Annotated in this window: 101 protein-coding genes and 18 pseudogenes (1 of these 119 only partly in view); 67 read left to right on the top strand and 52 right to left on the bottom strand. The window is 69.8% G+C overall.

The features are described 5' to 3' along the window. Window positions 1–93 carry the final stretch of a COG4705 family protein gene (locus AQJ64_RS37045; protein ID WP_055638129.1) on the top strand. Its footprint begins 699 nt before the window's first position, so only the last 93 of its 792 coding nucleotides appear in the window; its start codon lies off the left edge, out of view; it ends in the stop codon at window positions 91–93. Window positions 94–122: 29 nt separating this feature from the next. On the opposite strand, the gene AQJ64_RS37040 is transcribed toward AQJ64_RS37045, so the two are convergent. The 5 genes from AQJ64_RS37040 to AQJ64_RS37020 are packed head-to-tail and all read right to left on the bottom strand — an operon-like array spanning window position 123 to window position 4,194. Next, window positions 123–1,502, bottom strand: coding sequence for a sensor histidine kinase (locus AQJ64_RS37040; protein WP_055638124.1), 1,380 nt, complete (start codon window positions 1,500–1,502; stop codon window positions 123–125). Beyond that, a complete protein-coding gene (locus AQJ64_RS37035; RefSeq protein ID WP_055638125.1) occupies window positions 1,499–2,161 on the bottom strand; it encodes a response regulator transcription factor in 663 nt (220 codons plus the stop codon). The genes AQJ64_RS37040 and AQJ64_RS37035 overlap by 4 nt, the downstream gene beginning before the upstream one ends. Then, entirely contained in the window at window positions 2,115–2,924 is an 810-nt protein-coding gene (locus AQJ64_RS37030) for a phosphatase PAP2 family protein (protein WP_055638126.1), read from the bottom strand. The genes AQJ64_RS37035 and AQJ64_RS37030 overlap by 47 nt, the downstream gene beginning before the upstream one ends. Beyond that, entirely contained in the window at window positions 2,921–3,529 is a 609-nt protein-coding gene (locus tag AQJ64_RS37025) for a phosphatase PAP2 family protein (RefSeq protein WP_055638127.1), read from the bottom strand. The genes AQJ64_RS37030 and AQJ64_RS37025 overlap by 4 nt, the downstream gene beginning before the upstream one ends. After that, the gene (locus AQJ64_RS37020) at window positions 3,526–4,194 is read right to left on the bottom strand and encodes a DedA family protein (protein WP_055638130.1); all 669 of its coding nucleotides are present in this window, start codon (window positions 4,192–4,194) and stop codon (window positions 3,526–3,528) included. The genes AQJ64_RS37025 and AQJ64_RS37020 overlap by 4 nt, the downstream gene beginning before the upstream one ends. A 135-nt stretch (window positions 4,195–4,329) precedes the next feature. Here AQJ64_RS37020 and AQJ64_RS37015 point away from each other — a divergent pair, with 135 nt between their 5' ends. Both AQJ64_RS37015 and AQJ64_RS37010 read left to right on the top strand, forming a co-directional pair. Next, window positions 4,330–4,698 (top strand): BlaI/MecI/CopY family transcriptional regulator, encoded by a 369-nt coding sequence (locus AQJ64_RS37015; RefSeq protein ID WP_055638128.1) that lies wholly within the window; start codon window positions 4,330–4,332, stop codon window positions 4,696–4,698. Further along, a complete protein-coding gene (locus AQJ64_RS37010; RefSeq protein ID WP_059203354.1) occupies window positions 4,698–5,627 on the top strand; it encodes a M48 family metalloprotease in 930 nt (309 codons plus the stop codon). The genes AQJ64_RS37015 and AQJ64_RS37010 overlap by 1 nt, the downstream gene beginning before the upstream one ends. Window positions 5,628–5,899: 272 nt before the next feature. Here the strand turns inward: AQJ64_RS37010 and AQJ64_RS37005 are convergent, their stop codons facing one another. Continuing rightward, window positions 5,900–6,466: a class I SAM-dependent methyltransferase gene (locus AQJ64_RS37005; RefSeq protein ID WP_055631963.1), complete on the bottom strand. Its 567-nt coding sequence runs from the start codon at window positions 6,464–6,466 to the stop codon at window positions 5,900–5,902. Window positions 6,467–6,598: 132 nt separating this feature from the next. On the opposite strand from AQJ64_RS37005, the gene AQJ64_RS51880 reads away from it, so the two are divergent. From AQJ64_RS51880 to AQJ64_RS50285, 7 genes are all read left to right on the top strand, one after another. Continuing rightward, entirely contained in the window at window positions 6,599–7,897 is a 1,299-nt protein-coding gene (locus AQJ64_RS51880; protein ID WP_063788653.1) for a sensor histidine kinase, read from the top strand. Further along, on the top strand, window positions 7,894–8,592 hold the full coding sequence (locus AQJ64_RS36995) for a response regulator (protein ID WP_055631930.1): 699 nt from the start codon (window positions 7,894–7,896) through the stop codon (window positions 8,590–8,592). Before AQJ64_RS51880 ends, AQJ64_RS36995 begins: the two co-directional genes overlap by 4 nt. 719 nt (window positions 8,593–9,311) lie before the next feature. After that, window positions 9,312–10,250: an ABC transporter ATP-binding protein gene (locus AQJ64_RS36985; RefSeq protein WP_055631932.1), complete on the top strand. Its 939-nt coding sequence runs from the start codon at window positions 9,312–9,314 to the stop codon at window positions 10,248–10,250. Then, entirely contained in the window at window positions 10,247–11,086 is an 840-nt protein-coding gene (locus AQJ64_RS36980; RefSeq protein WP_055631933.1) for an ABC transporter permease, read from the top strand. The genes AQJ64_RS36985 and AQJ64_RS36980 overlap by 4 nt, the downstream gene beginning before the upstream one ends. A 27-nt stretch (window positions 11,087–11,113) precedes the next feature. Continuing rightward, window positions 11,114–12,400, top strand: coding sequence for a sensor histidine kinase (locus tag AQJ64_RS36975; protein ID WP_055631964.1), 1,287 nt, complete (start codon window positions 11,114–11,116; stop codon window positions 12,398–12,400). Continuing rightward, window positions 12,397–13,065 (top strand): response regulator, encoded by a 669-nt coding sequence (locus AQJ64_RS36970; protein WP_055631934.1) that lies wholly within the window; start codon window positions 12,397–12,399, stop codon window positions 13,063–13,065. The genes AQJ64_RS36975 and AQJ64_RS36970 overlap by 4 nt, the downstream gene beginning before the upstream one ends. 315 nt (window positions 13,066–13,380) lie before the next feature. After that, window positions 13,381–13,554: an ATP-binding protein gene (locus AQJ64_RS50285; protein ID WP_206189614.1), complete on the top strand. Its 174-nt coding sequence runs from the start codon at window positions 13,381–13,383 to the stop codon at window positions 13,552–13,554. Window positions 13,555–13,561: 7 nt separating this feature from the next. Here AQJ64_RS50285 and AQJ64_RS36965 read toward each other — a convergent pair whose 3' ends face one another. Beyond that, window positions 13,562–14,605 carry a bile acid:sodium symporter family protein gene (locus AQJ64_RS36965; RefSeq protein WP_055631935.1) on the bottom strand — a complete coding sequence of 348 codons (1,044 nt, stop codon included), beginning with the start codon at window positions 14,603–14,605 and terminating at the stop codon, window positions 13,562–13,564. Window positions 14,606–14,697: 92 nt separating this feature from the next. Between AQJ64_RS36965 and AQJ64_RS36960 the strand changes: the two genes are divergently transcribed. The 3 genes from AQJ64_RS36960 to AQJ64_RS36950 all read left to right on the top strand — a co-directional run bounded on the left by AQJ64_RS36960 (window position 14,698) and on the right by AQJ64_RS36950 (window position 18,070). Further along, entirely contained in the window at window positions 14,698–15,537 is an 840-nt protein-coding gene (locus AQJ64_RS36960; RefSeq protein WP_055631936.1) for a COG4705 family protein, read from the top strand. A gap of 156 nt (window positions 15,538–15,693) precedes the next feature. Then, window positions 15,694–16,623, top strand: coding sequence for a COG4705 family protein (locus tag AQJ64_RS36955; RefSeq protein WP_055631937.1), 930 nt, complete (start codon window positions 15,694–15,696; stop codon window positions 16,621–16,623). 196 nt (window positions 16,624–16,819) lie between these two features. After that, window positions 16,820–18,070: an MFS transporter gene (locus AQJ64_RS36950; protein ID WP_055631938.1), complete on the top strand. Its 1,251-nt coding sequence runs from the start codon at window positions 16,820–16,822 to the stop codon at window positions 18,068–18,070. A 162-nt stretch (window positions 18,071–18,232) separates the two neighbouring features. Here the strand turns inward: AQJ64_RS36950 and AQJ64_RS36945 are convergent. Continuing rightward, window positions 18,233–18,679: pseudogene (locus AQJ64_RS36945) on the bottom strand (IS110 family transposase); the annotation flags it as partial. Window positions 18,680–19,343: 664 nt separating this feature from the next. On the opposite strand from AQJ64_RS36945, the gene AQJ64_RS36940 reads away from it, so the two are divergent. Next, window positions 19,344–19,832, top strand: coding sequence for a GNAT family N-acetyltransferase (locus AQJ64_RS36940; RefSeq protein ID WP_055631939.1), 489 nt, complete (start codon window positions 19,344–19,346; stop codon window positions 19,830–19,832). Beyond that, window positions 19,829–20,017, top strand: coding sequence for a hypothetical protein (locus tag AQJ64_RS36935; protein WP_055631940.1), 189 nt, complete (start codon window positions 19,829–19,831; stop codon window positions 20,015–20,017). Before AQJ64_RS36940 ends, AQJ64_RS36935 begins: the two co-directional genes overlap by 4 nt. 139 nt (window positions 20,018–20,156) lie before the next feature. Here AQJ64_RS36935 and AQJ64_RS36930 read toward each other — a convergent pair. Beyond that, a pseudogene (locus AQJ64_RS36930) lies at window positions 20,157–20,306 on the bottom strand (IS701 family transposase); the annotation flags it as partial. Window positions 20,307–20,356: 50 nt separating this feature from the next. Beyond that, window positions 20,357–21,360 (bottom strand): annotated as a pseudogene (locus tag AQJ64_RS52500) (IS630 family transposase). Window positions 21,361–21,800: 440 nt separating this feature from the next. On the opposite strand from AQJ64_RS52500, the gene speB reads away from it, so the two are divergent. Then, the gene (gene speB / locus AQJ64_RS36915) at window positions 21,801–22,754 is read left to right on the top strand and encodes an agmatinase (RefSeq protein WP_055631942.1); all 954 of its coding nucleotides are present in this window, start codon (window positions 21,801–21,803) and stop codon (window positions 22,752–22,754) included. Between the two features lie 101 nt (window positions 22,755–22,855). Beyond that, window positions 22,856–23,782: a LysR family transcriptional regulator gene (locus tag AQJ64_RS36910; protein WP_055631943.1), complete on the top strand. Its 927-nt coding sequence runs from the start codon at window positions 22,856–22,858 to the stop codon at window positions 23,780–23,782. A gap of 195 nt (window positions 23,783–23,977) precedes the next feature. On the opposite strand, the pseudogene AQJ64_RS36905 reads toward AQJ64_RS36910, so the two are convergent. Continuing rightward, a pseudogene (locus tag AQJ64_RS36905) lies at window positions 23,978–24,511 on the bottom strand (transposase family protein); the annotation flags it as partial. Window positions 24,512–24,640: 129 nt separating this feature from the next. Here AQJ64_RS36905 and AQJ64_RS36900 point away from each other — a divergent pair. Beyond that, window positions 24,641–25,396: pseudogene (locus AQJ64_RS36900) on the top strand (IS5 family transposase); the annotation flags it as partial. 502 nt (window positions 25,397–25,898) lie between these two features. Here the strand turns inward: AQJ64_RS36900 and AQJ64_RS36895 are convergent. The 3 genes and pseudogenes from AQJ64_RS36895 to AQJ64_RS51335 all read right to left on the bottom strand — a co-directional run. Then, complete coding sequence (locus AQJ64_RS36895; RefSeq protein ID WP_276206615.1) at window positions 25,899–26,288, bottom strand: DoxX family protein; 390 nt, start codon at window positions 26,286–26,288, stop codon at window positions 25,899–25,901. A gap of 38 nt (window positions 26,289–26,326) precedes the next feature. Further along, entirely contained in the window at window positions 26,327–26,659 is a 333-nt protein-coding gene (locus AQJ64_RS51340; protein WP_162252479.1) for a type 2 periplasmic-binding domain-containing protein, read from the bottom strand. 54 nt (window positions 26,660–26,713) lie between these two features. Beyond that, window positions 26,714–27,506: pseudogene (locus AQJ64_RS51335) on the bottom strand (transposase); the annotation flags it as partial. 142 nt (window positions 27,507–27,648) lie between these two features. On the opposite strand from AQJ64_RS51335, the gene AQJ64_RS36885 reads away from it, so the two are divergent. Continuing rightward, complete coding sequence (locus AQJ64_RS36885; RefSeq protein ID WP_079062159.1) at window positions 27,649–27,912, top strand: integrase core domain-containing protein; 264 nt, start codon at window positions 27,649–27,651, stop codon at window positions 27,910–27,912. On the opposite strand, the gene AQJ64_RS46925 is transcribed toward AQJ64_RS36885, so the two are convergent. Continuing rightward, entirely contained in the window at window positions 27,902–28,660 is a 759-nt protein-coding gene (locus AQJ64_RS46925) for a transposase family protein (protein ID WP_240512470.1), read from the bottom strand. The genes AQJ64_RS36885 and AQJ64_RS46925 overlap by 11 nt on opposite strands. A 72-nt stretch (window positions 28,661–28,732) precedes the next feature. Then, complete coding sequence (locus AQJ64_RS36875) at window positions 28,733–29,188, bottom strand: hypothetical protein (protein WP_157880833.1); 456 nt, start codon at window positions 29,186–29,188, stop codon at window positions 28,733–28,735. Between the two features lie 239 nt (window positions 29,189–29,427). Between AQJ64_RS36875 and AQJ64_RS50270 the strand changes: the two genes are divergently transcribed. Together AQJ64_RS50270 and AQJ64_RS48585 are read left to right on the top strand one after the other, a co-directional pair. Then, window positions 29,428–30,333 carry a hypothetical protein gene (locus tag AQJ64_RS50270; RefSeq protein WP_206189617.1) on the top strand — a complete coding sequence of 302 codons (906 nt, stop codon included), beginning with the start codon at window positions 29,428–29,430 and terminating at the stop codon, window positions 30,331–30,333. Then, a complete protein-coding gene (locus AQJ64_RS48585) occupies window positions 30,330–30,773 on the top strand; it encodes a transposase family protein (protein WP_055631949.1) in 444 nt (147 codons plus the stop codon). The genes AQJ64_RS50270 and AQJ64_RS48585 overlap by 4 nt, the downstream gene beginning before the upstream one ends. Before the next feature lie 219 nt (window positions 30,774–30,992). Here the strand turns inward: AQJ64_RS48585 and AQJ64_RS36860 are convergent. Together AQJ64_RS36860 and AQJ64_RS36855 are read right to left on the bottom strand one after the other, a co-directional pair. Next, window positions 30,993–32,114: pseudogene (locus AQJ64_RS36860) on the bottom strand (IS630 family transposase). Between the two features lie 47 nt (window positions 32,115–32,161). Continuing rightward, window positions 32,162–32,512 (bottom strand): hypothetical protein, encoded by a 351-nt coding sequence (locus AQJ64_RS36855; RefSeq protein ID WP_055631950.1) that lies wholly within the window; start codon window positions 32,510–32,512, stop codon window positions 32,162–32,164. A 142-nt stretch (window positions 32,513–32,654) separates the two neighbouring features. Between AQJ64_RS36855 and AQJ64_RS36850 the strand changes: the two genes are divergently transcribed. Further along, the gene (locus AQJ64_RS36850) at window positions 32,655–33,638 is read left to right on the top strand and encodes a transposase (protein ID WP_055631951.1); all 984 of its coding nucleotides are present in this window, start codon (window positions 32,655–32,657) and stop codon (window positions 33,636–33,638) included. 426 nt (window positions 33,639–34,064) lie between these two features. Here AQJ64_RS36850 and AQJ64_RS36845 read toward each other — a convergent pair whose 3' ends face one another. Further along, entirely contained in the window at window positions 34,065–35,357 is a 1,293-nt protein-coding gene (locus AQJ64_RS36845) for a helix-turn-helix domain-containing protein (protein WP_055631966.1), read from the bottom strand. A 189-nt stretch (window positions 35,358–35,546) separates the two neighbouring features. Between AQJ64_RS36845 and AQJ64_RS36840 the strand changes: the two genes are divergently transcribed. Further along, window positions 35,547–36,017, top strand: a complete 471-nt coding sequence (locus tag AQJ64_RS36840; protein WP_055631952.1) for a glycine-rich domain-containing protein — start codon at window positions 35,547–35,549, stop codon at window positions 36,015–36,017. Window positions 36,018–36,127: 110 nt separating this feature from the next. After that, window positions 36,128–36,829, top strand: a complete 702-nt coding sequence (locus tag AQJ64_RS36835; protein WP_055631953.1) for a class I SAM-dependent methyltransferase — start codon at window positions 36,128–36,130, stop codon at window positions 36,827–36,829. Between the two features lie 236 nt (window positions 36,830–37,065). Here AQJ64_RS36835 and AQJ64_RS36830 read toward each other — a convergent pair whose 3' ends face one another. Together AQJ64_RS36830 and AQJ64_RS36825 are read right to left on the bottom strand one after the other, a co-directional pair. After that, a complete protein-coding gene (locus AQJ64_RS36830) occupies window positions 37,066–38,115 on the bottom strand; it encodes an AraC-like ligand-binding domain-containing protein (RefSeq protein ID WP_055631954.1) in 1,050 nt (349 codons plus the stop codon). Window positions 38,116–38,123: 8 nt separating this feature from the next. Next, window positions 38,124–38,315 carry a DUF397 domain-containing protein gene (locus tag AQJ64_RS36825; RefSeq protein ID WP_055631955.1) on the bottom strand — a complete coding sequence of 64 codons (192 nt, stop codon included), beginning with the start codon at window positions 38,313–38,315 and terminating at the stop codon, window positions 38,124–38,126. A 172-nt stretch (window positions 38,316–38,487) separates the two neighbouring features. Between AQJ64_RS36825 and AQJ64_RS36820 the strand changes: the two genes are divergently transcribed. Continuing rightward, a complete protein-coding gene (locus tag AQJ64_RS36820) occupies window positions 38,488–39,582 on the top strand; it encodes a barstar family protein (protein ID WP_055631956.1) in 1,095 nt (364 codons plus the stop codon). Window positions 39,583–40,117: 535 nt separating this feature from the next. Here AQJ64_RS36820 and AQJ64_RS36815 read toward each other — a convergent pair. Continuing rightward, window positions 40,118–40,366, bottom strand: coding sequence for a hypothetical protein (locus tag AQJ64_RS36815; RefSeq protein WP_157880834.1), 249 nt, complete (start codon window positions 40,364–40,366; stop codon window positions 40,118–40,120). Window positions 40,367–40,370: 4 nt separating this feature from the next. Then, complete coding sequence (locus tag AQJ64_RS36810; RefSeq protein WP_055631958.1) at window positions 40,371–40,778, bottom strand: RidA family protein; 408 nt, start codon at window positions 40,776–40,778, stop codon at window positions 40,371–40,373. A gap of 136 nt (window positions 40,779–40,914) precedes the next feature. Between AQJ64_RS36810 and AQJ64_RS36805 the strand changes: the two genes are divergently transcribed. The 3 genes from AQJ64_RS36805 (at window position 40,915) to AQJ64_RS36795 (ending at window position 43,486) form a co-directional block, all read left to right on the top strand. Beyond that, a complete protein-coding gene (locus AQJ64_RS36805) occupies window positions 40,915–41,295 on the top strand; it encodes a winged helix-turn-helix transcriptional regulator (RefSeq protein ID WP_055631959.1) in 381 nt (126 codons plus the stop codon). Between the two features lie 123 nt (window positions 41,296–41,418). Next, the gene (locus tag AQJ64_RS36800) at window positions 41,419–41,952 is read left to right on the top strand and encodes a TetR/AcrR family transcriptional regulator (protein ID WP_240512472.1); all 534 of its coding nucleotides are present in this window, start codon (window positions 41,419–41,421) and stop codon (window positions 41,950–41,952) included. Between the two features lie 94 nt (window positions 41,953–42,046). Continuing rightward, on the top strand, window positions 42,047–43,486 hold the full coding sequence (locus AQJ64_RS36795) for an MFS transporter (RefSeq protein WP_055631960.1): 1,440 nt from the start codon (window positions 42,047–42,049) through the stop codon (window positions 43,484–43,486). Between the two features lie 724 nt (window positions 43,487–44,210). On the opposite strand, the gene AQJ64_RS36790 is transcribed toward AQJ64_RS36795, so the two are convergent. Beyond that, a complete protein-coding gene (locus tag AQJ64_RS36790; protein ID WP_055631961.1) occupies window positions 44,211–44,780 on the bottom strand; it encodes a TetR/AcrR family transcriptional regulator in 570 nt (189 codons plus the stop codon). A 150-nt stretch (window positions 44,781–44,930) separates the two neighbouring features. Here AQJ64_RS36790 and AQJ64_RS48580 point away from each other — a divergent pair. Continuing rightward, a pseudogene (locus tag AQJ64_RS48580) lies at window positions 44,931–45,061 on the top strand (IS5/IS1182 family transposase); the annotation flags it as partial. On the opposite strand, the gene AQJ64_RS36785 reads toward AQJ64_RS48580, so the two are convergent. Further along, window positions 45,060–45,755: an SDR family oxidoreductase gene (locus AQJ64_RS36785; protein ID WP_055631962.1), complete on the bottom strand. Its 696-nt coding sequence runs from the start codon at window positions 45,753–45,755 to the stop codon at window positions 45,060–45,062. The pseudogene AQJ64_RS48580 and the gene AQJ64_RS36785 overlap by 2 nt on opposite strands. A 137-nt stretch (window positions 45,756–45,892) precedes the next feature. Here AQJ64_RS36785 and AQJ64_RS36780 point away from each other — a divergent pair, with 137 nt between their 5' ends. Next, on the top strand, window positions 45,893–46,750 hold the full coding sequence (locus AQJ64_RS36780) for a helix-turn-helix domain-containing protein (RefSeq protein ID WP_059203353.1): 858 nt from the start codon (window positions 45,893–45,895) through the stop codon (window positions 46,748–46,750). 99 nt (window positions 46,751–46,849) lie between these two features. Here the strand turns inward: AQJ64_RS36780 and AQJ64_RS36775 are convergent. Next, window positions 46,850–47,385: pseudogene (locus tag AQJ64_RS36775) on the bottom strand (transposase); the annotation flags it as partial. Between the two features lie 76 nt (window positions 47,386–47,461). Here AQJ64_RS36775 and AQJ64_RS46920 point away from each other — a divergent pair. The 3 genes and pseudogenes from AQJ64_RS46920 (at window position 47,462) to AQJ64_RS51865 (ending at window position 50,583) form a co-directional block, all read left to right on the top strand. Next, window positions 47,462–48,193: a DUF4158 domain-containing protein gene (locus AQJ64_RS46920; RefSeq protein ID WP_079062156.1), complete on the top strand. Its 732-nt coding sequence runs from the start codon at window positions 47,462–47,464 to the stop codon at window positions 48,191–48,193. Further along, window positions 48,076–49,808, top strand: a pseudogene (locus AQJ64_RS51875) (Tn3 family transposase); the annotation flags it as partial. The gene AQJ64_RS46920 and the pseudogene AQJ64_RS51875, both read left to right, overlap by 118 nt. 91 nt (window positions 49,809–49,899) lie before the next feature. Next, entirely contained in the window at window positions 49,900–50,583 is a 684-nt protein-coding gene (locus AQJ64_RS51865; RefSeq protein WP_055635638.1) for a Tn3 family transposase, read from the top strand. 33 nt (window positions 50,584–50,616) lie between these two features. On the opposite strand, the gene AQJ64_RS36755 is transcribed toward AQJ64_RS51865, so the two are convergent. Together AQJ64_RS36755 and AQJ64_RS36750 are read right to left on the bottom strand one after the other, a co-directional pair. Further along, window positions 50,617–51,564: an alpha/beta hydrolase family protein gene (locus AQJ64_RS36755; RefSeq protein WP_055635637.1), complete on the bottom strand. Its 948-nt coding sequence runs from the start codon at window positions 51,562–51,564 to the stop codon at window positions 50,617–50,619. Window positions 51,565–51,640: 76 nt separating this feature from the next. Next, a complete protein-coding gene (locus AQJ64_RS36750; RefSeq protein WP_055635636.1) occupies window positions 51,641–52,573 on the bottom strand; it encodes an alpha/beta hydrolase family protein in 933 nt (310 codons plus the stop codon). A 282-nt stretch (window positions 52,574–52,855) separates the two neighbouring features. Between AQJ64_RS36750 and AQJ64_RS36745 the strand changes: the two genes are divergently transcribed. Then, the gene (locus tag AQJ64_RS36745) at window positions 52,856–53,446 is read left to right on the top strand and encodes a TetR/AcrR family transcriptional regulator (RefSeq protein ID WP_055635635.1); all 591 of its coding nucleotides are present in this window, start codon (window positions 52,856–52,858) and stop codon (window positions 53,444–53,446) included. 176 nt (window positions 53,447–53,622) lie between these two features. After that, a complete protein-coding gene (locus AQJ64_RS36740) occupies window positions 53,623–54,600 on the top strand; it encodes a recombinase family protein (RefSeq protein ID WP_055635634.1) in 978 nt (325 codons plus the stop codon). A gap of 140 nt (window positions 54,601–54,740) precedes the next feature. On the opposite strand, the pseudogene AQJ64_RS36735 reads toward AQJ64_RS36740, so the two are convergent. Next, a pseudogene (locus tag AQJ64_RS36735) lies at window positions 54,741–55,064 on the bottom strand (transposase); the annotation flags it as partial. Window positions 55,065–55,213: 149 nt separating this feature from the next. On the opposite strand from AQJ64_RS36735, the gene AQJ64_RS36730 reads away from it, so the two are divergent. Then, on the top strand, window positions 55,214–56,686 hold the full coding sequence (locus tag AQJ64_RS36730) for a DHA2 family efflux MFS transporter permease subunit (protein WP_055635633.1): 1,473 nt from the start codon (window positions 55,214–55,216) through the stop codon (window positions 56,684–56,686). Window positions 56,687–56,866: 180 nt separating this feature from the next. Further along, the gene (locus AQJ64_RS36725) at window positions 56,867–57,157 is read left to right on the top strand and encodes a hypothetical protein (protein WP_055635632.1); all 291 of its coding nucleotides are present in this window, start codon (window positions 56,867–56,869) and stop codon (window positions 57,155–57,157) included. A 662-nt stretch (window positions 57,158–57,819) separates the two neighbouring features. Here the strand turns inward: AQJ64_RS36725 and AQJ64_RS48565 are convergent. The 8 genes and pseudogenes from AQJ64_RS48565 to AQJ64_RS36675 form a co-directional block, all read right to left on the bottom strand. Then, the gene (locus AQJ64_RS48565; protein ID WP_055635630.1) at window positions 57,820–58,710 is read right to left on the bottom strand and encodes a hypothetical protein; all 891 of its coding nucleotides are present in this window, start codon (window positions 58,708–58,710) and stop codon (window positions 57,820–57,822) included. A gap of 841 nt (window positions 58,711–59,551) precedes the next feature. Beyond that, window positions 59,552–60,367, bottom strand: a complete 816-nt coding sequence (gene tpg, locus AQJ64_RS36710) for a telomere-protecting terminal protein Tpg (protein ID WP_079062152.1) — start codon at window positions 60,365–60,367, stop codon at window positions 59,552–59,554. A 22-nt stretch (window positions 60,368–60,389) separates the two neighbouring features. Beyond that, on the bottom strand, window positions 60,390–63,746 hold the full coding sequence (locus AQJ64_RS36705) for a S8 family peptidase (protein ID WP_063788769.1): 3,357 nt from the start codon (window positions 63,744–63,746) through the stop codon (window positions 60,390–60,392). 1 nt (window position 63,747) lies between these two features. Then, complete coding sequence (locus AQJ64_RS36700; RefSeq protein ID WP_055635629.1) at window positions 63,748–64,803, bottom strand: CU044_5270 family protein; 1,056 nt, start codon at window positions 64,801–64,803, stop codon at window positions 63,748–63,750. Next, the gene (locus tag AQJ64_RS36695; RefSeq protein ID WP_055635628.1) at window positions 64,800–65,444 is read right to left on the bottom strand and encodes an RNA polymerase sigma factor; all 645 of its coding nucleotides are present in this window, start codon (window positions 65,442–65,444) and stop codon (window positions 64,800–64,802) included. Before AQJ64_RS36695 ends, AQJ64_RS36700 begins: the two co-directional genes overlap by 4 nt. A 71-nt stretch (window positions 65,445–65,515) precedes the next feature. Next, window positions 65,516–66,114, bottom strand: a pseudogene (locus AQJ64_RS46910) (AAA family ATPase); the annotation flags it as partial. A 290-nt stretch (window positions 66,115–66,404) separates the two neighbouring features. Next, window positions 66,405–67,001: an NADPH-dependent F420 reductase gene (locus AQJ64_RS36680; RefSeq protein WP_055633998.1), complete on the bottom strand. Its 597-nt coding sequence runs from the start codon at window positions 66,999–67,001 to the stop codon at window positions 66,405–66,407. A 41-nt stretch (window positions 67,002–67,042) separates the two neighbouring features. Beyond that, entirely contained in the window at window positions 67,043–67,861 is an 819-nt protein-coding gene (locus AQJ64_RS36675) for a 3'(2'),5'-bisphosphate nucleotidase CysQ (protein WP_055633999.1), read from the bottom strand. A 139-nt stretch (window positions 67,862–68,000) separates the two neighbouring features. Between AQJ64_RS36675 and AQJ64_RS36670 the strand changes: the two genes are divergently transcribed. The 3 genes and pseudogenes from AQJ64_RS36670 (at window position 68,001) to AQJ64_RS36665 (ending at window position 69,566) form a co-directional block, all read left to right on the top strand. Further along, window positions 68,001–68,906 carry a LysR family transcriptional regulator gene (locus AQJ64_RS36670; RefSeq protein WP_055634000.1) on the top strand — a complete coding sequence of 302 codons (906 nt, stop codon included), beginning with the start codon at window positions 68,001–68,003 and terminating at the stop codon, window positions 68,904–68,906. A 63-nt stretch (window positions 68,907–68,969) separates the two neighbouring features. Then, the gene (locus AQJ64_RS49305) at window positions 68,970–69,260 is read left to right on the top strand and encodes a hypothetical protein (RefSeq protein WP_159060327.1); all 291 of its coding nucleotides are present in this window, start codon (window positions 68,970–68,972) and stop codon (window positions 69,258–69,260) included. Between the two features lie 4 nt (window positions 69,261–69,264). Further along, a pseudogene (locus AQJ64_RS36665) lies at window positions 69,265–69,566 on the top strand (hypothetical protein). A 163-nt stretch (window positions 69,567–69,729) separates the two neighbouring features. Here AQJ64_RS36665 and AQJ64_RS36660 read toward each other — a convergent pair. After that, window positions 69,730–70,019: pseudogene (locus AQJ64_RS36660) on the bottom strand (transposase); the annotation flags it as partial. 137 nt (window positions 70,020–70,156) lie between these two features. On the opposite strand from AQJ64_RS36660, the pseudogene AQJ64_RS52105 reads away from it, so the two are divergent. Continuing rightward, window positions 70,157–70,462: pseudogene (locus tag AQJ64_RS52105) on the top strand (Tn3 family transposase); the annotation flags it as partial. A gap of 99 nt (window positions 70,463–70,561) precedes the next feature. Here AQJ64_RS52105 and AQJ64_RS36650 read toward each other — a convergent pair. Beyond that, a complete protein-coding gene (locus tag AQJ64_RS36650; protein WP_055634002.1) occupies window positions 70,562–71,146 on the bottom strand; it encodes a DinB family protein in 585 nt (194 codons plus the stop codon). A gap of 183 nt (window positions 71,147–71,329) precedes the next feature. Further along, window positions 71,330–72,646 carry an MFS transporter gene (locus tag AQJ64_RS36645; RefSeq protein WP_055634003.1) on the bottom strand — a complete coding sequence of 439 codons (1,317 nt, stop codon included), beginning with the start codon at window positions 72,644–72,646 and terminating at the stop codon, window positions 71,330–71,332. Window positions 72,647–72,734: 88 nt separating this feature from the next. Here AQJ64_RS36645 and AQJ64_RS36640 point away from each other — a divergent pair, with 88 nt between their 5' ends. Continuing rightward, on the top strand, window positions 72,735–73,712 hold the full coding sequence (locus AQJ64_RS36640; protein WP_055634004.1) for a winged helix-turn-helix domain-containing protein: 978 nt from the start codon (window positions 72,735–72,737) through the stop codon (window positions 73,710–73,712). Window positions 73,713–74,031: 319 nt separating this feature from the next. Here the strand turns inward: AQJ64_RS36640 and AQJ64_RS48555 are convergent, their stop codons facing one another. The 3 genes from AQJ64_RS48555 to AQJ64_RS36625 form a co-directional block, all read right to left on the bottom strand. Further along, on the bottom strand, window positions 74,032–74,520 hold the full coding sequence (locus tag AQJ64_RS48555; RefSeq protein WP_063788720.1) for a sigma-70 family RNA polymerase sigma factor: 489 nt from the start codon (window positions 74,518–74,520) through the stop codon (window positions 74,032–74,034). Between the two features lie 501 nt (window positions 74,521–75,021). Beyond that, window positions 75,022–75,885: a DUF3592 domain-containing protein gene (locus AQJ64_RS36630; protein ID WP_055634005.1), complete on the bottom strand. Its 864-nt coding sequence runs from the start codon at window positions 75,883–75,885 to the stop codon at window positions 75,022–75,024. 3 nt (window positions 75,886–75,888) lie between these two features. Beyond that, on the bottom strand, window positions 75,889–76,992 hold the full coding sequence (locus tag AQJ64_RS36625) for a hypothetical protein (RefSeq protein WP_055634006.1): 1,104 nt from the start codon (window positions 76,990–76,992) through the stop codon (window positions 75,889–75,891). 284 nt (window positions 76,993–77,276) lie between these two features. Between AQJ64_RS36625 and AQJ64_RS36620 the strand changes: the two genes are divergently transcribed. The 4 genes from AQJ64_RS36620 (at window position 77,277) to AQJ64_RS36610 (ending at window position 81,932) form a co-directional block, all read left to right on the top strand. Continuing rightward, the gene (locus tag AQJ64_RS36620) at window positions 77,277–77,720 is read left to right on the top strand and encodes a hypothetical protein (protein WP_157880930.1); all 444 of its coding nucleotides are present in this window, start codon (window positions 77,277–77,279) and stop codon (window positions 77,718–77,720) included. Further along, window positions 77,701–78,276, top strand: coding sequence for an integrase core domain-containing protein (locus AQJ64_RS52495; protein ID WP_099053956.1), 576 nt, complete (start codon window positions 77,701–77,703; stop codon window positions 78,274–78,276). Before AQJ64_RS36620 ends, AQJ64_RS52495 begins: the two co-directional genes overlap by 20 nt. A gap of 44 nt (window positions 78,277–78,320) precedes the next feature. Beyond that, window positions 78,321–79,829 (top strand): hypothetical protein, encoded by a 1,509-nt coding sequence (locus AQJ64_RS49300; protein ID WP_157880932.1) that lies wholly within the window; start codon window positions 78,321–78,323, stop codon window positions 79,827–79,829. Between the two features lie 111 nt (window positions 79,830–79,940). Next, window positions 79,941–81,932 carry a WD40 repeat domain-containing protein gene (locus AQJ64_RS36610; RefSeq protein ID WP_055634009.1) on the top strand — a complete coding sequence of 664 codons (1,992 nt, stop codon included), beginning with the start codon at window positions 79,941–79,943 and terminating at the stop codon, window positions 81,930–81,932. 161 nt (window positions 81,933–82,093) lie between these two features. Here AQJ64_RS36610 and AQJ64_RS36605 read toward each other — a convergent pair whose 3' ends face one another. After that, window positions 82,094–82,528: a Hint domain-containing protein gene (locus AQJ64_RS36605; RefSeq protein ID WP_055634010.1), complete on the bottom strand. Its 435-nt coding sequence runs from the start codon at window positions 82,526–82,528 to the stop codon at window positions 82,094–82,096. A gap of 143 nt (window positions 82,529–82,671) precedes the next feature. Here AQJ64_RS36605 and AQJ64_RS36600 point away from each other — a divergent pair. Then, window positions 82,672–82,938 (top strand): annotated as a pseudogene (locus tag AQJ64_RS36600) (alpha/beta fold hydrolase); the annotation flags it as partial. A gap of 103 nt (window positions 82,939–83,041) precedes the next feature. After that, window positions 83,042–84,724: a CocE/NonD family hydrolase gene (locus tag AQJ64_RS36595; protein ID WP_055634012.1), complete on the top strand. Its 1,683-nt coding sequence runs from the start codon at window positions 83,042–83,044 to the stop codon at window positions 84,722–84,724. 380 nt (window positions 84,725–85,104) lie between these two features. Here AQJ64_RS36595 and AQJ64_RS36590 read toward each other — a convergent pair whose 3' ends face one another. Continuing rightward, window positions 85,105–86,634: an aldehyde dehydrogenase family protein gene (locus AQJ64_RS36590; protein WP_425315622.1), complete on the bottom strand. Its 1,530-nt coding sequence runs from the start codon at window positions 86,632–86,634 to the stop codon at window positions 85,105–85,107. Window positions 86,635–86,817: 183 nt separating this feature from the next. After that, the gene (locus AQJ64_RS36585) at window positions 86,818–87,144 is read right to left on the bottom strand and encodes a hypothetical protein (RefSeq protein ID WP_157880819.1); all 327 of its coding nucleotides are present in this window, start codon (window positions 87,142–87,144) and stop codon (window positions 86,818–86,820) included. Between the two features lie 66 nt (window positions 87,145–87,210). Here AQJ64_RS36585 and AQJ64_RS49295 point away from each other — a divergent pair, with 66 nt between their 5' ends. From AQJ64_RS49295 to AQJ64_RS49290, 3 genes are all read left to right on the top strand, one after another. Then, entirely contained in the window at window positions 87,211–87,528 is a 318-nt protein-coding gene (locus AQJ64_RS49295) for a hypothetical protein (protein ID WP_157880820.1), read from the top strand. Then, the gene (locus AQJ64_RS36575) at window positions 87,518–88,861 is read left to right on the top strand and encodes a TniQ family protein (RefSeq protein WP_055631835.1); all 1,344 of its coding nucleotides are present in this window, start codon (window positions 87,518–87,520) and stop codon (window positions 88,859–88,861) included. Before AQJ64_RS49295 ends, AQJ64_RS36575 begins: the two co-directional genes overlap by 11 nt. A gap of 274 nt (window positions 88,862–89,135) precedes the next feature. Beyond that, entirely contained in the window at window positions 89,136–89,312 is a 177-nt protein-coding gene (locus tag AQJ64_RS49290; protein WP_157880821.1) for a hypothetical protein, read from the top strand. Window positions 89,313–89,380: 68 nt separating this feature from the next. Here AQJ64_RS49290 and AQJ64_RS36570 read toward each other — a convergent pair whose 3' ends face one another. After that, window positions 89,381–90,391, bottom strand: a complete 1,011-nt coding sequence (locus AQJ64_RS36570) for a sugar ABC transporter substrate-binding protein (RefSeq protein WP_055631836.1) — start codon at window positions 90,389–90,391, stop codon at window positions 89,381–89,383. A 279-nt stretch (window positions 90,392–90,670) separates the two neighbouring features. Here AQJ64_RS36570 and AQJ64_RS36565 point away from each other — a divergent pair, with 279 nt between their 5' ends. The 13 genes and pseudogenes from AQJ64_RS36565 to AQJ64_RS36505 all read left to right on the top strand — a co-directional run. Next, window positions 90,671–91,708 (top strand): LacI family DNA-binding transcriptional regulator, encoded by a 1,038-nt coding sequence (locus AQJ64_RS36565; RefSeq protein ID WP_055631837.1) that lies wholly within the window; start codon window positions 90,671–90,673, stop codon window positions 91,706–91,708. Between the two features lie 502 nt (window positions 91,709–92,210). Continuing rightward, a complete protein-coding gene (locus AQJ64_RS36560; protein WP_055631838.1) occupies window positions 92,211–93,302 on the top strand; it encodes a sugar ABC transporter substrate-binding protein in 1,092 nt (363 codons plus the stop codon). A gap of 106 nt (window positions 93,303–93,408) precedes the next feature. Beyond that, a complete protein-coding gene (locus AQJ64_RS36555; protein WP_079062148.1) occupies window positions 93,409–94,494 on the top strand; it encodes an ABC transporter permease in 1,086 nt (361 codons plus the stop codon). A 5-nt stretch (window positions 94,495–94,499) separates the two neighbouring features. After that, the gene (locus tag AQJ64_RS36550; protein WP_055631839.1) at window positions 94,500–95,294 is read left to right on the top strand and encodes an ATP-binding cassette domain-containing protein; all 795 of its coding nucleotides are present in this window, start codon (window positions 94,500–94,502) and stop codon (window positions 95,292–95,294) included. Window positions 95,295–95,355: 61 nt separating this feature from the next. Further along, window positions 95,356–96,330 carry a 5-dehydro-2-deoxygluconokinase gene (gene iolC / locus AQJ64_RS36545; protein WP_055631840.1) on the top strand — a complete coding sequence of 325 codons (975 nt, stop codon included), beginning with the start codon at window positions 95,356–95,358 and terminating at the stop codon, window positions 96,328–96,330. Window positions 96,331–96,337: 7 nt separating this feature from the next. Then, window positions 96,338–97,207, top strand: a complete 870-nt coding sequence (locus tag AQJ64_RS36540) for a Cgl0159 family (beta/alpha)8-fold protein (protein ID WP_425315623.1) — start codon at window positions 96,338–96,340, stop codon at window positions 97,205–97,207. Then, window positions 97,204–98,079 (top strand): 5-deoxy-glucuronate isomerase, encoded by an 876-nt coding sequence (iolB, locus tag AQJ64_RS36535; RefSeq protein ID WP_055631842.1) that lies wholly within the window; start codon window positions 97,204–97,206, stop codon window positions 98,077–98,079. The genes AQJ64_RS36540 and iolB overlap by 4 nt, the downstream gene beginning before the upstream one ends. Beyond that, complete coding sequence (iolD, locus tag AQJ64_RS36530) at window positions 98,080–99,957, top strand: 3D-(3,5/4)-trihydroxycyclohexane-1,2-dione acylhydrolase (decyclizing) (RefSeq protein WP_055631843.1); 1,878 nt, start codon at window positions 98,080–98,082, stop codon at window positions 99,955–99,957. It begins immediately after the preceding gene. Window positions 99,958–99,970: 13 nt separating this feature from the next. Continuing rightward, entirely contained in the window at window positions 99,971–101,461 is a 1,491-nt protein-coding gene (locus tag AQJ64_RS36525; RefSeq protein ID WP_055631844.1) for a CoA-acylating methylmalonate-semialdehyde dehydrogenase, read from the top strand. 35 nt (window positions 101,462–101,496) lie between these two features. Continuing rightward, complete coding sequence (locus AQJ64_RS36520) at window positions 101,497–102,690, top strand: Gfo/Idh/MocA family protein (protein WP_055631845.1); 1,194 nt, start codon at window positions 101,497–101,499, stop codon at window positions 102,688–102,690. Window positions 102,691–102,719: 29 nt separating this feature from the next. After that, a complete protein-coding gene (locus AQJ64_RS36515) occupies window positions 102,720–103,718 on the top strand; it encodes a sugar phosphate isomerase/epimerase family protein (RefSeq protein WP_055631846.1) in 999 nt (332 codons plus the stop codon). A 32-nt stretch (window positions 103,719–103,750) separates the two neighbouring features. After that, entirely contained in the window at window positions 103,751–104,641 is an 891-nt protein-coding gene (locus AQJ64_RS36510; protein WP_055631847.1) for a sugar phosphate isomerase/epimerase family protein, read from the top strand. A 151-nt stretch (window positions 104,642–104,792) separates the two neighbouring features. Further along, window positions 104,793–105,421: pseudogene (locus tag AQJ64_RS36505) on the top strand (ISL3 family transposase); the annotation flags it as partial. A gap of 32 nt (window positions 105,422–105,453) precedes the next feature. Here the strand turns inward: AQJ64_RS36505 and AQJ64_RS36500 are convergent. Further along, entirely contained in the window at window positions 105,454–106,872 is a 1,419-nt protein-coding gene (locus tag AQJ64_RS36500; protein WP_055631848.1) for an IS701 family transposase, read from the bottom strand. A gap of 794 nt (window positions 106,873–107,666) precedes the next feature. On the opposite strand from AQJ64_RS36500, the gene AQJ64_RS36495 reads away from it, so the two are divergent. Then, complete coding sequence (locus tag AQJ64_RS36495) at window positions 107,667–108,101, top strand: hypothetical protein (RefSeq protein ID WP_059203348.1); 435 nt, start codon at window positions 107,667–107,669, stop codon at window positions 108,099–108,101. Between the two features lie 254 nt (window positions 108,102–108,355). Here AQJ64_RS36495 and AQJ64_RS36490 read toward each other — a convergent pair whose 3' ends face one another. Both AQJ64_RS36490 and AQJ64_RS36485 read right to left on the bottom strand, forming a co-directional pair. After that, the gene (locus tag AQJ64_RS36490; RefSeq protein WP_059203347.1) at window positions 108,356–108,958 is read right to left on the bottom strand and encodes a TetR/AcrR family transcriptional regulator; all 603 of its coding nucleotides are present in this window, start codon (window positions 108,956–108,958) and stop codon (window positions 108,356–108,358) included. A 48-nt stretch (window positions 108,959–109,006) separates the two neighbouring features. Next, entirely contained in the window at window positions 109,007–110,002 is a 996-nt protein-coding gene (locus tag AQJ64_RS36485) for an NADP-dependent oxidoreductase (protein ID WP_059203346.1), read from the bottom strand. A gap of 148 nt (window positions 110,003–110,150) precedes the next feature. Between AQJ64_RS36485 and AQJ64_RS51320 the strand changes: the two are divergent. Continuing rightward, window positions 110,151–110,270: pseudogene (locus AQJ64_RS51320) on the top strand (TetR family transcriptional regulator); the annotation flags it as partial. 203 nt (window positions 110,271–110,473) lie between these two features. Here the strand turns inward: AQJ64_RS51320 and AQJ64_RS49285 are convergent. Together AQJ64_RS49285 and AQJ64_RS36480 are read right to left on the bottom strand one after the other, a co-directional pair. After that, window positions 110,474–110,620, bottom strand: a complete 147-nt coding sequence (locus AQJ64_RS49285; RefSeq protein ID WP_159060326.1) for a hypothetical protein — start codon at window positions 110,618–110,620, stop codon at window positions 110,474–110,476. Between the two features lie 325 nt (window positions 110,621–110,945). Beyond that, entirely contained in the window at window positions 110,946–111,872 is a 927-nt protein-coding gene (locus AQJ64_RS36480; RefSeq protein WP_055639183.1) for an NADP-dependent oxidoreductase, read from the bottom strand. A 143-nt stretch (window positions 111,873–112,015) separates the two neighbouring features. Here AQJ64_RS36480 and AQJ64_RS36475 point away from each other — a divergent pair. Continuing rightward, the coding region (locus AQJ64_RS36475; protein ID WP_055639184.1) for a GlxA family transcriptional regulator at window positions 112,016–113,049 on the top strand (1,034 nt) is incomplete at its 3' end.

Genomic DNA, 113,049 nt, shown 5'->3' with positions numbered 1-113,049 from the left:
CCGGTCACGCTGTCCTGGACGGTGGCCATCCTCGGCTTCGTCGGCTACCTGGCCGCCTCTCGTAAGGACATCCGGCACGACGTCGTGCAGTGAGGCGCGTGTGCCGCAGAGCGGGGCCGATGTCACCCGGCAGGGAGGCTGACGACGAATCGTGCCCCGGGGCTGTGTTCGGGGTCGTACGTCACCTCGCCGCCGGCGGAGCGGGCGAGGCGTCGGGCCAGCGGCAGCCCGAGGCCGGCACCGCGGTGTCCGTCGCCCGGATCCGCACGTTGACCGGGCTCGAAGAGCCGTGAGGCGAACGGGCGCGGTACGCCGGGCCCGTCGTCGATGACCTCGACGCGTACGCCGTCGGGTGTGCGGTGGGCGCGGACGGCGACCTTGGAGTGGGCGTAGCGGCAGGCGTTGGTGAGGAGTGGGCTGACGATGCGTTCGAGGAGGGCGGGCGGGATTCCGGCCACCACAGGTGGGCCGTCGGCGGTGACTGTCAAGTGAGCCGGCACATCCGGCAGTTCGGTGAGTCGTCGTAGCGCGGGCAACACCACGGCGGTGCCCGGCGCGGTGGGTGTCCCGCCACGTGCGTCGTCCAGGAGAGTGTCGCAGATGGTGCGCATGGACTGGGCGGCGTCCGCGATGACCCTGTGGGTGGCGTGGGTCTGGTCGGCGCTTCGGGGGCGAGTCTGCCACCAGTCGAGTTCGGCGATGATCCGGCTCAGGGGCGTACGCAGTTCGTGCGAGAGTTCCCCGGTGAGCTGCCTCTCGTGTCGCAGGAGTGTGCGGATGCGGTCCAGTATGGCGTCCAGCGACGTACCGAGGCGGGCCAGTTCCGCCGGGTGGCGCGTACTGCCGAAGCGTTCTTCGGAGGCGACGGCGCTCCACTGGGTGGCCTGGTCGGTCATCGTGCGGACCGGGCGCAGCGCGCGGCCCACCGCCAGCCGGGTCAGGGCATAGGTGCAGGCGAGCATCACGCCGTCCAGGGCGAGTGACCCCATGAGCAGGGTGTCGGCCGAACTCCGGTAGGGGGAGAGGTCGAGCGCGGTGACCACCAGAACCCGGCTCTTGTCGGCGGGTACCGGCTGGGAGCACAGCCTGAGGGGGCCGTCGACGTCGGCGGTGACGCACCGCCGTCCGCCGCGCTCGGCGAGGGCGTCGGCGACGTGGGTCAGGGAGCCGGCGTTCGGCGGCTCTTCCAGCAGGCGTCGGTCGGCGTAGATCCAGACGTTGGTGTCGAGGAGGGCGTCGTTGGAGGTCTCCAGGACGCGTACCGTCCTGCGGCTGGTGTCGATGGTCGTCGCGACGGCTGCGGCGCGGGTGCGCAGTTCGTCGTCCGCCTGGTGCTGGAGGCGGTGCTCGGCCACGGCGTTGAAGGCGACGGTGAGGACCAGCATCAGCAGCGCGGCCGTGGTGACGGCCACCAGGGACAGCCGGCCGCGCAGAGTGCGGGGTGCCAGACGGTGGAGGAAGGCGGTCACGGCGGGCCGCAGCCGGTGGCGGATCCCGCTCATGACAGGCGGTGGCCGATCCCGCGGGCCGTGCCGATCGTCCGGTCGCTGCCCGCCTCGCGCAGCTTGCGGCGCAGTCGGGTCAGGTACTGGTCGAGGGTGTTGTCGTGTACTCGGGCGCCTTCGGGCCAGCCCGCCCGGACCAGCTCGCGGCGGCGCACGATGTCGCCGGAAGCCGCCATGAGCGCGGCCAGGAGACGGAACTCCGTCGGCGTCAGATCGACTCGGGTGCCCCGCACGCTCACCACGTGCCGGACGGCGTCCAGTGCCAGGTCTCCTGCTGTGGCGGCAGGCGGCGGCGCGGCCCGTTTGAGGGCTGCCCGCAGGCGGGCGGCGAGTTCGGCGAGGTGGAAGGGCTTGGGCAGGTAGTCGTCGCCGCCGGCCGAGAACCCGGACAGCCGGTCGGTCAGCCGGTGATGGGCGGTCAGGAAGATGACGGGGGAGAGGAATCCGTTCGCGCGCATCGCCTGGCACACGTCCCGTCCGTCGGCGTCGGGCAGTCCGACGTCGAGTACGGCGGCGGAGATGTCGGGGGTGGCCAGCCGCAGCGCGGTGGCGCCGTCCGGCGCGGGGACGGGGTCGAAGTCCTCGTCGCGCAGTCCGCGCATCAGCACGTCACGCAGGGCGTGATCGTCCTCGACGACCAGGATCGTCTGGCGCATGGTCCTCCCTCTGCTCTCGTGCCACGTCCGTCTGCTCTCGTGCCGGGCCCGTTCGGCCTCCTGCCGCGCCCATCGGTTCTGTTGTCCCGCGCGCTGTGTCCGTGTCTGTCATGCCGAGAGTCAACCGCTCGGGCAGCCACCAGGCCGCGGCGCACAGGCATACCCCCAGCCAGCCGAGGGCGAACAGCCAGCCGCCGACCACGTCGGTGAACCAGTGCACCCCGAGGTAGACGCGGGTCAGCCCGACCAGCGCACCCCAGCCGCCTATGACCAGGGCGAGCACCGTCCTGCCACGCGAGCCACGTATGTGGACCGCGATGATCAGCAGGCCCGCGGTGAGGGCCGCTGTGGTGGTGTGACCGGACGGGAACGCCGATCCCGAGGCATGCGTCGCCCAGTCCGACAGGGGTGGCCGAGGCCGGGCGACGAGCGTCATCACCGCGTACCGCAGTGCCTGGCCCGCCCCGAGGCAGGCCAGGCAGAGCGCGGCGGCGAGCGCGCGCCGGCGGAGGGTGCGTCCCGCGATGATTCCGGCCAGCGCGGCCAGTGCGAACGGGACGACGCCCGTCCCGGTGGCGGTCAGTCCGCGGGCGAACGCCACCGCCACGTCCGGCCGGTGACCGACGGACCACGAGAGAAGGTCGGCGTCCGCGAACAGCGGTATGCCGTCGCGGCCCACCACGACCATGGTCAGTACGCCGAACGCCGTCCAGGCGCCGAGTCCGCAGCTGCCGGCCAGTTCGGCGACGTCAGCGCGCTTCATGAGGGCATGACCAGCAGCGGCCGCAGGCGGGTCGCCGTGAGCCGCAGGGCCAGGGCCTGCACATGCCTGCGCAGTGCCGACATGACGAGCAGAGCGGCCAGAGCGCCCACCACGACCCCTGCCAACACGTCGTGGGGGTAGTGCGCGCCGACCCAGATCCGCGCGGCCGCCATCGCCCCGGCGGCCGGCGCGGCTACCGCGCCGAGTCGGCGGGAGACGAACAGCAGGGCGACGGCCGCCGCGGCGGCGATGGCCGCGTGGTTGCTGGGGAAGGACCAGTCGCCGGGCGCCGGACACGCCTCCAGCGTGGCCACCCGCAGGCTCCGGCAAGGCCGGTTCTCGCGCACCAGCAGCTTCAGCGCTGCGTCCACCCCGTAGGCGACGACCACGACGAACGGCACGGCGAGCGCGGTCACCGACGCGGTGGCGCCCAGCCGCCGGGCGCGCCACCAGCCGACGGCCATGAGGACCGCGAACAGGGCGAGCCCGTACGTCGACCACGCCGACACGGTGTCGTCCAGCCATGCGGGAGCGTGCCGGGCGAGGTTCACCACGTTTGTGTAGGCCGAGCCGTCGACCGACGAGCCGTTGAAGGCGAGGATCATCCGCGTGCCGCCTTCGCCTTGGCATCCCGGCGCGAGCGGTACACCTCGGAGGCGACCGGGATCAGCGACAGGGCCACGATCACCGCGACGATCGGCAGCAGATACCGGTCCACGTCGGGTACGGAGGAGCCCAGCGCGTAGCCCGCCAGGGTGAGACCCAGGCTCCACACCAGCCCGCCGGTCACCTGCCACAGGGTGAACGTCCGCACGGGCACGCGCAGGGCGCCGGCCATCGGGTTCAGGACCGTGCGCACCACCGGCACGAAGCGGGCCAGGACGATCGCCTTCGCGTGTCCGTAGCGCTCCAGCAGTTCCTCGGCGCGTTTCGCGCCCTCGTGCAGGCGGGCCGAGCGGCTGCGGGCGAGGAGGGTACCGCCCGCTCTTCGGCCCAGGAGGTATCCGCACTGTGCGCCCGCCAGCGCGCCCACCGCCGCGGCGATCAGGAGCGGGGCGAGGGAGAGTTTCAGGCCGCGGTCGGCGGTGCCGGTGCACAGCAGACCGGCCGTGAACAGCAGTGAGTCGCCCGGTAGGAAGAAGCCGATCAGCAGGCCGGTCTCGGCGAACAGCACCACGCCCACGCCCAGCACGCCGAACGCGGACAGCAGCGACCGGGCGTCCAGCACATTGACGGCGAGCTGCGACGATAGGTGCATGGCTGTGGTCATCGTCGGGAGCCCCTTCATCGTTCTTCCGGACTGTCGGACGCGGCAGCACGGCGGCATGGCGGCATCCAGCGACTGACTACAATCTTGTAGACGGTCTACTGAACTGTAGACGATGGCGGAATGAGGAACGTTCCCATGACGGACGCGAGGGACGAGAGGCGGCCGGCCGGCGAGCTCGAAGCCGCCGTCATGGCCGCGCTATGGGCCGCCGGAGCCCCGCTCACACCCGGGCGTGTGCAGACCGAACTCGGCTCCGGCCTGGCCCGGACGACGGTGGCGACGATACTGACGCGTCTGCACGAGAAGGGTGTCGTCGACCGTGAGCGGCAGGGGCGTGGCTACGCCTACTTCCCCGTGCAGGACGCTCCCGGGCTGACCGCCCGGCGCATGCACACCGAACTCGACCGGGACACCGACCGGGAGACGGTCCTGGCCCGCTTCGTCGCCCAGCTCAACCCCGGCGACGAGCAACTCCTGCGCCGGCTCCTGGAGGGTGACGAGTGATGACCGCCCTGCTGCTCCTACCGCTGGTTCTGCCCTTCCTTGCGCCGACGCTGGCCCGCCGGACACTCGATCGCCTGGCCCCCGCCACCGCGCTGTGGGTCCTCACCGCCTCGGTCCTGGCACTGGCGGGGGCCTGCGTGGCCGCCCTCGGCGCCCTGGTCCTGACCGGGCTGCTCAAGCTCCCCGCCTTCGCCGCCCTCGGTGAACTCATCCACCCCCTGCGAACCCCCTCGGACTACCTCGTCCTCCCCGCCGCCGCGGCGGCCACCGGAGTGCTCACCGTCAGCGTCTGGACCCTCGTGCGCTCGGCCTTCCGGCAGACCCGCGCCTTCCGTACCGCCCGCACACAGGCCGACCGCCGCCCCGCCGCCGGTGACCTGTGCGTGATCGACTCGCCCGATCCGGACGCGTACGCGCTGCCCGGACGGCCCCACCGCATCGTCGTCACCACCGCCATGCTGCGCAGCCTGGGACCCGCCGAGCGCGAGGCCCTCTTCGCCCACGAGCGCGCCCACAACCAGGCCGGCCACCACTACTTCCTGGCAGCCGCCGAGATCGCCGCCCACTGCCACCCCGCTCTTCGCGCCGCCCGAGACACCGTCCGGCTCGCCGCCGAGCGGGCCGCCGACGAGGCCGCCGCGGAGGTCACCGGAGACCGACGCCTGATCGCCACGGCCATCGCCCGCGCAGCCCTGGCCGGCCACGCCTCCCCGTCCACGCGTCCCGACTTCGCACCCGCGGCGACGACCGGCCCGGTGCCGCAACGCGTCGCCGCCCTCCTCGCCCCCTCCGAGAAGCGCTCGCGCACCACCCGCCGCACCGCCTTCCTCCTCGTGGCCTGCACGGTCCTGTCCGTCGCCGCCGGAACAGCCGGCGTCGTCGACTTCCACCACGAGGTCGAGGTCGCCCAGGGCGAGGAAGGTCCATGACCGCCTCGGAGCGGTGGTCGACCACGAGGATCACTCTGTCCGCCGAGTGATCACCCACGAGCGAGGATCGGCTCCAGCAGCCGGAACAGGTCGCCGGTGGCATCGGCGGCACCCAGCGCGGTGAGGGCGCCGAGAGCCAGAATGGGCGCCGCCCGTAACCACAGCCCTGGCGGCGGGGCGATCTGGAGAGCTGCGATACGGCGGTTGACCGCGCGGTCGGTGAAACCGAGTCAGGGCCTGGGCCTTCCCGGCCGAGGCCCTCGCCCTCGCGGTCAATGCTTCTGGGTGGCTCGGTGCACGAAGGCGGGCGGGAGGTTCGCCCACACCGCCTTCGAGCGTTCCAGCCGGTCGAAGCGGCAGGCGAGTTCGGCGGTGAGGTCGCGGGCGGGCGGAGTCCAGGCCGCGTGCAGATAGGCGAAGGTGGTGAAACGGCCGCCGGGCGTGAGGACTGCGGTCACGGCGTCCAGGATGTGCCCGCGCAGTTCCCGTGGCATGACCGTCCACGGCAGCCCGGAGACCACCGCCTCGACGGGTCCGCCCACCGTCTCGGCCACCTCGGCGGCCGAACCCCGTATCACGGTCAGCCGTGTGTCGCGCCGGGTGACCGACAGCCGTGCCGCGAGCACCGGGTTGAGCTCGATCGCCACGAGTCGTGCGTCGGGCGCGAGCCGGGCGAGGATCGCGTCGGTGAACGCCCCGGTTCCCGGGCCGAGTTCGACAACGGTCCGGGCCCTCTCCAGATCGATGCCTTCGGTCATCGCGTGCGCCAGCTGTCGTGAACTGGCCGCTATGGCACCGGTCATGAGAGGCCGTCTGAGGAACTCGGTGGTGATCGACATGGCGGCCATGGTGGAAGCGCCACGGGTGGCCGCACGTCGTGTTCCCGGCCGGTGCGTGTACGACCGGGGGTGGACCCCGCGACGCCCGTCAGGACGATGTGGGGGAGCGGGTCCCGGCCGTAGCGTGAGGTGGTGCATCGGCTGATCGAGACTCTGCCCCGCTTGCGGCGGGGCCACCCGTGGCTGACGGACGTCCTGCTGCTCGTGCTGGTGGCGGTGCCGCCGGTGATCCGCCCGGAACCGGGCTGGCGGCCGGTCTGGGTCCAGGCGGGCGTGTACGCCGCCCTGGTGCTGCCCCTGCTGTGGCGCCGCCGTCGGCCGGTGCTCGTCGCGGGCCTGGTGACGGCGGCGTTCTGGGCGCAGTTTCTCGGGCAGGTGTGGGGACTGGAACCGGGACGCGGCGCCGTCGCCCTGGCCGCGGTCCTGGCCACCCTCACGGTGCGTGGCCTGCGCCGGGCTGCCGCGGCGACGGTGGTCGGTGCCGCGGGCTGCGTGCTGCTGTGGATTCCCGCGTGGCAGCGGGACTACGGGGGCCCGGGCGCCCGCGGGGCCTGGCTCACTCCGCTCGCGGTGGGGCTGCTGCTGGCCGGAGCCTGGGTGTTCGGCGAGTACGTCCGTGCCCGGCGCGCCTACATCGCCGAGTTCGAGCGGCGGGCCGCGCTCGCCGAGTCGGAACGTCTCGCCCTGGCGCGGGTCGCCGTCGCCGAGGAACGGGCGCGCATCGCCCGCGAGATCCACGATGTCCTCGCGCACAGCGTGAGCGTGATGGTGCTGAACGCCGAGGGCGGCAGACTGATGCGGCAGGTCGACCCCGCCGTCGTCGATCGCACCCTCGGCGTCATCAGCGCGACCGGCCGCGAGGCCCTGGGGGAACTGCGCCGGCTGCTGGAGGTGCTGCGCACCCCCGGCGCGGACGCCTCCGCCGACGGCTCCGGCTCCGGTCCCGATGGGGCGGCCGAGCACCTCTCGGCCGATCTGCGGCGGCTGGTCGGACGCCTCAACACGAGCGGCAGGCACGCCCTGCTGGACCTTCGCGGGGAGCGGGACGGCCTTCCGGCGGATCTCACCGTACAGACCTACCGCATCGTGCAGGAGGCGCTCACCAACGTCGTCAAGCACGCCCCGCCGGACGCCACGGTCCATGTACGGGTCGACACCGGCAGGCAGGGGCCCGGGCGGCTGATCCGCGTCAGGGTGGAGAACTCGGCCGGAGCGCGAGCCGGGACGGAAGCGGGAGCGGGGACGGAAGCCGGAGCGGCGGCCGAGCGTCCCGCCCCGCTGCTCCCGTCCGGTCGCGGGCTCACCGGCATGCGCGAGCGCACCGCCCTGTACGGCGGGAGTGTCGACGCCGGGCCCACCCCCGGCGGTGGCTACCGGGTCGCCGCCACCCTGCGCCCCGCCGGGCTCCAGCCCACCACGGCGACCCCATGACCGGCCCGGGCCCGACCCCGGCTCGCACCGTGTCCTCGTCCCGGGTGCTGATCTGCGACGACCAGGAGCTGATCCGGATGGGGCTGCGCATGGTCGTAGACAGCCAGCCCGACCTCACCGTGGTGGGCGAGGCCGCCGATGGCGACGCGGCGATCGCGGGCGTGGCCGCCCTGGAGCCGGACCTCGTCCTGATGGACGTACGGATGCCCGGTCTGGACGGGCTCGCCGCGACCGAACACCTGTGCGCGCAGCCCGATGGGCCGCGCATCCTCGTCGTCACCACCTTCGACCTCGACGAGTACGCCTACGCCGCCCTGCGGGCCGGTGCGAACGGCTTCCTCGTCAAGGACGCCCCCGCCGAGGAGATCCTGGTGACCGTCCGGGCGGTGCTGCGGGGCGACGTCATGGTGGCGCCCTCGCTCACCCGGCGCCTGGTCGAACGCTTCGTCCTGCACTCCGCCGCACCCGCACCCGCCCAGTGCAGCCGCCTGGCGGCTCTCACCGAACGGGAACGGGAAGTGCTCGCCCTGGTCGCCCGGGGACTGGCCAACGGTGAGATCGCGGACCGCCTCTTCGTCGGGGAGACGACCGTCAAGACCCACCTCGGCCGGATCCTGACCAAACTCGGCCTCCGGGACCGCATCCACGCGGTGATCTTCGCCTACGAGAGCGGGCTGGTACGGGTCGGGGACTGAGCGGCGACGGGCCTCCCACCCGGTGGCCCGCATCGGCGTGCGGGTGACAGGTCATGGCGGGCCCCACGTCCGGAGCGGGCGGGGAAGATCACGGGCGGGATCCCTGGACCGCACTCAGTGGGTCCGGCGCCCCTCTTTCACGCCGGGTCCAGCAGCCGGCGGATGTGCTCGTACTCGGCGGCCATCTCCGGTGTGGCGAGGAAGTCGTCGAGACCGGCGGGCACGTAGCTCTTCCAGCAGGATGCCGTCACAGATCGCCGCCGAGCCCGTCGTGCAGCTCGGCGGCGCTGATCGTCAGGACGTTCGCGCAGGCGGTGGTCAGCGCCGCGGGCCTCTTCGGGGAGTTCGTCCTCGGTCGCACCGCGCAGCAGTTCCGGCCGCACCGGAGGGGTGACCGTCTCCTCTCCGAAGACACGGACGGGTCCTCGGTGGCTCCGACGATCAGCCGGAGAATGTCCGCCTTGAGTTCGCTGTAGTCCACGCCCTCGGCCCAAGCAGGGGGTGACCGGGATCCGCGCCCAGGGGCAACGGGATGGTAGCGGACACAGGCGGGCCGGGAGCGGGCCGGCAGCAACCGCGCTGGGCGCGTAGTACCGCGGTACTACGCGCCCGGCCCGGTTCAGCCTCCCGGTACCACCGGATTCGGGTGATTCGGCACCTAGCGTGGCCGGTGAGGCGTCCGAAGCGACGGACTCCGGAGCCCGACAGGGAGAACGCGGATGATCGACGCACGGCAGTTGACCAAGAAGTACGGCGAGAAGACGGCCGTCGACGGGCTGGACTTCGTCGTGAAGCCGGGCACGGTGACCGGCTTCCTGGGGCCCAACGGCGCGGGCAAGTCCACGACCATGCGCATGATCGTCGGCCTCGACGCCCCGACGAGCGGCTCCGTCACCGTGAACGGCCACCACTACGCCCGCCACCAGGCACCGCTCCAGGAGGTCGGCGCCCTGCTGGAGGCGAAGTCGATCCACCCGGGCCGTTCGGCGTACCAGCACCTCAGGGCCCTCGCGCTGACCCATGGCATTCCGGGCGGCCGGGTCGACGAGGTCATCGACCTCGCGGGACTGGGCAGTGTGGCGAAGAAGCGGGCCGGCGCCTTCTCCCTCGGGATGGGCCAGCGGCTGGGTATCGCGGCGGCGCTGCTGGGAGATCCGCAGACGGTGATGCTGGACGAGCCGGTCAACGGGCTGGACCCGGAGGGCGTGCTCTGGATCCGCAACCTGCTGAAGGGGCTCGCCGACGAGGGCCGGACGGTGTTCGTGTCCTCGCACCTGATGAGTGAGATGGCCCTGGTGGCGGACCACCTGATCATCGTGGGGCGCGGGCGGCTGCTGGCGGACACGACCGTGGCGGACCTGATCCGCGAGGCGGGCGGCGACACGGTGAAGGTGGTGACACAGGACCCTGCGCGGCTGCGGGACGTCCTGTCCGGGCCGGGCGTCGACGTCACCGGCCGGATCAGCTCCGAGGAACTCCAGGTGACGGGACTGACAGCCCGCGAGATCGGACTCAAGGCCGCCGAGCACGGCATCGCGCTGTTCGAGCTGAGCGCGCGGACCGTGTCACTGGAGGAGGCATTCATGGACCTGACCAGGGATGCCGTGGAGTACCACGGCTCCACGACCGGAATCGACACCCTCGGGAGGCCCGCATGAGCACCCTCACCGCAACCGCCGAGGAATCCAGGACCGCTCCCGTCCGCCCCGCCTACCGGGTGACCGGACGACGCGTGCTCTCCTCCGAATGGGCCAAACTGTGGTCCCTGCGCTCGACCTGGATCACCCTCGGCCTCGGCCTGCTGTTCCTGGTGGCCTTCGGCCTCATCTCCGCCAGCCGCTACAAGTCGGGGATCGACTCCGGCCACATGGACCGGGACTTCGCAGACTCGACGGCCGTCAGCCTGTCCCTCTTCGGTACGAACTTCGCCCAGCTCGCCCTGGGCGTGCTCGGCGTGCTGGTCACCGCGGGCGAGTACTCGACCGGCATGATCCGCTCGACCCTCGCGGCGGTGCCGCGCCGTCTGCCTGTGCTGTGGTCCAAGGCGGCCGTGTTCGGACTGGTCGCGCTGGCCGTCGGGACACTGGGCGGATTCGTCGCCTTCCTGATCGGGAGCGGAATCGTCTCGGGCACGCCCGCGGCCATGAGCCTCTCGCACGCGGGTGTTCTGCGGAGCCTGCTGGGCGCGGGGCTCTACCTCGGCCTGGTCGGGGTGATCGGCACCGCTCTGGGCGCGCTGCTGCGGTCGGTGGCCGGCGGCATCTCGGTGCTGGTGGCCGCCCTGATGCTGATCCCGGGACTGATCTCCCTGCTGCCGAGTTCCTGGCAGGACGACATCAGCCCCTACCTGCCGTCCAACGCGGGAGAGGCGATGTTCGCGCTCACCCACGACTCCACGACCCTCTCCCCAGGCGCCGGACTGCTGGTCTTCCTCTGCTGGACGGCGCTGGCACTGGGCGGCGCCGCGTACCGGCTCGTGCGCAGTGACGTCTGACGACTGCACCATGGACAGGTGACGTCCGTGACCACCGATGACATCAGCGGGATGGGACCGCTGGTCGCCCGACTCTCCCGGGGCGGCCAGCGGTTGCGGCACGCCGACCGGACACATCCCTGGGTGCTGGACACCGCCGTCGTGGTCCTGGTCTTCCTGATGTTCTGCCTGCCCGACCTGTTCCACGGCAGGGTGGACGACGGGGACGGCGACGGCCCGCGCCGGTTCCGGCTCGCCTTCACCCAGCTGCCCGTCGCGGGAATGCTGGCGCTTCAGGCCGGACTGGTGCTGCCCCTGCTGTGGCGGCGACGCAAACCCCTCGTGGCGTTTACCGCCATCACGGCGGTGTTCGTCCTGCAGTGGTCCCTGGGCGCGGCGCTGCGCGCGGACGTCGCCCTGTTCATCGCGCTGTACAGCCTGGCCCTGCACGGGTGGCTCCGGCAGCTGCCCTGGGCCTGTGCGGCCACGGTCGGCGCGATGGCGCTGGTCGCGGTCCGTGTCTCCTCTGCCGTGTCCGTCTGGGACGCGCTGTTCTTCCTGCTGAGCACGGCGACCGCGGCACTCGCGCTCGGTCTGATGGTACGGATCCGCCGGGCCCAGCTCGCCGGACTGCGGGAACGGGCCGCCCGGCTGGAGATAGAGCGCGACCAGCGCAGCAGGCTGGCCACGGCCACCGAGCGCACCCGGGTCGCCCGCGAGATGCACGACATCGTCGGCCACAACCTGTCCGTCATCATCACGCTCGCCGACGCCGGCGCCTACGCCACCGACATCGCTCCCGAACGCGGCAAGGAGGCCCTCCAGCTCATCGGCGACACCGGCCGGCAGGCCCTCGGTGAACTGCGGCGGGTGCTCGGCGTGCTGCGTGAGGCCGCGGACGGTCCGAAGGGCGGGCCCGAACTCAGCCCGCAGCCCGGCATCGCGGACATCGAAGCGCTGTGCGCCAAGGTGCGCGCCGCCGGTCGCGAGGTCGTCTACCGCACCTCCGGCGACGTGGACGCCCTGGACAGCGGGATGCAGCTGACGGTGTACCGCATCGTCCAGGAAGCCCTCACCAACACCCTGAAGCACGCCGACACCGACACCCTGGTGCGGCTGGCGATCGTCGAGAAGGACGCCCGGCTGACCGTCCGGGTTCATGACACCGGCCCGGCCACCCCGTCCGGACCGCCGAACGAGGAAGGACACGGCCTGGTGGGTATGCGGGAGAGAGCGGCTCTGTACGGCGGGACCGTCAGCGCGGGGCCGACGGGCGGCGGAGGCTGGAGCGTCGAGGCCGTCCTCGACCTCACGCCTCAGGGCGGTGACCGATGACCACCGTGCTCATCGTGGACGACCAGCCGCTGCAACGCTACGGCTTCCACCTGCTCCTGGACTCCGTCCCCGAGACCGACGTCGTCGGTGAGGCCGCCCATGGCGCCGAGGCCGTCCGCAAGACGGCCGAACTGCGCCCGGACGTCGTCCTGATGGACGTCCGCATGCCCGGCATGGACGGCATCGAGGCCACCCGCCGCATCATCGCCTCCGGTGGCCGCTCCCGCGTCCTCGTGCTCACCACCTTCGACCTCGACGAGTACGTCCACGCCGCCATCCGGGCCGGCGCCAGCGGCTTCCTCCTCAAGGACGCACGCCCCGAGGAACTCCTCGCCGGCATCCGCGCCGTCGCCTACGGCGACGCCGTCATCGCGCCCGCCCTCACCCGCCGCCTCCTGGACGAGTACGCCCGCTACGTCCCCTCCCACCGCGTGGACTCGCCCGAGGACCCGGGACTCGGCTCCCTCACCGACCGCGAACGCGAGATCCTCGTCGCCGTCGGCAAGGGCTGGACCAACGGCGAGATCGCCACCCGCTTCGTCCTGTCCGAGTCCACCGTCAAGACCCACGTCGGCCGGGTCCTCGCCAAGATCGGAGCCCGCGACCGCATCCAGGCCGTGATCTTCGCCTACGACCACGGCCTTGCCCGGCCCAACGCGGACTGAACCGACAAGAGGCGGCCGGGAAGGCCGGACAGCCTCCCCTTCCGTCAGAGTTCCAGGCGGTAGCCATGCCCCCGCAGGGTGGCACGGTGGAGGAGGTGCTGCGCCTGTTCCGCTCCCGCGGCTGGAGTGGGGGATCCCTGAGGCGTCGGACGACCTCCGCGTCCCCGGCGCCCCCGTCACCGAGATCCTCGGTGTCCTGCTGGACAAGGCCCGTGTCCACGGGCGGGGGACCGTTCGCCTCAGGGCCCGCGACCTCGGCGAAGCCGTCGCCTTCGACGTCACCGACGAGGGCGCGGGGACGGCGAGGCGGCCCGGTTGTTCGACCGTCACACCGGCGCGGCACCGGGCTTCGGCATCGGCCTGTTCCTCGCCCGCGACCTGGCCGTCACTCTGGGCGGCAGACTCTCCCTGACCGGCCGCCGTCCTGCCACGTTCCCTCTGCTCGTCCCCGTACGCCAGGAGGAGGCCGGTCCGGCGGGCGGCGGCTGAGCCTGGTTCAGGGGCCTGCCGGGGGAGCGGGGTCGCGCCGCAGGCGGGTGACGATGCGGCTCGCGGCGGTCTTCTGGAGCAGCCCGTACGCGAGGACCGGCAGCAGCAGGTGGGGTTTGTCGGGCAGGGAGGCGGTGATGAGGACCGCGCTGGCGCTGCTGTTGTTCATGCCGCAGGCGAGTGTGAGCGACGAGGCGGTGCCCGCCTCCAGTCGCAGGACGCGGGCGGCGGCCCGGCCGAGGGCGAAGGAGAGCAGGCAGACCAGGGCGGCCACCGCCAGGGCGGCGGCGAACAGCAGAGGGCGGGGCCGGGTCAGGACGGAGCCCAGGGCGCCGCTGGCGTTGACGTAGGTCAGGAGCAGTGAGCCGGTCAGTGCCAAGGGCGTCACCGTCAGCTGGAGGCGGTGCACCGGGCGCTCGGGCAGGACGAGCGCGCCCAGGAGGCCCGCCGCACAGGGAAGGACCACGGAGGTGAGGGCGAATCCGCCCTCCGCCAGCCGGCCGGTGGCGGCGAGGGTGTGTGCGTAGCCGCCGCTGAGCAGCGGCGCCAGCGTCGCCAGCAGCAAGGGGGTGGTGAGCGGGCTGAGGAGGGTGGAGGCCAGGACGAGGCCCACCATCGTCGGCTGGTCGCCGTCGCCCTTGTCGGTCCACACGGTGGCCCCGGCGGCGACGGGCATCGCCACGACGAGGATCATCGCGGTGAGCAGTCCGCTGCCGCCGTCGGCGTCGGGGGTGCGCCGCAGCAGGAACGCGACGAACGGCAGGACCGCCAGCGGGATCGCGAAGTGCAGCACGAGCCCGGCGAGCAGTGTCTTCGGCCGTCGCACCAGGCGGCCCAGCGCGCGGACAGGTACCTGGAGTCCTGCCGAGAACAGGACCAGGGACAGCAGGAGCGGTGCGGTGTGCAGTGTCAGGTGCGTCGGCGGGAGCGGTACTGGATGGGGGCGGCGCAGCCACAGGCCGGGGCCGGGCAGGAACAGAGCGAGGGCGTAGGACATGACGACGACGCGGCCGAGCCGGTGCCGCAGCCAGGACACGGCGCGGGTGTGCATGGGCCCATCGTGATCAGGCCGGACCCGGAGGGCCGGGAAAGCCGCGCGGCAGTCAGGATGCGTTCAGGCGACCGCTGGCACCGTCTGGCCCCATGACCTACGAACTCTCCGAGACCCCTGAGGCCGAACCGGGCACGCGTGCCTCTGCTCGTCCGTCCCACCATCTGCGCTGGAACAAGGTCCCCGAGGTCACCGCCTATTTCTGGATCATCAAGGTGCTGTGCACGACCGTCGGCGAGACCGCGGCCGACCTGCTCAACGAGAAGGCCGGTCTGGGCCTGACCGGCGTGTCGGTCCTCATGAGCGCGTTGCTCGCGGTCGTCCTGGTCGTCCAGTTCCGCACCCCCGCCTATCGCGCGGGGGTGTACTGGCTCGCCGTCGCCCTGATCAGCGTTGTCGGCACGCTGATCAGCGACAACCTCACCGACAACATGGGCGTACCGCTGGAGACGACCACCGCGGTGTTCGCCGTCCTTCTCGCCGTCGTGTTCGTCGTCTGGTACCGGCGCGAGCGCACCCTCTCCATCCACAGCATCGACACCACCAGCCGCGAGGCGTACTACTGGCTGGCCGTACTGTTCACCTTTGCCCTCGGAACGGCGGGCGGTGATCTGGTCTCCGAGCGCATGGACCTGGGCTACTGGCTCGCGGCGGTCCTGTTCGCGCTGGCCATCGCCGCCGTGGCGGTCGCGCACTTCGCGCTGGGCCTCGACGCGGTGTGGAGCTTCTGGATCGCCTACATCCTCACCCGTCCGCTCGGCGCCTCGATCGGCGACTACGTGTCCCAGCCGACCGGCGACGGCGGCCTCGGGTTCGGCACCGTCGTCACGAGCGGGCTCTTCCTGGCGGTCATCCTCGGTCTGGTGGTGCACCTGATGGTGACCCGCAAGGACGTCGCGGACCCTGCGCGTGTGACGCGGCAGGCGGCCTGAACGGTTCGGAAGGCGTTCAGGAAGCGTTCAGGCGGTCACCGACAAGGTCGGACACCACGGCCGGCCTCCGCGGTCGGCCCGTGTGTCGCGGGGCGCCGGTCCTCCTTGCGGAGACGGGTGCCCTTTCACACCCCCCACGAACAGGAGTGTCCGACCATGGAGAATCCCGAAGTCCTCACCGACTTAGACGTTGCCGCCGGGCCGCAACGTGGCGCGACCACGGCCGGGTCGGTGATGAAGAAGCTGCCCGAGGTCACCCTCGCGTTCTGGATCATGAAGGTGGCCGCGACGACTCTGGGTGAGACGGCCGGTGACCTCTTCGCGCAGACCCTGAAGGTCGGCTACTTCCTCACCACGGCCGCCCTGTTCCTGCTCTTCGTGGTGACCCTGGTCGTTCAGTTGCGCTCCCGCAGCTACAACCCGTTCTTCTACTGGACGGTCATCCTGTCGACCAGCATGGCCGGCACCACGATGTCCGACTTCATGAACCGCGATGCCAGCGCCAAGTACCTCTCGAGCGGCGCCGCTTCGCTGGGCTGGGGACCGCAGGGCCTCGGCCTCGGATACCCGACGGGCGCGGCGATCCTGATCTCGGTCCTGGTCGTCGTCTTCGCCGTGTGGAAGCTGACGGGGATGACGTTCGTCATCCGGGACATCGTCAGCTTCCGCGGGGAGACGCTGTTCTGGTCGGCGATCCTCGTCTCCAACACCCTCGGCACTTCGATGGGCGACTTCCTGTCCGACAGTTCGGGCCTCGGCTACGCCGGCGGGGCGGCGCTGGTGACCGGTGTCCTGCTGGTACTGGTGGCCCTGATGAGGGCGCCCGTCGTGCCGAACGTGCTGCTGTTCTGGATCGCCTTCGTGCTGACCCGCCCGCTCGGGGCGACGGCCGGTGACTTCCTGACCAAGCCGGTCGCGAAGGGCGGTCTCGACCTCGGTACGGCGGGTTCGTCGGCCGTGCTGTTGGCCGTGCTGATCGGTCTGACGGGTTACGCCCAGGCTCGGGAGCGCCGCCGCCTCGCCCCGTCCGCGGTTCTGCCTCCGGAGACGGGCGAGTACGACCGGGCCATCGAGCGGGTCGATTGAGCGTGAACGGTGCCACGCTCGTCTGGCGGGGCGGGAGAGTGTCCTGCGCGCGCCTCCGCCTCTGACTGCTACAGCGTGGTGAGAGAGGATGCGCCTGTCGGATTCGTCCGGTGAAGAGGAGAGCGCCAAGGAGGTGGTCCGTGTTCACGTGGCCATGCCCGGCCCGCCAGGCACGCGACACCCTGGGGAGGAGTTCGTGAAGCCCGCCCGCACCACGTCTGTCACGCCCGAACCGTCGGGCGGACCCGCCCGGGGGCTCTCGGCGTGGCGGTTCGTGGTGGTGTTCGGGGGCGTCAGTCTGCTGATGGACTTCGTCTACGAGGGCGCTCGTTCCGTCACCGGCCCACTGCTCGCCCACCTGGGCGCCTCCGCGGCCGTGGTCGGCGTGGTCACGGGGGCGGGGGAGGCCGCCGCGCTCGGACTGCGTCTGGCGTCGGGACCGCTGGCCGACCGCAGCCGCCGCTTCTGGACGTGGACGATCGCCGGATACGTGCTGACCGCGGCCACCGTCCCGGTGCTCGGTCTGACCGGTGTGCTGTGGGTGGCCTGCACCCTGGTGATCGCGGAACGTGTCGGCAAGGCCGTGCGTTCCCCGGCCAAGGACACACTGCTCTCGCACGCCACCGCCGCCACCGGAAGAGGCCGCGGCTTCGCGGTCCACGAGGCGATGGACCAGGTCGGCGCTCTTGTCGGCCCGCTCACCGTGGCCGGGGTCCTCGCCCTCACCGGCGACGACTACGCCCCGGCGCTCGGGCTGCTCGCGCTGCCCGGCGTGGCCGCCGTCACGCTGCTGCTCTGGTTGCGTGCCAGGGTTCCCGATCCGGTCGGCTACGAGACCACCATCGGCACGGCGGCGCCCGAGGAGCCGCCTCCTGCCGGGTCCCGGGAGAGGAAGCTGCCGCGGGCCTTCTGGGCCTACGCGGTCTTCACCGCAGCGACCCTGACCGGTTTCGCCACCTTCGGGGTGCTCTCCTACCACCTGGTCGTCCGGCACTTGATGCCGACCGCGATGGTGCCGGTGCTGTACGCGGCGGCCATGGCCGCGGACGCGGTGGCGGCGCTGGCCACGGGCTGGCTGTACGACTGGTTCGGCGCCCAGGTCCTGGTCGTCCTGCCGCTGCTGTCCGCCGCCGTTCCGGTCCTGGCCTTCACCGACACGGTGGGAGTGGCCGTGGCGGGGGCGCTGGTGTGGGGCGCCGCGGTCGGCGTTCAGGAGTCCACGCTGCGTGCCACCGTCGCCGACCTCGTACCCGTGGGCCGCCGGGCCACCGCGTACGGCGTCTTCGCCGGGATCATGGGTGCGGCCGCGTTGGTCGGCGGCGCCTTGGCCGGAGTCCTGTACGACATCTCCGTCCCCCTTCTGATCGTCGTCGTCGCAGGCATCCAGACCGTCGCGCTCGTTCTGCTGTGGGTCACCCGGGCCGTGCGCTCCACGCTCGTCCACTGAGTGCCGAACCTGTGGGCATGCACGGGCGTGCTCGTCACCACGCTGCTTGGCGGCGCGGCATGGAGCGGCGGACACCTTCGCAAGGGCAAGACCCGACGCGAAATCTGAGTAATTGTCAATTCCGGTGGATCAGTGGTGCCCTTCAGCCTTCCTCGGGCTTCTGATCGGGGCGCGGTTGCACACCGTGTCCTGCTGGGCGCGGGCGGGGACGGCGATCGCCCGGACCAGTTCGGAGTCGGCGGGCAGCGGCCGGTGCACGTCGGTGTCGGTCCGCAGGACGTCGGCCAGCGTCATCGCGTCGGCGTGGTCGGACTTCGCGCGGGCACTGCGGTGCCGCTCGCGGTAGCGGGCCACCGCCATCGGATTGATCGAGTACACCTTGCGGCCGGTGGTGCGCAGGCCGGCGAACACCAGGCCGCGGGCGGTCTCCACCGCGACCGGTATCGGGCCTTCAGCGCAGTCGCCGGCTTCTGCGAGCAGGGCAGGCAGCCGGCGGAAACCGTCCGCGTCGTCCTTGATGCGCTGCTTGGCGACCAGCTTTCCCGTCTCGTCGACCAGAGCCACGTCGTGGTGGTCTTCCGCCCAGTCGATCCCGCACGTGATCGTCAACTTCAAGCTCCCTACTCTTCGCCCGCCTGGTGTGTGAGCCTGCGCAGAGCGCGCCGCGACCTGACAGGAGGGGATCGATGGCCCGACATCCGATGAGCAGTTCGCAGCCCCGGCTCCCCGCACGGTCCCCGGCCTCTGGAAGGAGCTCGGCGGCTCGCGTGGTGAGGGAGAGGTGGCCGTACGGACGGCTCAGGTCACGATCATGACGTCATCGTGGAGATGTGCGACGTGCTCCGGCAGATGCACGGTGACGGGGCCTCTGCCTGTGGAGCGGAGTCCGGCTCCAGGTCTTGAGCAGGGGGCACCCGTCACCGTGCAGTGCTATGAGGTCTTGAGCATTGCTCCGCGAAAATCGTCCGATGCCTCAAACGCTACGCTGCCCAGGAGGTCTTCCACCTGGTCAGGCCCACACAGGCGTAGCCCCCGTCATAGGGGCAGTGTGTGATCGCTTGTGACACGGCGAGGCCCATTACCTTCGTCCGTTCCGGCGGGGACCTCCGTGCGGAGCCGTGAGACGCCGAAGCCGCACCGAAGCGCTCCGGCGCGGCTTCGGCGTGAGATCGGTTGCGCTCGCACGAGTGGTTCCCGGGAGCGGTACAGGAACGCCTGCCCGAGCAGCCGACCCGCCGCAGGAAGGCACTTCCCGGTGCGAAATACTCTCCCGATGAGTTCACGCACTTCCCCGATCAGCCAGCCGATCACGATACGGAGGGCCGTCGCGCGGGATGCCAAACGGCTCACGCGGCTCGTGCGTGGCTCAGGCGCCTACGAGGGTATGTACGCGGCCGCAGTGGCGGGCTACCGGGTCGGCCCTGATTACATCGAGGCCCACCGCGCCTTTGTGGCCGTCGGCGCCGACGAGCATGGAGGCCGGGTCCTCGGGTTCTACTCGCTCGTCCTCGCGCCACCGGAGCTCGACCTGCTGTTCGTCGCCGACGAAGCGCAAGGACGCGGTATTGGACGGCTGCTCGTCGCGCACATGCAGGCCGAGGCCCGTGCCGCCAGGCTCGACTGTGTCAAGGTCGTGTCGCATCTTCCCGCCGAGGACTTCTACCACCGCGTTGGTGCGGTGCGGACCGGGACCGCGTTCGCGAACCCGCCCGCCGTGCCGTGGGACCGTCCCGAATTCGAGTTTCGCATTCCTTCGGAGTGACGCGGTGTGCCGGTTGGCAGGGCACCGGCTTCGCCTGGATGGTGGCCGGCAGGCAGGAGCCGCTGGACGCCGCGCGCTCCGTGTGTGCCATCGCCCTCGCGAGGGGCCTGAGGTTGGAGGAAGCCCTCGCCGTGCTGGGCGCCGGCGGTCTGCCGGCCGCCGAACTGCACCGGCGTCTGCTCTGAACCGATGCCCTGCTGGGGCCCGTCCATGACGGGCCCCAGCCCCGCTTCCCCCGAGCCTGGTGCTGGCGTCTGCGGCGCCATGCTGACCAGTGCAGGATGTGGCCGACCGGGGCGGGGTGGCGGTGGGTGGGTCGGGTGATCAGGCGTCGGATCTCGGCGAGGCTGAGGTGGATGAGCTGGGAGGATCCGTTTCTGCTTTGTCGGTGTCGAGTTCGCGGGCGTGCAGGACGGTGAGACAGGCGTGGGCGGCCATGGCCGGGGTCATGTGGCGGACCTGGTAGTCGTCCAGATCGTCCAGCGTGGTGTCGGCCGGGCAGTAGGCGAAGTCCGGCTGCGTGGTCACCAGGGTTCGATGATCAGGCCGGTCCCGGTGAGGCAGTCGTCGATCAGGCGGGGTCTAAACTGGATCTTCTTGAGCTTGCGTTTGACGATGCGGACGAGTCCACCGAGGTCGGTGGCGACGAAGTTGGCGATGGCGCGCTTGAGGAGCGACCACACGTCTTCGGCGGGGTTCAGTTTCGGTGCGTATGACGGCATCTGGAAGATCCGTAACCAGTCCTGGTGCTCCTCGGCGCATGCGGCGAGCTCCTTGGCCAGGTGGACGTTGAGATTGTCCCAGCACCACACGAGCGGGGCGTTCAGCTGCTGGTGGGCAGTGACGATCAGGTCCCGGTACTCGTGCCAGGCGAACGTCTTCGGCTCGCCCTTGCGGCCATGGTAGACGTGCAGCCGGTAGAAGAGGTGCGGGCGGCTGCCGGGCCGGAAGCAGACGGCGCCGGCGATGTTGACCCGGCCGTTTCCCCGGCCCTCACCCGCACCACCGGCCGCGCTCCTCGCGGTGCCCAAGTGCGGCCTTTCGGCGGTTTCAGCCCTTGGCCTGCCTCGTCCTCGAAGCAGATGTAGGCGCCCAGGTCCGCCGCGGTCATTTTAACCGCGGCCACACCTCGTCCTTCCACATCTTGATGGCCTCCTCGTCCCGCTCGATCGCCCGACGCACCGGGACCTGGCAGGACCAGCCGTGCCGTTTCAGCAGCTTGGCCACTCCCTGAACCGTGTAGACCTTGTGGAACAGCCTGCCGATCAGGGTCTTGATCCGGCCCAGCGTCCACCGCTGGTCATCACTGAAGCCATGAGCCAGCGGTCCCCGCTTCAGCTCCGCCTCCAGCCGCTCCCGCTCCCGCACCGACAGCCGCTCGCGGGACTCGGCCCCTTCGGCTTCAGCGCCGCCGCCCCGCCTTCGCACCAGGCCCTGCGCCACCGCCGGACCGTGCGCTCCGTGACCCGCAGATCTGCCGCGTGGCCTCATCACCGCGCTCGAACCGCTCGGCTGCCTCCAGCCTCAGCCGTTCCCGCTTCTCCTGCTCGCCGGGCGGCCCCTCTGCGCGTACCTCACGATCCCGTCGTACCGCAAGGATCACGAACCGTCACGACCCCGCAGGCTCTACGAGTTCAACCTGAGTACTTCGCGAAGTGGCGTGACGACGGCACCAACCAGACCTACGGCCAAGCCTCCCCCTCCCCGAGCATTAGAGCAGCTTAAGCTCGGCATCAGTCGGCCCTGCTTCTCCTGTCGCCGCAAATGAGCCACGCTGTTCACGCACGCGTACACAGCCCTCCCCTCTCTTGTCGCAGGACGGAATCCTGACCGGCCTCTGCCTGCCGACAGAACACCATTGGATATTCCTTACTGCTCCCATGGCCGGAGCCGGCCGCCTCCACGGGCACAGGACTGTACAGCGCTGAACCAGAAAATCCACCCAACTATGAAATGAGTACTGCGCGCATGGGAAATCCCACTCCGATCGGACAGCGCAACGAACCTGAGATGCCTCGCTACGGCGGGATTGCGACCTACGCACTGCTTCCGCGAATCGAAGAGGTCACGCACGCAGACGTCGCCGTCCTCGGAATTCCCTTCGACAGCGGGACGAGCTTCCGACCCGGCGCCCGATTCGGCCCTGCGTACATTCGTGAGAATTTACGACAGCTGCACCCGTACCACCAGTTCCTCAATGTCTTTCCGTTCGACTCACAACAGGTCGTCGATGCCGGCGACGTCGCGGTGGGTCCGTACGACATCGCGCGTGCAGTTGCGGCGATCGAGACCGCCGCGCGGCGTCTGGTGGAACAGGACACGCGCATTGTCGCCCTTGGCGGTGACCACACTGTCGCCTTGCCCCTCATGCGGGCGGCAGCCGCGGCACATGGGCCGCTGGCGGTCCTTCACTTCGACGCGCACCTGGACACCTGGGACACCTGCCACGGTGCAAGCGTGTGGCACGGGTCGCCCTTCAGGCGCGCGGCCGAGGAAGGGATCATCGACCTCAACCACTGCCAGCACGTCGGAACACGCGGCGGCATCTACGATCCGAGCGAACTGGCCGATGACCGGGAAGCCGGGTTCGAGATTATCGACAGCGAGGCATTCCAGGATGAGAAAGTCAGCGATATTGTCGCGCAGATCCGGCGGCGTCTGGGCACACGCCCTGTCTACATATCTGTCGACATCGATGTCCTCGACCCCGCGCATGCCCCGGCCACCGGAACTCCGGAGGTAGGGGGACTGGCAACCCGTGAATTCCTCCGAACGCTCCGCGGCCTGGCGGGTCTGAATATTGTCGGATGCGACGTCGTGGAGGTCGCCCCCGCCTACGATCACGGCGGCATAACCGGACTCGCCGCCGCACACGTCGCATGGGAACTCATTTCCCTCATTGCGCTCAGCAAAAACCGGTAAATCGGGAAGGCCGCGGATACGGCGCCGCGCCCCCGCAAGCGATGCCAGCCACCCGGCTTGTCCGCCAGACCGGACGGCCTTGACGGACATAGGTTTCTCTCATGCTCAACACTCGTCGGCTCAGCCTGCTTCGGGACCTCGTACACACAGGCACCATCGCCGGAGCGGCTCAGCTGGCAGGCTGCACGCCTTCAGCCGCCTCCCAGCAGCTCACCGCCTTGGAAGAGGAAATGGGGATCGCACTGCTGGAGCGCTCCGCCCGCAGCGTACGTCTCACTGAGGCAGGGCGGGTTCTGGTGGAACACGCCCATCGCGTATTCGTCGAACTCGACGCTGCGGAGGCCGCCGTGCGCGCTGTGTCCGGACTGCGCGGAGGCAGAGTCCGAGTCGCAGCATTCAACAGCGTCGCCACCGGTCTCATCGTGCCTTCGCTGATGGCCTTCCGCCAGCGATACAAGGACGTGAGCATGACCTTCACCGAGGCGGAACCGGAGACATCCATGCCAGCGGTCGCGAACGGAGACCTGGATCTGGCAGTCACTCACGAATACGGACGCCTGCCAAAACCCGATCTCCACGGCCTGCGCCAGGTGCTCCTTCACCGAGACCGGCTGCTACTGGCCGTGCCCCCCCACCTTCAGCGAGCAGGCCAGACCGCCGCCAACCTTCGGGACTACGCCGACGCCACCTGGCTCTCCGCGCTGCCGAGCTCCGGCTTCCAGGCGGCGACAGAGCTCATCTGCCGAGCCGAGGGCTTCGAACCCAAGATCGCCTTCCGTTCCGACCAGTATCATCTCCTGATGCTGCTGGTGGCTGCGGACTTTGGTGTAGCTCTCATCCCCGCTCTCGCGGCAGCACCTCGCCAAGGCGTGACCTACCTCGAAGTAGCCCAACCCACCGGCCTCACACACGACATCCACATCACGACCCGCGAGGCCGACACCTCACCCGCAGTCGAAGCCCTCTCTTCTATGCTTGTGCAACGCGGCATCGGAGGCAGAGCGGCCGGTAAGTGGCCGTTGGTGTAAGTGGGCGGTTCGTTAGTTTTTACGTGGATCTGGTGTCGCCTGATGGTGTGGTGGCGGGGTGGAATCTGCTGGTTCGCGGTTGTTGATCTGGTGATGTGTTCGGGTGAGTGAGCCTCTTTCATCCTGAATAGTCGCAGGTCATGAGTGTGTGGATGGCTTGGACGGTGCGGCTGATGCGGCGGGTGGAGGAGCGTGCTCTGCGCAGCCGTGGGCGCGGGCCGAGGTCAGGTCGTGCGTGCGGCCGGGTGTCGCGCGGGAGAACCACAGCGGTGTGCCGTCAGGGCGGGCGATGACCTGCACGTTCATGCCGTGCTTCTTGTGTTTCTGCGAGTGGTACGGCTGATCGGCGCGGACGCGGTCGGTGGGGATCAGCGTGCCGTCGACGATGACGTGGTCGCCCTCACCGAGGCCGGTGAGGGCTTCATGGAGGCCTGGGGCCCAGGAAGCCAGCACCTCCAGGGCCTCGTCCACGTAGCGCCAGGCAGTGGCCTGCGATATCGCGAACCCGGCGCCGAGCTGGGCGAACGTCTCGTTCTTGCGCAGGTGGACCAGCGTGAGCAGTGCCTGGTCGAAGCAGCGGAGCTTCCGCCAGCGGGTGTTACGTGCGCGGCGGTGCTCGTACAGCAGCCAGGCGACGTGCTCAACGAGCTCATGCGGGACGTCGAGCGTGGCAGGATACGGAACCAACAGGGCCCCTTCGGTCGCCGGTGTGTTGAGTGGAATCACCACGCCAACGACGAGGGGCCCTGCCTCGTCACCACACCCACTGACCAGCCCATTTCACCCGCCAGCACAGGATGAAAGAGGCTCAGTGAACGCAAGCCGTATCCGAGTGGCTTATCGGACGAGCAATGGTCGTTGATCGAGCCGGTGATCACCGCGTGCCGGCACCGCTCGGTCAGCGGTCATCAGGGCGCGTACGCGATGCGGGAGATCGTGAACGCGATCCTCTACCAGGGGCGGACCGGCTGTCAGTGGGCCTATCTCCCGCACGACCTGTCGCCGAAGAGCGCGACGTACTACTATTTCGCCGCCTGGCGGGACGACGGAACCGACCAGGTCATCCGCGAACTCCTGCGCTGCCAGGTCCGTGAACGCGCCCGCCGATTAGAGGACCCGACCCTGGTGGTCCTGGCCACCCAGAGTGTCCATGTGGCCGCCGGGGTCCCCGCCGCCACCAGTGGCCACGATCCGGCCAAGCGGGTGCCCGGCCGCAAACGCGGACTGACCGTGGACGTCCTCGGCCTGGTCATTGCAGTCGTCGTCCTCGCCGCGAACACCCACGACAACGCCGCGGGCATCATCCTGCTGGACCAGGTCGCCGAGCACGCCCGCGGAACCGTCCGCAAAGCCCTGGTCGACCAGGGCTTCAAGAACCAGGTCGTCGAACACGGCGTCGGCCTGGGAATCGACGTCGAGATCGTCGCGCGCAACCCGCAGCAGGTGGGGTTCGTGCCGCAGCCGAAGCGGTGGAGGGTCGAGCAGACCTACGGGATCCTGATACTGCACCGGCGCCTGGTCCGTGACTACGAGCACCGCCCCTCCTCCTCCGCCTCCCGCGTCTACTGGGCGATGACCCACGTCATGACCCGCCGCCTCACCCAGGCGCGAACGCCCCCACCGGGCGCGCGGCGTAGGCGGCGGCAACGTGAACATCCGGCCCCTGCTCGATGCCCTGGACCTCCAGGAAGACGCCGCCCGGGCCTGGCCGACGACCTCCACACACAGATCGACGACCTGCAGACCCGGTTACGGGAGGCCGAGACGTACCTGGAGCACCTCACGATCACCCGCAAGACCGTCACCGGTCTCGCCGACCGGCTCCCAGCCGTCGCGCCGGACCTGCCCGAGCACCCGGACTACCCCCGCATCCTCGCCGCCTTCAACCACACGACCGGGCCCCTACGGGCCAAGGACGTCTGCGAAGCCCTCGGCCACGAACTGCTGCCGAAGAACGTCGAAGGCACCCGCGCCAAGCTGAAACGCCTGGTCAAACTCGGGATCCTCACCGAGGCCGACACCGGCAACTTCGCCAGGAAGCAATAGCCGACACAACCTCCACCAGCGTCCTTACTCCCACCTCAGCCAGAAGGACAGCACCTTACGAACCGCCCACTCAGAACGCGTACGGGCCGAAGCGGCCCCAGGCGACCAGGGCCAGTAGGGCTATGTAGACGACGTTCACGGCGGCGAGTTGTGTTTCGGACCGGCGCAGGTGGACGACCGAACCGCCGCCTGCGAGCGCGATGCCGCCGAGCGCCGCCCAGGGCACGAGCGCCGGGGCGATGTTCGTGACGCCCGGGAGGACCAGGCCGAGGCCGACGAGCGCGTCCAGGGCGCCGATTGCCTTCACGGACGGGTCGGAGAACTGCTCGACCCAGCCGAAGGTGGCCGCGAGTTCGGTCCTGTTCCGGAAGATCTTCATGGCGCCCACGGCAAGGAAGGCTACTGCGAGCAGGGACTGGACAGCCCACAACAAGATGTTCACTGAGCGCTCCGGGGACATGCGAGGGAGGTTGATATCCAAATTTGGACATCCGGAGGCTAGCACGATGTTGCAGATTTAAACCATGGCACCGCTCTCGACTGCTTGGCCTGCCCGGGCGGCGATGCGGCGCAGCCACATGTGGGCCGGTTGGCGTCCATGGAGGTGTGCCACCACAGGGACTCCATCAAGTGGCCGATCTCGAAAGCGGGTTGGACGACGGTGATGGGTTGTGCGGACGGGGCGGGGGCGGAGACCCGTTCGGGCATCAGGCCGATCCGGCCGGTCCCCGCGACCAGATGGGGAATGGCGAGGAAGTTCTCCGTGACGATCTCCGCATGGGGTTCGATGTCTTCGGCGTGCAGTTGGTTCGGGGGAGGGAAGACCGGCACGGGTGGCGGTAGGGCAACACCCAAGGTCGTTCGGCCAGTGCCTCGCGGCCGAGGATGGCCGGGGCTCGGTCGGCGGACACCACGCACATCCAATGGTCCTTGTACAGCGCCCGGCTTGTTACGGGCCCTCGCCCATGGGACACGCAAGGCGCGGCCGGTGCGAAGGCAGGCCACGAGCTCGCGTTTGAGGCCGGCGAGGCTCGACGTGAAGGGCCTGGTAGATCGCTTCGTGGCTGATGCGCATGGACTCGTCCTCAGGGAAGTCGATCTTCAGCCGGCTGAGATCTGCTCTGGGCTCCAGGCATTCGCTCACCGGCGATCATGACGATGCGGCTTGTTGCGCCCCTTCCAATCGGGCACCTGCGGGCCGGGAAGCGCCCTGCCATCCGGGCTCGGATCACGCCCAGCAAGCGGTCCTGGACGTACTCCCGCAGCCGCTCGTTCGCGGCCAGCTTCGCCTCCTTGGGGCGCCGTGCCACGAGGTCGGCCTTCCACTGCGCGACCGAGGCCCGGTCTCGAGTCTGCCGCCGCGTGTGGCCGCGTTGCGCCGCAGCTCCCGGGAGATCGTTGATGGCGACCGACCCAGCCGTCCGGCGATCTGCCGTACCCCGGCGCCCTGCACGCGCAGCAGAGCGATCTCCTCCCGTTCGGCGAACGAGAGGTAGCGGCCCGAGACGGTCGGGTTGATCTGCGGCATCCCGCCAGCGTGTCGGAACCACCGCGTTCCCATCGTCGGCGCAGCTCCGACAGCGACCGCCGCATCCTCACTGGTCAGGCCCTTGGCGATCTCGCCCCGGAACGGCCGCTCGACCTCGCGCCGAGTCGAGGGCCGCCCCGGCGACTTCATCGGTGACCGACCGGTCAACTCCGTCGTCCAACCCGCTGGTCGTCCCACAACACACCCTTCTGATCAGGAGTGTTGCTACGACTGGTTGAACCCGGTCAGTACACGTCTTTCGCATTCACCGCTGCACCTGATCTAGGCCGGCATCGACGCCTCGATCGGCACTGTCGGCGACGCCCCGGACAACGCGCTCATGGAATCCCAGAGCGGCCTCTACAAGACGGAGTTGATCAAGCCGCGCAGGCCCTGCCACGGCCTTGCCGACGTCGAACTCGCCACCGCGGAATGGGTCGGCTGGTTCAACAACCAGCGCCTCCACACCGCGATCGGAGACATCCCGCCCCACGAGCACGAGACCAACCACTACGCTCAACAGCAGCCCCAACCGGCAGCTGGAGTCAACAGATAGAGCCTCCACCGATCCCGGAGCGGTTCAGAGAAGTTTTCATCCTGACTTCGCTGGTCACGGGGCTGGTGTGCGCCTGCGGTGATGTACTCGCGCCGGTCAGGGGTGTGATCTTCTTCGGGAGATCGTCTGTCACCGGTGGATTTCGGTGTTCGCGAGGACGAGCGGGTTCCGCAGGAGGGTGGTGGCGTGCCGGGCATTCATGCGGATCTTGGTCAGGAAGCGCCAGGACTTCAGGTTCGCGAAGCCGTGCTCGACGGCAGCGCGTTCGCGGTTGAACAGGCGGTTCGCTTCCTTTCTCGTCGGTCAGCGCGAGAAACAGCAGGCCATGGGCTTTGTGCTTGCCGGAGAAGTTCTTCCGGCTGTCCGTCCCGGTGCGACGGCGCGTACGGACGAGGGTGCCGTCCAGCAGGACCACGACTCCGCCGCTGCGTGCGATCTTCTTCAGCGCCCGGTCCAGTCGCGGGGCTCGCACAGCCAGGAGTTCGATCGTCTCCTTCACCCAGCGACGCACGGTGGAGGCGGAGACGTGGTTGCCGCCGGCCATGTCGGCCAGGCGCTGGTCGTGGCGGAGTACGGCGAGCACGACAACCACTTGGGCGCCCGGGGTGAGCTTGCGCCACCGGGTGCCCAGCTGGTTGCGTCGGCGGCGTATCAGGCCGGCGACGAGATCGATGGTCTGCTTCGACAGCGGGAGACGGACCTGGTAGACAACATCCTGAGGGCCTTCGGCGGGCTGGTTTTTCGTCACAAATTCACCAACTCCCGCCGGAGGCCGTGTTGTTACGGCCGAAATCGGCCGGTCCGCCACTGCCCTGACCGGTCAGCGCGTCAGAGAGCGTCCCGCGCCGGTCCGTGAGATCCAGCCCCGGTCGGCGAGTTTGCGCAGCTGCCCGCGGACCGGCTCCACCTTCGCCGGTGTCGTCTCCCTGCCCAGCGCGACCGCGACGTCCCTGGCCATCACCGGACCGTCCGAACTGGCCACGCTCTCCATGATCCACCGGTACTCCGGGGTGAGGACCTCCACCCCCATGCCCTCGACACGGTCCGGCACCAGCCGCATCCCACCCGCGCCCGGACCAGCCACCACCGGCTCCGGCTCGATGATGCCGGACGGCTGCCGCCCGCCGTCGGTCGCCTCGGCCCACTGCCCGAAGACGACCTCGGCGGCCTCCAGCCGGGCCACCTCCACCCCGATCCCCGCCAATTCCTTGCGCAGCAGTTCAGCCCGCTTGGCCAGGTACATCCGCCGCTCGACCATCCACGTCAGCACGTCCACGATGCAGATCCCTCCCGCGCAGAAGCTGCGCGGCAAGCCGAGGCCCGCACCCGGGAAGCGCAGAAGACGCCCCTGACGGACGATCACGTGCTACCGATCTCCGCTCCGACCAGCACGAGCACCTCATCGAGACGACATGCCAGCCCCACTGACCAACAGGAATCAAGATGACGGGGCTTCAATGTCAGTTGGTGCCAAAGAGATCACAACGTCGTACGCACATCTGCGATGCTGGGCAGATGAGCAAGATGTGGCAAGGACACGTCATCGATGGCACGCGCTTCGTGGTCCCGGCGTCCGGTGTGACGCCGAGGCACGTGCTGTGCGCGGTCGGCGTGGGCCTGGATCCCGATGTCATCAGCCGGGTGGTCGAGGAGGCGGGCGCGGGGGACTTCACGCTCGACGAGTTCCAGCGGGAGCCTGACCCCCGGATGCGTGAGGCGTTCGACGTCGCGGTGGCTTCCCGCCGGGCCACCGGCGTCGACGAGTTCGGCGACGACGACTGGGCCGCGGTGGACGCACACGACTCGGTCGCCTATGTCCTGTCACCGCCGGTCTCCCAGGCCACCGGCCTCGACGTGTCCCGCCGGGCGCTGGCCGTCACCGCGGCCCTGCTGGCCAACGGAGCCACCGCGGTGAAGAACGAGTCCAGCGGGGTGGCCTGCGGTCGGGAGCGGTGGCTGGCCCTGGCGAGCGAGGCGGCGGCCGCCGAGACCGCGGACGACCTGGTCGGCGCCCTCGTCCGGGCGTGGGTCGTGCCGGTGATCCACGACGGGGAGGTCTACTACAGCTGCGGCATGCACCTCCTGGGCGAGGCCGACGTGGAGCTGGCCCCCGGGAACACCGCGGTGCCCGAGCCGGAGCTGCTGCGGGAGTGGGTGACCACCATGGAGATCGCGTCGTACTACCTGCTGACCGAGCAGCCGGACCACGGCGTCCAGAACGGCGAAGGCTTCCGCATCGCGCAGGACGCCACGCGCTGGATCATGAACCGTGTGGAGTGCGAACGTTTCGAGGATGACGACTTCTTCCACAACCCGTACGGATACTGGCGCCTGACCCCGGCTGCCCGCGACCCACGGAGGGGGGCGAGGCTCAAGAGGCGCAACCCCCGCACGACCTTTGGAACGCGACGGAAGAGGTGAGGGCGGGGAAGGCGTGGAGATCTCCGGACCACGGGCCGAACGCCGCACCCTTCTCCGGCGTCTCAGTACCGGTCGCGGTCCCGCCCACCCGGGCGACCGCACCTGGTGCGAAGAACCGCAAGCACAAAGCCCATGGCCTGCTGTTTCTCGCGCTGACCGACGAGAAGGGCAACCTGATCTGGATCTCCGCGGCCAAGCCCGGCCGCTCCAGCGAGATCACCACGGCCCGCCACAACAAGATCACCAGCCATTTGCGTGAGGCCGGGCTCGGAGCCCTGGCCGACCTCGGCTTCGTCGGCCCGGACGACGATCCCGATGACTCGGTGGTCATCACCGGCCGCAAGGCCACCCGCAACCACCGCCTCACCGACGCGGAGAAGGAAGCGAACCGCCTGCTCAACCGCGAACGCGCTGCCGTCGAGCACGGCTTCGCGAACTGAAGTCCTGGCGCTTCCTGACCAAGATCCGCATGAATGCCCGGCACGCCACCACCCTCCTGCGGAACCCGCTCGTCCTCGCGAACACCGAAATCCACCGGTGACAGACGATCTCCCGAAGAAGATCACACCCCTGACCGGCGCGAGTACATCACCGCAGGCGCACACCAGCCCCGTGACCAGCGAAGTCAGTGCCGTGACCGCATTGGTTCGCCGGGTCGGTCAAGCCGCGATCTTGAAAGGGCGTCCGCCCCAGCGGATGCCCTTCTCGCTGCGGATGCGGGCGCGTTCGCGGCGCTGGGCGGCCAGGACGTCGGGGTGACTGGCATGCTGGTTGCGTCAGCGCAGGTAGGCGTGTAGGGCCCGGGTCTGGACCATGTGGTTGCGGTGGTTGGAGTTGGCGACGGTGAACTGCCGCAGCGGCCCGAAGTGGGCCTCGATCGGATTGGCCCAGGACGCGTAGGTCGGGGTGAAGCACAGCTCGACCCGGTTCTTCCGCGCCCAGCGCCGGATCGTCTCGCCCTTGTGGGCGGACAGGTTGTCCAAGATGACGTAGATCGGGGCGCCGTCCGGCCGGGCCACGCGGATCGACCTCAACGCAGCCAGGGTGTTCGCGGCTCCCTTCTTGCGACGGTTGACGCCCCAGAGCCTGTCGTCGCCGATCGGGTAGCAGCCGTGGAAGTAGCGGACGCCGTGGGTGCGGTGGTAGGTCGCTGGGTGCCGCTCGGGCCGACCCTGCTCGGCCCAGCACGACCCGCCGGTGGGCCGGATGCCGAGCGGCCCGAACTCGTCGAACGCGAAGACGCGGTCCGGGAAACGCCCAAGCACGTGCTCGATACGGTCGAGCTTGGCGTCCCGCTCCGGGTCGGGTGACTCCTTCCACGTCCTGGTGCGCTGGAAGGTGATGCCGCGGCGGGCGAGCAGGCACCGTAACGCCTCGCGGCCGATCCGGATCACGTGGCCGTGTACTTTGCGCAGGTAGGCGGCGAGTTTGCGGATGGACCAGCGTGTGAAGGGCTGTCCGAGCTTGGTCGGGCGGGTGGTGGCCGTCTGGACGACGACGTCCTCGTCGTCAGGACTGAGCAGGCGGGGACGGCCTCCCGCCCACCGAGGGTCCAGACAGGCCAGGCCGATCTCGTTGAACCGGTGGATCACATCCCGGACGGTGTCCTCGTCGGCCTGCACCAGCTGGGCGATCACCGGGACCCGATTCCCGCCGGCCGAGGCCAGCAGCATCATCGCGCGCCGGAACCGCACCGAACTGGTACTGCCCCCGCCGCACGATCTGCTGCAGCTTCTGCCCTCCTGGTCGGTCGACCTGCGCACACGGACAGGCTCTGCCACCACACCTCCCACGGTCGGACAGGACGTCACCACACATCCAACCGCCGTTACCGCGAGCCGGGCGAACCTTCCTCATTGGAGGACCACTTCTCGCGCAGAGTCTCGATTTCGGTGGCCAGTACAGCCAGGTCGCGCACGTGGGTGTAGTACCTCGTCGCGTACTCGTCGTCGATCGCCGGGAGAACCCTTTCGAGGACCGCCGTCAGCCGGATCAAGCCTGTGCCGCGGTGTTCGTCGAGCGGGCCATTGAGAACGCCCTGGGCGTAGCCGTAGGTGTCTGCATCAAGCATCACCATGTCCTGGTCCTCGATGTCCAGGCCACGGAAGCCTGCCGGGAACGGCATGGCCCTGTGCTCGGCCATCATCTGCGAGAGCGCGTCGAGCTTCTCTTCGACCATGCACGAGATCCTGCCGGATCACACCCGGCGAACCAATGCGGTCACGGCACTAGCGAGGCTGTCACGCGGCTCTGTCCTGTGAAGGTCAAGAGCGATTCGTTGTTCGGTTCCGAGGATCAGGGAGGCGTCGGACTCTTGGCTGGTGGGGCGAAACTTCCTGGCGGGCGACCGTGAACGTGATCTTGAGATGTCGGGGTATGTGCGGGAGTGGCTGCCGCCCGAGCGCCTGTGCTGGAAGGTGCTCGACGTTGTCGAGCTACTTGACCTGTCGGCGTTCGAAAACAGTTACCGTGACGACGGACGGGGCGGGGCGGCCTCCCCTCCCGCGAGGCTGATTGCGTTGCTCCTGTACTGCTACGGCAAGGGAGTGCGTTCCTCCCGCAGCATCGAGCAGGCTTGCTGGGACGACGTGGGTTGCCGAACCATCACCGCGAACCGCCGAGTGGACCACTCCACCGTCGCACGGTGCGTACGACGTCACCGTGCCGCCTTGAACTCGCTGTTCGTGCAGGTGTTGTCGCTGTGCGGACGACGTGGCCTGGTCGATCTTTCGGCGGTGGCCGTGGACGGCTCACCGATGGAGGCGAACGCCTCACGCGACGCCAACCAGCGGCTCCAACGCTTGGAGGAGACAGTCTCCCAGTGCGAGAAAGAGATCCACGCGCTGATGGAGGATGCAGTGAACCACGCGCTGGGTGTCGAGGCCGATGGCTCGGCAGCGCAGGGCGATGGCGAGGACACGTGTGACAACTGGTCTCGCCTGTCCCGGCTGTGCGACCGGCTCACCCGGGCCCACTCGGCCAGAGACAGACTGCATGAACGGGCTATGCCTTCACCCACCGAGATCCGGATCAAGGTCGAAGCCGCCGAGCGGATGGTGGTCCGCGCGGAGAAGCGCCTGGCCGCCGAGACCGAGGCTCATGAGGAGAAGCTGAAGAAGTACGAGCTCCGCGTCCGAGAGGACCGGGCGGCGGGACGTCGCGGAGCGAACGGACGGCCGCCGGTCCCGATGGAGCGCAAGACCGTCCTCGTTCGCCAGCGAACGCGACTGGTGAAGATGCGGGCCCGGCTGGAGCGGGCCCGCACACCCCGACCGGCCCCCTCCCCGGAGTCCGTGCCTGCCTGAGCGATCCCGACTCCCGGCCAATTCCCGGCAAACGCGGCGGCTACCTGCAGGGATACAACATCCAGATCGTGTGCGCCCGCCGTCAATCCCTGCTGGCGACTTCACGATGCACACCGCTCATGCACGACTCTAACGGCGAACCGGGGAGCCCCGCCCGAGGGCGCGGGGCGGCGGCCGAGGCCACCGGCGGCGGACATCGGCCATCACGCTGTGCCTCCTCAAGGCGAGCGCGCTGCCCGGTGAGCTCCGCGGGTCACCGAGGCCGGCGGTCGGCTGTGACTCGGGCCGTTCCGCCGGCTGTGAGCCCGCGGCCGCACCTGCCCACACCGGGGGACACCGCGCCCCCGGCACGGCCGCAGGCAGAAGGCGCTCAAGCGCAGCGCCCCGGACCCCGTGAGGCTGCGCGCCCGTGCCGCCGCGCGGGCGTCAGATGGTCCGTGTCACTGCGGCGTGCAGTTCGCGTACGCCGCTGGTGCGCGGGTGTTGCTCGGCGAGCTCGGTGACGATGCGGCGGATCGCGGGCCGGTCGCGGACCTCGCCGGGGCTGGCCCGGTAGGCGTCCAGCAGTGCGCGGGCGGTCTGCTCGGGCCGCTGCCAGGCCCACCAGGCGCGCGCCATGTCGGTGCCCAGGCGGGCCTTGCGCTCAGCGGTCGGGAACTGCTCGGGCCGCAGGTTCTTCCCTGCGTCGAGCGCGGCGCCTGCGTCGCCGAGTGCCCAGTGCACGCCGACCGCGTACAGGTCGACGGCGGCCGGGCTGATGGCGAACAGCCGACCGGGCGGAGCGGCTTGGGGCAGGCGGCGGGCGGCGCGACGGGCCTCCTCGGCCATCGCCAAGGCCTCGGTGCGCTGCCCGGCCCGGGCGGCGGTGTAGGCCAGGGTGCACAACATCTGTGCGTAGGCGGCGGCCGTGGCGTCGGTGCGCAGCCCGCTCGCCTCCAGGTCGTCGGCCGCCGAGGACATCAGGCGCTGAGCGGCGCCGTGCTGGTCCTGGTGGCGCAGCACGATGGCCAGTTCCCGTGCCGCGGCCCCGGCTGCGAGCGGGGAGCCGGAGATCTCGGCCCAGGTGCGGGCGCGGTCCGCGGTGAGCCGGGCGCGGTCGTAGGAGCCGAGCTTGATGAGCACGGCGGAGGCGAGGCTGTACACGGCGGACAGCCGGGCCTGGTCGAGGCTGCGGCGGGAGGTGGCGCCGTGATGCGCGTCGGCGATGAGGCCAGGCAGTGCGGCCAGGAGCCGTGTGTGCGCGCCCCGGTCGTACAGTGCGCGGGCGCCCGCCAGACGGCCGTCCAGCGGCCCGGCACCGGGCGGGGCGGGGGCGTCGGCCAAAGCATCGTCCAGGCCCATCAGCAGGGCGGCGGGGCCTGCGGCCGCCGTGGCGGCGAGCAGCGTACGGCGGCGCATGGGGTCCTCCTCGGCGTCACGCTGACTGGCCGTCACTCTAGTGGCCGCCGTTGCCGTAGCGGGCGGTGGCGCGAGGGATGTCATGAGGACGTGTCCGGGAACGCCGACTTCCCGAGCGGCACGGTGTACCAACCCCAGGTCGGCGATCCGGGTGCGGCGCTCCAGACGGGAGACGGTCGCGGGCGAGCAGCCGATCCGGCCCGCGAGCACAGCCAGCGTCCAGGAGTGGTGCTGGCGTCCGAGCCGAATGAGCGCGCCGGGGCGCCGCTGCGCGGCTAACTGCAGTGCTGTCGTGCTGTTCCAGAGCGGGTCAACGGGCACGTGTCCCTCCCACACCGCACAGACAGGGGGTCCTCCACGCTACGGGCGCTGACCCGGCGCGTCGAGGCCGCTTGCACGACATGCAAACGCCTTGCAGAGGGCGAGAGTTGATCACCGCGCAGCCGCTCGGCGCGGTGTGCTGGGCGTCACCGCCTCGCGCCGCGGGGCACCGTCCATCGGAGGCGCCCCATGGCGACCACCGCCGCTGTTGCATCTCCTCCAGCCGCCGACCCGACGACCGGCCCGGTCCGCTGCGCACGCGACGTCGTACCGGCCGACCTGTGGGACAAGCAGGTCGGGCTCCTCATGCGGGACTTTCCCTACGACTCGGTCATGGCCGCCCGGGTCCTCGGCCAGGGCTACGCCTACCTGCTGACCGCGATGAACCACCGGGGCGAGGGGCTGGGGCTGGCGCCCAGCAAACTCGTCGACATCGGCGTCCACACGGTCATCCTGGACACCGTCGCGTACGCCGAGCTGTGCGAGAAGTTCAACGACGGACAGTTCCTGCATCACGTGCCGAAGGTGGACATGAAGAACGACGGCTCCGTCGTGAAGACGGCTCACATCGTCGCCGCCGACGGCTGGGAGGTCGACCTGCCGCTGTGGACGGACGCCGCCGAGTGCGGGCCGTGCCACCCCGGCAACGACTCGCACTGACCGCCCCGCAGCTGCGAGCTCCTCGGGTCCCGGCCGCACGGCCGGGACCCGAGGGCACGCCTGGGTGAGATTTCGGCGAACCGGCCCGCGGTCCGGTCGCGGCCGCCAGGATGGGCCGGGTGACCACCAGCACCGCAGACCTCTGGCACCACTACGGCCGCGCCCGCGCCACCGGTGACCGCACCGTTCCCGGCACCTTCTACTGGAGTTGGGGCCAGGACACCGGGCCCGGCCCCGAGGTCCTCGGCGACCTAGCCGGCCGCTGTGTGGGCGACCTCGGCGCCGGAACGGCCCGGCACGCAGCACACCTGGCGGTCCATCACCCGCCCGCCCAGGTCATCGCCATCGACGCCTCGCCCGCCCAGCACGCCATGGCAACCGACCTCTACGCCCACCTCGCCCCTCGCCTGCGCATCGTGCAGTCCGACGTGGTGCCCCACCTGCAGGCGATGCCCGGTGCGTACGACGTGCTGTACAGCGTCTTCGGCGCCTTGGACTTCACCGCCCCGCGCGAGGTACTGCCAGCGGCGGCCGTTGCTCTCCAGCCAGGCGGGCGACTGGTGTTCGCAACCCTCGCCCACTACCTGAACGGGGCGCCCGCCCAGCCCGATGCCGTGGCCGCCGACATCCCGGCAAAGACGCCGGACGGCGAAGCCACCACGATGCGCCGCTGGGTCCTCCAAGAGCATGTGTGGGTCAAGCTGCTCGACGCGGCCGGATTCACCAACATCACCACCGACCTGCTGCCTGCCACCACCGGCGGGCCGCGCACCGCCGACACGCTGCTGGTGAGCGCGTACATCCCGTCCTAGGGCGTGTATCGAAAGTATTTCCGGATCGCACGGTGAAGATCCACTTTCGATACACGCCCTAGTACTGCAACGGTGTCCACCGTGACTGCTGGCCAGCCCGGTCGTTGGTGTGGTTATGGCTGGGGACCTTGCTGATGTGCGTGTGCGGGCGAGTGGGCTGGATGCGGTGCCCGGGCGGTTTATGTACACGATCAGCTGTTCGATCACCATGGGGGGAGAGACCCCAGGGGCTGTCGTTAGGAGCGAGTCCGCAGAGGGCTTGGTTCTGCGTCCACCGCACCCTGACGCGGCTGTTCCGGCTCGCCTGCCGACCGTACCTGCGCGCGGAACTCCGTCGGTGACACCCCGTACGCCCCGCGGAACGCGCGCGTGAAGTCGGAGGCGCGGACCAGGCCCCAGCGGGTGGCGATGGTGTGGACGGGGGTGGCGGCGAGGCCAGGGTCCGCCAGGTCGCGGCGGGCGCCGGCGAGACGCTGGCCCCGGATCGAGGCAGCGACCGTCTCACCGGGGGTGTCCTCCTGGAACAGCCGGTGCAGATAGCTCAGCGAGATGTGATGCGCCGCCGCTATCACCGGCGGCGTCAGCTCCGGGTCGTGCAGGTTCTGCCGGATGAACGCCCGTATCCGGGTCGTCAGCGCCCGCTCGCGGGTCTCCGGCGGCAGCGTCTCCTCCGCCTCCAGCACCTGCGCGAACCAGGCGGACAGCAGGTCGACCAGAACGGTGCCCAGGCGCGGCGCGTCGGACGGCTGGAGGGCGTCGGCCTGCTCCTCCAAACCGGTGAGGAACCCGGTCAGCAGCGCGCCCACCCCCTCCCTCGCCGCCAGCCGCCGCCCCAGCAAGTGCCGGATGCCAGCGGGCGGCAGAGGCAGCAGTGCCTTGGGGAAGTCCAGGCCCACCCCCCGGATCACCTGACGGCCCAGGCCGGCTGGCGCGTGCACTTCGTACGGCCGTGACGTGTCGCTCAACCACAGGTCGCTCGGGCCGTATGCCTCGGCCCTCCCTGCATGCTCGAACCCCAGCCCGCCGCCGAGGACCAGCGACAGGTGGTACATCTCCGGGTCGGACTGCCGCACCAGCTTCTCGGTACGCCGGAACCCGGTCACCAGATGCTCCGTCGGCCACACCAGCACCGGCCCCAGCTCCATTAGCCGCTGCCGTGCCCAGAAGTCGTCGGCGAACTCGCAGCTCATGTGACTGGGCGCGATCGCCCGGTGCATCAATTCGCCCCAGTAGTCGAACCGGTGCTCCCGGGGCACGTCGTCGCTTTGGAACACGGTTCCGATCATCTTGGGGGTCAGCTTTGAGTGGCGGCGTACGGGACGAAGTCGGCCCAGGCCGTTGGGGAGAGGGTGAGGAGGGCGCCGTCGGTGTTCTTGGAGTCGCGGACGTGGATGGCGTGGGGGAGCGCGACGGCCACTTCGACGCGGTCGCCGGAGCCGCTGCTGCTGTGGCACGACTTGAACCGGGTCAGGTCGTTGGTGCTCATGAATCCCCTCGCATTCGGTGCAACAGGCCCAAAGAGTCCCCGATGGTGACAGCCCGTGAGCGGTATCCTGGCATATCGCTGGCTTGTGTACGGGTGGTCAATGACCGGCTGCCTTGAGGCATCGCGACCGACTACGCGGGAAATGCCTTCGCCGTGGAGAGCTGGTCCCGGCATGATTCCCACCGTGCATGAAGGCGAGGGCCATGGCGGGCGCGCGCGGTACACGCTGGCTGAGGAGGAGCACAGGCATGCCTGGGGCTTCTGCGCCGAGGTGGAAGGGCTGTTCGGGGAGCCCCAGCGGGGGACCTACGAGCTGTTCGGCTGGATTCCACAGGCAGAAGTGCGCGGTTGGGTCGGCGACCGAGTGTGGCTGGTGCCGGACGACGAGACGCTCGATCCCTGGCTGCTGGAGGACACGGAGAGCGTAGGCCAGCCCCTGGGGACAGACAGTCTCGTACTCACCGGCCTGGACGACTACGAAGGCCCACCCGAGGGACACAGGGGCCGAGTTCGCGTGCACGACGGGCACCGCTGGCTGGGCTCCTGTCGAGAATTCGCCCGCGTCCTGCCGCCCAAACAGTCGGCGCCCCCGCTCGTCCTGCGGGGGCTCGCCCAGGGTGATCAGCTGCGGGCGGCACTGATGAAGGGCACCCGGCGGGCGCTGGACCTGGAGCAGGCCGCTCTGGAGATACAGGACGACCAGGGCGAGCCGCTCACCGAACGCCTGCTCTGGGCCAGAGTCAGCGCCTGGCACCCATCCTTCTACGGGACGGATCGGATCGACCTGGAGCTCGACGGAGAGCTCTTCACGCCCGTTCCCGAATACGCCCGGCCCATCTGGGATCGGTGGTTCGCAGGGCCGCCGGACACCCAGGGTGCCTGGGCCGGCCTTGACACCCGGCGCCGCGGAGCCTGGCTCGACCTCGTCCGAGAGCGGGCCTGCCGACGCACCCACCGTGACCGGCCGGCCGGTCACGCCTACGAACTCGACGGCCGACACGTCACCGACGAACCGGGCCTCTACCTGGCGCTCGGCGAGGCGGTGAACGGTCCGGGCGGCTACTTCGGCGGCTGTCTGGCCGCCCTCGACGACTGCCTGCGTGGCACCTTCGGCTACACTGCCCCCGCAACCCTGCTCTGGCGCGAAGCCGCGACAGCACGCGAGCACCTGTCCCAGGCCCTGACACCGGACGGCCAGCCCTACGACCTGTTCGGCGTGGTCCTCGATGTCCTGGCCCAGGGCGGCATGCGCGTCACCCTGGCGTGAGCTGCTGTCCGCCCGCCGGGCATCGACTCTGTCCGACGGTTCTGACTTTTGCGCGCCGTGTCATTGGCCGCGATGGCCTACGGTCCGCGAGTGTTGCGGCTTGAAACCGCCTGGCCCTGCTCGAACACCGCGCGGCCGACGGCGAGAAGGTCTGCTGGACCTGCGCGCCCACCCCCACCCGCCGCTGTAGGGGGTGCGGACGGCAGCGTCGCGTCAACGCCGTCATCCCGCAGGGACCGGTCTGCGGCAGCTGTTACACAAGCCCACCCCGGACGTGCGGCATCTGCGGCATCGTCGGACCGATCTCGGTGAAGGCCGCTGGCGGCCGGCCGGACATCTGCCAGCACTGCTACCAGCATCCGCGCAAGGAATGCAGTGTGTGCGGCCGCATCCGCGCCGGAAACCACATCGACCGTGGCCGGGGCGCCTTCCACTGCGACACCTGCATTCCCCGGCCTCTCCGCGACTGCGGAATCTGCGGGCGGCAACGGCCGGTCAAAATCTTCTGGCCACTGGGGCCCGTGTGCTCCGCCTGCTACCGCCGACGGCGGGCTTCCCCTTCGCCCTGCGCCGGGTGCTCCGCCACCCGGATCCTGGTCGGGATCACAGACGACGGCGAGTCGGGGCTGTGCGCGACCTGGTGTGTGGTGTCGCCCGGGGCGGGTTGCCCGTTCCGGACGGCCCGGCGTTGAGCAGCGTTCTCGGCGTCCTCGCCGGCGGCGGTGAGGTGGCCGAGCACCGCGCCGCAGTCCGGGCGGTGGTCACCACCGCGAGGGAATGCCATCTGTTCAGTCGAGGATCGCGGTGGCTTCGATCTCGACCAGGTGGTCGGGGACGTCCAAGGCCGCAACGCCTATCAGCGTGGTCGGCGGGGCCGGGGTGATCCCCAGCTTCGCGGCTGCTCTGGAGATACCTTCCAGGAGCGGCGGCATCTTGTCGGGGGTCCAGTCGACGACGTAGAGGGTCAGCTTCGCCACGTCGTCGAAGGAGCCACCGACCTCGGCCAGGGCCGTACCGACGTTGAGATAGCTCTGCTCGACCTGGGCGGCAAGGTCGCCTTCGCCGATCGTGACTCCCGCGGCGTCCCAGGCGACCTGCCCGGCGATGAAGACCAGCCTCGACCCGGATGCGATCGACACCTGCCGGTAGACGTCGATCTTGGGTAGTCCGCTGGGGTTTACAAAGGCGATGGCCATGGCGCTTGTCTCCTCGTCCTGAGCGTCCGTGGGTTCGGGTCCGCCCCGACCACTCGGTCTCTTGTGGTTACTCAGGCACCGTAGGAGAGTGGTGGCTGAAGTGGAAGAACGCACTTTTCAGTGACTGGAGAACCTGATGGTGACCAAGCAGCTCACAGGCTCGCCCGAGGACACGGACCTGGCGCGTGCGGGCTCATTGGCGCGGGAGATCTTCTCGGACGTCGCCAACAAGTGGGCGTTCCTGATCGTCGAGGGACTCGGTGACCGCACCCTGCGCTTCAGCGAACTGCGCAACGAGATCGAGGGGATCAGCCACAAGATGCTCACCCAGAACCTGCGCATGCTGGAACGCAACGGCCTGGTCGAACGCACCGTGCACCCCACCATCCCGCCGCGGGTCGAATACACCCTCACTGAGCCGGGCCAGGCTCTGCGAGCGACGGTCGACGGGATGTGCGGCTGGACCCGCCGGTACTTCGGTCACATCGAGGCTGCCCGTCGTCGCTTCGACGCCTGACTTCTGCGGCCAACCAGCGTGCTCAGTCAGAAGTCCGGTTGACCACTCCCGTGCTCGTGTGAGTCAGCGGCGAGGTTGACACCCCTCAGATGCGAGTGGTTAATTACTTATATGGAAACGAGGATGCGTCAGCGTTCCACTGCCGAGGAGCGCCGGGCCACGGTCCTGCGCACGGCGATCAAGACATTCGCCGAGCGCGGGTACTACGGGACCTCGACGATGGACGTAGCCAAGGCCGCCGGCATCTCGCAGGGCTACCTGTACCGGCTCTTCAAGGACAAGGAGACGCTGTTCGCCGCCCTGGTCGACTACTGCTCGGACCGCCTTCGGGAGGGCGCCGCGGCAGCGGCCGCATCGGTGCAGAGCACCGACCCGGACGCGGTTCTCCGGGCGCTGACGGCCTCGTACGGCGAGGTCATCGCGGACCGGGACGTGCTCATGATCCTCAAGCACGCGGAGTGCAGCGCGAGTGAGCCGGTCATCGGCGAAGCGGTCCGCACCTGCTACGCCAAGCAGGTCGAGTACGTCCGCGCCGTCTCCGGCGCCTCGGACGAGCAGATCCGCCGCTACTTCGCCGACGGCCTGCTCGGCAACGTCATGGTGGCGATCGATGCCGCCTCCGTCGACGCCCCCTGGGTGCGCACCCTGCGCGCCTAGCGGACGGCACCCCATGGGCCGCCCCGGGCGGCCCCTTTCTTTCACCCATTATGTAAGCGGTCAACCGCTTACTACGGAGAGGCTGTGTATCCCCATGTCGTCCCCCTCCCCGCGGCGCGGCACCGGGCTGCTGCTGGCCCTGCTGGCGTTCGCCCAGTTCATCAGCGCCATCGACTACAACATCGTCTACGTCGCACTTCCGGAGATCGGCCGCGAGGTCGGTTTCGACGCCCAGAACCTCCAGTGGGTCGTCAGCGGCTACGCCGTCGCCTTCGGAGGCTTTCTGCTGCTGGGCGGACGGGCCGCCGACATCCTCGGCCACCGCCGTATGTTCGTCACCGCCCTGGTCCTGTACGGCCTGGCCTCCCTGGCCGGCGGACTCGCCGACGACCCGGGACTGCTGGTGGCCGCCCGTGCCGTCCAGGGCCTGGGCGGTGCGCTCCTGCTGCCCGCCACGCTCTCGCTGATCGCCACCACCTTCACCGAGGGCGCCCAACGCAACCGGGCCCTCGCCATCTGGGGCGGCGCCGGTGCCGTCGGCCTGGCGCTCGGCTCCCTGCTGGGCGGCATCCTGACCAACTACCTCGGCTGGGAAGCCGTCTTCTACGTCAATGTCCCCCTCGCCCTGGGCGCCGCCGCGGCCGCCTTCGCCATCATCCCCGCCGACGCTCCCCGCGAACGCGGCCGCAGCTTCGACCTGGCCGGCGCGCTGACCGCCACCATCGGCTTCACCGCCCTTGTCTTCGGCGTCGTACAGGGCCCCGAAGCCGGCTGGGGCTCCGCCCAGACCCTCATCGCCCTGCTCGGCGGGGCGCTGTTCATCGGACTGTTCCTGCTCATCGAGGCCCGCGCCGCCCACCCGTTGATGCCGCTGCGCCTGTTCCGCAACCGCAGCCTGGTCGCCGCGATGGGCATCACCTTCGTCTTCATGGGCACCTTCGGCGCCCAGTACTACTTCTTCACCGTCTACCTGCAGAACGTCCGCGGCTACGGCGCCCTCGCCACCGGTCTGGCCTTCATTCCCGCCGCGCTGGTCGGCATGGTCGGCACCAAGCTGAGCGAGAAACTGCTCGGCAGGCTCGGCGCCCGCACCACGGTCATCACCGGCCTGCTCGTCGGCGGCACCGGCATGGCCGTCCTCGCCATGGCCATGTCCCCCACCGGCGGTTACCCGATCCTGCTGCCCGGAGTGATCCTGCTCAGCCTGGGCCAGGGCATCGCCTGGACCGCGATGTTCGTCGCGGCCACCAGCGGCGTCGACGCCCACCACCAGGGCATCGCCTCCGCCATGGCCTCCACCACCCAGCAGATCGGCTCCGCCGTGGGCCTGGCGATCCTGGTAGCCATCGCCAACGCCGGCGTCCACACCACCACGGGCCCGGACCTCGTCCCCGGCCTGCGCACCGCAGGATTCACCGCCGCCGTCCTCACCCTCCTCGGCGTCGCCATCGCCCTCACCCTGCGCCGCCCCGCCCCCACCCCAACACCCGCCACCAGCACGAAGCAGCGAACGCAATCCAACATCTCCGCCTGAGCCGAAGACGAGTCACCGGGTGATGACCGGTGGCCCGGATGGTGAAGTTGCGCCTGCAGTCAGGCAGTGATGGGGGAGTTATCGGGTGTGACCTGCGCCCTGTGGAAAGCCCACGGGAACTTTCCTGCTCGCCGGGGAGGGGCGCGGCGGAGCTGTCGTTCCCCGGGGTCAGGTGGATGGGCAGGACGATGTGCCGGCCGTGGTCCGTCTCGCGGTCGTTGATGACTTCCAGGGCCGGTTCGGCGGCGGCGCGGCCTGTTGAAGCGGGACTGGGCGACGGTGGACAGGCCGAGCCACTCGGCCATCAACTGGTCGTCGAAGCCGAGGACGGAGATCCGCTGAGGCGCCTCGATCTGGACGCTACGCAGGGCCGAGACGACGGACGCAGCGAGTTCGTCCTACTCGACGAAGATCGCGCTGGGCGGCCCGCGCAGGCTCAGCAGGCTCCCGGTGGCGCCAGCAGCGATGCCGGTGCCACCAGACTGTCAAGCATCGGTCGATCTCCTCCTCGGAGGCGGAATCAACACTGTCGATACTTGTCTGCGGCTCGGGCCCGCCAACTGGGAACCGCATCAAGCCGCCCCATTACCGGCACACCCGTTGCGGAGTTGGCGGTCCTTGACGCGACTTTAGGTGCGGGACTGGTCCAATTCTTCACTTCCAGCGGCTCCGTATCCAGGTCCGGGTACGTGGGCAACCGTCGCGGGACGACGTTCTGGCGCGGTCAACGCAGCAGAGGCAGGAAGATCGTGTCGACGATCTCTTCGAGGACCCGGTCGGGCGCGGGGGCGTAGGTCGTCAGGATCTCCTGGCGCAGCAGGTCGAACGGCAGGGCCTTGATGCGGTCGGTGAGGCGTTCGGACTCTGCCTCGCCGCGGGCGACGGCGCGGTCGAATATCGCGTCGACGGCCTGTTTGCGGTCGGTGTCGGCGGGGTCGAGCAGTTCGGCGGGGCTGGTGCCAGTCTCCAAGTGGTAGCTGGCCAGGTAGACGCTCATCACGGTGACGAGCTGGACCCGCGTGGCGTTGATCTCCCGCATGAGGGTCAGGACGTCTTCGCGCAGGCTGCCGGTGTCCGGGACCTTGAGAACGTTCTTCCGCAGGACGTGGACCAGGGTGGCCCGGACCAGGTCTTCGCGGTCCGACCAGCGGCGGTAGAGGACCGGGGGGCTGGTGCCGGCGCGTTTGACGACGGCGTCCATGGTGAACCTGGTGTAGCCGCCGGCGGTGAGTTCGTCCCAGGCCGCGTCGAGCAGCGCCTGCTCCAAGGCCGCTCCGCGGCGCCGCTCTGGCATCGTCACCCCCTCCACATTAGATAGACTTGCGTATCTAATGATAGCGGCTTGGAGGTCGCGCAGATAGGCGCGGGGCGCCCTTGTCAGCGAAGCCGGCACAGATCTTGGTGATCCCGGAGTTGCAACGCTCTGCGATCAACGGGGAGACCTGTGCCTGTCCCGCCATCGTGGCTGACCGAACCGCTCTGGGACCAATTTGCCGCGCTGTTGCCTGAGCGGCCGGCTTACGTCCCGACCCATCCGCTGGGCGCCATCGCCCACGCATCAGCGACCGGATCGTTACCAGATGACCGGGCCGGTCTTGTCGAAGAAGCCGCCGGTCGGGCCGTCGGCGCCGATCGAGGCCATGCGGACGATGATCTCCGCGCCCTCCTCGATGGTTTGGGTGCCCTGGTGGCCGTTGAGGTCGGTGGCGGTGTAGCCGGGGTCGACGGCGTTGAACCGGATGGCGGGGAACGCCTTGGCGTACTGCGAGGTGATCATGACCAGCGCGGTCTTGGAGGAGTTGTAGTCCAGCGCTGTCACCTGGAACTCCACCCGGCTGGGGTCGGCGCACGCCGCCAGCGAGCCCAGACCGCTGCTGACGTTGACGACGACCGGGGCGTCGCTTGCTTCCAACAGGGGCAGGAAGGCGTGCGTGACGCGCACGACGCCGAAGACGTTCGTGTCGTACGTGGTCGTCATGTCGGCCCCGGTGACCTCGCCGACTGGCTTGCGCGCGCCCACGATCCCGGCGTTGTTGACCAGGATGTCGAGGTGGCCGGCGTCCGCGCGGACGAATTCGGCGGCGGCTTTGACGGAGTCCTCGTCGGTGACGTCGAGCTGAACGAAGCGGGCGCCGAGCCTCTCAGCCGCCGTGCGGCCGTGGTGGGCATCGCGTGCCCCGACGTAGACGGTGTGCCCGGCCTCGATCAGGCGGCGAGCCGTCTCGAAACCGAGGCCCTTGTTCGCTCCGGTGATCAATGTGGTGGTCATGTGCTCACTCCGGTGGTGATCGGTGGGTCGGTGATGTCTCCACCGTCGTCGCACCGCAGACGAACAGGTAGTGCCCGCCTCAGCCAGTGGACCAGCAGTACCAGGCTGTCCGGGCGCGGCGGCGCGATACTGGGACGGTGAGCGAATCCAGGGAACTGGGCAGAGCCCTGCATGGCTGGCGGGACCGGATCGCCCCCGCCACGGTCGGACTGCCCGCGGGCGGGGTACGTCGGGCCGCCGGACTGCGCCGCGAGGAACTGGCCCAGCTCGCCGGCCTGTCGGTGGACTACATCACCCGCCTGGAACAGGGCCGGGCCACTTCCCCGTCGGCGCAGGTCCTGTCCGCGCTGGCCCGTGCCCTGCGTCTGTCGGCAGCCGAGCGCGAATACCTGTATCTCCTCGCGGGCCAGCCGGCGCCGGGTCCCGGGCAGCTGTCGGCGCACATTCCACCGGGGGTCCGAAGGCTGCTCGACCAGCTGGACGGCGCACCGCTGAGCGTGTATGACGCCGCCTGGAACCTGATTCTGTGGAACCCGTTGTGGGCTGCCCTGTTCGGAGACCCGTCCGCGCTGCGCGGACGCGAGCGCAACATCGTCTGGCGGCACTTCGCCGGTCTGCCCAGCCGGGTCAGCCACACCCCCGAGCAGGAGGCCCGGTTCGAGGCGGCCGTGGTCGCCGATCTCAGGGCGGCGACCGCCCGCTACCCCGCCGATGCCGGCCTGCGCTCCCTGATCAAGGACCTGCGGGGTGTCAGCACCGACTTCGCACGCCTGTGGGACACGGGCATCGTGGGCGTCCATGAGTCGGACACCAAGACCGTCCATCACCCCGATGCCGGCGCAGTCACCTTCGACTGTGACGTGCTGACGGCTCCCGGCAGCGATCTGCGCATAGTCGCCTATACCGCCGCTCCTGGCAGCGAAGCCGCCGACCGGCTCCGGCTCCTCAACGTCATCGGCACCCAGACCATGACCGAAGACAGCACCCCGGGATAGCAGTCGGCGGGCGCACTCCCCATGGCCCGCAGTCGGCGCACCGACCACCGACGACCGCTCGCTGCAACGCCGACGAGAGGTCCCCGGACAGGCGTGCTCTCATGGGCGGCGGATCGGGCGTTCGTCCCAGCGGTGGGTCGTCCATGCCCGTCGAATCAGGCTACGAACGCTGATGATGGTGTCGGCCAGGTCGAAGAAGGCGTCGATGGCAGTCACCCGGCGCTCGTAGCAGCGGGCGAGGCGGTAGAAGGCGTTCTGCCAGGCGTGGGTCCTTTCGACATGCCACCTCTGACTTGCCTGGATCGGTGCTTTCTCGCCCTTGTGCGCGATGCGGCCGTGCAGGCCGCGCTCGTCGAGCAGGGCGCGGGTCTTGTCAGAGTCGTAGCCGGCGTCCAGGTGCACGGTAACGTCGTCCGGCAGGGGTCCCAGGTCGTCCAGGCGGTCCAGGGTCGAGGCGAGGAGCGGGGAGTCGTGACGGTTCGCTCCGGCCAGCACGCGGCCCAGCGGAATTCCGTAGCCATCCGTCATGCCTGAGCGTTTGAGGCCCTGTTTGCCACGGTCGACTGGTGAACGCCGGCGACCTCACCGCCACCCGGTGCCTTGGTGATGGAGCCATCGACGGCGATCTGGGGTATCGCCGAGGTGAGCCCAAACGGGGCCATGGGATGATCTTGAATCCGTGAGGGCTCGGCCCGTCACCCGCTCGGCTCAGTGTCGTTGGTGGTGATGTTGGCTGTCGTCTGGGGCCTGGGGTGGGTTGTGACCTCGATCGAGCGGACCGCGTATCCGCGGTTCAAGCGGCTGATCACCACACATGAGCTGCATCTGTGCGGAGTTCGTGCGGCGGGCGGTGGAGCTGCCGGAGGGACGCTGCCGGTGTACCGGGCGGCGAAGACCATGAAGAACCACCGGGGGCTCGTACGGCAGCGGGTCGGCGTGGCTTATGACCAGGCCCGGGCCCGGCGGATCGCCGGGGAGTCGATCCGCAAGGAGGCCGCGTCGAAGAACCGGCCGGCGGACCTGATCAACATCGCGCTGGAGAAGGTGGTGGAGGCCGGGCTGGAGCTGCCAGCGTTCTCCACCTTCGACGCGATGGCCTCGACCCTCCGCAAGGAGGTGAACGCCGAGATCTGCGGGGGTATCCACAAGCGGATGAGTGCGTTCGAGCGGGCGGGGCTGCTGCGGCTGCTGGAGGAGCGCGAGAGAGACGGTACGACCCTGTACAACCGGCTCAAGAAGCCCGCCAAGGCCCGACCTGGTCTCACTTCAAGAACCTGGCCAAGCGGCTGGAATGGGTGGACGGGCTCGGCGACACGGGCGCGTGGATGGGTGACATCGCGGCGGGCAAGATTACCGATTTCGCCGGGGAGGCGGACGCGGCCGACGTGGCGGAGCTGCGGGACTGCAAGCCGGTCAAGCGCCTCGCGCTGGTGGCGTGTCTGACGCACAAGGCGCTGATGCGGGTCCGCGACGACCTGGCGACGATGTTCTGCAAGCGCGTGGCGATGAAGATCAAGAAGGCCAAGGTCGAGCTGGAGGAGATCCGGCTCGCCGAGCGGGAGATCGTCGAGGCCCTGATCGGGAACTACCGCACCGTGCTGAAGAACATCGACGAGGGAGGTCCCGCTCGGGCGGCGCTGGAGAAGGCCGCGGCCATGACCGCCGAGGTCCGGGCGGCCCTGGACGGCCTGGACGAACAGGCGCCCGCCGACGAGGTCGCGCGGCGGCTGGAAGGCAGAGTCTCCCCGGCGCTCCTTGCCCTGGCCAGGGCCCAGGCGGTGCAGGCTGGCGGGTTCGGCGCGGTCACGAAGGCGGTGGAGGGCTTCGGCGGTTTCGCCAAGCAGTACGAGCAGATCGAGAAGGTGTCCGCTCACCACGGCAACTTCTGGGAGGTGCTGCTGTACGGGCAGATAGGCCGGGACCGGGCGGTGATGTTCGACCTGGCCGAGAAGCTGGAGTTCACCGCGACGTCGGGGGACGGCCGGGTGCTGGACGCGCTCGCCCACGCCCAGCGGCACCAGGCGGCGCGCGGCGAGTACATCAGCGCCCTGGGCGAGGACGGCCGCGCGGTGGACATCTCCTTCGCCACGCAGAACTGGCAGAGGGCCGTGGCCGACAAGACGCGGCCAGGGCAGTTCGTCCGCAAGCACTTCGAGGCAATGGTCTTCACCGCGCTCGCGGAGGAACTGCGCACCGGGGACGTGGCCGTGGTGGGCTCGGAGGAGTACGCGGACTGGTCCACGCAGCTGCTGGCCTGGGAGGCCGTCAAGGAGAAGCTGGCGTCCTACCTGGTGGAGGTCGGCCTGTGTGAGGAAGGCGAGGCGGGCGAGTTCGACGCCGCCTTCTTCCGCCGGCAGCTGGAGGACAAGCTGCGCAGTGCCGCCGCGGCGGCGGACGCCGGGTACCCGGACAACGAGGGCCTGGTCATCGACCCGGAGACGGGCATCCCGTCACTCAAGGCACACCGGGCGGAGGGGCAGCGGCCGTCTGCGAAGCGGCTGGAGGAGGAGATCAAGGCCAGGATGCCGGAGCGCTCCCTGATGGGGATTCTGGCCCGCACCGCGTACTGGGTGGAGTGGTGGCGCCGCTTTGGCCCGGCCTCCGGCAACGAGCCCAAGCTCCAGGACCCCTTCGGCCGCTACGTGATCACCACGTTCGTCAAGGGCACCAACATGGGCCCGTACGAGGCCGCCCGCCACATCCCCGGCGTGAGCGGGCACGAGCTGGCGTACACGGCGAACCGGCACTTCTCCCTGGTACTGCTGCACGAGGCCATCGCCGACCTGGTCAACGCCCACGCCCGCCTCGACATCTCCCAGGCGTGGGGCGACGGTACCGCGGTGGCCGCCGACGGCACCCACATGGACACCTACCTGGACAACCTGCTGGCCGAGACGAGCGTCAGGTACGGCAAGCCGGGCGGGATCGCCTACCACCACGTCTCGGACACCTACATCGCGCTGTTCACGCACTTCATCCCGTGCGGCGTGTGGGAGGCCGTCTACATCATCGAGGCCTGCTGAAAAACACGTCCGAGGTGAAGCCGACCACCGTGCACGCCGATACCCAGGGCCAGTCCCAGCCGGTGTTCGCGCTCGCCCACCTCCTGGGCTTCGATCCTGATGCCCAGGATCAGGAACTGGAAGGGCATGACCTTCTACCGGCCCAGCAAGACCACGGAGTGCGTCCACATCGACGCCCTGTTCGGCGAGGTGGGCAAGAACGTCATCGACTTCGACCTGATCGAGTCCCGGTTCCGCCACCTGATGCGCGTGGCCGTCTCCGTACGCGAGGGCGCCATCTCCTCTTCCACGCTGCTCAAGCGCCTCCGCTCCGGGTCGCGGAAGAACGCCACCTACGCCGCCTTCCGCGAGGTCGGCCGCGTGATCCGCACCGTGCAGCTGCTGCGCTACCTCTCGGACGCACCGCTGCGCCGGCGGGTGACCGCGGCCACGAACAAGGTCGAGTCGTTCAACCGGTTCTCCCAGTGGATCGGCTTCGGCAACTGCGGCGTCATCGCCGACAACGGCCCGGTCGAGCAGGAAAAGGCAATGAAATTCAACGCGCTGCTCACGAGCGCGGTGATCTTCCACAACGCCCTGGACATCGCCGAGATCATCCGCCAGCTGCTTGAAGAGGGCTGGGAGATCGACCCGGAGGGCCTGGCCCACATCTCGCCATACCTGACCGAGCACATCAAACGGTTCGGCGAGTACTCCACCCACGAACTCGGCATCCAGCCCGAGGCGTACGACCCGCACCTCGACGTCGACTTCAGCCCACTCCGTGGCGACCACCCGGAGCGTGCGGACGGCTACGGCCAGGCGGCCTGACCGCCGAGCGGGGTCAGCCAGGCGACGGACGCACTACTTGGTTTCGACGCGTCCGACCGGTTCGGGTCCGGTTGCCAGCGCCTCGCACGCCGTCTGCCACGCGGTGTCGCCGGGGTGGAGCCGGCTGTGGAGGTACGCGGCGGTGAGCTGCGCAAGCGCCGCGACCAGGCCGGGGTTCTCGTCGGTGGTCTCGGCGGCGTCGTACCCAGCGACTCCACCGAGTCCATGTTCCGCGCCGAACAGGGTGAGCAGGGTCTTGGGGCCGGGGGCGAGGGTGTAGGGGTCGGTGTGCCAGGCCGGGCCCATGTCTGTGAAGTGCCGGGAGTCGTCCTTGTCGCCCGCGATGACCAGCGCGGGTGTGGTCATCGCGGAGAAGTCCGTGGTCCGGAAGAACGGCGTCTTCTCGGCCATGAACCCGGTCAGGACCTTGCCGCCTCTGCCGGGCGCGGCGAGCAGCACGCCCGCCTTGATGCGAGGCTCGATGAGGTTCGCCTCCTGCCCGGTGTCGGGGTCGGTGATCCGGGCGCCCAGCAGCTGGCTCGCGGTGAAGCCGCCGAGGGAGTGTCCGGCGACGGCGACCTTGTTGTGGTCGATCCGGCTGGCGAGCAGCGGCACGGCCTTCTCAATCACGTCGAGCCGGTCGAGGATGTACGTCATGTCCTCGGTCCGCGAGCGCCAGAAGAAAGGGGCGCCCGGGACATCGGCCAGCACGTGGCCCAGGGTCCTGGAGTTGAGGTGGGTGGGCTGGATGACGACGAAGCCGAGGGCCGCCCAGAGGTTGACGATCGGTCCGTAGCCGTTCAGGGAGGAGAGGTTGTTCGAGGGGCCGTGGCCGTGGGAGAGGAGGATCACGGGCAGGCCGGTCCCGGTCGCGGGTGCCGTGACGCGCACCTGGAGGACGACGGGCCGTCCGGGCACGGACAGGACCACCGGGCTGTACGACAGCACCGGAGCGGGCGGGCCGACGGTGGACGCGTTCATGAGGGCTGGTTCCTTTCTGCTGCGTGTGCCGCCGCCCGGCCGAGGCCGGGCGGCGAGAGGCGAGTGGTCGGGCGCGTTACTTGCTCTGCAGCGTGCCGAGCGGGTTGGGGTCCTCCTCCAGTGCGGTGGCCGCCGCCTTCCAGGCGGTGTCCTCGCCGTACAGGGCGCTGCGCAGGTAGGCCGTGGTGAGCTGCTGGATCAGGGCAACGCGTGCGGGGCTGGCGTCGGTCGTCTCGGCGACCTCGTGTCCTGGGATGCCACCGAGGGAGTGCTCGGCCTCGAACAGAGTGAGCAGGCTCTTGCTGCCGGGGCTGTAGGTGTAGGGGTCGGTGAACCAGTCCGGTCCGCGGGTGGACAGGTGGGACTGGTCCTTATCCCCGGCGACGATGAGGGCTGGGGTGGTCATGGTGTCGAAGGACGGCTTCATGAAGGGGAAGTGCTCGGCGGCGAACGGGACCAGGTCGTCGCCCAAGCCGGTCAGGGCCAGCAGCACGCCCGCCTTGACCCGGGGGTCGGACATGTCCTCACCCGGCTTGCCCTCGGAGTCGAGGACACGTGCGCCCAGCAGCGTGCTCGCCGACTGGGCTCCCCAGGAGTGGCCGGCCACGGCGACGCGGTCACGGTCCAGGCGCCCGGCCAGGCCCGGCACGGAGGCTTCCAGGACGTCGAGTCCGTCCAGGACGCGGGTGAGGTCCTCGATGCGCAGGCGCCAGATCCGCGGGGTACGGGGGTCCTCGGCGGGGATGCCCAGGGTCCTGGAGTCGAGGTGGGTGGGCTGAATGACCATGAAGCCGTGGGCGGCCCAGAAGTCGGCCAGCGGGGCGTAGCCGTCCATCGACCAGCCGAAGCCGTGCGAGAAGACGATGACGGGCAGGCCGGTCCCGGTCGCGGGGGCGGACACGCGGACCTGGAGGTCGTCACCGCGGCCAGGGGCGGACAGGACGACCGGCCGCGCGGATACCACCGTGGTGGGTGCGCCCTGGGCGTTCGCGGTCTTGGATTCGGACATGGAGGTGCCTTCCGTTCGGTGCGTGCGCACTCTTGGGTTCGGTGGGCCCGGCAGGCGGCGCCGCGGGCATGGGCCGGATGGGGAGCGTTTCTCATGCGGGGCCACATCGACGCCGGGTGGCGACGAGGACGTGGCTGTTCCGGTCCCGGGTGGAGCGTGCTGAGGACAGGGGTTGGCCGCAGGACTGCCGGTCTGCCATCATGAATGAAACGGAACCTTGTTCCGAATACAATACGGAACATCGATCCGTTTTGCAAGATCGGCCATGGAAGGAGTGTTGCGGTGAACGACGGCGGCCAGAGCCCGGGAAGCTCAGCCAGGTCCAATCGCAAGGACGCCCGGCGCAACCGGCAGGCGCTGCTGGACGCGGCCGCCGCGGTCTTCGTGACCTCGGGTGTGGAGGCGCCGGTACGCGACATCTCGGCCAAGGCCGGCGTCGGGGTGGCCACGATCTACCGCCACTTCCCCACCCGGGCGGACCTCGTCGTCGCCGTCTACCGCCACCAGATCGACGCCTGCGCCGAAGCCGGCCCCACCCTGCTGGCGGCCGGCCCCACTCCCTACGCCGCCCTGGGGCGGTGGGTCGACCTCTTCGTCGACTTCCTCGTCACCAAACACGGCCTTGCAGCCGCGATGCAGGGCGACAGCACCAGCTTCGAGGCGCTCCACGCCTACTTCCTCGAACGCCTCCTGCCGGTGTGCACCCAGCTCCTCGAAGCTGCCGCCGCCTCCGGCGAGATCCGCTCCGGCCTCGACGCCTACCACCTCATGCGCGGCATCGGAAACCTCTGCATCGGCGCCGAGAGCGACCCCCGCTACGACGCACGCCGACTGGTCGCGCTCCTCGTCGCCGGACTACGTCAATCGAACTGACCGCGGCGCTCGCGAATCACGGAGGTTCTCGCACAAACGACGACCCTTTGCCCGAGCAAGATCAAATAGGGTCGGACGAAGATCACCAAGAAGCGGATCGACTCTCAGAACCCGTTCGCGCTCAAAGGTGGCAGGAGGGGGGTTCTGCGACTTGCGTTGTGCGAAAATCTGGGTCCATGGCGGCCCCTCAAGAATCTTCCGCTGGACCTGAGTCCGAAGCCGATCTCGTCGAGCGCCATCCGTGCCCGAAGTGCAAGGCCGCCCCCGGCTCGCCGTGCCGCTCGCGCAGCGGGGCAGTCACGAGCGCCTACCACACCGGCCGCTTCACCGAGGTGCCGAAGCTGGCGAAGGAGCTGCGGGTGCCGACCCCGGCCAATCGAGGGCCGGGGCAGCCCTGGCGGCCCGGCAAGTCGGTGCCCGCGGCCGTCGATCCCAGTCTGCCGAGCGCGGACATCCGTATCGGCTATGCCCGTTGCTCGCACCTCAGCCAGGAGCTCGACTCGCAGCTGGACGCGCTCGCCAAGCACGGCATCGGCAGAGACAAGATCTTCAGCGAGAAGATCAGCACCCGGAGCAAGGTCCGCCCGCAGTTCGAGGAGGCGCTGAAGACCGCCCGGGAGATCAAGGCGCACGCCCCGCACTGCCGGGTCATCTTCACCGTGTTCGAGATGAAGAGGCTGGGGCGTGACGCGGCAGAGCTCACCGCCCTCGCGGACCATCTGACCGAGCACGGCCTGGTGCTGGAGATGCTCGCCGGGCCGTTGCCCGGCATCTACGACCCCACCGGTCCCGGCAAGCTGCTGTTCGGGTTCTTCGCCGCGATGGCGGAGACGGAGCGGGAGAACATCCGGGAGTCGACGCTGGAGGGGCTGGAGACCGCGGCCCGCAAGGGCAAATACGGCGGCCGGCCCCCGGTCATCACTGACGACATGCTGCACACCGTGCTGCGGCGCAAGGCGCTCGGCGAGTCCGTCGAGCAGATCCAGCCCGCCCTGATCATCCCCACCGGCAAGCGCAAGGGACAGAACCCGTCCGTCGCCAGCATCTACCGGGCGCTCGCCGAGCACGAGAAGACCCAGGCGTACCCGGAGGCAGTCGAGACGGCACACGCCGACTTCGCCGCTGTTCAGCAGCGCGACCGCAGCCCCGTGTAGTCACTCAGCGCCACATGTCCGTTCGCCGTAGCTATACGAGAACAGGGCCTACCTCGGCGCTACTCCAAGTTGAGCGGTGATCCCGGGCCTCGCAGGACTTCAAGATCATCCCATGGCCCCTTCTGGGATCACCTCGGCGATACCCGGATCTGGTCGAGCACGAGGCCGACGATCCGATCGTAGGAGGCCAGCGCGACCTGTTTGAGCCGGGCGAGGACGCCGAGCGCGATCCATTCGTCGCGGCGATTGCGGATCGTGGTGGCCGAGCAGGTCGTGTCGGCGATCGCTTGGTAGGAGCAGCCGAACCGCAGGAGCTGCAGCATCTTGTCGAAGATGATCCGGTCGCTGATGCGTGGGCGGTGGCAGCCCAGCGGATGGCCCGGGTCATAGGTCGGACGCTCGGGCAGCAGCGCGGAGAATTGGTCCCAGAGCGGGTCGGCCAGCCACGATGGCAGTACAGGCACAGGTCGCCCCGCTGATCACGGAGCGTCGCAACTCCATGATCACCAAGACCTGAGCCTGCTTTGCTGCCGGGGTGCACCACCGCGCCTATCCGCGCGGCCTCTTAGTCTGGGCCCTGAAAGATAGAGTCATATATCTTAAGGAGACGCCCATGGCCGCCGTCGGCAACCCCGTCACACCCAGCCCGCCGGACGCGGTCGACCCGGTCGTGCGGCGTCTGGTGTTCACCCTCATCGTCGGCGCGCTCGCCGTCATCTTCGACACCACGATCATGAGCGTCGCCATCGACAGCCTCGCCGGACAGCTCCACACCTCACTGGCCACCGTCCAGTGGGTCACCACCGCCTACCTGCTGGCCCTGTCCGCCACCATGCCCGCCGTCGGCTGGGCGCAGGCCGCCCTCGGCGGCAAACGCCTGTGGATCCTCGCCCTGGCGCTGTTCTTCGCCGGGTCTATGCTGTGCGCCGCGGCCTGGAACGCACCGGCCCTGATCGCCTTCCGCGTCGTCCAGGGCATCGGCGGCGGCATCATGATGGTCCTGATGGCCACCCTGGTCGTGCAGGCCGCCGGCGGCCGCAACATCGGCAAGGTCATGGCGTTGATCACCGTGCCCACCGCCCTGGGACCGGTCATAGGCCCGGTCATCGGAGGCGTCATCCTGCACTTCGGCGACTGGCGGTGGATCTTCCTGTTCAACATCCCCTTCTGCCTCGTCGGCGGCTGGATGGCCTGGCGCAATCTGCCTGCCGACCGGCCCAGCGCCAAAACCCGCCCCCGCCTGGACACCGTGGGCATGCTGCTCCTGGCACCCGGCATCGCCGCCGTCATCTACGGCCTGACCCAGCTCGGCGGAACCGACGGAATCACCTCCACCAAGGTCGGGCTCCCCCTGGCCGCCGGCGTCGCGCTGCTGGCCGGCTACACCGCCTGGGCGCTGCGCCGCGGAGCCGACGCCCTGCTCGACATCCGCCTGCTCCGCCACCGCCCCCTGACCTCCTCCACAGTGCTGCTCCTGCTGGCCGGAGCCGCCTTGTACGGCGCCATGCTGCTGATGCCGCTGTATTGGCAGCAGGTCCGCGGCGAAACGGCCCTGGGAGCCGCGCTGCTGCTCATCCCACAGGGCGTGGGCACCCTGCTGTCCCGCTCGCTGGCCGGGAAGATCATGGACCGCATCGGCGCCCGCCCGGTCGCCGTCATCGCCTTCGCGGTCACCTTCGCCGCCACCGTACCGTTCGGCTTCGTCACCGCCACCACCAGCAACGCCACGCTGATGGCCGTGCTGTTCGTCCGCGGCCTCGGCCTGGGCGCGGCCATGATCGCCCTGATGGGCGGCGCCTTCGTCGGCCTGACCCGCGACGAAATCCCGGCCGCCTCCAGCATCAGCCGCGTCGCCCAGCAGGTCGGCGGCTCCACCGGCACCGCCGTCCTGGTCGTGATCCTCCAGCGCGCCGTCGCCGACACCCACACCCCCGCCACCCTGGCAACCGGCTTCGGCGACGCCTTCCGGTGGGCCGCCGCGTTCAACGCCGCAGCGATCCCGCTGTGCCTTCTCCTTCCGAACCGAGCCGACACCGAACCACAGCCCCAGGACACAAGTTCTGACGGACAGCTCGCCGAAGTCTGACCAGCCCCGCACCGCACCCCGGCACCCTCTGGCCGTCACTACTCGCGTCCATGCCGTCCGACGCGTCAAGCGCGAGCCCTCAACACTGCTTGATCTCAGGAGGCCCGCAGAAACTGCGAAACACAAGTCGAATAGTGCAAGGTCGAAATACTTCCTCTTCACCAGTGGCATGTCGACACGGTGGACACGGAGATCGTGGCGATCGCGGGCTCCCCGGCCCGCCCCGCCCACCTCGTGGTCCGGCTCCCGGACGGCACCCTCGCCCAGACAGCGCAGCTGGACAGCAGCCAGCGCGCCGCCGTCGGCCGGGCGCTCGCCGCAGGCGTCCGGGAGGCGCTGCCCGGCGGGGGCCACCGGGTGGTCACGCCGCTGCTCGCTGAGGTTGAGGTGGGTACCACCCGGCACCGCACCGTGCGGTTCGTTCGTCTGCGCGAGGACCTGGGTCCGGCCGAGCCGGGGCCGTCCGGGTGAACAGGGCGGTGTCACCAGCGCCCTGACCGGAGCCCGGACGCTACAAGGAGGGGGAACGGGCGCGGGAAGGAACGGGCGGAGGGCCGATGGCGACATGGCAGGACGAGCCGGTCGCCCGGGAATGGCGCCAGGCTGTGGACACGGCCGACCGTGTCCACGGCCCAGGCGTCCCCCCGGGCGAGCTGCCGGGCTACCGCCAGGGCTGTGCTGCGATCGACGAGGTGGTGCGACTGCTGGCCGACCCCACCGTGCCCGGGGCGCTGACCGCGGCCCGGTCGGCCATGCGGCGCGCACTGCGGGTGATGCCGCAGTCCGGGTCAGACCAACTGTGCTACGAACAGCGCTGGCGCGGACGCCACCGATGGGACGGTCCCCTGCAGGTGTGCGCCCGGCCGACCTGCGGCCGCTGCCTACCACTGAAGGCCGCAGCGGAAGTTGAGGCGGCGCGCGCTCACGATCCCGCTGCGGCAAGATGATCGCTGCCGGCTGCTGGACCCGGCGTTGTAGTGCCTTGCGCTGACAGGACGGCAGGGCTCGGGCGGCCCCGGCACCCTGCACCCTGGGCCGGGAGCTGCCCCTCCACCAACGCCTGGTCGTAGCGCATGGGTGCGCTGTATGAGGGGCGTCGACCAATGAACCCTCCCATCAGCCTTTCCGTGAGCTCAGAATCTGTGTGGCCAGAAGAACGAGTCAGGGATGCGAACGGCGCGCGGCCTGCGGGGGGTGACGACGCCGATGGCGTCTTCGGCGGCCCGCAAGGCCTGTTCGTGGCTACCGCTGCCGAGGTGATGAGCAGCGCAGTTTCTGCAGTCGCCGGTCCGGGCGTGCACATGAGGGCTGCCGCTGAGCCCGCGTACGTGGGCGAAGGCGTGTTCGGGGAAGTCGGCCCGCATGGTGTGCCAGGTACCGCGTTGCTCTTCTTCGGTGAGGCCCGCGGCCACTTCCGGACGCATCGGCGCATACACCTTGTCGTCGTGCTCGCGGAGCATGAAGACGCGGTCGACGTAGTCGACGGTATCCCCCTTCGGCTGCTCTGCATCCAGCCAGGCCAGGGCGTCACTGCGGCTTCCGGGCCCCCACAGGTACTCGGCGGGGAACTGCGTCGTCTCGAACCGGGCGTCGAACGCCGACCAGTGCGCGTCCTCGTACGGGCTTCCGGGGCGGGAAGCGCTGCGGATCAGGAGGTAGAGGTATCCATCGGCATCGGTGTCGTCACGCAGGGCATCGGCCTGGGCCATCTGGACGCTGCCCTCGTCGTTCCAGGCCATGACGACGACGTCGCGCTCCACCGGGGCGGGGTACAGGCGCCCTCCAGGGGTCGGGTGCCCCCACAGCTGGTTGATGAGCTCTGCCAGGTCGTGCAGGGTCCGTGCCGTCTCCACGGGCATCGTGCGGTGGTAACCGGTCGGGTGGGCCACAGCATCGCGCAGCTTCGACATCGCATGCTCGATGCCACGCGTGCGCTGACCACGCAGCAGACCGGCCGCTCGCGCCCAGCTCCGCAGTCCGGCGAGCATGCCGTTGAAGTCGATCAGCGTGGTGCCGACCTTCAACCGCCACTGCGAAAGACGGTCATGCGGCCATTCTTCTGGCTCCGGTGCCCAATGAGATGGGTTGGCTGGTCAACGGTCAGCGCTCAACTACGTCCACAAGCCCCTGGAGCACACTGACCACCTTCCGGTCGGCGATCGACCGGCCGCTCTCCGGGGTCTCTGCGTAAGCGGGGACCACTCGTTCTCCGAGGTCTCCAGCAGTTGTGTGCGGCCGTGCCGTCCGGTATGGGACTACCGCACCAGCGGCATGATCTGGATCTCGGGTGCGGTGACGGTGAGGGGGCACCGCGTCACACCGTCCATGTCGTGGGCCAGGCCTTTTGGGGCCGGCCGTGGCTGCGGTCTGCCGGGCGAGAGTGTGGGCGAGGGCGGTCTGCCAGGTGTGGTCGGTGGCGGGCAGGGGTGCTGCGGCGATCCGGGACAGGGTTCCGTCCTGGCGCCAGTGCTTGAAACGGAGCTGGCAGGTCTCGAAGGGGTCCAGCGGTTCCTCCCGCGTCCAGGCCGACAACGCACGGCGTAAGCCCACCTGCGGCACACGACACAGGGCTGCGACCCGGCCCCGGGCCGCGGCGTTCAAGAACACCTCACTGTCGCCCTGCAGAGCCCCGGCGACGTCCTGCTGGCCGGCCACTTCGGTAACCGCCGACAGCAGACTCCGCACCGTCAGGCCGTACCTGTCCGCGATCCGTCCCGGGAACGACAGCGTCATCTCACCCTGTAGGGGAGTCACCCGAAAGGCACCTGCGGCCAGCAACAGCTTCCCCACCCATCCCATGGCTTGAGACAACTATCGTGCTTCGGCTCAACAAGCAGGTGCCGGGCTTGCGGCCGGCGTCGGGGGTCAGTAGTCGAGGTCGAGGTAGTCGATGTCGTTGAGGGTGACGTCGGAGATTCCCAAAGCGCGGCCTCCGCCGTCTTGGAAGTAGATCTCTTTGAATCCCTCGGCGATGATCCCTCGCATCTCCTGGTCGCTGGCGCCTGTGTTGCGGGCGTCGAAGAGGCGTTGCGCGTACGCCGGGGGAAGGTGCACGGTGAGCCGCCGGAAGCGTCCGTCGTCGGTCGTGCGTACCCGGCTGTCCGCGGTGAAGATGTACGTCTGGCGGAAGCTCACCAACGGGCCGTGCACCTCGGTCAGCTGGACCCAGTACTCGACCGCGCCGACACTGGGGACGTCCGTCACCCGGTACGAGGTCTCACGGTTCCACTCCTCCCAGGCGCGCCTGGGAGGGGCGCGGGTCTCGAACACCAGGTGGCCGCCGGGGCGCAGGGCCTCGTAGGCGCCTCGCAGGGTCCGGCGCCAGGTCTGCGGATCCACGATGGCCTGGGCGACGTTCGCCGTCATGGTCGCCAGGTCCACCCGGAGCGGCGGAAGTGCCGTCGCGTCGCCGCGGATCCAGCGCACCCGCTCGGCGCCCGGCTTGCCCCGGGCCACGTCGAGGGAGGCCCCGGCGGGATCGACGCCGACGACCTCGATGCCGCGGTCGGCCAGCAGCAGCGCGAGGACACCGGTCCCGCAGCCGATGTCCAGAACGCGGCGAGCCCCGACCCCCTCCGCCATCCGGAGGTAGGGGTCGAGGTCGCCGCGATCGGGGTCGAGGGCGTCGTAGATCTCGGCGAGGCGTGGATTCCCGAAGCATTCGTCAGGTTCGTCAGCCATGCCATGGAACCTACGGGAGGACCTATGTCAGGAGGTATGCCTTCAGGATCGTCACCGTGTACGTGTTGCCGGTGGTGTCGGTCAGGGTGGCCTTGAAGGAGACCGACCTGGCCGTCTTCGGGTGGGTCAGGGTGAGGGTCTTCTTGCCGTTCCTGGTGGTGACCGGGGCGTTGGACCAGGTCGTTCCGCCGTCGTAGGAGGCCTTCACCGCGAGGGACTTGAGGTGGGTGGCGGCCGGGCCCTGGATGGAGAGGGGGACCGTGGTGCGGTGGCCGGCGCGGGCCGTGCCGGCCGGGGTCAGCTTCGGGTGGAAGCGGACGGTGGAGAGGGGCATCGCCTTCGAGCCGCTCGGCGGCGTGGGCTGCTTCGAGGTGAAGGTCCAGGCCGCGGTCAGACGGCTGGTGGTGCCGGCGACCGTGGCCGGGCGGGTCAGGTCCGTGCGGATCGTGTAGCGGGTGGACGCCGCCGGGAGGTTCTCCACCGTCTGGCAGAGGTCGCCGTCGTTGTCGAGCAGGGTACGGCCGCCCGCGGTGACCGTCGTGTGCCGTGCGGCGACGGAGGACGCGGGGTGTCCGGCGCCGTCGACGAGGTCGGGGACACACAGGTCGAGGGTGTCGCCGACCCGCTGCGCGCCCCACCCCTGGCCGACCATGGGGCTGAAGACGCCGACGTTGTACGTCGACTCGTACGTCCGGCCCGCCCGGTAGGACACCCGTTGGTCGTCGTAGAACACATCGGTCTCTTCACCGGCGGCGTTCAGCTGGCCGACGTTGACCGTCCACCGGAAGCCCTTGGGCGTGGTGACGTACGTCTTCACCGTCGCCGGCAGCGGGAACGGGTCGCTGATCGTGCCCAGCCCCAGATCGGGGCCGTACCACAGGGCGTTGACGGAACCCTTGCGGTGCGCGACGGAGGAGCCGATGTTCCGCTTCAGCAGGGCCAGTTCGCTCATCCGCGCCGTGTGCTGGTAGCCGGTGGGGAAGCGGTCGGGCAGGTTGTAGAGCAGGTTGTAGGTGGTACTGCCCTTCTGCCACAGGCCGCTGAGCTGGGTGCTGAGCCTCCCCGCGGCGGGCGCCGGGCCCAGGCTCGCGGTGCGCAGGTCGGTGAAGGAGTCCGAGAACAGGAGGGTGGTGTTGTAGCGGGTGCCGCCGGTGTCCATGCGGTAGTTGAGGTAGCCGGCCGACATCTTCGCGCCGCCGGGGGCGGTGATCCGGACCGGCTTGGTCTTACGGGCGTCGAAGGTGACCGTGGTGTCCTTGGTGAGCGAGAGCTTCGGCCGGACGAGCGCCGAGGTGCCCTCGCTGCCGCCGTCGCCGATCAGCGTGTCCAGGACGTAGTCGCCGCGCGGGACGCGCACCTTGTAGACGCCCTTGGCGATCTGCTGGGAGTCCTCCAGGACATTGGTCTCGTACTCACCCGAGTAGCCGATGATCTCGGTCAGCGGCGAGCTGACGGGCTTGCCGCCACGGTCGAGGAACTTCAGGGTGAGCTCGTACGCCTCCGCCTCGCGGATCACGCCGAAGGAGGTCCGCACGGACCTGCCGTCGCCGTCGCCGTCGCCCTGCGCGGTGGCGACGACCGTGCCCGAGTACGCGCCGTCCGCCGCCTCGGTGCGGGTGTCCGAGGTGAGGTCGACGCTCGCGGTGCCGCCCGCGGGGACGGTGAGCTGCCGTGTGCTGAGCGTGAACATGCCGTCGGGGGCGGTGCTGCCCCCGGGGCCGGTCGCGGTGGCCGTCAGGTCCAGGGTGACGGGGCGGTCGCCGTCGTTGCGGTAGGTGACCCGCCGGGTGGCCGGCCGGTCGTCGGTGTGGGGCCACAGCTGCTTGCCGAAGGACACCGACATCTGCTCGCCGACCACGCTCTGGCCGAGCGCCCGGGCCACGTCGAGCCTGCCGGTGCCCTGCTGGTAGCCGGTCAGGCCGGCGGTCGGCGTGGTGGACGCGGTGAGTGCCTGCTTGATCCGCGCCCCCGTCCAGTCCGGGTGCCGTTGCGCCACGATCGCGGCGGCGCCCGCGGCATGCGGTGTCGCCATCGACGTACCGGACATGGAGACGTAGCCGTCGGCGGCCGGGTCGCCCAAAACGCCGTTCGCCGCCTTCGCCGCGACGATGTCGACGCCCGGCGCGGTGAGGTCCGGCTTCAGCGCGCTGTCGGCGGTCGGGCCGACGCTGGAGAACTCGGCGATCCGGTCCTCGCCGTCGACCGCTCCCACGGTGAGCGCCGACTCCGCGGCGCCCGGGGAACCGATGGTCCCGGCGCCCGGGCCCTCGTTGCCGGCCGCGGCGACGGTGAGCATGCCGGTGCTCTCGGAGAGGGCGTTCACGGCCGTCTCCACCGGGTCTGCTCCCGGGGTGTCCGTCTGGCCGAGGCTGAGGTTGGCCACCTCGGCGCCCTGCGCGGCGGCCCACTCCAGGCCGGCGATGACACTGGAGTCGGTGCCCTCGCCGTCGTCGTTCAGCACCTTGGCGTTGAGGAGCCGCGCGCCCGGTGCGACGCCCTTGTAGAGGCCGTCGGATCTGGCGCCCGAGCCGGCCACCGTCGCCGCGACGTGCGTGCCGTGGCCGACCCTGTCGTCCGTGCTGCCGGTGCCGCTGAAGTCCTTCGACTCCGTCACCACCGAGGCGAGGTCCGGGTGCGTGGTGTCGATACCGGTGTCCAGGACGGCGACCTTGACGCCCTTGCCGTCGTACCCGGCGTTCCAGGCGGTCGGCGCGCCGATCCGCGTGACGTTGTCGCTGACCTTGTCACTGTCACCCTGAACAGCAGCCGCCTTGAACCGGCCGTCCAGCCAGACCCGTTCCACGCCCGGTGCGGATGTGAGGGCCTGCCAGGTGTCCTCGGCCTCCTCCTTGCGGACGCTGAGCGCGGCGCCGTCCACGCTGGGCAGTTCACGGCGGACGGTGACGGATCCTTGTCCGTCCGCGAGCAGCGACCTCTGGGTGTTCCTGCGCTGGGCGGCCTTCCCCTCGTACGACACGATCAGGGGGAGTGTGCCGCGCCGGGTGTCGTCGTAGCCGGCCCGTATCAGACCGCTGACGTCGAACAGCCGCTTGTCCAGGATGCCTTGGCCGATGAGGGCGGCGGCGTCGGCGGGGATGACGTACTGGTCGTCGCCGAGGCGGCGTACGGACAACGGGACGTGTCCACGGCCAGGGGCCCGCCGGACGCCGGTCACCCGGCCCCCGGCGTCCAGTTGGACCCGGTCGCCGGTGACGAGGGTGACGTACCGGGCCGGGGAGCCGGTGTCCGGCCCGGCGGCGGTGGCCGCCGCGGCGGTCCGCACGCCGAGGCCGGAGCCGGTGGCCGACACCGAGACGCCCGTCATCACTCCCGCGACCAGCAGGGCGGCCAGCGCCGCCGAGGAGGAACCGAGGCGCACGTCAGCTCGCCTTCCCGGGGACCTGCTTGTTGGCGTCGACGACCGCGCGCTGGGTGATCGCGGAGGTGAACAGGACGGTGCCGGGCTTGAACTCCCCGTCCTTTTCGGCCTCGACCTGGACGGTGCGGTCGCCGAGCAACTGGAGGGTCTTCTTGTCGAAGATCCACTCGGTGCGCTGGCCGTCGGTGTCGTTCTGCCGCGCGATCGCGACCCCGTGGCGGCCCAAGGCGTCGACCGCGTCGTCCACCGCGACGACCCCCGGGATCTTGGCGGCGGCCTTGTACAGGGCGACGGCCACGTCCGCGGGCGGGAAGCTCTCGTTCAGCAGATCGCCGATGGCGACGAAGGCCGCCTGGTCGCGGGGGACTTCGGGGTCCCGGACGGCGTCCGACTCCTTGTAGATCTGCTTCAGCAGTACGTCGGGGTCGGTGGGCAGCTTGACCAGGCTGTCGTACGCCCCGGTGAGCGGGGTGGGCCCGGCCAGGGTGATGTCCTCCTCGCCCGCTTCGATCAGCCAGCCGTCCTTCCCGTCGGTGGACATCCAGACCTGACGGGAGTGCAGCTCCTTGCTGACGATCGTGGTCTTGTCGCCGACGGTCCTGGAGTGGGTGCTGGCCACCTTCGAGGCGATGTAGATGTACTGGCCGTCGTGCGCCGTCGGTCCGGAGGTGTCGGCGGCGGCGAGCGAGATGCGGTCGAGCAACTGGGGGGCGCCCTTGGTGTCGACGGCGCCGATCTGGGTGGTCAGGGCGGGGCCGGTGGCCACGGCGGTCCTGCCGCCGTCTCCGTCGCCGCCGGACAGGGCGAGGCCGGCCACGACCGCGCCGGCCACGGCGAAGGCGGCGGCGGGCACCAGGATCGCGCGGCGCAGGAACGGGTTGCGCTGCCGCTGCGGGGCGGGGGTGCGGCTGCCGCGGAGGTCTTCGTGGATCTGGGCCATCATGTGCTCCTTGTGGAACTGGTGGCGGCCCGCCGGCAGATCCCGCTCGACGGAGGGCAGGAGGTCCTGGGTCTCCGTCCACTCAGCCGGGTGCGGCTGGGAGGGGCTGGCGTTCATCGGTTTCCTTCCTGTGCGGACCGGATCACGTATCCGCGATCACCTGTTATCTGCCGGTCTGTGGGGGTGAGTTCCCTTTTTTTTCGGAGCAGTTCCGCGTCGGCGAGTTTTCGCAGCTTGCCGCGGGCGCGGGACAGCCGGGAGCGGACGGTGCCGACGGGGATGCCGAGGGCGCGGGCGGCCTCGGCGTACTCCATGCCCTCGCACAGGCACAGGGTCAGGACCTCGCGTTCGGGGCGCTTGAGCGAACTGAGCGCGGTGAGCGTGGCGCTGATGCGGCGCCGGTCGTCCAGCCGGCCTGCGGTCTCCTCGGCGTGGTCCTCGACGTGCTCGTCCGCGGCGTTCGCGGCGGCTGCCGCGCTCGCGGCGTTCCGGTAGCGCCGGTTGCTGCGATACTGGGCGCGGGCCACGTTGGTGGCGATACCCAGCAGCCAGGGCCGCAGCGAACCCCCTTCGGCCTCGACCGACGCACGGCGCCGCCACGCCTCCATGAACGTCGTCGACATGACGTCCTCGGCCGCGGACCAGTCGGCGGTCAGCCTGAAGGCGTGGTTGTACACCGCGCGGGCATGGTCGTCGAAGAGTTCCGCAAACGCGTTCGGATCTCCGGTTCGCACCCGGGTTCGCATATCTGTGGTCACGTTATGAACTGACTGTCGGAGCAGGCGAGTTCCGGTGACCTACGTCACATCAGCCCCGGGCGTCCCGTACGTCACCAGGGAAGCGCGCGGGCGTGCACCACGTCCAGCCGGGACACCGCGCGGGTCAGGACGACGTACAGCCGGTTCAGGCCGCGCGGCTCGGCCTCCGCGATGGCCGCCGGCTCGACGGCGACGACATGGTCGTACTCCAGGCCCTTGACGAGGGGGGCGGGGATGACGGTGATCCGCGGGGAGGGGGTGAGACCGGCCGCGTCGAGGGCCTCGCGCACACGGGACGCCTCGGCGTCCGCGGCCACGACCCCTACCGAACCCTCGTGCGCGAGCGCCTCCCGTACGGCGGTGACGACGGTGGCGACCGGGTCGGCGGCGCCGTCCGCGTGGCGGATGCGCAGGGCGCCGTCGCTGCGGAGCGAACGGGCGCGGGGTACGTCGGTGCCGAGGCGGTCGAGGAGGCGGTCGGCGAGGCGGTCGGCGAGGGCGAGGACCGCGCCGGGGACGCGGAAGCCGACGGTCAGCGGGACGACCGTCGCGTCCGGCTTGCCAGGTGGGCCAGTTGGAGCGGCCAGGAGCGGGCGGTCCAGGGGGTGGTGCCCTGCGCGAGGTCGCCGAGCACCGTGAGCGAGCCGTAGTGGACGCGGCGGGCGATGGCCCAGCCGAAGCGGCGGCGGATCGCGACGCCCTGGGGGTCGTGGGTGCCGGCCTGGTAGAAGGCACGGGAGACAGGGGCGCGCCAGTCGACGACGAGGGGCGGGGTGGCGGGGTGCGTGCTGATCCGGAGCCGGCCGATGTGATGCCCGGGGCCCTGCCCCACGAAGTCCAGCCGCCCGAAGAGCAACGGCCCCTCGGGCAGCTCGTGCCGCTCCCACGATCGTGTCCCACCGGGAACCCATCCGTGCCACGCGCCGGCTCCGGCTACCTCCAGCCGGCGCAGCTCGACAGTCAGCGGGCGATTGAGATCGCGAAGGGTGCCAATCCGGTGGACCGGATGACGTGCGGGACGAAGAGGATCGCGGCCTCTGTGGCGCGGGCGGTCTGGATCCCGCCGAGGTCGGTGATCCATTCCTTTTGCCAGCCGAGGTCGGTGAGCAGTTCGCGGACGGTCTGCTTGGCCTGCGGGTCCTCGCCGGAGAGGAACGCGGTCGGCGTCCGGGGGAGCGTGGCCGGCGAGGTCATCACCGGGAAGAGCATGGTGTTGAGTGTCTTGACGACGCGCGTTTCGGGGAGCGCTTCCTGGAGCTGTTCGGCGAGGCTCGAGCCGGGGTAGATCAGATCGGCGGGCAGTCCGTCCGGTCCGTCGGTGGTGGCGTTGGAGACGTCGACGAGGATCGTGTCCCGGAGTTCTTCGCGCAGAGCCGCGAGCCGGTCCAGCGAGCCGGCACCCGGGGTGGCGTTGATGACGATCCGGGCAGCCCGGGCGGCGTCGGCGGCGGCGCCCGGCGTGCGGTCCGCCACGGTCACTTCGTGTCCTGCCCGGGCGAGGGCTGCGGCCAGGTTGCCGCCGACGCGGCCGTTTCCGAGAACTGCGATCGTGGTCATGATGATCTGGTCCTTCCGTGCGTGCGGGTTGTGGTGCGCGGTCAGCGCGAGAGCGTGGATACGGCCTCGGCGTGGACGCCGGGCGCGGCAGCCAGGAAGCTCTGGCTCTGTGGGGTCCAGGGGCGGCCCTCGGCGTCGGAGATCCGTCCGCCGGCCTCGGTGACGAGCAGCGCTCCGGGAAGCAGGTCCGCGCGGGCGCCGGCGAACTGCCAGAAGGCGTCGATCCGGCCGGCGGCCACGTTCAGCAGGTGCAGGGTCGCGGGCACGGCGGCGCGGACGACGAGCGCGTCGAAGAGCATCGCGGTGATCGAGGAGCCGACGCGCCGCACGACCTTTTCGTCCTCGTCCGGCCGGGCCTGGCTGGTGGCCACGATGCTCAGGCCGAGGTCCGCGGTCTGGGAGACGTGCAGCGGCCGGCCGTCGAGGTGGGCGCCCGCGCCGGTGAGCGCGGTGTAGGTCTCGCCGGTCAACGGCAGGTGGACCGCGGTGAGCACCGGCTGGTTCTCACGCACGAGGGTGGCGGTCACCGCCCACTCCGGCAGGGCGTGCAGGTGGTTGACGTTGCCTTCGGCCGGATCCACGACCCACCATTCGCCGGGCGGCAGCGCCCCGCCGTCCAGTTCGTCCTCCACCCAGCCGGCGTCCGGGCGCAGGCGCGTGAGGCGGGGGCGCAGGATATCGAGAGCCGTGTCGTCGTTGGCGGCGAGCGCGCGCATCAGCTCTTCGCGGGTCTGGTAGCGGACCACCTCGCCGAAGCGCTCGCGCAGCGCCGAACCCGCCTCACGCACGGCGTTCGCGGTCTGGGCGAGCAGGTCGGCGTCGGAGGCGGCGACGGCGGTGGTCTGGAGCGTTTCGGACATGGTGGTATTCCCGTCTGAGGAGGGGTGCTGAGGCCGGTCGAGGGCCGAACTGCGCGTTACTTCTTGCGCTTTCGCCTCAACGGTATGCAGCCCCACAATTAACTTCAAATGCATGTCAGGCACGGCTAGGATTACTCTCATGCAATTGGATTTGAACCTGCTCGCCGCGCTCGACGCGCTGCTGGAGGAGGGCAGTGTGGCCGGGGCGGCGGCGCGCCTGCATGTCACCGCCCCCGCGATGAGCCGGAGTCTGGGCCGGATTCGGCGCACGACCGGGGATCAGATCCTGGTGCGCACCGGCCGTACGATGACCCCGACGCCGTATGCGATCGCCGTCCGGGAACAGGTGCACGAGCTGCTGCACCAGGTCCAGGGGGTGCTGGCACCGAGCCGTGAACTCGATCTGGCAACGTTGGAGCGCACCTTCACACTTCGCTGGCACGATTCCCTGGTCGCCTTGAGCGGCCCCGCACTGCTCGCGGCCGTGCGCGGACAGGCGCCGGGCGTGCGATTGCGCTTCGTCGCGGAATCGAGCATCGACACCCCCGAGTTGCGGCGCGGCGAGGTCGATCTGGAGGCGAACGCCAACCGCCCGAGCGCACCGGACATCCGTGCCGAGAACGTGGGCGAGACCCGCCTCGTCATCGTCGTGAGGCAGGGGCACCCCCTCACCCGCGTCAGGACCGTCACCGCAAAGCGGTACGCCGCCGCTGAACACGTCACCGTCTCGCGGCGTGGAAACCTCAGCAATGCCCTCGACGACGCCCTCGCGCGGCTCGGCCTCACCCGCCGCGTGGTGGCGACCGCGCCCACGGAAGCGGCCGCGCTGGAGTTCGCGCGCGGCTCCGATATCCTGATCAGCGTCCCCGAAGCCACCACACGGTCAGCGGTCGCCGACCTCGGCCTGGTCGCGCTCCCCCTCCCGCTCGAACTGCCGTCGGCACCGGTATACCTGTCGTGGCATCAGCGCTACGACACCGACCACGCCCACGCCTGGCTGCGCGGGCTGGCGCGAACCGCGCTGACTATGTGCGGAGCCCCGTAGTCGGCGCCGTCCGGCCGCTTCACCCATACGTCCACGGTCCACGCGACCACCATGGCGATCTGCTTGAACGTCAGCAGCGGCTTGTCCGTGCGGGTGCCGACCGTGGAGGCGGCCAGACCGACGCCTGCGGGCTCACCATCGCGGATCGCCGGTGTGCAGATCAATCTCACCGGGATTTCGTGTACCTCAACCACTTTCCAGGAGTCGGGCGCCGGCGAAGTGGGCGATGCGGTCCGCCAGGTCCTGCGACGCCGGGTCCGTCGCGAGATCGTCCGTGGTCGTCGGCGTCTGCACACGGACAACCCACGCCTGGCCGCCGACCACTTCAGCGCCCTGACCGTCCTGCTGGCCTAGCGGTATGGACGGAGACGCCCATCGAGCGGCCCTCGACCAGGAACTGGCCCGATTCGGCGAACACGCCATCGATGCGTCCATGACACTGATCGAGCTGGATGAGTCGGCTGAGCCGGCGATTGTTGCAGCCTTGTCCGAGCACGCCTGGGACGTCGTCGTCATCGAGGGTGGGATCCGCAAGCCGGAGCCGCTTTGCCGCTCTTTGAGCAGGTCGTGAATCTGGTCCGGCGTAATGCGCCGAAGGCTGCGATCGCGTTCAACACGAGCGGCGGCGACAGCGTCGAAGCAGCCAAGCGGTGGCTGTGAGCCAGAAGTTACTGCCAGGCTTCGGCGGCGATGGGAGAGTGGTGCTCAGGGCCGTGATCCGGGCCCGGTGACATCAGGGTGGCACTGCTGACCGTCAGTGCCGAGACGATCGGTCGCCTTGAGCCTCGCGGGAGGCCGGCTGTCCGCTTCTGCGGGAGTTTCTGCGGGTGATGCGCCTGGTCATGAGGGTGATCGCGGCCCAGGTGATGAGCGGTTCCGAGTGCTGGATGAGCCGTTCGTAGTCCCGGGCGGGTCGGCGGAAGTGCATGACCCGGGCGTGTGAGCGTTCGACGACCCAGCGCCGGGGCAGCACGACGAACCCGGGGACGTTCTTCGGGCGGCTGACGGTCTTGATCGTCAGGTTCAGTTCAGGTAGGTCTTCGCCCAGGTCACGAGCTGTCCTGCAGAGGCGGAGTCGGCCCAGACGATGGTGATCCAGGAGTGCATCAGCCGCCCATCCGATGTCCCGCACCTCGATCGCTCCAGCGTGCGGCATGTACGGGATCCAGCTTCTCTGCACCAAGTCACGTCAGGCGAATCCTGAAGGCGGAGGCCGAGCAGGCGTGGGGACCGTGATGCTGCCGTAGATCCGCGGCACCATCCACCAGGCGTACCGGGACGGCAAGGAGGACCAGCTGCTCGCCTCGGCCTGGTCCTCAACGCCATCGTGCTCTGGACGACCCGTTACATCGACGCCGCCGTCGCCCAGCCCCAGGCCGAGGGCCACGAGATCCGCGAGGAGCACATCCCCCGGGCTCTCCCCGCTCAAGCACCGCAACCTGAACCTGCTCGGCCGCTCCAGCTTCACCGCCTCGACCCCGGCCGCCGGCGACCTGCGCCCGCTGCGGGACCCGGACGGGCCCGAGCTGGACGAGGACGACGAAGGCGTGGACTGAACGCCCACATCGGGTGACGCGGGCATATCAGGTGGCCGGGGTGCTCGGAAATCGCAGTGCCGGTAGGGGAGCTGATGTCAGACTGCTCGGAAGGTCTGATTAATCCTTGATTGATGCGGCCGACCTGGCGGCCTGCTCGATCTTCGCGCAGTACGCTGCACGGGCTTCCTCGTCGATCTGCTTCTCGTGTTCGGCGCGCAATCCGGTCCGGCCGTCGAGGCCCTCGCGCAGGATGTCGGCGTGCCCGGCATGCCGGATGGACTCGCCGAGGACATGGACCATGACGGCGAACAGGTTCGTGTCGGCATAAGGCTCCGGCCACCACGGCACATGGCCGGGGGCGTCGAGGGGAAGCGCGGTGATCGTCGCGTCCGAGTGTTCCCACGTGCGCCGGTAGAACCCGATGATCTGATCGCGGGTCTCGTCCTCGGTCGCCCACAGATCGCTGCCGTCGGAGTCCTGCCACCGGGACAGCGGTTCCGGGGAAGGGCGGTCGAAGACCTCGCCGAAGTACCTGGCCTCGACGGTGGCCACGTGCTTGACCAGGCCGAGGAGGTTGGTCCCGGTCGCCGTCAAAGGTCGGCGGGCGTCGTATTCGGACAAGCCATCGAGTTTCCAGAGCAGCGCCTCGCGGTCCCGCCGCAGTCTCCCGAACAGGTTGTCCTTCGCGAATTCATCGATCATGCGGCATGAACCTTCCACAGGCTGTTCGTGGATCTCAAGATCCCGTACGTGGTCCGCAACGGCTGGCAGAGCCGAGGCTTAGGACTCCTTACACCATGAGCTACCGGGAATGACTGGCTGTCGGAGAGACGGGTGAGGGTGGGGTGCGTGACGGCTCACGGCTGCCGACCCGGCCTACGACGGTTACTGTGCAGGAGAACTACACGCATGCTGTTCGGTGCCGTTCTCTGATCCCGTTGAGCAGTTCGGGACGGGCGCGGGGGAGGTGGGCGGGAGCCAGGTGAGGATCCAGCCGGCGGTAAGCGCCGCACTGCCGCCTGCCAGGGCGATTGCGCCGCCCGTTCCGATGCCTGCGGTCACCGCGCCGAAGCAGGCCGGCCCGACGCCCTGCAGCGTCATGCTGCCGGAGCCGAGCAGACCGAAGGCCTGGCCCTGACCATCCTGCGGCAGGGCGTCCAGGAACGGCCGTTGCAGGCCGAGGCCGTAGGCGAATCCGAAGCCGCAGAGCAGCAGCAGACAGGACGAGACGCCCACTCCGGGCTCGGCAGCGAAGCCGACCAGCGGCAGTCCCATCAGCGCAATCAACGGGACCACCAGTCGCTCCCGGGTGGGCGGTCGTAGCAGTCGGCCCACCAGAAGGTCACCGACAAGCATGCCGACCGGCAGACAGCCCATCAACACCGCGTACCAGCCGGGCGCGAAGTGGCGTCCTCCTGCGTAGGCGACGATGAGGCCTTCCGCGCCCGCTACGAACGCGGGCGGTAGCCACTGGGCCAGCATCAGTCGTCGCACCGTGCGTCCGCGCAGCAGCAGGCCGGCACCGTGCAGGCTTGCCCGGACGGCCCCGCCATCGCCCCGAGCGCTGCCAGGTGTGCCGCCGAACTCTCCGGGCTGCAGCCGGGGTAGCCGGATGCGGACAGCAAGCGCGCAGCCGAAGTAGAGCGCGGCGCTGACCGCGAGCGCCCGGTGCGGGCCGACTACCGCGACGACCGCACCTCCCAGCGCCAGACCGGACAATTGCGCGCCGGAGGCAGCGATGTTGTTCAGTGAACGGCCCAGTACATAGGCGTCGCCCTCCAGCGACTGCGCGACCAGCCGACTCGACGCGCCGTGAAACACCGGTGTGGCGAGGGCGACCAGCGCCACGACACCGAGGCTTGCCGCGATCGGCATCCGCACCAGGGCGAGCAGCAGGGCGGCGGCGCACATCAAGGCGTAGCCGCCGGTGATGAGCGCGCGGGGCGGCAGTCGGTCGGCCAGTGAGCCCAGCAGCAGCGAGCCGAACAGTTGCGGGATGAAGCCGATGCCGAAGGCCAGTGCGCTCAGCAGCGGGGAGCCGGTGGCCGAGAAGACCAGCACCGAGAACGTGGTGATCCGCAGCGCGTCCGCAGTGATCGCGACGGTGCGGGTTGAGAAGAGCAGCCGGAATCGTGGCTCGGCCAGCACCTCCCGGTAGGTGGCACGGTGGTTGCCCTGCGCGGGCTCGGCGGTTGGGGTCATGACGCGCAGCCTCGCCTTGCGCCCACGCCACTCACCAATGATTCGTCGCTGGACGAATCGGAACAATGTCCCGCGGTAGCATGGCAGAGTGCTGCGCTTCGAAGTCTCCGTCGAGGACCTGCTGCGCAGCCGCTTCGCGCTGTCGCCCGCGCTGGACCTCTGCTTGCTGCTGCGCTCGCTCATCGGCCAGGGCCAGCCGCTGCCGCGAGCCTGGGCCGCCCGGCTCATGCCGGCCTTTGAACGGCTTCGCCGCGAGACCGAACTGGACGCCGCCCTCGCTCTGCAGGCCCCGCAATCGGGACCGAACTTCGTCGCCCCGCCTCCGCGCGGCCTCAACCAGACCTGGGCGGACGACCTGGCCATGATCCGGGCCACACCGTTGGAAGCGGCCCGCCACGAATTCGCCACCACCGCGACCGGCCCGTCTGCCCGCGATCCCCGCGTACGCGCGGTGCTGGATTCGCCGGACGCCGTCTCCAGGATCGCCGAGGCGATGGACCGGGCATGGCACGAGATGCTCGCCGCGGACTGGCCACAACTGCGCGCGATCTGTGAGCGCGATGTCGTGCACCGGGTGGGTGTGATCGGCGAACACGGATGGGCCACGACCATCGAGAGCCTGCACCCGGGCATCGCCTGGCGCGCCGGTGGTATCGAGGTCGGCTTCTTCCGAGGCGGAACAGTCCGCCTCACCGGCGACGGGCTGCTGCTCATCCCTTCGGTCTTCGTCGGGCATATCGCCGCCCACCTGGAAGCCCCCTGGCCCAGGACCTTGGTCTATCGTGCCCGCGGCACCGCCGCCCTGTGGGGCGAACAGGAGACCACCCCCCAACCGGACGCGCTGACTGCTCTGGTCGGCCGGGCCCGAGCACGGCTGCTGTTGGCGCTGGACGCCCCGGCCAGCACCAGCCACCTCGCCCGAAGCCTCGCCATGGCACCCGGCGCGGTAGGAGACCACCTCTCCATCCTGCGAGGCGCGGGGCTGCTCGTCCGCGCCCGGTCCGGACGGTCGGTGCTCTACCGGCGCACCCCGCTCGGCGAGGCACTGGTCGCCGGTTCGGGCTGAGGGCTCGGATCAGCACAGCAGCTCTACGACCAGCAGCTCGTCCGACTCCCAGGCGTCCAACGCCTGACTTCCACCTGGTCATGAAGAACGTCGTCCAGGACAGACCGCTGCCCGAATGGCCGCACCCTCGCCCCGGCCGCCCTCTCTGTCGGCAAACGATCGAATGACGACAGGTGGGGCGGACGTCCGATGAACCCCACTTTTCGGGGCCTGACGACGACTCGGATCCAATGGGATCCGATGGCAGTTGACGACAGGGTTACGAGGCGTTCGCGGCCGGTGCGGAGTGGGGAGCGGACGGTGGCTTCCTCGTTGCCCATCACGTCGGCGGCTTCGGCAGTGGTGAAGCCCATGCCGTAAGCAGGATCGCGTCGCGCTGGCGCTCGCTGAGTGAGGCGACGGCGGCGTTCAGGGCGATGGCGTCGGTCAGTGCGTCGTAGGGGTCTTCGATGTGGTCGGCGACGGCGAACTCGAAGGCGGCGGCCTCCATCAGTTCGGGCCGGCGCCGGCGTTTGCGGCGCATGTCGATGACGCGGCGCTTGAGGATGGTCCAGGCGTAGCCCTCCAGGTTCTCCGTCTCGAGCATGCGCGGCCAGCAGTCCATGACCGCGTCGAAGGTCAGGTCGACGGCTTCCTTCGCGTCGGCGTCCGAGCCGAGCTGGAGGTAGGCGTAGCGCATGTAGTCGGTGCGGCGCCGCTGGTGGAAGCCCAGTACGCCATCTGCGCGGTCATGTCCCTGGTCGATGGGCACCGCGTGCGGCACCCGCACGGCGCCGCCTGTCTCCTCCTGGCCCATGTCGCTGCTCACGATGCCTCCCGCTGGGTCTCGGAGGCGCGGGCCGGAGTGCGGCCGCTGGTGAGCTGGGCGATGCCGATCCGGACCCCGGCCGTGAGAAGCCGACGGCACCCGCGGACCACGTCCGGGCCGAACACCGCAAGAGCAAGCGCGATTTCGAGCAACCACGCCGCAGCATGTGCTGCACGTGTCCTCCTCTGTACCTGAAGTACGCGCGGAACAACGGCCCGTCGCCGGGCGGTACTCGGCACGCGGGCGAGGTGCTGTACCGGAAGGCGGCCTGGTCGGTGCCGTAGAGCACGGCGCCCGGATCGCGTACGGTGCCGATGAACAACTGGCCGGGCCGGGCGGGCTTCTTGTAGTGCACCAGTGCCCCGAGCCACCGCAGCGGCACCCGGAGCTCGGATCTGCCCACGGTGAACAGTTCGAACACCCCACGGTCCACGCGCAGATGCAGGTTCTCGTAGTCGAACGTCAGCGGCTCCAAGGCGGGAAGACAGTCCGGCTCCCGGGTCACAGCGCGACCACCCCCACCACGGCCGCCGCCGCCACGACCAGCACACCCACCACGTTGACGACCATGTCCCGCTTCCAGGAGCGGCGTTCGGCCTCGACGTCCAGGACGAAGAGGGCCGGGTCGTCGGGGGCGTAGTGGATCGTGAGGTTCAGGCCCCGTGATCTGGCGGGGTCCGGGATTCCGGACTCGCAGTAGGCCGTGACCTCCCTGCCGTCGAGGGTGGTGAAGGTGACGACCGGCATCAGGTTGGTCAGGGTGTGGCCGTCGTTGGAGTCGACGGTGACGCTCTTGAGGACGGCGACGACACGGCCGGATACGGCGACCATGGCTGCCAGTTGGTCGATACGGCGGTTCCTGTCACGGATGTTCCCGGGCAGGTGGTACAGGCCGGAGAGGGCCCAGGGCCCGCCGAAGCCGAGCAGCGCCCACGGCCAGCCCCAGTCGATCGCGGCGACGGCGACCAGACCTGCGTAGACGAGGAAGAGCGCGAAGTTCGCCCAGCCGAGGCCGCGCCCGCCTTCGGAGAGGTGGTTGGTGAACCGGAAGGCGTGGGGTCTGCCGCGCGGATAGTGGACCCCGATCTCCCGGCCCGTCCAGGCCACGCTGATCCTCTCGCCGCGATCACCCTCGTTGGTGACGGTGAACTCCTGCCCGCTGGACGGGTCCTGGAAGGAGACGACCACGGCTATCCCGTCGCTCGGGGAGCTTCCGTGCCGGGGCTCGTCCACCCGCTCGATCCGTCCCGTCGCCCGGACCGTCCGCTGCGCCCGGGTCATCCCGGCCAGCGACCTCCCGTATCCGACCAGTGCCCACGCGCCGAACACCCCGCACCACAGCACCAGATACACATGCCGGTCCATGGATCAGCCTCCTGCCGGGACGCGCCGTACGACCTTGCCCTGCCCGTCCGCCTCCAGATAGGCGGTGCCTTCGGAGCCGGTCACGGAGATCCTGAGGGCCACCGCGCCGGTGAGGCGGTCGGCGGTGAGCTGCCAGGTGCGCGGGGAGCCGACGCCGAGCGTGGTCGTGGCCTCCTTCACCAGGGCCGGAACACGGTCGTACGGCAGGGAATCCAGGTCGAGTCGGGAGGCCGCCTGGGTCCCGGTGGGAGCGAAGACGACCGTCAGCAGGCGTTCCTGTACGACGACGGTGAGCGCCCGCTGCTTGTCCACGCCCGTGGCGAGCGCGGCGACGGAACGGCCCAACCTGCCCTCGTCCAGGAAGGACTGACCGGGGCCGAGGGCCACCGTGCCGGACGCCGACGACACGGTGGTCGTGGACGACGAGGAGGTGCTGGAGGAGGAGACCGAGGGCCGCGCGGTGTCGGAGTCGTCCTGGTCGAACAGGTTCGCGCGGAACAACAGGACGACCAGGGCCGCGCCGAGCAGCAAACCGAGGAACCCGACCAGGGTGGCACCGCAGCCTTCCCAAGGGTCGCTCGCCCGGGCCGGTCCGGGTGCCGAGTCGAGGCGGGCCGAGGCGGCCCGTTCCTCCCAGTCCGGTGTCGGTCGTTTGACGATCCTCACCTTCAGCGGCCGGTCCGGCGGGTACTGGACGACCAGGATGCCGCGCGGCCTGTAGTCGGGCAGGTCAGCGAGGTTGATGTCCTGCGTGAACTCGACGCGGTACGCCGGTGCGTCGTCCGGTGCGACGGTGAGGTCGAACTTCACCGGTATGTCGCTCGTTTCACCCCCGACGGCCTCCAGGCTCTCGATCATCGCGAGGGCCAGGTGCGGCGGGACCGCCGCTTCCCGGGCGCGTCTCGGCAGGCCGGCGAGGTGGCGGATCAGGACGTAGACCGCGAGCAGGCACGCGCCCCCGACGATCAGCGGCTCGTTCTCAGTGACGATCCCGACGACGACGGCCGCCAGGGACGCCCCCGTCACGCCACCCGTGAGGAACCCCCGGGCGAGCGCGACGGGCCTGTTGTGCGTGGGCGGCGGCGCGGCGCTCGTGGTGATCGTCATACGGGCGATTGTGCTGGGCTCAGGTGACGTCCGGTAGACCTCAGCATGATCTTCCGGCAGGTAGCGGCGCTGGGCTGGTGCTGCACGGCGCTGAGTTCGCCCAGTGTCGGAGTGGCCGGTGCCGGCCGGAGCACTCGCGGTCGATACGGACCGGTGGCGAACGCGTCCGCTGTTCCTCAACCCCCGGTGTGGAGCGGTAACGCTCAGTGTCGTTGAACAGCTCTGTGCATGGTGTGCCAGCACGACCGATGGTGGTGTCGGTGGGACGGTCGATAGTGCCGGACATGGCAGATCGCAGTGCGGTCCTCCGGATCGTCACGTCAGCGGCGCGGGAGTCCCTGAAGCCGCTCGGACTGACCCAACGAGGGCGGTCGCGGCTGTGGATTGATGATCACGGGTGGTGGCTCGGGGTTGTGGAGTTCACCCCGCCGCGGACGCCCGGCAGCGGTCTGTACGTCGGTGCGATGTGGCTGTGGCACGACGTGGACCACCTGGCCTTCCACGTGGACGCAGTCCGCACAGGCCCCGAGCTGTTCCGCACGGAAGGCCAGTTCACACCGCTGGCGCTCGACCTCAGCCGACAGGCGGCTGCGAACGTGACCGTGCCAAGGGAGAAGTTCCCGGCGCTGCCGGCTGTCGGCCGATACCTGACGTCGAGGCCGGTGCGGCGGGGATTCCTCTTCCCACAACACACCTCTCTGATCAGGAGTGTTGCTACGACTGGTTGAACCCGGTCAGGACACCAGCCGAGCCTTCGCCGACGCCTGCGGCCGGGCGGGCGTCATCCAGAGCAGGAGTGCCGTCGGCAGTCCGGCGGACAACGCACTCGCCGAGTCCTTTGACGCGACCTGCAAGAGGGAGACGCTCCAGGGCCGCAGCTCCTGGGCCGACGAGCACGAAGCCCGCCTCGACCTGTTCCGCTGGCTGCACCGCTACAACACCCGACGCCGCCATTCCAGCCTCGGACAACGCAGTCCCACCGCCTACGAAGCGGCACGCGACACACCATCAACTACCCTGGCCCCAGCCGCATGGCCCGGGTCCAAGACCGGGCCAGGGCCCTTCGTCGCTCCTGGCGTACCCCATACGGCCTGCCCCGATGGGCTCTTGCCGTCGCGGCCGTACGGCATCGGCCGCCCGGATGGTGAGCGGATCTCCGTGGTGATCCGACGGGGTCCCACCGTACTGTTGGGCCGCCTGCGCGGGTGCGCAGCCGGGGGCTATACCAGGGGGCACCAGGCATGCCGGAGGGGTTGGCCCAGTGGGGGCCAGAGCTTTTCATGATGCGGGAACGGGAGCGACGTCGCGGCCTGGCACCGGAGAAGGACGTGGGAAGGGACATCCTGCAAGGGGGGTTCGAGCCCTGCCTGCTGGCCCTGCTGCGGCTGTCGGTGGGCCGGGATCCGGGCACCGATCTCACCAGTGGGTGGTTCCCGAGGGCGCTCGCCCGCACCGGTCACCTCGTCCGCGCGGCTGAGCTGGCGTACACGATCAGTGACGAGCTCAAGCAGGGTACGGAGCTTGTGGAGCTGGTGAAGGCCGCGGCGGGCGCGGGAGACCTGGGCGGCGCTCAGGCGCTGGCCGAGTCGATTCCCCTGCGGCAGCTGCGGGACCAGGCACTGGTCGCCCTCGTGCCGAGGTGGGCCCGTGCCGGTGAGCGCGCCAGGGCTGTCGCTCTGGCGGAGCGGATCCGCTACCCGCACAACCGGGGGTGGGCCTGGGCCCTGCTGGCGAAGGCGGCGGCGGACAGCGGCGACATCGATGAGACGCTCAGGTTCGCCGCTCGCGCCGACGACGAGGTGAGTTCCTGCGCTGTCGACGGGACGGAACAGGTGCTCGCCCTCCTCGTGGAGGTGGCCGTCGCCACCGGCGACCATGACCGGGCCGCCGCACTCGCCGATCGCGTGGAGGACATCACCCGGTCCCGCAACCCGGCGGGGTGGTCCAAGCCGCGGTCCCTGGCGGTGGTGTTGGCCCGCGAGGCGCTCGGGGGAGACCTCGACCGGCTCGACGCTCTCCTGCAGCCCCCGCCCGGACCCGCCGTCGGGGCCGGGGGCACGGTATGCGGGTGGGCGCTCGGCGAGGCCGGCGACCAGGACATGGTCCTGGAAGGAGACCTGGACGAGACCGCCGCTGGCCCGTTTTCCACCGGATCCCCGCTCGGCGCCTGGGACATGGCCTGTGTGCTGGACGCGGTCGCCGAAACCGCCGGCCAGGACGTCGCCCTGGCCCTGGCCGACCGGGCCGAAACACTGCTCGAGACCGGCGACGGCCGTGATCACGACATTCTGCTGAGGTCCGTGACACTCCTGCTGGCCCGGCATGGGCAGGTCGAGCGGGCCATGTCCCTCACCGACCGGCTCGACCCCGTTCTGTCCGTGGCGCGGCAGGCGGACATTGTCGGGGAGCTGGCCCGCTCCGGCGACACGGGCGGGGCCGTGGCTCTCGCCCACGCGATCACCGACCGCCGGGCACGGGCCAGGGCTCTGATCGAAGTGGTCCGGGAGCTGGCCCGGCGCGGCGATCCGGGCCGGGCCGGGGCTCTCGCCCACGCGATCAACGACCGCTGGGCACAGGGCGAGGCACTGCTCGCGGTCGCCCGGGAGCTGGCCCGGCACGGCGATCCGGGCCGGGCCGAGACTCTCACCCGCTCGATCGCCCACCGCGGGACACGAGCCCGCGCACTGGCCGCACTCGTGGAGCTGTCCGAGCCGTCCCGTGCCTGCAGGCTCGCCGCGCAGGTGGTGGTTCTCGGCGGCTGGGATCCCGTTCTGCCGGTCCTGGAGCGGATCGTGCCCCGTTCAGTGGCAGTGGTCGTCGATCAGATGATGAGCTGAGCAAGAGGCTGTCGGACGCCGAGCCCCCTGATTGTCAGTGCCGATTGCGAGACTTGTTCCATGATTCCGAAGCTGCCCTTGCACAGCCCTCGTTGGCGTGACCTTGACGGTGTGAAGGCCGAGGAGGTGAAAGCACTCCTGGAGCAGTTGGCCTCCGCGGCTGCCACCGAGGACGGCGATGCGTGGAGACAGACCTGGACCTGCCTGGCCGCTGGTCTGCTGGACGACGGGACCGTCTCCGACGGCGCCTACGCGGCCCTGCCGCATCTCGTCGAGGCGGCAGCGGCCCTGCCTCCGGGGCAGTCCGTGGACTTCTGGGTGGACCTGGGATGCATCGTGACCGCAGAGGACAGGCCCCCCGTCCCGGCCGATCTCGAGGCAGGGTTCAGCGCCGCACTGCGGGCGGCCGAGGGGGCGGCCACACGGAGCCTCCTTTCCGCTGGTGTTCCCGCGCAGGTCTGCGCCCACCTCGTGCTCTCCTGCGTGGCCTTCGCCGGTCACCACACGGGCGAAGCGCTATGGCGGCTTCACGATCCCCGGGAAAGCGGCCTTCAGCTGGTGTGTCCCGGGTGTGAGAGCGACACCGAGATCCCCGACTTCTTCGTGGACCCGGTGCGTCCGTCTTTCGAGGCTCCGGAGTTGCCTGATCCCGCTCATGTCCGTGAGGGAGAGCAGCCCTGGGGCGAGGTCGCCGCAGCGTTGCAGGACGAGGCGCTGGGAGAGGGGTGGGAGCCCTTCCTGCGGGTGGCACGCGAGGTCGCGGCGGCCGGGGTACCCCGCGAAACGCCGGGGCAGGCCGTCCTGTGCCTGGTCGCCGGCATGGTCGCGGTCAATGGCAGCCCGCAGTGGGCCGGGAGGGAATGGGCCCGCAAACTGATGTTGCTCACCGGACACTTCCGCTGCTGGGACTGCGAGCGGACCTGGACGATCGCCGACGGCCTGGCGGAGAACCCGGACAGTGCGCGCCCCCAGCACCGTCCGACTAAGGCGTGGACGAACTCCGATGGGTCGGCTGCCGTGGTGGAGTCGGCGGCGGCCGGGCGATCGGGTGAAGCGGCGACTCGGTTCCGGCAGGACGGGAACGCGGTGCTCGCGGCCGACGGCACACCCTGGGGCCGTATATCGACATTCTTCGATTCCGCGCCCGGTTCATCCGGGGGTGTCAACGCACTGGCGGTGGTGTCCCGCCCCGGTCGGTCAACGCTCGTGGCCGGCGCCGGGGACAGGGGCGAGGTGTGCCTGTGGGACGTGGCCGACGGCCGACTCATCCATGACCCGCTGCCAGGACATCCTGACCGTATCCGTTCGATGACGGCCCTGTCCCTGCCCGACGGCCGCGTCCTGCTGGCGAGCGGAGGCGACACCGGGACAATCGCCGTGTGGAACCCGGTCACCGGGCAGCCGGTTCGCGAACCGGCCGGGGACTGGCCCGGCGGGGTGACCGGGATGTGTACCGCGACCATCCCCGACGGCCGCACCCTGCTCGTCACCGCCACCCCCCGAGGCGCGGTCCGGCTGTGGGATCCGGACACCGGTGAGTGCGTGGGGCGCCTCAACCCCTACGGGAGTCCGATCCAGTCGATCGCCGCCGTCTCGATCTCCGCCGGCCACACGTTGATCGCGGCCTCGGACACCGCGGGCCGCCTCCACGTGTGGGATCCAGCCGTCGACGACCCTTGGGAGCCGGGCGCGGCCGTGCAGCTGAGCGCGCGTGCGCTCGCCGATGCCGACCACCGTGTGGCGGCTGTGGCGACTGTTCCCACACCCGGCCGAGCCGTGCTGGCCACGGGAGACGACCAGGGCGTGGTCATGCTGTGGGACCTTGCCACCGGCGCCCCGATCGGCGACGGTCTGCCCGCCTCCACAGGCACCGCCGGCCTACCGGTCATCACCGCCACCACCGCGCATGACGGGCGCACGGTCCTGGTCACCAGCACCCGTCACGGCCACCGACTGCGGGTATGGGAACCGGAGACCGGCGCGGTGGAGCACATCGCCCTGGATGCGGCGCTCACCTGTGTGGCCACCGCGGGTCCAGACCTGATCGTCGGACACGACCGCGGAGTCCTCAGCCTCCCGCTCAGGTCGAGTGCGGCAGGATAGATGACCAACGAGGCCCCCGAGCAGCGTGGTTGAGACGTCAGACATCTCGATCAACAGCTCGGGGGCCTCGCTCGTTGCGCTTCGAGGACCGTCACCTGATCGGTGGCCAGCTCGAAGAAGCTCGGTGAACGGGGCTATCCAGGACGGCTCCGACGCCGTGATCACACCAGCCACGGCGAGATCGTCTCACCGGCCTTGACCCGCTTCTTCAGGTCCGGGACCCAGAACGGGTGGGTGTCCGTGGCCACGATGCTGGAGTACTTGCCGTCCACGGATATGACGATCTCGGTGAAGTCCTTGTCGTCTTCCGTGGTGATGGTGTTGACGACCCTCTTCCCGACGGTTTCGCCAGTTTCTGCGTCCGTCGTGAGGACGATGTCGCCGACTACGACGTCTTCGATGGCCTTTTTCGTGCCATCCGCAAGGAGAACGCCAGTTCCTGGAAGGAAACTGTGACATTTGGCAAGCAGACTGGAGGCTTTTCCGAGGCCGTATCCCACGCCACCGCCCGCAGCACCCCATATGGCGCCCTCGGCCATGTCACCGAGCTGGCCCACAGCACTGTGATCGGCGCTGTCCGACAGCGCATTACCCACGGCTGCACCAGCCGCTCCGGCGATGGCACCACAGCCTGCCGCAGCGCCAAAACCTACACCTCCGGTTGCTAGACCCGCGCCTACCGCCGAGCTGATACAGAGTCCGCCGACCGTGAATTCGGTAGCTACCTGACCAATGACCGCTGGGCCGCCGTCCCGGATACCCGGGCGTCGCCCGGGCCGTGTACCAGAGCCTGCCCAGCCTCATCGCCGCCCGCTCGCGCTACCGAGAGGTCAAGGCGCCCGTCCATCTCGTCTACGGGGAGAAGGACTGGTCCCGTCCTTCGGACCGGCAAGCCGACAAGGAGTTGCTGCCGGCCGCCGACTTCACGCAGGTGCCGGGAGCAGGCCACTTCATCGCCCTGGAACGGCCCGACGTGCTGGCCGACCTGCTGAACGCGGTGGCGTGACCGCCCTGAGGGCGCTGTAGTCACCCCCGTTCGGGTGTAGTGGGGGACGGGGACCAGGTTCGAGCATGCGTCTGACAGCGTCGTGCATGCAAAGGAGCAGCGCGTGGCAGAGATTCAGGTCGAGTTCGATGTTCCGGCCGAGATGCGAGACGGCACCGTGCTGCGCGCCGATGTCTACCGGCCCGGGGGCGCGGGGCCGTGGCCGGTGCTGCTGAGCCGACTGCCGTACGGCAAGCAGATGGCCCTGGCGATCGCCCTCCTCGATCCGCTGGCGGCGGCTCGGCGTCGCTTCATGGTGGTCCTCCAGGACACCCGCGGCCGGTTCGCCTCCGAGGGTGAGTGGGAGCCGTGGACGTACGAGGAGAGCGACGGGTACGACACCGTACGGTGGGCCGCCGCCCTTTCCGGCGCGAACGGCTCCGTCGGCATGATCGGCGCCAGCTACTTCGGCAACACCCAGTGGATGGCGGCGCTGTCCAAGCCGCCGGAGCTGAAGGCGATCGCGCCGATGGTCACGTGGTCCGAACCGGACGACGGACTGTGGACGCGCGGCGGCGCGATCGAACTCGGCATCACCGCGCCCTGGTCCCTCATGATGGGCGCCGACGCGCTGATGCGCCGGCACAGCACCGACCCGGCCACGCTCGTGAGCAGCCTCGGCGGACTCGTGCAGGATCTCGACGGCCTGGCCGACGGCGGTTACGGCGAACTGCCTGCCGGGCGGTTCCCCGCGTTCGTCCGGCACGACCTTCCCGAGCTGGGCTACGAGAGGTCCCGGCGGGAGCCCGAGTGGGCGCGGTCCTGCCGTGTCGCGGGCCGGCACGACGAGGTCGACCTGCCCACCTTCCAGGTCGGCGGCTGGTACGACATCTTCACCCAGGGCACACTCGACAACTTCACCGCCATGCGCCGCGCCGGCCGGTCCGCCACGCTGATCATGGGTCCGTGGAGTCACACCAACCAGCAGCACGTCATCGGCGACGTCAACTTCGGGTTCGGCGCGAACTCCGCCTTCATGGGCATGCGCGGACCCCTGCACGGCCTCCAGCTCGACTGGTTCCAGCGCACGATCGGCGACGGTGAGGCGCTGGAGCCGGACACGGGCAGGGTGCTGCTGTTCGTCATGGGCGTCAACCAGTGGCGCGAGGAGACGGAATGGCCCCTGTCGCGGGCCGTGGACACGGACTTCCACCTGCGCGCCGACGGACGCCTGACGCAGGAGCCGCCCGCTGTCGCCGAGCAGGCCGAGGAGTTCACCTACGACCCCATGGACCCGGTGCCCACCACCGGCGGCGCGTTGCTGATGTCCGACGAGTTCCGTCCCGGGCCTCTCGACCAGAGGGACGTGGAGGCGCGTGAGGACGTCCTGGTCTTCACCACCGAACCCCTCACCGAGGACATAGAGGTGACCGGCCGCGTCAAGGCCGTGCTCTTCGCCGCCACGGACGGGCCCTCGACCGACTGGGTGGCACGGCTGTGTGACGTCGACGAGCACGGCGTCTCCCGCAATGTGACCGACGGCATCGTGCGGGTACGGGCGACCCCGGCTGAGCCGGCCGAGCACGTCGTGGACCTGTGGTCGACCAGCATCGCCTTCCGGGCAGGGCACCGCATACGGGTCCAGGTCACCTCCAGCAACTTCCCCCGCTGGGACCGCAACCTCAACACAGGCGAACCCGAGGAGAGCGCGTCCACGGCCCGAGTGGCCCGCCAGCAGGTCTTCCACGACCCCGCCCGGCCCTCCCGCATCGTGCTGCCGGTGGTTCCGGCCCGCCAAGAAGCGTAGGCACCACGCCGGGACGGCCACGCCGCCGGCCGACCTGCGGCAGCACGTCCAGCGGTGGTGCGGGGCCGCGAAGCCGGCTGTACTCGGTGACCCGGACGGTTCCGGACGGCAAGGTACTGATCGACTGTTCCCATCCGGCTTCGACGGCGGTCCCGAACGAGCCCCTGAATGGGATCGGACAACAAACAAACCCCAGGCTGTTGGCCTGGGGTTTCATCAGGGAGCGGGTGACGAGAATCGAACTCGCGCTCTCAGCTTGGGAAGCGACGGCGCTTGGAGAGCCGGATGCCTTCTGAGCTGGTCCTATGTGCTCTGGCGTGGCGCCCGGGAGCGCAGCATCGCACCGCTGGTGACCGTGATTGACCGGTCTTACGGGCACGCTATGGGCACGCCGTCGGCTCGGAGGCTCGGGGGAGTCTCAGTGGGCTGCCGACCGCCCAAGACCTGGAAGCGGGCCTCGGCCAGGAGGGAGCCGTCGCCGGAGTACACGGCCGACACCACGGCCCGCTCGCGCCCGTCGGCGAGGCCGTGCCACCAAGCCCCGCCGACGGGCGCACCCCCCTCACAACTGGATGTTCACGGCCTTGACCTGGGTGTAGAGATCGATGGCGCCCTCGCCGAGTTCCCGCCCCCAACCGGACTGCTTGTACCCGCCGAAGGGGAGTGCCGTGTCGAAGGCGTTGTACGTGTTGACCCAGACCGTGCCGGCCTTGAGTCGGCGGGCGGTGCGGTGGGCCTTGGAGATGTTCGCGTGTCCAGACGCCGGCGGCGAGGCCGAAGTCGGTGTCGTTGGCCTGGCGGACGACGCCGTCGTCGGTGGAGAAGGGCTGTGCCACGACCACCGGGCCGAAGATCTCCTCCCGTACGACACTGAACTCGGGCTTCACGTCGACCAGGACTGTCGGCTGCACATAGAACCCCGTGTCGCCGTGCCGCCCACCACCCGTCAGCGCGCGGGCGCCGTCGGCCAGGCCCTGCCGCAGGTAACCGGTCACGCGGTCGGCCTGGTCCTGGTCGATCAGCGGGCCGACCTCGGTTGCCGGACCGAGGCCGGGGCCCAGTTTCGCCTGGGCGGCGAAGTCGGCGACGGCCTGCGTGAACTCGTCGAAGATCTTGTCCTCGACGAAGAGACGGGTGCCGGCGACACAGCACTGGCCGTGGTTGAACAGCCAGGCGCCCGCCGAACCGGACACCGCCGCTTCCAGGTCGGCGTCCGCGAAGACGATGTTCGGGCTCTTGCCGCCCAGCTCCAGGGAGACCTTCTTCAGGTTGCCCCGCGCCGCGTCGACGATCTTCTTGCCGACTTCCGTGGAACCGGTGAACGCCACCTTGTCCACGTCGTGGTGCGAGGCGAGGGCGGCGCCCGCCTCGCCGAAGCCGGTGACGATGTTGAACACACCCGGCGGGACGTCGAGTTCCTGGATGATCTCGCCCAGCAGGAGGGCGGTCAGGGGGGTCTGCTCCGCCGGTTTGAGGATCACGGTGTTGCCGGTGGCCAGGGCGGGCGCCACCTTGAACGCCGCCATCAGCAGCGGGAAGTTCCACGGGATGATCTGGGCGCAGACCCCGACCGGCTCGCGCAGGGTGTACGCGTGCCACTCGGCGCCCGGCACCCACGGCACCGACACCGGGATGGTCCGCCCTTCGACCTTGGTGGCCCAGCCCGCGTAGTAGTGGAAGATGTCCGCCGCCCAGGTGACGCCCACCGCCTGTGCCACGCCCGCGGACTTGCCGTTGTCCAGCGCCTCCAACTGGGCGAAGTCCGCGGCCCGTTCGAGGATCCGGTCACCGATCCGCCAGACGAGCCCGCTCCGCTCGGAGGGGGTCATCCTGCTCCACGGGCCCTCGGTGAAGGCGCGGCGGGCGGTGGCGACGGCCCGGTTCACGTCCTCGGCCGGGCCATGGGCCACATCGGTGACCTTCTCGCCGGTGGCCGGGTCGTGGGTGGCGAAGACGGCGCCCGCCGGGCGCTTCCACCCGCTCCCCGTCGATCAGCAGCTTCTTGGGGCCGCTGGAGATGAAGTCCCTTACGCGCTGGGTGAGTTCGTAGGTGCTCATGATGTGCGGCTCTCCTTGTTCGTCGGTGGAACAGGTCAGGTCAGGAGCATCAGCGCCATCGCGGCGGCCATCGCCGGGCCGCCGATCCGGGCCAACGGGTGCGGATGCGAGGTCCGGGGTACCGCCCCGAACCGGGCCACGGCCCACAGCGCGACGACGGCGACGGCGGCCCAGGTGGACGACCGGTCAGGCAGGGTCTCCTCGTGCATCGAGGCATGTCCGCCGAGCGCCGCCCGCCAGTGCACGAACAGCAGCCCGGCCATGCCCAGCAGGTCGTACGCCACCGGCAACCGCGCCGTGAGCAGGTCGTCGTCCCGTTCAGCTACGACACCGCCGAGTCCACCGACGCCTGGATCCAGCACCTTGCTGGCATCGAAGACCAGGTCCGGCTCTTCCGCGCGGAGGCCGGGATGCTGACGGAGGGCGTCATGCCCGAGTACCTCTTCCGCCGCACCCGGGGCATCGTCGGGTTGCTGGAACGGCTGATCGAGGACGGCTGCACCCAGGCCATCGACTCCGGCGACGAACGGCTCACTACTGAGCTGCTCGACGAGATCGACATCAATCTCGGCAATCCCGCAGGTCGTCTGCCCGACGCGGGAGAGGTTCCCGACGTTCCCAAGCCCCCGCGGAGACGAAGCCGAAGCCCGTCGGCAAACGTCCGCGTAACAACGTCTTCGACGACCGTGGCCTGCCCGGCTCGGCCGCCGGCTGAGAGCAAGGGGACACCCGACGATGCTCCGTGATCCACTGCCGCTCAGCCTCGACCCTCTCGAAGACGAGTCGCTGCCTGGCTACCTTCTGCGCCTCTCGCACCGGCTGGAACACACCCCCGCCCGCGTCATGTTCCTCACCGGCCTGACCGTGACCGACCGCAGTGAGGCACGGCCCCGCCTGAGCTCCATGGTCCACCTGGATGCCGACACCGCCGCGGTGTTCAGCACGGCCGCCCGTCTCACTCCGAGCGAGACCGCGGCGCTCTGCCTGAGCGCCTTCGAAGAGCGCTATCCCTACGCGGCGCCGGCCTTCGCGGACAAAGCCCGCACGATGGATGGCAGGAAGGTCATCAGAACGGAACGGTGGCTGTTCACCACCTCGACCCGCTACTGCCCTCAATGCCTCGCCAGCAACGGCAGCACCATCCAGAACGAGCACGGCGGGGCATGGCGACGCAGCTGGCGCCTCCCGCCCGTCTTCGCCTGCATGCGCCAGCGCGTATTCCTCGAACACCTCTGCCCGGTCTGCCAGCAGCCTGTCCACTTCGCGCCGGGCTCGGGCGCCCGCCTCCTGCCTCGGATCAAGGACCACAGGCTCCACCCCCTGCAGTGCCGAACCACCCTCCCCACTCTCGAAAGGCCCTTCGATCCGCCCAGCTGCGGGACACGGCTCGACACCACTGCCAGCGTCCAGGGCCCACCACCCGCTCACGAGCAGCTCGTCCTCCAAGAGCGCCTGGCCGCGCTCCTGAGACCGGACGGTCCCGGCACAGCTCAGAGCCTGGGAGAGCCGATCCCGCCGGAGCAGTACTTCACGCAGATTCGATGGCTCACCTCACTGCTGTCTCTCACCTGGCCAGCAGGCAGCGACCTTGTCTCCTCCACCACCTCGAGCGACGAATCCCGCGCCTGCGCAGGGTTCCTCGAAGCCGCAGTACGCATCACCGACCAGCACAGCCCTGCCGAGGCCATCGATCTTCTGCGGCCAGTTCTCCTCAGCATGGGCGACCTCGGATGGAAGACCGTCTGGGGCCGCCGCTACCTCCTGGACCAGCCGCCCATCCAGCAAAGGCTCCGGCTGACCCTCGATCCGCTGATCCTCATCAAACCCACCAGCCTCACCCGGCGACAGACCATCGCACACCGGAGGAAGTACGGCCCCGTGGTTCGACCGGCATTTCCGGCATCTGGACCTCACCGGCATCAGCCCGCGGGTCTTCCGGCGCGCCATCTGCGTTCGCCTCTACCAGGAAGCGACCGGCCAGCCCGCCAGCAGCGCACCCGAATTCTTCGGACACCACCGCCCCCACCACGCGCCCGGTGCCGCAACCGCCCTCGGACGATGGCAACGAAACACCGATAACCCGGAACTATTCGACGCAGCCCTCGCTGGCCTGACCGCCGAACTCGAAGCGGCGAAACACCTCGTCAACTATCAAAGGCGTCGAGCACGCATGCGCAAGTGGCAGCTATCAGACGCAGATTGGCAAGCCATCTCACGCTGCTTGCCAGAACCACCGGTCCGAGGCAGGGGAATCCTCACCGCCTCGGAGCAGCCAGCCGCCTCCACGTTCGTCTGGTGCCTCGTGACCCAGGGAGAACGGCATTTCGCACCCTGGGTCATTCAAGGCGGACAGATGGACCAGATCCATGAGGTCCTGAAGAACTTCCGCTATGCCAAACCGCACCGCCGACACCGCCCACTGCTGGACATCCTCACCGCCCTGGCGGTCCGCCTCGCCGACGCAGTCGACGCGGACAAGTTCAAAGCCAGCAGCTTGAACATCCACGACCTTCTGCCCCTTGGAGACTGAGCCTGTCCGCGCCTGCCAGCGCCGACACGGATCGCAGACAAAGCTTGCCCGTCACGGGCACACCGCACTCAGCGCGTACCTTTGGCCGCGAAGGAAGCGACGGAGTGGATGTTGGCCTTGTCGACGAAGGCAGGACCGGTCAGGACCGGCTCCTCGCCGCCGCCCATGTAGTTGCCGTTGGTCTTGTACAACCACAGCGAGTCGACCGCCAAGTAACCCTGTAGGTAAGGCTGCTGGTCCACGGCGAACTGGATGGCCCCCTTCTCGACGGCCGTTACCAGTTCCTTGTTGAGGTCGAACGTGGCGACCTTGGCCTTGCTGCCTGACTCGGAGACCGACTGCACCGCCGTCAGCGCGAAAGGGGCTCCCAGCGTGACGACGTAGTCGATGGAGCGGTCCCGGGCGAGCTTCGCCTCGATGGTGGATTTCACCGAAGGCATGTCGGTGCCGTTGACGTAGAGGATGTCCGTCCTGCCGCCGAGGGTCTTCTTCACGCCCGCGCAACGCTGTTCGAGATTCACGTCGCCCTGGGCCTGGATGACACACAGGGCGTGCTTGGCGCCGGCGCCGTTCAGGCGGGTCCCCAGAGCCTGGCCGGAGACCGACTCGTCCTGACCGAAGAACTCCAGCAAGCCCTGTTCCTTCCAGACGGACAGCCCTGCGTTGAAGCCGACCACCGGGATGCCGGCCCGCTCCGCCTTGGCGACCACACCCTTCATCGCGTCCGGCTTGGCCAGAGTGACCGCGATGCCGTCGACTTTCTGGTCGATCGCGTTCTGCATCAGGGCGGCCTGATCGGACGCCGTCTCGTTGTTGGAGTAGATCAGCTTGATGTTGTCCTTGGCGGCCGCGGCCTCGGCGCCTTTGCGGACGGTGTCCCAGAAAGTGTCACCGGACGGCGCATGGGTGACCATCGCCACCGTCATACGGGGCGTGTCGGCCTTCCCGACCGAAGCCTGGGCGGCGGACTGCTCGGCCTTCTTGCCGCCGGATGCGCTGGAGCAGCCTGCAAGCACCAGCGCTGCCGCGGCAACGGCCGGCGCCACTCTGCGGAGGCAACGTGCGGGGAACTGGTTCATGGTGCTTGCACCTCACTGTGCGGGGCGGAGAGGCGAGGATCGGGGGCGTCAGGGCGGCCGTCGCGAACTCACAGCCCGGTTCCGGTTCGTGGCCGCCGAACGGCGACAGTGCCCGGCCGTGGGCATATGGGCCTCCCCTTCAGGCGCCCGGTGCGCCGTGGTCGTGGCATGTGGGGCTACGCCACCATTCCATGAATTAAAACGCTTTAATCACTGCTATCATCAACACCGCCACTGGCATGCGTCAAGGGTATGACCCCAAACCCACCAGGAGGTGACGTGGGCGACTTCGAGAGCGCCGGCCCCGCCGGCGGCAACGGCGCATCCCCTCGTCCCCGACTGGAGGACGTCGCCGCGCGGGTGGGTCTCTCCACCGCCTCGGTCTCTCTGGTGCTGCGCGGTGTTCCCGGACCCAGCGAGCGCACCCGCCAGCGTGTCCTGAAGGCCGCGGCCGACCTCGGCTACCGCCCGGACCGCACCGCCAGCACGCTGGCCAGTCGCCGCAGCAGGCTCCTCGGCGTGGTGATCGACGTCCACAGTCCGTTCCACGCGGAGCTCGTCGAGCACCTGCACACGGCGGCCGAGGAGATCGGGTACGACCTCGTCCTGAGCACCCGGACCCGGACCCGGACCGAGAGCACCGCGATCGAGACCCTCCTGGCCTTCCGGTGCGAGGCGCTCATCCTGCTCGGCTCGGAGTCCGCCGACGCCGAACTCGCCGAGCTCGCCCGCCGGGCGCCGGTCATCTCCCTGGGCCGCCGGATCATCAAGGCCGGCCTCGACGTCGTGCGCACTGCGGACGACGTCGGAGTCGGCCAGGTCGTCGACCATCTGGTGGAGCTCGGTCACCACTCCATCGTCTACGTCGACGGCGGCAAGGGCGTCATCGTCACCGACCGCCGCCGCGGTTACCGCTCCGCCATGCGCCGCAACACCCTCGACGCCCACATCAGGGTCCTGCACGGCGGAGCCACGGAACACGCCGGCGAGCTGGCAGCCCGGCACTTCCTGGAAAGCGGCGACCTGCCGACCGCCGTCGTCACCTACAACGACCAGTGCGCCATCGGCATGCTCACCGCCTTCCGGCGGGCCGGAGTCGACGTCCCGGGCAAAATCTCCGTCGCCGGCTACGACGACGACACCCTCTCCCGGCTCGCCTCCTTCGACCTCACCACGGTCAGCCAGAACGCCGAGGAACAGGCGCGGCAGGCCGTCACCGCTGCCGTCGAACGCCTGGACCACGGCCGCACCGCCCCTCGGGAGATCGTCCTCACTCCCGTCCTGATCGCGCGCGGCACCACTTCCGAGCCACGCTGACCAAGGCTTGTCACACCCGCCTCTCCGCACGCCGATATACGTGGCCATTGCATCATTCGAGGGGTCACGGAAAGATATCGGGAGCTGAAGGTCGCGCGTCAAACCCTTGACACACGCCCGAAACGCAAGCATGCTCTGGCCATCGCTTAAAGCGGTTTAAAAGATCCTTGAGCGTGAGGCGTCCGCCGCCCGGCAAGCCTCGTCCACACCCATCTGCCACCGTCCTTGACCTGAGGAAAAACCCCGCAGAGGGGCCAGGCTCGAACGGCAATACGGTCCGTCTCCCCGGGAATTCCTCCGCCGAATTCCAGAGGTCCGTATCCCGCCCGTCCACGCCCGCTTTTCTCCGATCGCGCACCGCGACCCCGCATCACGATCGGCACCGCCAGAGCCGCGGCGGCACCGGTTTCCGGCCGCACCGACGTCCCGAAGAACCGCCGCACGATCGTCCCCGGCGCCTCGTCCTCCCCGCGCCGATCGCCACGAAGGAGCACCGCAGCACATGGAACGCACCCATACCCGTCGGCCACACGGTCGCCGTCTTCCCCGCAGACTGCTGGCCACGGTCGGCCTGTTCACCCTGGCCGCCTCCGCACTGACCGCCTGCGCCAGCGGCAAGGCGACCGACGACAAGGCGGGCACGGCGACAGCGTCTGCCGCGGCCGGCTCGGACTCGGGCGCCAAGAGCAACGGCAAGGTCTCCGTCTACGTGATCGGCGGCAAGGCCGACGACCCGTTCTGGTCCGCCGTCAAACGCGGCGGCGAGGACGCGGCGAAGGTGGTCAAGGCCGGCGGCGGCTCGGTCACCTTCCTCGGTCCGCAGAACTACGACAACCTCGGCCCCGATGCGGCGAAGCTGACCCTGACCGCGCTCTCCCAGAACCCCTCGGCGATCGTCGTCCCCGACTGGGTCCCGGACAGCCAGGACGCGGCGATCAAGCAGGCCGTGGCCAAGGGCGTCAAGGTCTTCGTCTACAACTCGGGCGGCGTCGAGGCGGCGCGGCGTACCGGCGGCCTCAAGTACATCGGCTCCGACGACTACGAGGCCGGCAAGGCCGGCGGCGTGAAGTTCGCCGAGTCCGGTGCCAAGAACATCCTGTGCGTCAACACGGTGCCGGGCGCGGCCAACTCGGAGGCCCGGTGCAAGGGCATCGCCGACGGCGCCAAGAGCAAGGGCGCCACCTCCAAGCAGCTGCCGCTGCCCTCCTCGAACTTCGGCAACCCCTCCGCCGTCACCCAGGCCATCAAGGGCGCACTGCTCAAGGACAGCAGCGTCGACGCCCTGGTCACCATCGGTGTCCAGGACGCGGACAGCGCCGCCTCCGCGATCGAACAGGCCAAGGCCGGCGACAAGGTCAAGCTCGGCACCTTCGACCTGTCGACGAGCCAGCTCAACCGGATCAAGGCCGGCAAGCAGCTGTTCGCCATCGACCAACAGCCCTACCTGCAGGGTTTCTACGCCGTCTCCATAGCCAACCAGTACCTCTCCTACGGCGTGATCCCGCCCCAGAACCCCCTTCTGACCGGCCCGCTCCTGGTCACCTCCGACAACGTCGCCGCAGCCATCGCAGGTACCGCGGCCGGCGTCCGCTGAGCACCTCGGGCGCCGGGTCCGCACGTCGGGCACCCGGTATGGACCTGGTGCCCGAGGCCCCCGCTCGCAACCCCCAACCGAGATTCACGAAGGTGACACCAGACCGATGACTTCCTCTCTTCCCGACACGGTCGGCATCACGGCCGAGACGACGGCCGAGTCGGCGCCCGACGTCTCCGCACTCAAGCGCACCGAAAGCCCCCTGGGCCGGCTGCGGCACCGCCCTGAGGCGGGCGCACTCATCGGAACGATCAGTGTTTTCGTCTTCTTCGCGATCTTCGGCGGTGAGAAGTTCCTGGCCGCGGCGGGTGCGGCGAGCTGGCTGAACATCGCCGCCGAGCTCGGCATCATCGCCATCCCCGTCGGGCTGCTGATGATCGCCGGCGAACTCGACGTCTCCGTCGGCTCGGTCCTCGCCGGCTCCTCGATGACACTGGCGATCGTCTCCGGCCACTGGGGTGCGCCGATGATCGTCGGCATCGTCCTGGCCCTCGGTCTCGGCCTGCTGATCGGCCTGCTCAACGGCATCATCGTCACCCGCACCAACGTCCCGTCGCTGGTCGTCACGCTGGCGACGATGGCCGGTGTCGCGGGTCTGACCCTGGGCCTGTCCCGCGTCGCGACCGGCACGACGAGTGTGGCGATCAGCCCCGACCCGTTCTCCAAGGCGGTGTTCGGGCAGTTGATCGGCGGGCAGTTCGAGGTGGCGATCTTCTGGTGGATCGGCATCGCGGTGCTGGTCTCGGTGGTGCTCCAGATGATGCCGTACGGCAACTGGATCTTCGCGATCGGCGGCGACAAGGAGAGCGCCCGCGCCACCGGCATCCCGGTGACGAAGGTGAAGATCGCCCTGTACATGGCCAGCGGCTTCGGCGCCGCACTGGTCGGCGTGATCCAGACCATCCTCTACAACGGCGCCCAGGTCGCCAACGGGCAGTCCTTCGTCTTCAACTCCATCATCGCCGTCGTCATCGGCGGCGTGCTCCTCACCGGCGGCTACGGCTCCGTCATCGGCATCGCGCTGGGCACGCTGACCTTCGCCATCGTCAACCAGGGCATCTACTACACCGGCTGGAACTCCGACTGGGCCAGCCTCATCCTCGGCGTCCTCATCCTCACCGCCGTGCTGATGAACAACACCTTCCGCCGCCTGGCCCTGTCCTACAAGCCCCGTTCCGCGAAGAAGGTCTGATCCCCATGACGACCACACCCCTGCTCCGTCTCGCCGACGTCAGCAAGTCCTTCCTCGGCACCAACGCCCTCCAGGACATCTCCCTCGAAGTGGAAGCCGGCAAGGTCCTCTGCCTGCTCGGCGACAACGGCGCCGGCAAGTCCACCCTCATCAAGATCCTCTCCGGCTTCCACAAGCCCACCAGCGGCACCATCGAGATCAACGGCGAACGCGTCGAGTTCGACAGCCCCCGCGACGCCAGCGCCCAGGGCATCGCCACCGTGCACCAGTTCGGTGGCACCTTCCCGCTCATGGGCGTCGGCCGCTGCTTCTTCGTCGGCGCCGAACCCACCAAGGGCTTCGGCCCGTTCAAGCTCTTCGACAAGAAGCTGGCCGGCGAGATCGCCGTCCGCGAGATGCAGTCCCTCGGCATCACCCGCGTCACCGACGGCAACCGCCTCGTCGGCGCCCTGTCCGGCGGTGAGCGCCAGGCCCTCGCCATCGCCCGGGCCGTCTACTTCGGCGCCAACGTCCTCATCCTCGACGAACCCACCGCCGCCCTCGGCGTCAAGGAAGCCGCCCACGTCCTGCGGATCATCATGCAGGCCCGCGCCAAGGGCGTCGCCGTCATCCTCGTCACCCACAACGTCCGCCACGCCATGATGGTCGGCGACCACTTCGCCGTCCTCATCCGCGGCCAGAAGGCCGACGACTTCCGCAAGGGCGAACGCACCCGCGAGGAGATCACCGACCTCATGGCCGGCGGCGAAGCCATGGCCGACCTCGAAGCCGAACTCGCCCAACTCCAGGCCGACGCCTGAGCGGGTTTTGTCCGACCTCTCTTTAAAGCGCTCTAAATCGGGACGGGAAAGGAAACCAGCAATGCCGTTCGAAGTGCTGACCATGGGCCGGACGGGAGTGGATGTGTATCCGCTTCAGACCGGGGTGGGGCTGGCCGAGGTCACCTCATTCGGCAAGTACCTGGGCGGCAGTCCAACCAATGTCGCGGTCGCCGCGGCGCGCTACGGGCGTACGGCGGCCGTGATCACCAAGACCGGCCGCGACCCGTTCGGGGAGTTCGTGCGCGCCGCGTTGCGGGGATACGGCGTCGATCCCCGTTTCGTCGGCACGTCGGGCGTGGCGCCGACACCGGTGACGTTCTGCGAGATCTTCCCGCCGGACGACTTCCCGCTGTACTTCTATCGCCTGCCGAAGGCTCCTGACCTGGACATCCAGCCGGGGGAGCTGGACCTGGAGGCGGTGCGGGAGGCAGCGGTCTTCTGGATCACGGGGACCGGGCTGAGTGAGGAGCCGAGCCGGGCGGCGACGCTGGCGGCGCTCGAAGCGCGGGCGAAGGCGGGAACCACGGTCTTCGACCTGGACTGGCGGCCGATGTTCTGGGCCGACGCGGATCAGGCACGGTCGTCCTACACGGAAGCACTGCGGCACACGACGGTCGCCGTCGGCAATCTCGACGAGTGCGAAATCGCTACCGGGGAGCGCGAACCGTACGCTGCGGCGAAGGCGCTGCTGGCGGCGGGTGTGGAGCTGGCAGTGGTCAAGCAGGGCCCCAAGGGGGTCCTGGCCATGGGCCAGGACGGGGTCGCCGTGGAGGTGGCGCCGGTTCCGGTCCACGTGGTCAACGGTCTGGGCGCCGGGGACGCGTTCGGCGGGGCGCTCTGCCATGGCCTGCTGTCCCGGTGGGACACACGGCGCACGGTGTCCTTCGCCAACGCCGCCGGCGCGATCGTCGCGGGCAGGCTGGCCTGCTCCGAGGCGATGCCGACCGAAGCCGAAGTCGAACAAAAACTCCAGGAGGCGTCTTACGGCTCCGTTGCCACTGAACGAAAGGCGTGACCTCGTGCTGTCCGAGAACGTGAGCCGGATCGTGTCCGCCCGGGTGCACGATCCCGGTGCCGTGGCGGCGGCTGCCGCCCGCCGGGTGAAGGCGACCTCGCTGTTCGGCGACCACGGCAAGGCGATGATCATCGCCGCCGACCACCCCGCGCGCGGAGCCACTGGCGTCGGCGGCGATCCCAACGCCATGGCGGATCGTTTCGAGCTGCTGGACCGGCTGTGCGTAGCGCTCGAACGCCCCGGGGTGACAGGCGTGTTGGCCACGGCCGACATCCTCGAGGATCTCCTCCTGCTCGGCGTCCTGGACGGCAAGAGCGTGTTCGGTTCGATGAACAGGGCGGGGCTGGCGGGCTCGGTGTTCGAGATCGACGACCGCTTCACCGGCTACGACGCCGAGACGATCGCCACGATGGGCTTCGACGGCGGCAAGACGCTCACCCGGATCGCGCTGGGCGATCCGGCCACACCCTCCGTACTGGCGAACACGGCCAACGCGATCAACGAGCTCAACGACCGTCAGCTCATCGCGATGGTGGAGCCGTTCATCTCCGTCTGGCAGGACGGGAGGATCCGGAACGACCTCTCCACGGACGCGGTCATCAAGTCGGTCGCCATCGCCTCGGGGCTGGGCCGGCGCACCGCGTACACCTGGCTGAAGCTGCCGGTCGTGGAGGGGATGGAGCGTGTCCTGGCCTCCTCGACCCTGCCGGCGCTGCTGCTGGGCGGCGAGGTGAAGGACGCGGAGGCGGCGTTCGCATCCTGGGGCAAGGCGCTCAAGCAGCCGACCGCGCAGGGGTTGGTCGTGGGGCGCTCCCTGCTCTACCCGGCGGGCGGAGACGTGGCCGGTGCGGTGGACAAGGCGGTGAGCCTGCTGTGAGCAGCAAGTACCACCTGCCGGCCGGGACTTCGGCCGACGGCCCTTACGACGTCCTGGTCACGCCGGAGTCAGCGGGCTGGGGATACTCCGGCCTCAGGATCCTGACCCTGGGGCCGGGAGAGGCACACGCCCTCAGCACGGGCGACAGCGAGTTCCTGGTTCTTCCCCTCCATGGCGGATGCACCGTCACGGTCGGCGGGCAGAGCTTCGAACTCGACGGCCGGCAGGACGTGTTCGCCTCGGTCACCGACTTCGCCTACCTCCCCCGCGAGTCGGAGGCCCTCATCAGCAGCGCGCACGGCGGGACGTTCGCGCTGCCCAGCGCCCGTACCGGGCGGAGTTCACTCTCCGCCCGGTACGGGGCCAGGAAGAACGTCCCCATCGAGCTGCGCGGGGCCGGGGCATGCTCGCGGCAGGTCAACAACTACTGCTTGCCGGGGACGTTCGACGCCGAGCAGCTGCTGGTGTGCGAGGTCCTCACGCCGGGTGGGAACTGGTCGTCGTATCCGCCGCACAAGCACGACGAGGCCCGGCCCGGGGTGGAGTCGGAGCTGGAGGAGATCTACTACTTCCAGGTCTCCGGTGACGGGAACGGGTTCGGCTACCAGCGTGTCTACGGCACCCCGGACAGGCCCATCGAGGTGCTGGCGGAGGTCCGCTCCGGGGACACGGTCCTCATCCCGCACGGCTGGCACGGGCCGTCGATCGCCGCACCGGGATACGACCTGTACTACCTCAACGTCATGGCGGGTCCGGGGCAGGACCGTGCCTGGCTGATCTGCGACGACCCTGCCCACGGCTGGGTGCGCAACACCTGGGACATGCAGGACATCGATGACCGGCTGCCCTTCGGCGCCGAGGAGAACGAGTAGATGGAAACGATCAGACTCACCACCGCCCAGGCGCTCGTGCGCTTCCTCGTCCACCAGTACAGCGAGCGCGACGGGCAGGAGCAGCGGCTGATCCCCGGGATGTGGGGCATCTTCGGACACGGCAACGTGGCCGGCGTCGGGCAGGCCCTGCTGCAGGCCGCGGTCACCCAAGAGGCCGATCTCCCTTACTACTTGGCCCGTAACGAGCAGGGCATGGTGCACGCTTCGGTCGCCTACGCCAAGATGCGCGACCGGCTGGCGACCTTCGCCTGCACCGCCTCGACCGGCCCCGGCTCGACGAACATGATCACGGGCGCGGCGCTGGCCACCACCAACCGGCTTCCGGTGCTGCTCCTGCCGTCCGACATGTTCGCCACGCGCGCCGCCGACCCGGTGCTCCAGCAGCTGGAGGACACGCGGGGCGGGGACGTCACCGTCAACGACGCCTTCCGGGCCGTCTCGAAGTACTTCGACCGCGTCTCACGTCCCGAGCAGCTCATCCCGGCCGCCCTCGCGGCGATGCGGGTGCTGACCGACCCGGTGGAGACCGGCGCCGTCACCCTCGCCCTGCCCCAGGACGTGCAGGCCGAGGCCCATGACTGGCCCGTCTCCTTCTTCCGGCGCCGGGTGTGGCATGTCGGCCGCCCGGTGCCCGAACCGGCCGCCGTCGAGCGGGCCGCCGCCCTGTTGCGGAGCGCGAGGAAGCCGCTGATCGTGGCGGGCGGCGGGGCCGTGTACTCCGGCGCCGAGACCACGCTGCGCGCCTTCGCCGAGGCCACCGGCATCCCGGTCGCCGACACCCACGCCGGCAAGGGCGCGGTGCCGTGGGACCACCCGTACGCGGTCGGCGGCATCGGCTCCACGGGGTCGTACGCGGCGAACGCGCTCGCGCAGGACGCGGACGTGGTGCTGGGCATCGGCACCCGGTACTCCGACTTCACCACCGCCAGCCACACCGTCTTCGGCAACCCGGACGTCACCTTCGTCAACCTCAACGTGGCCCGACTGGACGCCGTCAAGCACTCCGCCGAGCCGCTGGTCGCGGACGCCCGACTGGGTATCCAGGCACTGGCCGGGGCGCTCGACGGCTGGGAGGTGGAGCCCTCGTACCGCGCGAGGAGCCGTGAACTCATCGCCCGTACGCGGGAGATCGAGGAGGGGTGCTTCACCGTGGGCCATGGTCCGCTCCCCGCCCAGACGGAGATCCTCGGCGCCCTCAACGACGTCCTGGACGACCGCGCGGTGGTCATCAACGCGGCCGGATCCATGCCGGGCGATCTGCAACAGCTGTGGCGGGCGCGGGATCCGAAGGCCTACCACGTCGAGTACGCCTACTCCTGCATGGGCTACGAGGTGGCCGCGGGCGTCGGCGCGAAGATGGCCGACCCCTCCCGTGAGGTCGTCGTCCTGGTCGGTGACGGCTCGTATCTGATGATGGCCCAGGAGATCGTCACCATGGTCTCCGAGGGCCTGAAGGTCATCGTCGTCCTGGTCCAGAACCACGGCTTCGCCTCGATCGGGGCGCTGTCCCAGTCGCTCGGCTCGCAGCGCTTCGGCACCAAGTACCGGTACCGGAACGGGGATTCGGGGCGGCTCGACGGGGACGTCCTCCCGGTCGATCTCGCCGCCAACGCCTCCTCGCTGGGCGCGGACGTCCTGCACGCCGCCTCGGTCGAGGAGTTCCGCGCGGCGATGGAGAAGGCGAAGGCGGCCACCCGGACGACCGTCGTGCACGTCGAGACCGATCTCTACGGCCCCAACCCGCCCGGCCACGGCTGGTGGGACGTCCCGGTCGGCGAGGTCTCCGCCCTGGAGTCCACCCGCTCCGCGTACGAGACGTACGCCGCCCACAAGCAGAACCAGCGTCACTACCTCTAAGGACACCGCTTCCGTGAACACCATTCCCCACTGGATCAACGGCGCACCCGTCTCCGGCACGGACACCCAGGCGGTGTTCAACCCGGCCACCGGCCAGGAACAGGCCCGGGTCGTCCTCGGCGGCGACGCGGACGTGGACACCGCCGTCCGGGCCGCCTCCGCCGCGTTCGAGACCTGGTCCGAGTCCTCCCTCACCCAGCGCACCCAGGTGATGTTCGCCTTCCGCCAGCTCCTCGTCGAGCACGAGGAGGAGCTGGGCCGGATCATCTCCGCCGAGCACGGCAAGACCGTCGACGACGCCCGCGGCGAGATCGTGCGCGGCCGTGAGGTCGTCGAGTTCGCCTGCGGCCTCGGCGACGTGCTGAAGGGCTCCTTCTCCGACCAGGTCTCGCGCGGCGTGGACGTGCACGACTTCCGTCAGCCGCTCGGTGTCGTCGCCGGCATCACCCCGTTCAACTTCCCGGCGATGGTTCCCCTGTGGATGCACCCCGTCGCGATCGCGACCGGCAACACCTTCATCCTCAAGCCGTCCGAGCGCGACCCCTCGGCCGCCAACTTCGTCGCCGGGCTGTACCGCAGGGCCGGGCTGCCGGACGGTGTCTTCAACGTCGTCCACGGCGGCAAGCCGGCCGTCGACGCGATCCTGACCCACCCGGGCATCGAGGCCGTCTCCTTCGTCGGCTCCACACCCATCGCCAAGTACGTCCACGAGCAGGCCGCTTCGCACGGCAAGCGGGTCCAGGCCCTCGGCGGCGCCAAGAACCACGCCGTCGTCCTGCCCGACGCCGACCTGGAGTTCGCCGCCACCCACATCACCGCCGGTGCCTACGGTTCGGCCGGCGAGCGCTGCATGGCCGTCTCCGTGGCGGTCGCCGTCAGCGAGGCCGCGGACGGGCTCGTCGAGGTGCTTCAGCGCAAGGCCCGTGAGGTCAAGGTCGGCCCCGGTGACGTGCCCGGCACCGAGATGGGCCCGCTGGTGACCAAGGCCGCCCAGGAGCGCGTGGAGAACGCGGTCGGGACAGCGGCGGCCCAGGGTGCCACGGTCGTCGTGGACGGCCGCGGGCTCAAGATCGACGGTCACGAGGACGGCTTCTTCACCGGCCCCTCCCTTCTCGACCACGTCACCACCGGGATGGACGCCTACCAGGACGAACTGTTCGGCCCGGTCCTCGCGATCGTGCGGGTCGACACCCTCGACGAGGCCATCGACGTCATCAACGCCAACCCCTACGGCAACGGCACCGCCCTGTTCACCGCCTCCGGGGAAGCCGCCCGCCGCTTCCAGCGCCGGGTCAAGGTCGGCATGATCGGCATCAACGTCCCCGTCCCGGTCCCGATGGCCTACTACTCCTTCGGCGGCTGGAAGGACTCCCTCATCGGCGACCACCCCATCCACGGACCCGAGGGCATCCGCTTCTACACCCGCCCCAAGGTCGTCACCACCCGCTGGCCCCAGCCCAGGCAGCAGGTCGCCGCCGGTTTCAACTTCCCCACCTCCAACTGACATTCCCCCACCGGGACTTTTCGAAGGACAGCTCCATGACCACATCCAAGCCGCTCTCCGTTGCGGTGATCGGAGCCGGTATGGCCGGCCGCAGTCACGCCGCCGGATACCGCAACGTCAACACGGTCTTCGGCGCCGGTCTGCCGCCGGTACGGCTGGCCGCGATAGCCGATGCCAACGTGGCACTCGGCGAGGACGCCGCCCGGCGTTACGGCTTCGAGAAAGCCCTTCCGAGCTGGGAGGCCGTGGTGGAGGACCCGACCATCGACGCGGTCAGCATCGTCGTCGGCAATGCTCTGCACCGGCCGATCGCCGAGGCGCTGGTCGCCGCCGGGAAGCACGTGCTGTGCGAGAAGCCGCTGGCCGGGTCGCTCGAAGACGCCCGGGCCATGGCCGCGTTGGAGCGATCCGCCGAGGTCGTGACCGCTGTCGGGTACACCTTCCGCCGTGCGCCCGCCATCGCCGCTATCCGCGACCATGTGCTGCGCGGTGAACTGGGAGACCTCACCCTGTTCGGCGGACGCTACTGGTGCGACTACGCGACCGACCCGAACGGGCCGCTGAGCTGGCGGTTCAAGGGCGGAGCCGGGTCCGGTGCGCTGGGGGACGTCGGCTCGCACATCATCGACGCCGCCGAGTACGTCGCCGGGCCGATCGCCTCGGTGTCCGGTGCCGTGCTGTCGACGCAGATCACCAAGCGTGCGCTGCCGCTGGGCGCGGTCGTCGGGCACAACGCGGCGCCTGTCTCGGACGAGTTCGGCGAGGTCGAGAACGAGGACACCGCGTCCTTCACCGCCCGGTTCGAGTCCGGGCTGGTCGGCACCTTCTCCGTGACGCGCACCGGGTTCGGGCTGCCGAACGGGCTCGCCTTCGACGTGCTCGGCGTCAGCGGGCGGGCCGCGTTCGACCAGCACCGGCCCGCCGAGTACCTCTTCGACGACGCCCAGCCCGACGCCCGTACCCGAGGCGCCCGGCAGATCATCGCTGGCCCGCAGCTGCCGTATTTCGCGGGCGGTGTCCCGATGGAGGCACCGGGTGTCGGTGCCAGCAACGGCGACAACTTCACCTACCAGGCGCGGGCGTTCCTCGACCAGGTCGCCGGGGTCGCCGAGCCGCTGCCGGCATGCGCCACCTTCGCCGACGCGCTGCGCACCATGGAGATCATCCAGGCCGTCGTCGACTCCTCCCGCAGCGGCGGCGCGTCCGTCGCCGTTCCGCCCGCGGCCTGACCTCATTTCTCGACCGAAGGATCTGACACATGGCTCTCAAGCTCGGCGCCTATACCGCCTGTTTGCACGACCGTCCGCTGACCGAAGCCCTCGACGTCCTCAAGGAGAACGGGCTGACCTCGGTCGAGGTCAACAGCGGCGGGTTCATACCGTCTCCGCACTGCCCCGTCGATCTGCTGCTGTCCTCGGCCGCCGCGCGTGAGGAGTACCTCGCCACCTTCGCCGACCGGGGCATGGAACTGACCGGCCTGAACTGCAACGGCAACCCGCTCAACCCGCTCCCCGGCGTCGGACCCAAGCACGCCGACGACCTGCGGCGGACCATCCGGCTGGCCGGCCTGCTCGGCGTCAGGCACGTGGTCACCATGTCCGGCACGCCGGGCTCCGACCCCGACGCCAAGTACCCGTCCTGGGTCGTCAACCCATGGGACGGCGTCTACATGGACGTCCTCGACTACCAGTGGGGTGTGGCCGTCGAGTTCTGGAAGGAGATCGATGCCCTCGCCCGGGAGAACGACGTCCGGGTCGCCGTCGAGATGCACCCGCACAACCTCGTCTTTTCCCCCGTCACCCTCAAGCGGCTGGTCGACGAGGGCGGGCTGACGAACGTCGGCGCCGAGATGGACCCCTCGCATCTGATGTGGCAGGGCATGGACGTCATCGCCTCCGTCAAGTGGCTCGGCCCGCTCGTGTTCCACGCCGCCGCCAAGGACGCGACCCTCTGCCCGGGCGCCGACATCCGCGGTGTCCTCGACACCTCGTTCGCCCGGGTGCCGGCCGACGCCCCGGACAAGGTCCCCACCGGGTACGGCTTCTGGTGCAACGCCTGGCCGGAGAACCCGGCCTGGAAGTTCGTCGCCGTCGGCATCGGCCACGACGTCGCCTACTGGACCGAGTTCCTGCGCGCCCTCGCCGAGGTCGACCCGAACATGGCCGTCAACATCGAGCACGAGGACGCCGCCTTCTCCCGTACCGACGGACTCGCCCTGGCGGCGAAGAACCTGCACAGCGCCTCATCGGCCCTCTGACCGCCTTTCGCTTCCGATCTCGGAGGACACCAGTGAAACTCGCTCTTGATCCGCAGATGTTCTATTCCACGCACTCGGTGCTGGAGCTCCCCGACCTGGTGGCCCGCGCCGGCTACTCCTGGATGGAACTGTCGCCCAAGGACGACTTCATCCCCTTCTTCAGCCACCCGCGCGCCGACGACGCCACGGTGGCCAAGCTGCGCAAGCGCGCTGCCGATGCCGGGGTCGGCATCGCCTCGGTCCTGCCGGTGCTGCGCTGGTCAGGGCCGGGTGAGGAAGAGCGGCAGGCTGCGGTGCGGGCCTGGAAGCGCGCCATCCGGATGACCGTCGACCTCGGTGTCGACACCATGAACTCCGAGTTCAACGGCCGTCCCGAGGGCGCCGAGTTCGCGGAGAGCCAGTTCCTGCGCTCGATGGACGAGCTGATACCCGTGTTCGAACGCGAGGGCGTCAAGCTCGTCCTGGAACCGCACCCGGACGATTTCATCGAGGACGGTCACGCTGCGGTGAACATGGTGCGCGGTCTGAACCGGGACTGGATCTCGTTCCTGTACTGCACGCCGCACACCTTCCACCAGGGCAACGATGCGACCGGAATCATCACCGCGGCAGCCGACAAGGTCACCTACGTCCACCTCGCCGACACCCTCGACCACACCGCGTCCAACGGACTGCGCTACATCGTCAACCCGCCCGGATCGACCGTGCGCGTGCACCAGCATGCCGAAATGGGCCGCGGTGAGGTCGACTTCGACGAGGTGTTCGCCGCGCTCGCCTCGGTCGGATTCGACGGGGTCGTATCGTCGTGCGTCTTCGGCTGGGAGGAGCACGCCGCCGAGATCAGCGTCCGCCAACGGGAGAAGGCAACCGCACTGATCGACAAGCACTTCGGAGGGGGCAGGCTGGAGACCCAGAGGCACTGATCCCCGATGACCGGCTCCACGCAGTTCCGCACCTGGTAGAAGCCTTCCAACGTGCCCGGGAGTGTAAATCTAACGGCCCTGTCTCACATTCGGTGGTGACGCAGAGTCATGAGGTGTCGTTGGTAATCGTGCGACGGATGCCAACGAGCTCGTGCAGACGGTACTTTCAGGGCTGACCCGCTGGTCATCGGAGATTTGGTCGACGAGGGCGAGCGGGTCGTGGTGCGGGCACAGACTCCGCAGAACACGGGGGTCTGTCCGGTGTGCGGGGTGATATCGGGGCGGGTGCACGGCTATCACTGGCGGACGGTGGCCGACGTACCGGTCGACGGCCGGCGGGCGGTGGTCCGTGTGCGGGTGCGGCGTCTGGTGTGTCCCACGCGCGGCTGCCGCCACACCTTCGGCGAGCAGGTGCCCGGAGTGCTGGAGCGATACCAGCGCCGCACAGCCCGTCTGGCCAGCCAAGTCAAAGCCGTGGTCAAGGAGTTAGCAGTTCGGTCAGGAGCTCACTTGCTGGCGTTGCTCGCGGTGGGTCTGTCGCGTGATACGGCCCTGCGCGCCCTGCTGCGGATCCCGTTGCCCACCGGGCGGGGCCCCGTGTGATCGGCGTCGACGACTTCGCTCTGCGTCGGCGGCACCGCTGTGCCACCGTGATCATCGATGCCGAGACCCACGAGCGGATCGCCGTGCTGCCCGGTCGCACGGCCGACACCCCTGGAAGCGTGGCTGCGCGAGCATCCGGACATCGAGATCGTGTGCCGGGACGGCTCGGCGACCTATTACCGGTAGTTCGTTAAATCCGGCAGTAGAGGTCAATGCCGTGTCCGGTGGTGACCGCGTCGATCAGGGCCTGGAGCTCGGAGGGTGGGTCCCTGTCCGTCCAGGCTCGCCACCACCGGTTGAGGGTGACGGCGGGGGTGAGCCAAGAACGTATGGCCCGTAAGGCCCTGGGCCAGCAGGGCAGTTGGGGCCGGTGGGGTTGGTCTGGGCCCCCTCTCTGGCCCCTGGTCGGGACATGGATCCGGTGCGGTGGCATCCAGGGGACCGGGCGGGGCGAACCACTGATCCCAGCAGAAGGAGAAGGCGCAGTTGACCAGGGTCTGGTGGCGGCGGATGGCGCGGTCGGAGCGGACTTGGAAGTCGGCCCAGCCGAGCTCGTCCTTGACCTGCTTGTAGCTCTGCTCGATCCACGGCCGCAGGCCGTAGAGGCGGACGATCTCGGCGAGGTCGGCCGCCGGGTGCGCACTGGTGGCGGCGTGGGGTGCGTGGGGGTGGGGCAGGTTGGTGTCCAGGTACCAGGTGGCCTTCTCCGGCAGGCTGGCCGGGTCGATGGTGGCCACGACCAGGCGGCAGGGTGAGTCGGGGCTGTAGCCGCCCAGGCGGGCATCGACGGCCCACCAGGTCTCGGTGTGCCCGTCACGGAAGTGACGCTCCACGGGCGTCCAGTCGCCGGGATGCTTGGCATCGCGCCAGGTCAGGGGGTGTGCGGCTGCGATGGGGGTGTGCGGCTGGTCGGCCCGGGCCCAGGTGCCGCGGTGCGGCTTGAGCGCGACGACGTAGGGCAGGCCGGCCTCGCGCAGCGCGAGGTACCAGTCGTCGCTGACCGAGTAGGCGCAGTCGGCGACCACCGCCCGGCAGCCGAAGCCCGCCTCCTTCCCGCGGGCAGCAAGGGCAGCAAGGGCAGCGGCCGGCTGCGGTTTCGTACGGAAGGCCGGATCGGACCGGCCGCGGGCGAAGTGATGGGCCGGGGTATAGGGAGTCGCGCGCAGCGGGTAGTACACGCGGCCGTCGGTCCACACCGTGGTCACCGTGACGATGCCGTTGTCCGTCTTGCCCAGCCGGCCCGGCCACTGCCGGCCCACGTGCGCGGTCGCCGTGCCGTCCTTGCGGTCCCCGGAATCGTCGATCACGATGACCCCGCCCTCGTGCGGAGCCGCCGCGTGCTGCTCGCGCAGCAGGTCAAGCCGCCGGTCGTTGACCTGATTGGCCTCCCAGGGCGACTCGGACAAGAAGAACTGCAGCCGCTGCACCCCCGGCATCCCCGCACCCGCCACCGGCTCTGCTCCGGCCAGGCAGGTGATCGTCTTGTTCCGCTCCCGCGGCGCCAGCAGCCCGGTCAGGTACTCGCGAAACCCTCGCCTCTGGGCCAGGCTGAAGAAGAGGTCGTCGAACCGGGCCGCGTAGTCCTCCAGCGGTCCCAGCGCGGGCGGGCACGGCCGGCGAGCAGTCATCTTCAGCCCCCAGCAAGGCAGTTGACTCCTGCCCCCGGCCTACGACCAACCCGACCTGTCGTCAACCCACGCCACCACCGGATTCAACGAACTACCGGTAGAAGGCGCGCGTTCTGGCGCTCCCCAAGCACAACAGGTCGCGGACGCCTGGCACTTGTGGCGCAACCTCGCCGAGGCCGTGGAGAAGACCGTCGGCTCTCACCACCCGTGCATCCGGACGCGTAGTTCCGGCCAGGTTGAAGGTCGTGTCTGCAGAGTCAGGCTCCTCAAGCGCATGGGGTTCGGCCGCGCCAAACTCGACCTGCTCCGCCAACGCATCCTGCACAGTCCATGATCCCGGCAGCGTCACAAGATCGCCGACAGAGCCGAAAATCGTGATCGTCGACAGCACCCAGAATCGACGCCCGACTCAGCGCCAGGAGCAAACCGCCGACTCTCCACAGCACAGCCCGCCGATGCACGCTTCCACGCACACACCATGCAAACCACGTCGCGCAACACCTACCTCACCTGCTACGAGAAGGCCACCGCCTTGCAAACTGCAGCGCTCGGTCACAACACCCCCGCTGCTCGAGTGCGGCGGGGGTGTCGGTGACTACGTAGCTCGCCGTCCAGCGCGGTCGCGTCCGGCAGCTGCACGGCCCCGGCCACGACCTCTGGAAACGACGGCCTCATCTCGGTGCCGTGCCTGGAGCGCAGCACCACCTGGCCCGCGTCGAGGGAGTTGAGAGCCCGAAATCCGCCCCACTTGGGTTATGCGCTGTTGAGCTGTCCACGGACTATCGTCCAGCGTCATGTCGATCACCGGTTGGCGAGCACGGGAGTTCAGCTCCCTGTTCGCCGATCTCGGTGAGGGGTTGGATGATCTGGGGGTGCCCGAGGGGCAGCCGTTCCTGATCAGTCCGGCGGGCGGGTACGACGTGGCGCTGAACCGGCATTTCTCGGTGTGGCCGGCGTCTTCGCCGTGGAACACCGAGGCCGCCCATGCCCGGTACCTGCGCGCGTACTTCGACTTCCTGTGGTTCGCGCGAGGCAGGCGGGACTGGCGTGATGCGCCCATGGACGACCGGGCGGCGTTCGAGTGGTGGGCGGTCACCTACGACTGCCATGTCTGCCGGCAGCCCTACGAGCGCCCCGACCTGGCCGCCTGCGCCACGCACGACGCGGTAGGACGGCATCATCGCGTCGAAGGCGCCCTTGAACTGCTGAATCGACCCACAAAGCCCTGACCGCACCACATGGGCCCCGACCCGGGCTCCTGGGAACAGGGGCTGTGGGAGTGGGACCCGACGCCACATAGGTGGGCAATCTCCGGAGTCCCAGCAGCACGCGGTGGCGGTAGCCCTCCGGCCGGCCACCCCACCCGTCCAGTCATGCCGACATGGGCAGCAACGGCCGGATGACCTGCCATGTGGGGATGCGGGCCATGCCGCAGCCAAGGACTGCCCGGATGGTCACCTGTGCCTGAGGCCGGGGCCGCGCTTCAGCAAGGCAGCAGGACGTCGACATGCTTCCGGATGTCCTGCATGATCTCCTCGACACTCAAGGCGATGTTCACGCTCACCGCCATGCTGAGGAACATCACGGCGGACACGATGTGTGCCAGCGTCGCGGCGTCGCCCTCTGCGACCCGCTCGTCCCGGCGCAGCACGGCGGCGACGGCCTCCTCGGTCTGCGCGACGATGGCGAGTGCCGCGCCGTGCCGGGGCTCCTCGGGGTCGCCGAAGACCATCTCTCGCAGGTAGGTGCGCCCGTTGTCGATCTGGACGCGGTTGCACTCGACGATCGGCCGGACGATCGCCAGCACCGCGTCCAGCACGCCTGGGACGGTCTCGGCGCCCGCCCGGCCCCGCTCAAGTGCTTCGACGTACTTGGCGTTCTGGACAAGGAGGAGGAGTTCGCCCTTGGTCTTGGCATAAAGGAACAGGGTCCCGGTGCCGATGTCGGCCTTGTCGGCGATCTGCTGGGTCGTGACCTCATCGACGCCGTGTTCGGCGAACAGTTCACTGGCGGCAGCGACAATGCGGTCGAGTTTCTCCTGCTTGTTCCGCTCGCGCCGTCCGACCGACTGGGAGGCGACAGACATGGGTGGTCTCCTCGTGCGTTCTGTGTCGCCCGTCGCGGTTGCGGCGGGTCAGCCGTTGCCGATGACGGCCTTGCCGCGGATGCCACCCTGGGACAGGGACTGCAGCGCCTGCGGGGTCTGGTCGAAGCCGAACACCTTTCCCACGACCGGACGCACCACGCCCTCGTCGATGAGGGTGGTGATCTGGCGGAGCTGGTCGCCGCTGGCGCGCATGAGCATGAACTCATACGTCACGCCGAGCTTCTTCGCCTGCTTGCGGATCTTGCGGCTCAGGACGGCGACCCCCAGGCGCAGCAACGGGTTGAGGCCGGCCTCGCGCGCGAAAGTGGGCTCCGGCGGACCAGCGATCTCGATGGCTTTGCCGCCGGGCTTGAGCACCCGCAGGGACTTCTCGAGGGTCTCCCCACCGAGGCTGTCCAACACCAGGTCGTAGCCGGTCAGGAGCTGCTCGAAGTCCTGGGTGCGGTAATCGATCACCGTGTCCGCGCCGAGCGCGCGCACGAAGTCCGCGTTGGAAGCGCTGGCGGTGGTGGCGACGTGCGCACCGAGGTGCGCGGCGAGCTGGATCGCGATCGAACCGACTCCGCCGGCGCCGGCATGAATGAGAACCTTCTGCCCGGGCCGCACGTTCCCGCGCTCCACCAGCGCCTGCCACGCCGTGAGCGCCGCCAGCGGCAGCGAGCCGGCCTCATTCATGCTGATCGAGGCGGGCTTGAGCGCCAGGTCGCCCTCTGCGACGGCGATGCGTTCGGCGAAGGCGCCGATGCGGTCCTGGTCGGGCCGACCGTAGACCTCGTCTCCGGGCTTGAAGCCGCGAACCGCCGTCCCGACGCGGATGACGGTGCCCGCGACATCGTTGCCCAGGATCACCGGCAGCTTGTAGGGCAGGATCTGCTTCAACTCACCGGCGCGGATCTTCTCATCCAGCTGATTCAGCCCGGCAGCCTCCACCCGGACGAGCACGTCGTGCTCCCCGACGGTGGGCTCGGGGACGTCCGCCTCCTGCAGCGGCTCCTTGTACTTGGTGACGACGAACGCTCGCATGGGGCGCCACTCCTTGTCTTCATCCTATTTATCCAGGCGTGAGGCCAGATCAGCCAATTCGGCGTGACATCTGGGGCCGGCCTCGCCTCACTCACTCAACCCGAGTACACTCAATTATGAGTCTGCTCAGAATTTTGGAAGCGGCCCCATGCCGATCGGGCGCCGCGAGCGGGCCAAACAGGCCAAGCGTGAGCGCATCACGACCGCAGCCCGCGAACTGTTCGCCGAACACGGCGCCAGCGGGGTCACGACACAGCAGATCGCCCACCGGGCCGACGTCGCGAACGGCACTCTTTACCTGTATGCGTCCATGAAGGCCGAGTTGTTGATCATGGTGCAGAACGAGAAGTTCGCCGCCGCCATCGACGTCGGCCTCGCGATCCGCGCCGCGCAACTCGGCAAGAACATCCAGTCCGGTAGTGCGGACAACGGACAGCCGCAAACCCTGTCCATAACTTCGGTTCCGGCGGGCTACCGGCAGGCGGGGCGGACCGCGGTGGAGAAGCGGGGGAGCGGCGTGGCCGCATCGCGGGTCGAGGCGGTCCGGCGGGCGGGCGCCGCTGACGGGCGGCCGACGAGGCCGCCGTCCTCGGCACCGAGGGCGTCCTGGGCCCGCAACGCGCCCTCCCCGGTGCCACATACCGGCCGCGAGCACCCGCCGGCAGCAGCAGGCCCCGGCCACCACCGAAGACACCCCTCCGGCGCGAGCCGCAGCCCTGCCTCCGCCCCCGTGCGAGCCGCCGCCCCGGCCGTCACCGAAGCACCCCCGCGAGCCGCAGCCCCGCCCCCTCCGAAGCCCCGAGCCGCAGTTCCGTCCTGTCCGGCCGTGCCCGCAGGTCCGCCCTGTCCCGTTCGGCCGCGCCCGGAGCCCCGGGACCGGTCGGTCCCGGGGCTCCAGTCCCGCTCCACCTGCCCGCAGCCGACCCGTCCGGGGCGGCCGGCGTCAGGCGACGCTCAGGACGATCTTCCCGGTGGTGCGGCCCTGCTCGCCGATCTCGTGCGCCTTCGCGGCCTCGGCCAGCGGGACGACGGTCTCGACCACGGGCGTGAGCGCGCCCCGCTCGGCCAGGGCAGCGATCTCGCGCAGACCCAGGTGGTCGGGCTCGACCAGCATCCACACCGCCCGCACGTGGCCGGGGACGTCGGCGGGGACGTCGTCGGGGCCGGGCAGGGTGATCAGCCGGCCGCCCGGGCGCAGCACCGTCAGGGACCGCTCGGCGTTCTGGCCGCCGAGCCCGTCCAGCACCACGTCCACGTCCCCGACGGCGTCCTCGAAGCGGACCGTGCGGTAGTCGATCACCTCGTCCGCGCCCAGCTGCCGCAGCAGGTCGTGCTTGCCGGCGCTGGCCGTGCCGATGACGTACGCGCCGCGGGCCTTGGCGATCTGCACGGCCAGGTGGCCGACCCCGCCGGCCGCCGCGTGCACCAGCACCCGCTCACCGGCGCGCACCCCGGCGGTGTCCACCAGGGCCTGCCAGGCGGTCAGCGCGGCCAGCGGCAGCGCCGCCGCCTGCACGTGGGTGAGGTTCGCCGGCTTGGGCGCGAGGTGGCGGGCCGGGGCGACGACGTACTCGGCGTAGGCGCCGGCCTGCCGCGGGAACAGCGGCATGCCGTACACCTCGTCCCCGGGGCGGAACATCCCCACGCCCGGTCCGACGGCCTCCACGGTGCCGGAGACGTCCCAGCCCACCGCCGGGACCTCGCCCCACTCGATCAGGGCCCCGCTGGCCCGGGTCTTGAAGTCCACCAGGTTCACACCGGCCGCGTGGACCCGCACCAGGACCTCGTTCAGTCCCGGCTCGGGTCGGGCGACCTCACGCTCCACGAGCACCTCCGGTCCGCCCCACTGCTCCACGACCACCGCACGCATGCTGTCCGCCTCACTTTTCCGTCTTGATCGAATACCGGCCGCCCGGGCCCTTCCCGGCGCGACGCAGTCCACGATCCGACACCCGCCCCCACCATGGTGTTGGCCGTCTGGCCACTATGTGACAGGATCTGGCCATGAGTGAGATGCAGTGGCCGTGCACCGACCCCCTCCCCGACCCGAGCGCCGACGCGGCCGGGCGGCACCGCATCGCCGTCCTCGCCCTGCCCGGCGTCCCGCCCTTCGAACTCGGCATCCCCTCCCGCGTCTTCGGCAGCGTCCTGGACGCCGGCTCACGCCCGCTGTACGAGGTCACCGTCTGCACCGCCGACGGCGCCCCGGTCCTCAGCGACGCCGGGTTCACCGTGCAGCCCGCGGCCGGTCCCGAGGCCCTGGCCGCCGCGGACACCGTGATCGTCCCGCCCACGCACGCCATGCCCGAGCTGGGCCGCGGCGGCCCGCTGCCGCCCGAGGTCACCGCGGCCATCGCCGGCATCCGGCCCGGCACCCGCATGGTGTCCATCTGCACCGGCTCCTACGTTCTGGCCGCCGCGGGCCTTCTCGACGGCCGGCCCGCCACCACCCACTGGAACCTCGCCCCCGAGTTCCGCCGCACCTACCCCCGCGTCAAGGTCGACGAGGAGGTCCTCTTCGTCGACGACGGCGACGTCCTGACCTCCGCGGGCGTCGCCGCCGGCGTCGACCTGTGCCTGCACATGATCCGCCGCGACCACGGCGCCGCCGCCGCCAACCGCGCCGCCCGCATGTGCGTCGTCCCGCCCTGGCGGGACGGCGGCCAGGCCCAGTACATCGACCGCCCGGTGCCCGAACCCACCGTCGCCACCACCACCGCCACCCGCGCCTGGGCCCTGGAACACCTCGGCGAACCCCTCTCCCTGAACCGCCTGGCCGAACACGCCCGGATGAGCCTGCGCTCCTTCACCCGCCGCTTCCGCGACGAGGTCGGCATGACCCCCGTGCAGTGGCTCACCGCGCAACGCCTGGAACTGGCCAAGCAGTTGCTGGAGACCACCGACCTGTCCATCGACCTGGTCGCCCACCGCTGTGGCTTCGGCTCCGCCAACTCCCTGCGCGCCCACATGCGCACCGCCTTCGGTGTCTCACCCGCCTCCTACCGCCGCACCTTCCATACCGACGACCTGGTGGAAGCGGGCGTCTG

It is taken from the genome of Streptomyces griseoruber, from assembly GCF_001514205.1.
Taxonomy (GTDB): domain Bacteria; phylum Actinomycetota; class Actinomycetes; order Streptomycetales; family Streptomycetaceae; genus Streptomyces; species Streptomyces griseoruber.
The sequence above is the reverse complement of the archived record's forward strand: the minus strand, read 5'-3'. Positions and strand labels throughout refer to the sequence as shown.

Coding starts and splice junctions, on each gene's coding strand:
- AQJ64_RS36965 (WP_055631935.1), bottom strand. CDS start 14,605: ATGCACACCCGCGCCGTGTCCTGGCTGCGGCACCGGCTCGGCCGCGTC.
- AQJ64_RS36800 (WP_240512472.1), top strand. CDS start 41,419: ATGCGTCAGCGTTCCACTGCCGAGGAGCGCCGGGCCACGGTCCTGCGC.
- AQJ64_RS36500 (WP_055631848.1), bottom strand. CDS start 106,872: ATGACTGCTCGCCGGCCGTGCCCGCCCGCGCTGGGACCGCTGGAGGAC.
- AQJ64_RS36855 (WP_055631950.1), bottom strand. CDS start 32,512: ATGGTCGAAGAGAAGCTCGACGCGCTCTCGCAGATGATGGCCGAGCAC.
- AQJ64_RS36815 (WP_157880834.1), bottom strand. CDS start 40,366: ATGGCATTCCCTCGCGGTGGTGACCACCGCCCGGACTGCGGCGCGGTG.
- AQJ64_RS36550 (WP_055631839.1), top strand. CDS start 94,500: ATGACGACCACACCCCTGCTCCGTCTCGCCGACGTCAGCAAGTCCTTC.
- AQJ64_RS36490 (WP_059203347.1), bottom strand. CDS start 108,958: ATGTCTGTCGCCTCCCAGTCGGTCGGACGGCGCGAGCGGAACAAGCAG.
- AQJ64_RS36790 (WP_055631961.1), bottom strand. CDS start 44,780: ATGCCAGAGCGGCGCCGCGGAGCGGCCTTGGAGCAGGCGCTGCTCGAC.
- iolC (WP_055631840.1), top strand. CDS start 95,356: ATGCCGTTCGAAGTGCTGACCATGGGCCGGACGGGAGTGGATGTGTAT.
- AQJ64_RS37030 (WP_055638126.1), bottom strand. CDS start 2,924: ATGAAGCGCGCTGACGTCGCCGAACTGGCCGGCAGCTGCGGACTCGGC.
- AQJ64_RS36480 (WP_055639183.1), bottom strand. CDS start 111,872: ATGCGTGCGGTGGTCGTGGAGCAGTGGGGCGGACCGGAGGTGCTCGTG.
- AQJ64_RS49295 (WP_157880820.1), top strand. CDS start 87,211: ATGCCCGAGTACCTCTTCCGCCGCACCCGGGGCATCGTCGGGTTGCTG.
- tpg (WP_079062152.1), bottom strand. CDS start 60,367: ATGGCTGACGAACCTGACGAATGCTTCGGGAATCCACGCCTCGCCGAG.
- AQJ64_RS36840 (WP_055631952.1), top strand. CDS start 35,547: ATGGCGACCACCGCCGCTGTTGCATCTCCTCCAGCCGCCGACCCGACG.
- AQJ64_RS36555 (WP_079062148.1), top strand. CDS start 93,409: ATGACTTCCTCTCTTCCCGACACGGTCGGCATCACGGCCGAGACGACG.
- AQJ64_RS36755 (WP_055635637.1), bottom strand. CDS start 51,564: ATGAACGCGTCCACCGTCGGCCCGCCCGCTCCGGTGCTGTCGTACAGC.
- AQJ64_RS36795 (WP_055631960.1), top strand. CDS start 42,047: ATGTCGTCCCCCTCCCCGCGGCGCGGCACCGGGCTGCTGCTGGCCCTG.
- AQJ64_RS36495 (WP_059203348.1), top strand. CDS start 107,667: ATGTCGATCACCGGTTGGCGAGCACGGGAGTTCAGCTCCCTGTTCGCC.
- AQJ64_RS36970 (WP_055631934.1), top strand. CDS start 12,397: ATGACCACCGTGCTCATCGTGGACGACCAGCCGCTGCAACGCTACGGC.
- AQJ64_RS36630 (WP_055634005.1), bottom strand. CDS start 75,885: ATGGACCGGCATGTGTATCTGGTGCTGTGGTGCGGGGTGTTCGGCGCG.
- AQJ64_RS36810 (WP_055631958.1), bottom strand. CDS start 40,778: ATGGCCATCGCCTTTGTAAACCCCAGCGGACTACCCAAGATCGACGTC.
- AQJ64_RS50270 (WP_206189617.1), top strand. CDS start 29,428: ATGAGCAAGATGTGGCAAGGACACGTCATCGATGGCACGCGCTTCGTG.
- AQJ64_RS36805 (WP_055631959.1), top strand. CDS start 40,915: ATGGTGACCAAGCAGCTCACAGGCTCGCCCGAGGACACGGACCTGGCG.
- AQJ64_RS36740 (WP_055635634.1), top strand. CDS start 53,623: ATGGCGGCCCCTCAAGAATCTTCCGCTGGACCTGAGTCCGAAGCCGAT.
- AQJ64_RS36670 (WP_055634000.1), top strand. CDS start 68,001: ATGCAATTGGATTTGAACCTGCTCGCCGCGCTCGACGCGCTGCTGGAG.
- AQJ64_RS51865 (WP_055635638.1), top strand. CDS start 49,900: ATGACCTTCTACCGGCCCAGCAAGACCACGGAGTGCGTCCACATCGAC.
- AQJ64_RS36570 (WP_055631836.1), bottom strand. CDS start 90,391: ATGAACCAGTTCCCCGCACGTTGCCTCCGCAGAGTGGCGCCGGCCGTT.
- AQJ64_RS36895 (WP_276206615.1), bottom strand. CDS start 26,288: ATGTCCCCGGAGCGCTCAGTGAACATCTTGTTGTGGGCTGTCCAGTCC.
- AQJ64_RS37020 (WP_055638130.1), bottom strand. CDS start 4,194: ATGACCACAGCCATGCACCTATCGTCGCAGCTCGCCGTCAATGTGCTG.
- AQJ64_RS36645 (WP_055634003.1), bottom strand. CDS start 72,646: ATGACCCCAACCGCCGAGCCCGCGCAGGGCAACCACCGTGCCACCTAC.
- AQJ64_RS37035 (WP_055638125.1), bottom strand. CDS start 2,161: ATGCGCCAGACGATCCTGGTCGTCGAGGACGATCACGCCCTGCGTGAC.
- AQJ64_RS36700 (WP_055635629.1), bottom strand. CDS start 64,803: ATGAACGCCAGCCCCTCCCAGCCGCACCCGGCTGAGTGGACGGAGACC.
- AQJ64_RS36560 (WP_055631838.1), top strand. CDS start 92,211: ATGGAACGCACCCATACCCGTCGGCCACACGGTCGCCGTCTTCCCCGC.
- AQJ64_RS36485 (WP_059203346.1), bottom strand. CDS start 110,002: ATGCGAGCGTTCGTCGTCACCAAGTACAAGGAGCCGCTGCAGGAGGCG.
- AQJ64_RS37025 (WP_055638127.1), bottom strand. CDS start 3,529: ATGATCCTCGCCTTCAACGGCTCGTCGGTCGACGGCTCGGCCTACACA.
- AQJ64_RS37015 (WP_055638128.1), top strand. CDS start 4,330: ATGACGGACGCGAGGGACGAGAGGCGGCCGGCCGGCGAGCTCGAAGCC.
- AQJ64_RS36520 (WP_055631845.1), top strand. CDS start 101,497: ATGACCACATCCAAGCCGCTCTCCGTTGCGGTGATCGGAGCCGGTATG.
- AQJ64_RS36830 (WP_055631954.1), bottom strand. CDS start 38,115: ATGATCGGAACCGTGTTCCAAAGCGACGACGTGCCCCGGGAGCACCGG.
- AQJ64_RS49290 (WP_157880821.1), top strand. CDS start 89,136: ATGGACCAGATCCATGAGGTCCTGAAGAACTTCCGCTATGCCAAACCG.
- AQJ64_RS36995 (WP_055631930.1), top strand. CDS start 7,894: ATGACCGGCCCGGGCCCGACCCCGGCTCGCACCGTGTCCTCGTCCCGG.
- AQJ64_RS36910 (WP_055631943.1), top strand. CDS start 22,856: ATGCTCAACACTCGTCGGCTCAGCCTGCTTCGGGACCTCGTACACACA.
- AQJ64_RS37005 (WP_055631963.1), bottom strand. CDS start 6,466: ATGTCGATCACCACCGAGTTCCTCAGACGGCCTCTCATGACCGGTGCC.
- AQJ64_RS36960 (WP_055631936.1), top strand. CDS start 14,698: ATGACCTACGAACTCTCCGAGACCCCTGAGGCCGAACCGGGCACGCGT.
- AQJ64_RS36575 (WP_055631835.1), top strand. CDS start 87,518: ATGCTCCGTGATCCACTGCCGCTCAGCCTCGACCCTCTCGAAGACGAG.
- AQJ64_RS37010 (WP_059203354.1), top strand. CDS start 4,698: ATGACCGCCCTGCTGCTCCTACCGCTGGTTCTGCCCTTCCTTGCGCCG.
- AQJ64_RS36820 (WP_055631956.1), top strand. CDS start 38,488: ATGATTCCCACCGTGCATGAAGGCGAGGGCCATGGCGGGCGCGCGCGG.
- AQJ64_RS36620 (WP_157880930.1), top strand. CDS start 77,277: ATGGCAGATCGCAGTGCGGTCCTCCGGATCGTCACGTCAGCGGCGCGG.
- AQJ64_RS36515 (WP_055631846.1), top strand. CDS start 102,720: ATGGCTCTCAAGCTCGGCGCCTATACCGCCTGTTTGCACGACCGTCCG.
- AQJ64_RS36980 (WP_055631933.1), top strand. CDS start 10,247: ATGAGCACCCTCACCGCAACCGCCGAGGAATCCAGGACCGCTCCCGTC.
- iolD (WP_055631843.1), top strand. CDS start 98,080: ATGGAAACGATCAGACTCACCACCGCCCAGGCGCTCGTGCGCTTCCTC.
- AQJ64_RS36675 (WP_055633999.1), bottom strand. CDS start 67,861: ATGTCCGAAACGCTCCAGACCACCGCCGTCGCCGCCTCCGACGCCGAC.
- AQJ64_RS36985 (WP_055631932.1), top strand. CDS start 9,312: ATGATCGACGCACGGCAGTTGACCAAGAAGTACGGCGAGAAGACGGCC.
- AQJ64_RS37040 (WP_055638124.1), bottom strand. CDS start 1,502: ATGAGCGGGATCCGCCACCGGCTGCGGCCCGCCGTGACCGCCTTCCTC.
- AQJ64_RS36730 (WP_055635633.1), top strand. CDS start 55,214: ATGGCCGCCGTCGGCAACCCCGTCACACCCAGCCCGCCGGACGCGGTC.
- speB (WP_055631942.1), top strand. CDS start 21,801: ATGGGAAATCCCACTCCGATCGGACAGCGCAACGAACCTGAGATGCCT.
- AQJ64_RS36835 (WP_055631953.1), top strand. CDS start 36,128: ATGGGCCGGGTGACCACCAGCACCGCAGACCTCTGGCACCACTACGGC.
- AQJ64_RS36955 (WP_055631937.1), top strand. CDS start 15,694: ATGGAGAATCCCGAAGTCCTCACCGACTTAGACGTTGCCGCCGGGCCG.
- AQJ64_RS36785 (WP_055631962.1), bottom strand. CDS start 45,755: ATGACCACCACATTGATCACCGGAGCGAACAAGGGCCTCGGTTTCGAG.
- AQJ64_RS36750 (WP_055635636.1), bottom strand. CDS start 52,573: ATGTCCGAATCCAAGACCGCGAACGCCCAGGGCGCACCCACCACGGTG.
- AQJ64_RS36650 (WP_055634002.1), bottom strand. CDS start 71,146: ATGATCGATGAATTCGCGAAGGACAACCTGTTCGGGAGACTGCGGCGG.
- AQJ64_RS36625 (WP_055634006.1), bottom strand. CDS start 76,992: ATGACGATCACCACGAGCGCCGCGCCGCCGCCCACGCACAACAGGCCC.
- AQJ64_RS36940 (WP_055631939.1), top strand. CDS start 19,344: ATGAGTTCACGCACTTCCCCGATCAGCCAGCCGATCACGATACGGAGG.
- AQJ64_RS36825 (WP_055631955.1), bottom strand. CDS start 38,315: ATGAGCACCAACGACCTGACCCGGTTCAAGTCGTGCCACAGCAGCAGC.
- AQJ64_RS36680 (WP_055633998.1), bottom strand. CDS start 67,001: ATGACCACGATCGCAGTTCTCGGAAACGGCCGCGTCGGCGGCAACCTG.